The organism is Anaerolinea thermophila, from assembly GCF_020723905.1.
Classification (GTDB): Bacteria; Chloroflexota; Anaerolineae; order Anaerolineales; family Anaerolineaceae; genus Anaerolinea; species Anaerolinea thermophila_A.
Genome location: NZ_DYHZ01000008.1, coordinates 54544 through 169886 on the forward strand (window position 1 = coordinate 54544; position 115343 = coordinate 169886).

The 115343-nt window shown below is 52.1% G+C and carries 87 protein-coding genes and 1 tRNA gene (2 of these 88 only partly in view); 49 read left to right on the plus strand and 39 right to left on the minus strand.

The window, feature by feature from the left end:
* Both LHF31_RS12490 and LHF31_RS12495 read left to right on the plus strand, forming a co-directional pair.
* Positions 1–1056: the 3' portion of a UvrD-helicase domain-containing protein gene (locus tag LHF31_RS12490; protein ID WP_298005637.1), read on the plus strand. 960 nt of this gene lie to the left of the window's left edge; the window shows 1056 of its 2016 coding nt (coding positions 961–2016); its start codon lies beyond the left edge, outside the window; the stop codon is at positions 1054–1056.
* Between the two features lie 10 nt (positions 1057–1066).
* Positions 1067–1747 carry a creatininase family protein gene (locus LHF31_RS12495; protein WP_298005633.1) on the plus strand — a complete coding sequence of 227 codons (681 nt, stop codon included), beginning with the start codon at positions 1067–1069 and terminating at the stop codon, positions 1745–1747.
* A 67-nt stretch (positions 1748–1814) separates the two neighbouring features.
* On the opposite strand, the gene LHF31_RS12500 is transcribed toward LHF31_RS12495, so the two are convergent.
* Positions 1815–3503, minus strand: a complete 1689-nt coding sequence (locus LHF31_RS12500) for an AarF/ABC1/UbiB kinase family protein (RefSeq protein WP_298005630.1) — start codon at positions 3501–3503, stop codon at positions 1815–1817.
* Between the two features lie 60 nt (positions 3504–3563).
* Here LHF31_RS12500 and cydD point away from each other — a divergent pair, with 60 nt between their 5' ends.
* The 3 genes from cydD to LHF31_RS12515 are packed head-to-tail and all read left to right on the plus strand — an operon-like array spanning position 3564 to position 9484.
* A complete protein-coding gene (gene cydD, locus LHF31_RS12505) occupies positions 3564–5297 on the plus strand; it encodes a thiol reductant ABC exporter subunit CydD (protein WP_298005627.1) in 1734 nt (577 codons plus the stop codon).
* On the plus strand, positions 5294–7045 hold the full coding sequence (gene cydC / locus LHF31_RS12510; RefSeq protein WP_298005624.1) for a thiol reductant ABC exporter subunit CydC: 1752 nt from the start codon (positions 5294–5296) through the stop codon (positions 7043–7045). The genes cydD and cydC overlap by 4 nt, the downstream gene beginning before the upstream one ends.
* Positions 7046–7087: 42 nt before the next feature.
* The gene (locus tag LHF31_RS12515) at positions 7088–9484 is read left to right on the plus strand and encodes a VIT domain-containing protein (RefSeq protein WP_298005621.1); all 2397 of its coding nucleotides are present in this window, start codon (positions 7088–7090) and stop codon (positions 9482–9484) included.
* Positions 9485–9533: 49 nt separating this feature from the next.
* Here the strand turns inward: LHF31_RS12515 and LHF31_RS12520 are convergent, their stop codons facing one another.
* From LHF31_RS12520 to LHF31_RS12530, 3 genes are read right to left on the minus strand one after another with little or no spacing between them, the layout of a single operon-like run.
* On the minus strand, positions 9534–10409 hold the full coding sequence (locus LHF31_RS12520; RefSeq protein ID WP_298005618.1) for an EamA family transporter: 876 nt from the start codon (positions 10407–10409) through the stop codon (positions 9534–9536).
* Positions 10410–10421: 12 nt separating this feature from the next.
* Positions 10422–11480, minus strand: a complete 1059-nt coding sequence (gene asd / locus LHF31_RS12525; RefSeq protein ID WP_298005615.1) for an aspartate-semialdehyde dehydrogenase — start codon at positions 11478–11480, stop codon at positions 10422–10424.
* Between the two features lie 16 nt (positions 11481–11496).
* A complete protein-coding gene (locus LHF31_RS12530; protein WP_303774272.1) occupies positions 11497–12921 on the minus strand; it encodes an aspartate kinase in 1425 nt (474 codons plus the stop codon).
* 99 nt (positions 12922–13020) lie between these two features.
* Here LHF31_RS12530 and LHF31_RS12535 point away from each other — a divergent pair, with 99 nt between their 5' ends.
* The gene (locus tag LHF31_RS12535; RefSeq protein WP_303774273.1) at positions 13021–14766 is read left to right on the plus strand and encodes an energy-coupling factor transporter ATPase; all 1746 of its coding nucleotides are present in this window, start codon (positions 13021–13023) and stop codon (positions 14764–14766) included.
* Positions 14753–15574: an energy-coupling factor transporter transmembrane protein EcfT gene (locus LHF31_RS12540; protein ID WP_298002962.1), complete on the plus strand. Its 822-nt coding sequence runs from the start codon at positions 14753–14755 to the stop codon at positions 15572–15574. Before LHF31_RS12535 ends, LHF31_RS12540 begins: the two co-directional genes overlap by 14 nt.
* A 67-nt stretch (positions 15575–15641) precedes the next feature.
* Here the strand turns inward: LHF31_RS12540 and LHF31_RS12545 are convergent, their stop codons facing one another.
* Positions 15642–16199 carry an ECF transporter S component gene (locus tag LHF31_RS12545; RefSeq protein ID WP_298002959.1) on the minus strand — a complete coding sequence of 186 codons (558 nt, stop codon included), beginning with the start codon at positions 16197–16199 and terminating at the stop codon, positions 15642–15644.
* 129 nt (positions 16200–16328) lie between these two features.
* Here LHF31_RS12545 and cmk point away from each other — a divergent pair, with 129 nt between their 5' ends.
* The 7 genes from cmk to LHF31_RS12580 all read left to right on the plus strand — a co-directional run bounded on the left by cmk (position 16329) and on the right by LHF31_RS12580 (position 32462).
* On the plus strand, positions 16329–17009 hold the full coding sequence (cmk, locus tag LHF31_RS12550; RefSeq protein ID WP_298002956.1) for a (d)CMP kinase: 681 nt from the start codon (positions 16329–16331) through the stop codon (positions 17007–17009).
* Positions 17010–17016: 7 nt separating this feature from the next.
* Positions 17017–19050 (plus strand): PAS domain S-box protein, encoded by a 2034-nt coding sequence (locus tag LHF31_RS12555; protein ID WP_303774274.1) that lies wholly within the window; start codon positions 17017–17019, stop codon positions 19048–19050.
* Positions 19047–20138 (plus strand): response regulator, encoded by a 1092-nt coding sequence (locus tag LHF31_RS12560; protein ID WP_298002950.1) that lies wholly within the window; start codon positions 19047–19049, stop codon positions 20136–20138. Before LHF31_RS12555 ends, LHF31_RS12560 begins: the two co-directional genes overlap by 4 nt.
* On the plus strand, positions 20131–21462 hold the full coding sequence (locus LHF31_RS12565; protein WP_298002947.1) for a C69 family dipeptidase: 1332 nt from the start codon (positions 20131–20133) through the stop codon (positions 21460–21462). Before LHF31_RS12560 ends, LHF31_RS12565 begins: the two co-directional genes overlap by 8 nt.
* A 51-nt stretch (positions 21463–21513) precedes the next feature.
* On the plus strand, positions 21514–24804 hold the full coding sequence (locus LHF31_RS12570) for an ATP-binding protein (protein ID WP_303774275.1): 3291 nt from the start codon (positions 21514–21516) through the stop codon (positions 24802–24804).
* Positions 24805–25023: 219 nt separating this feature from the next.
* Positions 25024–29247: a DNA-directed RNA polymerase subunit beta' gene (gene rpoC / locus LHF31_RS12575; RefSeq protein ID WP_298002941.1), complete on the plus strand. Its 4224-nt coding sequence runs from the start codon at positions 25024–25026 to the stop codon at positions 29245–29247.
* 293 nt (positions 29248–29540) lie between these two features.
* Positions 29541–32462, plus strand: a complete 2922-nt coding sequence (locus LHF31_RS12580; RefSeq protein WP_303774276.1) for a DNA topoisomerase (ATP-hydrolyzing) subunit A — start codon at positions 29541–29543, stop codon at positions 32460–32462.
* On the opposite strand, the gene LHF31_RS12585 is transcribed toward LHF31_RS12580, so the two are convergent.
* From LHF31_RS12585 to LHF31_RS12605, 5 genes are read right to left on the minus strand one after another with little or no spacing between them, the layout of a single operon-like run.
* Positions 32425–33564 (minus strand): nuclear transport factor 2 family protein, encoded by a 1140-nt coding sequence (locus tag LHF31_RS12585; protein WP_298005711.1) that lies wholly within the window; start codon positions 33562–33564, stop codon positions 32425–32427. The genes LHF31_RS12580 and LHF31_RS12585 overlap by 38 nt on opposite strands.
* Positions 33565–33580: 16 nt before the next feature.
* Positions 33581–34162, minus strand: coding sequence for an HDIG domain-containing metalloprotein (locus LHF31_RS12590; RefSeq protein ID WP_298005708.1), 582 nt, complete (start codon positions 34160–34162; stop codon positions 33581–33583).
* Between the two features lie 54 nt (positions 34163–34216).
* On the minus strand, positions 34217–34873 hold the full coding sequence (locus LHF31_RS12595) for a vancomycin high temperature exclusion protein (protein WP_298005705.1): 657 nt from the start codon (positions 34871–34873) through the stop codon (positions 34217–34219).
* 12 nt (positions 34874–34885) lie between these two features.
* Positions 34886–35953, minus strand: coding sequence for a phosphate/phosphite/phosphonate ABC transporter substrate-binding protein (locus LHF31_RS12600; RefSeq protein ID WP_303774277.1), 1068 nt, complete (start codon positions 35951–35953; stop codon positions 34886–34888).
* A 23-nt stretch (positions 35954–35976) separates the two neighbouring features.
* A complete protein-coding gene (locus LHF31_RS12605) occupies positions 35977–36798 on the minus strand; it encodes a biotin/lipoate A/B protein ligase family protein (protein WP_303774278.1) in 822 nt (273 codons plus the stop codon).
* A gap of 482 nt (positions 36799–37280) precedes the next feature.
* Between LHF31_RS12605 and LHF31_RS12610 the strand changes: the two genes are divergently transcribed.
* The 12 genes from LHF31_RS12610 (at position 37281) to LHF31_RS12665 (ending at position 56119) form a co-directional block, all read left to right on the plus strand.
* Positions 37281–39362 (plus strand): ABC transporter substrate-binding protein, encoded by a 2082-nt coding sequence (locus tag LHF31_RS12610; RefSeq protein ID WP_298006453.1) that lies wholly within the window; start codon positions 37281–37283, stop codon positions 39360–39362.
* A 77-nt stretch (positions 39363–39439) separates the two neighbouring features.
* A complete protein-coding gene (locus LHF31_RS12615) occupies positions 39440–40426 on the plus strand; it encodes an ABC transporter permease (protein ID WP_298006451.1) in 987 nt (328 codons plus the stop codon).
* Positions 40427–40444: 18 nt separating this feature from the next.
* A complete protein-coding gene (locus tag LHF31_RS12620; RefSeq protein ID WP_298006449.1) occupies positions 40445–41578 on the plus strand; it encodes an ABC transporter permease in 1134 nt (377 codons plus the stop codon).
* 12 nt (positions 41579–41590) lie between these two features.
* On the plus strand, positions 41591–42679 hold the full coding sequence (locus LHF31_RS12625; protein WP_298006446.1) for an ABC transporter ATP-binding protein: 1089 nt from the start codon (positions 41591–41593) through the stop codon (positions 42677–42679).
* Entirely contained in the window at positions 42676–43746 is a 1071-nt protein-coding gene (locus tag LHF31_RS12630; protein WP_303774279.1) for an ABC transporter ATP-binding protein, read from the plus strand. Before LHF31_RS12625 ends, LHF31_RS12630 begins: the two co-directional genes overlap by 4 nt.
* 5 nt (positions 43747–43751) lie before the next feature.
* Positions 43752–44093, plus strand: a complete 342-nt coding sequence (locus LHF31_RS12635) for a hypothetical protein (protein ID WP_298004311.1) — start codon at positions 43752–43754, stop codon at positions 44091–44093.
* 45 nt (positions 44094–44138) lie between these two features.
* The gene (locus LHF31_RS12640) at positions 44139–44573 is read left to right on the plus strand and encodes a cyclic nucleotide-binding domain-containing protein (RefSeq protein WP_298004314.1); all 435 of its coding nucleotides are present in this window, start codon (positions 44139–44141) and stop codon (positions 44571–44573) included.
* 60 nt (positions 44574–44633) lie between these two features.
* A complete protein-coding gene (locus LHF31_RS12645; RefSeq protein ID WP_298004317.1) occupies positions 44634–48317 on the plus strand; it encodes an adenylate/guanylate cyclase domain-containing protein in 3684 nt (1227 codons plus the stop codon).
* Entirely contained in the window at positions 48314–49834 is a 1521-nt protein-coding gene (locus LHF31_RS12650) for a glycosyltransferase family 39 protein (RefSeq protein WP_298004320.1), read from the plus strand. Before LHF31_RS12645 ends, LHF31_RS12650 begins: the two co-directional genes overlap by 4 nt.
* A 94-nt stretch (positions 49835–49928) precedes the next feature.
* Positions 49929–51152, plus strand: a complete 1224-nt coding sequence (locus tag LHF31_RS12655) for an ROK family transcriptional regulator (RefSeq protein WP_298004323.1) — start codon at positions 49929–49931, stop codon at positions 51150–51152.
* A gap of 9 nt (positions 51153–51161) precedes the next feature.
* Positions 51162–54281: a glucodextranase DOMON-like domain-containing protein gene (locus tag LHF31_RS12660; RefSeq protein ID WP_298004326.1), complete on the plus strand. Its 3120-nt coding sequence runs from the start codon at positions 51162–51164 to the stop codon at positions 54279–54281.
* 113 nt (positions 54282–54394) lie between these two features.
* The gene (locus LHF31_RS12665) at positions 54395–56119 is read left to right on the plus strand and encodes a nucleoside kinase (RefSeq protein ID WP_298004328.1); all 1725 of its coding nucleotides are present in this window, start codon (positions 54395–54397) and stop codon (positions 56117–56119) included.
* A gap of 58 nt (positions 56120–56177) precedes the next feature.
* Here LHF31_RS12665 and murA read toward each other — a convergent pair whose 3' ends face one another.
* From murA to LHF31_RS12720, 11 genes are all read right to left on the minus strand, one after another.
* Complete coding sequence (gene murA, locus LHF31_RS12670) at positions 56178–57464, minus strand: UDP-N-acetylglucosamine 1-carboxyvinyltransferase (RefSeq protein ID WP_298004331.1); 1287 nt, start codon at positions 57462–57464, stop codon at positions 56178–56180.
* 11 nt (positions 57465–57475) lie between these two features.
* On the minus strand, positions 57476–58045 hold the full coding sequence (locus tag LHF31_RS12675; protein ID WP_298004334.1) for a hypothetical protein: 570 nt from the start codon (positions 58043–58045) through the stop codon (positions 57476–57478).
* A gap of 62 nt (positions 58046–58107) precedes the next feature.
* Complete coding sequence (locus tag LHF31_RS12680; protein ID WP_298004337.1) at positions 58108–59115, minus strand: N-acetylglucosamine kinase; 1008 nt, start codon at positions 59113–59115, stop codon at positions 58108–58110.
* A 12-nt stretch (positions 59116–59127) separates the two neighbouring features.
* Positions 59128–60417 carry a 6-phospho-beta-glucosidase gene (locus tag LHF31_RS12685; protein ID WP_298004340.1) on the minus strand — a complete coding sequence of 430 codons (1290 nt, stop codon included), beginning with the start codon at positions 60415–60417 and terminating at the stop codon, positions 59128–59130.
* Between the two features lie 24 nt (positions 60418–60441).
* On the minus strand, positions 60442–61464 hold the full coding sequence (locus LHF31_RS12690; protein ID WP_298004343.1) for a LacI family DNA-binding transcriptional regulator: 1023 nt from the start codon (positions 61462–61464) through the stop codon (positions 60442–60444).
* Positions 61465–61686: 222 nt separating this feature from the next.
* A complete protein-coding gene (locus tag LHF31_RS12695; RefSeq protein ID WP_298004346.1) occupies positions 61687–62877 on the minus strand; it encodes a Gfo/Idh/MocA family protein in 1191 nt (396 codons plus the stop codon).
* A 38-nt stretch (positions 62878–62915) separates the two neighbouring features.
* A complete protein-coding gene (locus LHF31_RS12700) occupies positions 62916–63917 on the minus strand; it encodes a sugar phosphate isomerase/epimerase (protein ID WP_298004349.1) in 1002 nt (333 codons plus the stop codon).
* 21 nt (positions 63918–63938) lie between these two features.
* The gene (locus LHF31_RS12705; RefSeq protein ID WP_298004352.1) at positions 63939–64664 is read right to left on the minus strand and encodes a ThuA domain-containing protein; all 726 of its coding nucleotides are present in this window, start codon (positions 64662–64664) and stop codon (positions 63939–63941) included.
* 18 nt (positions 64665–64682) lie between these two features.
* Positions 64683–65678: a Gfo/Idh/MocA family protein gene (locus LHF31_RS12710; protein ID WP_298004355.1), complete on the minus strand. Its 996-nt coding sequence runs from the start codon at positions 65676–65678 to the stop codon at positions 64683–64685.
* A 12-nt stretch (positions 65679–65690) separates the two neighbouring features.
* Positions 65691–67037 (minus strand): GH1 family beta-glucosidase, encoded by a 1347-nt coding sequence (locus LHF31_RS12715; RefSeq protein ID WP_298004358.1) that lies wholly within the window; start codon positions 67035–67037, stop codon positions 65691–65693.
* 81 nt (positions 67038–67118) lie between these two features.
* Positions 67119–67748 (minus strand): sulfite oxidase heme-binding subunit YedZ, encoded by a 630-nt coding sequence (locus tag LHF31_RS12720; RefSeq protein ID WP_298004360.1) that lies wholly within the window; start codon positions 67746–67748, stop codon positions 67119–67121.
* A 75-nt stretch (positions 67749–67823) separates the two neighbouring features.
* On the opposite strand from LHF31_RS12720, the gene LHF31_RS12725 reads away from it, so the two are divergent.
* Positions 67824–68330: a hypothetical protein gene (locus LHF31_RS12725; RefSeq protein WP_303774280.1), complete on the plus strand. Its 507-nt coding sequence runs from the start codon at positions 67824–67826 to the stop codon at positions 68328–68330.
* Here the strand turns inward: LHF31_RS12725 and LHF31_RS12730 are convergent.
* Genes LHF31_RS12730 through ftcD form a run of 4 tightly spaced genes read right to left on the minus strand, consistent with a single transcriptional unit; the run spans position 68327 to position 72764 of the window.
* Positions 68327–68947 (minus strand): NUDIX hydrolase, encoded by a 621-nt coding sequence (locus LHF31_RS12730; protein ID WP_298004366.1) that lies wholly within the window; start codon positions 68945–68947, stop codon positions 68327–68329. The two genes, LHF31_RS12725 and LHF31_RS12730, sit on opposite strands and share 4 nt — an antisense overlap.
* A complete protein-coding gene (gene dcd, locus LHF31_RS12735; RefSeq protein ID WP_298004369.1) occupies positions 68944–69498 on the minus strand; it encodes a dCTP deaminase in 555 nt (184 codons plus the stop codon). The genes LHF31_RS12730 and dcd overlap by 4 nt, the downstream gene beginning before the upstream one ends.
* 31 nt (positions 69499–69529) lie before the next feature.
* The gene (locus LHF31_RS12740; protein ID WP_298004372.1) at positions 69530–71209 is read right to left on the minus strand and encodes a CapA family protein; all 1680 of its coding nucleotides are present in this window, start codon (positions 71207–71209) and stop codon (positions 69530–69532) included.
* 13 nt (positions 71210–71222) lie between these two features.
* Positions 71223–72764, minus strand: a complete 1542-nt coding sequence (ftcD, locus tag LHF31_RS12745; RefSeq protein ID WP_303774281.1) for a glutamate formimidoyltransferase — start codon at positions 72762–72764, stop codon at positions 71223–71225.
* Between the two features lie 136 nt (positions 72765–72900).
* On the opposite strand from ftcD, the gene LHF31_RS12750 reads away from it, so the two are divergent.
* From LHF31_RS12750 to LHF31_RS12760, 3 genes are all read left to right on the plus strand, one after another.
* The gene (locus LHF31_RS12750; protein WP_298003650.1) at positions 72901–73581 is read left to right on the plus strand and encodes an SOS response-associated peptidase; all 681 of its coding nucleotides are present in this window, start codon (positions 72901–72903) and stop codon (positions 73579–73581) included.
* Positions 73571–79021, plus strand: coding sequence for an ATP-binding protein (locus tag LHF31_RS12755; protein ID WP_298003647.1), 5451 nt, complete (start codon positions 73571–73573; stop codon positions 79019–79021). The genes LHF31_RS12750 and LHF31_RS12755 overlap by 11 nt, the downstream gene beginning before the upstream one ends.
* Before the next feature lie 42 nt (positions 79022–79063).
* Positions 79064–79136: transfer RNA gene (locus LHF31_RS12760), tRNA-Glu, on the plus strand.
* 49 nt (positions 79137–79185) lie between these two features.
* Here the strand turns inward: LHF31_RS12760 and LHF31_RS12765 are convergent.
* The 6 genes from LHF31_RS12765 to secG form a co-directional block, all read right to left on the minus strand.
* On the minus strand, positions 79186–79725 hold the full coding sequence (locus tag LHF31_RS12765) for a sirohydrochlorin chelatase (protein ID WP_298003644.1): 540 nt from the start codon (positions 79723–79725) through the stop codon (positions 79186–79188).
* 19 nt (positions 79726–79744) lie between these two features.
* Positions 79745–80479, minus strand: coding sequence for a DUF554 domain-containing protein (locus LHF31_RS12770; RefSeq protein ID WP_298003641.1), 735 nt, complete (start codon positions 80477–80479; stop codon positions 79745–79747).
* Positions 80476–81030: a cob(I)yrinic acid a,c-diamide adenosyltransferase gene (locus tag LHF31_RS12775; RefSeq protein ID WP_298003638.1), complete on the minus strand. Its 555-nt coding sequence runs from the start codon at positions 81028–81030 to the stop codon at positions 80476–80478. Before LHF31_RS12775 ends, LHF31_RS12770 begins: the two co-directional genes overlap by 4 nt.
* Before the next feature lie 25 nt (positions 81031–81055).
* Positions 81056–81622, minus strand: a complete 567-nt coding sequence (locus LHF31_RS12780; protein WP_303774282.1) for a hypothetical protein — start codon at positions 81620–81622, stop codon at positions 81056–81058.
* Positions 81619–83313 carry a peptide ABC transporter substrate-binding protein gene (locus LHF31_RS12785; protein WP_298003837.1) on the minus strand — a complete coding sequence of 565 codons (1695 nt, stop codon included), beginning with the start codon at positions 83311–83313 and terminating at the stop codon, positions 81619–81621. The genes LHF31_RS12780 and LHF31_RS12785 overlap by 4 nt, the downstream gene beginning before the upstream one ends.
* Positions 83314–83414: 101 nt before the next feature.
* Positions 83415–83636, minus strand: coding sequence for a preprotein translocase subunit SecG (gene secG / locus LHF31_RS12790; RefSeq protein ID WP_298003834.1), 222 nt, complete (start codon positions 83634–83636; stop codon positions 83415–83417).
* A 67-nt stretch (positions 83637–83703) separates the two neighbouring features.
* Between secG and LHF31_RS12795 the strand changes: the two genes are divergently transcribed.
* From LHF31_RS12795 to LHF31_RS12805, 3 genes are read left to right on the plus strand one after another with little or no spacing between them, the layout of a single operon-like run.
* Complete coding sequence (locus LHF31_RS12795) at positions 83704–84774, plus strand: CehA/McbA family metallohydrolase (RefSeq protein ID WP_298003832.1); 1071 nt, start codon at positions 83704–83706, stop codon at positions 84772–84774.
* A 6-nt stretch (positions 84775–84780) separates the two neighbouring features.
* Entirely contained in the window at positions 84781–85284 is a 504-nt protein-coding gene (locus LHF31_RS12800) for an aminoacyl-tRNA deacylase (RefSeq protein WP_303774283.1), read from the plus strand.
* Positions 85284–86099: a hypothetical protein gene (locus tag LHF31_RS12805; RefSeq protein WP_298003827.1), complete on the plus strand. Its 816-nt coding sequence runs from the start codon at positions 85284–85286 to the stop codon at positions 86097–86099. The genes LHF31_RS12800 and LHF31_RS12805 overlap by 1 nt, the downstream gene beginning before the upstream one ends.
* Positions 86100–86125: 26 nt before the next feature.
* Here the strand turns inward: LHF31_RS12805 and LHF31_RS12810 are convergent, their stop codons facing one another.
* Entirely contained in the window at positions 86126–87577 is a 1452-nt protein-coding gene (locus LHF31_RS12810) for an RtcB family protein (RefSeq protein ID WP_303774284.1), read from the minus strand.
* A gap of 12 nt (positions 87578–87589) precedes the next feature.
* Positions 87590–88009: an archease gene (locus LHF31_RS12815; protein ID WP_298009731.1), complete on the minus strand. Its 420-nt coding sequence runs from the start codon at positions 88007–88009 to the stop codon at positions 87590–87592.
* Between the two features lie 16 nt (positions 88010–88025).
* On the opposite strand from LHF31_RS12815, the gene LHF31_RS12820 reads away from it, so the two are divergent.
* Genes LHF31_RS12820 through LHF31_RS12835 form a run of 4 tightly spaced genes read left to right on the plus strand, consistent with a single transcriptional unit; the run spans position 88026 to position 92699 of the window.
* Positions 88026–88790: an FHA domain-containing protein gene (locus tag LHF31_RS12820; RefSeq protein ID WP_298009727.1), complete on the plus strand. Its 765-nt coding sequence runs from the start codon at positions 88026–88028 to the stop codon at positions 88788–88790.
* Positions 88787–89239, plus strand: a complete 453-nt coding sequence (locus LHF31_RS12825; RefSeq protein WP_298009724.1) for an FHA domain-containing protein — start codon at positions 88787–88789, stop codon at positions 89237–89239. The genes LHF31_RS12820 and LHF31_RS12825 overlap by 4 nt, the downstream gene beginning before the upstream one ends.
* Positions 89239–90108 (plus strand): S-methyl-5'-thioadenosine phosphorylase, encoded by an 870-nt coding sequence (gene mtnP, locus LHF31_RS12830; RefSeq protein WP_333656931.1) that lies wholly within the window; start codon positions 89239–89241, stop codon positions 90106–90108. The genes LHF31_RS12825 and mtnP overlap by 1 nt, the downstream gene beginning before the upstream one ends.
* Positions 90105–92699: an FtsW/RodA/SpoVE family cell cycle protein gene (locus LHF31_RS12835; protein ID WP_298009718.1), complete on the plus strand. Its 2595-nt coding sequence runs from the start codon at positions 90105–90107 to the stop codon at positions 92697–92699. The genes mtnP and LHF31_RS12835 overlap by 4 nt, the downstream gene beginning before the upstream one ends.
* Here the strand turns inward: LHF31_RS12835 and LHF31_RS12840 are convergent.
* Positions 92696–94750 (minus strand): thioredoxin domain-containing protein, encoded by a 2055-nt coding sequence (locus tag LHF31_RS12840; RefSeq protein WP_298009715.1) that lies wholly within the window; start codon positions 94748–94750, stop codon positions 92696–92698. The genes LHF31_RS12835 and LHF31_RS12840 overlap by 4 nt on opposite strands.
* A 251-nt stretch (positions 94751–95001) precedes the next feature.
* Here LHF31_RS12840 and LHF31_RS12845 point away from each other — a divergent pair, with 251 nt between their 5' ends.
* From LHF31_RS12845 to LHF31_RS12860, 4 genes are all read left to right on the plus strand, one after another.
* Positions 95002–96129, plus strand: coding sequence for a hypothetical protein (locus tag LHF31_RS12845; RefSeq protein WP_298009712.1), 1128 nt, complete (start codon positions 95002–95004; stop codon positions 96127–96129).
* A 106-nt stretch (positions 96130–96235) separates the two neighbouring features.
* Entirely contained in the window at positions 96236–97765 is a 1530-nt protein-coding gene (locus tag LHF31_RS12850) for a hypothetical protein (protein WP_298009710.1), read from the plus strand.
* Positions 97762–99357, plus strand: a complete 1596-nt coding sequence (locus tag LHF31_RS12855; protein ID WP_298009707.1) for a glycosyltransferase family 39 protein — start codon at positions 97762–97764, stop codon at positions 99355–99357. The genes LHF31_RS12850 and LHF31_RS12855 overlap by 4 nt, the downstream gene beginning before the upstream one ends.
* Complete coding sequence (locus tag LHF31_RS12860) at positions 99354–100850, plus strand: hypothetical protein (RefSeq protein ID WP_298009703.1); 1497 nt, start codon at positions 99354–99356, stop codon at positions 100848–100850. Before LHF31_RS12855 ends, LHF31_RS12860 begins: the two co-directional genes overlap by 4 nt.
* Here LHF31_RS12860 and LHF31_RS12865 read toward each other — a convergent pair.
* Positions 100847–101635, minus strand: coding sequence for a carbon-nitrogen family hydrolase (locus LHF31_RS12865; protein WP_298009700.1), 789 nt, complete (start codon positions 101633–101635; stop codon positions 100847–100849). The two genes, LHF31_RS12860 and LHF31_RS12865, sit on opposite strands and share 4 nt — an antisense overlap.
* Before the next feature lie 87 nt (positions 101636–101722).
* Here LHF31_RS12865 and LHF31_RS12870 point away from each other — a divergent pair, with 87 nt between their 5' ends.
* From LHF31_RS12870 to LHF31_RS12885, 4 genes are all read left to right on the plus strand, one after another.
* Positions 101723–102964, plus strand: a complete 1242-nt coding sequence (locus LHF31_RS12870; protein WP_298009697.1) for a glycosyltransferase family 87 protein — start codon at positions 101723–101725, stop codon at positions 102962–102964.
* Positions 102961–104463 (plus strand): glycosyltransferase family 39 protein, encoded by a 1503-nt coding sequence (locus LHF31_RS12875; RefSeq protein ID WP_298009694.1) that lies wholly within the window; start codon positions 102961–102963, stop codon positions 104461–104463. The genes LHF31_RS12870 and LHF31_RS12875 overlap by 4 nt, the downstream gene beginning before the upstream one ends.
* A gap of 64 nt (positions 104464–104527) precedes the next feature.
* The gene (locus tag LHF31_RS12880) at positions 104528–106033 is read left to right on the plus strand and encodes a hypothetical protein (RefSeq protein WP_298009691.1); all 1506 of its coding nucleotides are present in this window, start codon (positions 104528–104530) and stop codon (positions 106031–106033) included.
* Complete coding sequence (locus tag LHF31_RS12885) at positions 106017–107483, plus strand: hypothetical protein (RefSeq protein ID WP_303774285.1); 1467 nt, start codon at positions 106017–106019, stop codon at positions 107481–107483. The genes LHF31_RS12880 and LHF31_RS12885 overlap by 17 nt, the downstream gene beginning before the upstream one ends.
* Here the strand turns inward: LHF31_RS12885 and LHF31_RS12890 are convergent.
* Positions 107480–109450 carry a glycosyltransferase family 39 protein gene (locus LHF31_RS12890; RefSeq protein WP_298009683.1) on the minus strand — a complete coding sequence of 657 codons (1971 nt, stop codon included), beginning with the start codon at positions 109448–109450 and terminating at the stop codon, positions 107480–107482. The genes LHF31_RS12885 and LHF31_RS12890 overlap by 4 nt on opposite strands.
* Before the next feature lie 127 nt (positions 109451–109577).
* On the opposite strand from LHF31_RS12890, the gene LHF31_RS12895 reads away from it, so the two are divergent.
* From LHF31_RS12895 to LHF31_RS12910, 4 genes are all read left to right on the plus strand, one after another.
* Positions 109578–110654: a sensor histidine kinase gene (locus LHF31_RS12895; RefSeq protein WP_298009680.1), complete on the plus strand. Its 1077-nt coding sequence runs from the start codon at positions 109578–109580 to the stop codon at positions 110652–110654.
* A gap of 34 nt (positions 110655–110688) precedes the next feature.
* The gene (locus LHF31_RS12900) at positions 110689–111858 is read left to right on the plus strand and encodes a 6-phosphofructokinase (protein ID WP_298009677.1); all 1170 of its coding nucleotides are present in this window, start codon (positions 110689–110691) and stop codon (positions 111856–111858) included.
* 20 nt (positions 111859–111878) lie between these two features.
* Entirely contained in the window at positions 111879–112829 is a 951-nt protein-coding gene (locus LHF31_RS12905) for a ketose-bisphosphate aldolase (RefSeq protein WP_298009672.1), read from the plus strand.
* Positions 112830–112894: 65 nt separating this feature from the next.
* On the plus strand, positions 112895–113434 hold the full coding sequence (locus LHF31_RS12910; RefSeq protein WP_298009669.1) for an NUDIX domain-containing protein: 540 nt from the start codon (positions 112895–112897) through the stop codon (positions 113432–113434).
* On the opposite strand, the gene rsmD is transcribed toward LHF31_RS12910, so the two are convergent.
* The 3 genes in view from rsmD to LHF31_RS12925 are tightly spaced (at most 10 nt apart) and all read right to left on the minus strand, a layout consistent with a single transcriptional unit that may run on beyond the window.
* Positions 113386–113976 carry a 16S rRNA (guanine(966)-N(2))-methyltransferase RsmD gene (gene rsmD, locus LHF31_RS12915; RefSeq protein ID WP_298009667.1) on the minus strand — a complete coding sequence of 197 codons (591 nt, stop codon included), beginning with the start codon at positions 113974–113976 and terminating at the stop codon, positions 113386–113388. The two genes, LHF31_RS12910 and rsmD, sit on opposite strands and share 49 nt — an antisense overlap.
* Before the next feature lie 10 nt (positions 113977–113986).
* On the minus strand, positions 113987–114991 hold the full coding sequence (locus LHF31_RS12920) for a uroporphyrinogen decarboxylase family protein (protein WP_298009665.1): 1005 nt from the start codon (positions 114989–114991) through the stop codon (positions 113987–113989).
* Positions 114992–114998: 7 nt separating this feature from the next.
* Positions 114999–115343 carry the 3' portion of a tetratricopeptide repeat protein gene (locus tag LHF31_RS12925; protein ID WP_298009662.1) on the minus strand. The gene runs 9 nt beyond the window's last position, so only the last 345 of its 354 coding nucleotides appear in the window; its start codon lies off the right edge, out of view; its stop codon occupies positions 114999–115001.

Here is a 115343-nt window from a genome sequence, read left to right on the forward strand (position 1 = left end):
GAAATAAGAAAAAGATATCTTCAAGACATGTCGATATCTACCGCGATGTTTCTGAGCGAAATTGATTGGATTAAGGATCAACTTCCAATGTCGCAAGAAGCATATCTCCAAATGGAGCGTCGTGGTAGAGGTTTTGGGTTAACCGTTGAACAGCGGCGTCGGGTTTATGAGGCTTTCCTGGCTTACCAGCAAAAGTTAGCAGAACAGGGAATATTGGATTGGGGCGAAGTTCCTCAAAAAATGTGGCAATATCTTGAGAATGGAGTGGTCATGCCTCCCTATTACGATGTGGTGATGATTGACGAGGCGCAATTTTTTGCCCCGCTTTGGATGCACATTGTCAAGAAACTGTTAAAACCAGGGAATAGTCATTTATTTATTGTGGCAGATCCTACTCAGGGGTTTTTAGGTCGGGGTGGTTCATGGAAATCTCTGGGGCTCCAGGCACGAGGTCGAACACACACTCTTCGTAAAAGTTATCGCACGACGTTCGAAATTTTGCAATTTGCTACATTGTTTTATCGTTTTCGACTTGGTGAAGATGACGAAGAGGGCATCCTTGCTCCTGATTTGTTGAATATGCCTAATGGAGTGTTGCCTGAAATCCTTTTAATGCCCAGCCCTCAAGATGAAATTGTAAGAGTTGCGAACGAGGTGAAAGAATTTGTTGCCAGAGGTCTTCCCAAGAAACACCTGCTTCTGCTTCATACTTCTCAACAGGGGGTGAATGCCTTAATCAATGCGATAAATTCTCGACTTGGAAAAGATGCTGCGCGTGACGCTAAAAGCGATTACCCCGGGGATTACGTGCGGGTTACTACGCTGAATGCTGGTGCAGGATTGGAGAGTCCCATAGTTTTCCTGGTTGGATTACGGGATTTATTTGAGCAGGAACAATCTTTACGTCTCTCTGATGAAGAAAGAGAAATGCTGATCAAGGACAATACCCGGAAATTATATATGGCAATTACCAGAGCGGGACAACGGTTGGTTTTAACCCATGTAGGTGAGTTGCCGGAGGTATTGGCACAGGTTCAATCTAAAGTAAAGTCGTAAGGAGTCTTTCATGCGGATAGAAGATCTTAACTGGATGGATGTTGAAGCCTACCTTCAACAGGAAGATCGGCTGATTCTGGTACTGGGGACAATTGAACAGCACGGTTACCTGAGCCTTGCAACTGATGTGCGCATTCCGATGGCGCTGGCAGATGCCGCCAGTCAGCGCACCGGGGTGCTGGTAGCACCGCCAGTCCATTATGGCGTTTCACCCTATTTCATCACATACCCGGGCACCTTTAGCCTTCGCCTTTCTACATTTCTGGATACTGTGGAAGATATTGTGCGCTCGGCGTATGCGCAGGGGTTTCGGCGCATTCTGGTGTTGAACGGACATGGAGGCAATGATCCTGCACGGGGTAGATTGGTGGAACTGATGAATCAACTGCCGGGGTTAAAAATCGCCTGGTATGCCTGGTGGACTTCGCACAGCGTGGAAGCCTTTGCGATTGAGCATCAGTTAGAGCGCAATCATGCCAACTGGATGGAAGCCTTCCCTTTTACGAGAGTCAGCCCGCTTCCAGATGGGGAGAAAGTTTCTCCCTCGGTGAAAGGTTTGTTGAACGCTGAAGAGACCCGCGCGGTTTATGGAGACGGCTCTTTCGGCGGTCCCTATCAGGTGCCGGCAGAACTTATGGATGAACTCTTTGCGGTTTGCTTACAGGATGTGCTTTACCTGCTGGAGTTTTAAGTTTGCGGAATCCCTGAGAGATAAAATTCTGCAGTCTTTCTTTTCAGGTGGAAAAGAAGGACTGCTTTTATGTTCTTCCTGTGCGAATGATAGACCAGATCAGCCAGATGCCAAATATGATGGACGAAATTAACGCAAAGCCAAAAATGAATTCTCCGATGGGTTGCCAGGTTTCGGGTTTATAAACTACCAGCACAAGGCTAAGAGCAACGATGACTGCCGAAAGAATCATCCCAAGCGTCAGGCGATTGGTCATCTTCTGAAATTTACTCACCAGATCGTTCAATTCTTCGGTATTAATGTTCACCTCTAATTGTCCGCGTTCGAGCCGACTTAACAACCGGGTCACCCGGCGGGGTAATTCCATGGTCAGTTCCATACCATCCATGGCGGCGGCGGAAATGCGCGGGAGCATGTTTCGCATCGAGCGTTCTTCCTGCCAGAAACGTTTGACGTAGGGAGCGGCAAAGGTAAACAACTGAAACCCCGGGTAGAGCATCATCCCTGTACCTTCGCTGATGATGATTGCCCGTGTCATGGCTACCAGTTCGCCGGGGAGTTGCAGGTGATTTCTCATGACCAGTTCCATGATTTCCCCCATGACCTGAGCGCCAGTCAGGTCTTTTAACGATAGTCCGGTGAAGCGGTCAAAAAGACGTTCCATTTCACGAGTAAAGGCGCGTCGGTCTAAATCGCGGTAAAAGATATTCGCGCTGATCAGTTCATCTACAAGAATTTCCGTGTCTCTTCTGGAAATGGCTTCCGCAATGCCCAAAAAGGTGCGTTTCATGCTCGGGGTTAACCTGCCAATCATGCCGAAATCCATCACTGCCAGCGAGCCATCGGGTTGGACGAAGAAGTTTCCGGCGTGTGGATCAGCGTGATACAGCCCAAATTCGAAAATCTGGCGGAGTGCGAAATGCATCAGATTTTCGGCTACCGTGCGGCGGTCTATTCCCGCAGCATCCAGACTTTGCAGGTCGTTTAACTTGATTCCCGAGAAACGTTCCATGGTGATGACCTGATGGGTGGTGTAATCCCAGTACACTTTGGGAATGTGCACCACCGGGTCATCGGCAAAGTTGGTACGGAATGCCTCGATATTTTGTCCCTCCCGCAGGTAATCGAATTCAGCCCGTACTGTGAAAGCAAATTCATCTACCAGCATTCGCAGGTCGTAGTATCGTCCAATTACGGTATGGTTGCTTGCCCAGTTCGCCAGATCGGTAAGGATTTGAATGTCCTGCTCGAATACCTCTCTGGCACCCGGACGGACAATTTTGATGACCACTTCTTCTCCTGACCACAGTGTTGCTCCGTACACCTGTCCGATAGATGCTGACGCCAGCGGCTGCGGATCCAGATGAATGAAGATATCTTGGGGATCTCGTTTGAGTTCACTCTTGAGGACGGTCAAAATTTGCTCGTAAGGGGTGGGCGGGACGAGATCCTGGAGCTTACTCAATTCAGCAATGTATTCAGGAGGGAGCAGATCCAGCCGGGAAGAAAGCGCCTGTCCAAATTTGATGAACGTCGGTCCCAGTTCAACCAGGGCATCTACAAATTCTTCCGCAGGGGTTCTCCTTGCACGGGAAAACACCCGCCTTGCCAGTTGGGATTCATCCACGCCAGGGGCAAAGCGGGTGAAGATCCAGTCCATGCCATGCCGGATCAATGTGGCAAGGATTTGCTGGGAACGCAGAAACACATTACGCCGGATTAACCAGGGCAGGCGGGGATAAGGTGGGCGCGCCATATCACCATTATAGAGTTTTTCCCTTACAGATGGATGAATTTCGTCGCTATAATATGCCCCATGTACATGGATCGCCGTTTACTGCGCCTTGCCGTTCCACTGGCAGGTTTTCTGGCAGGAGGTATTTTCCTTGCGGTACTGGGCGGGGGAACGACTATTTTACAGGCATTGTTTTTCAGCCGGTTTGTGGCAGGGGTATTTCTTCCGCAGTCTTCTCAGGAGCCGGTTGCCCGCTGGTTGATTCTATTGCTTGTGGTTGTCCTTCTGCGGGGAATGTTTTCTTTTTTCAGTGACTGGCTGAATGCCATCGCCTCAGCACGGATTCGTGCTCGTTTACGGGAAAGGCTGTTTGCTCATCTGTTCCGTCTGGGACCGGCGTACACCTCTCAGCGACCTGCAGGTGAGGTGGTGACAACCCTGGTGGAGGGTGTGGATGCCCTGGAGGGGTATTTCAGTCAATATTTGCCGCAGGTAGTTCTCTCTGCCCTGCTTCCTTTGCTGGTTTTAGCCACAGTGTTTCCACTGGATCCGCTTTCGGGAGTGATCCTGGCGCTCACGGGTCCGTTGATTCCGGTGTTCATGATGTTAATCGGCACCACCGGGGAGCGTTTAACCCGGCGTCAGTTTGGGGCGTTGCGGCGTCTGAGTGCTGTGTTGTTAGACCTGCTTCAGGGATTACGTACGCTAAAAGAGTTGGGAAGAAGTCGAGAACAGGCACAACGGGTTGCCCGTCTTGGAGAAGAGTACCGGAGGATTACTTTAGAGGTATTGCGTCTTACCTTTCTCTCTGCCCTGGCGCTGGAGTGGTTGGGTACTATCAGTACCGCGCTGATCGCCGTTCAGGTGGGTTTGCGTTTGTTGTATGGGCATCTGGAATTTTCTCAGGCGTTTTTTGTCCTTGTCATTGCGCCCGATTTTTACCTTCCCTTGCGTACGCTGGGATTGCGTTTCCACGCTGCTATGAACGGGATCTCTGCGGCGCACAAAATTTTTGAGGTGCTGGAACAACCCGTCTGGGAGGAAAAACCTTTACCAGCGATGAGGCAGACAGCCCCGGTGAGGGGAGATATCCGTCTGGAAAAGGTTACCTTTACCTACCCGGGAAGAGAGCAACCGGCATTGAATCAGATCACTTGCAGAATACCGGAAGGAAAAGTCACGGCTCTGGTTGGGCGGAGCGGTTCCGGTAAAAGTACGCTGGCACACCTGATTTTGCGTTTCCTGACCTGCCAGGAGGGCGACATCTGGATGGGGGATCTTCCCTTAAGTTCCATACCTCTGGAGGAATGGCGGAAAGCCTGTGCCTGGGTTCCCCAGCGTCCAACTATCCTGTTTGGCAGTGTTGCCGATAACCTGCGCTTTGCAGATCCAAATGCCGGGGAAGAGCGCCTTCAATGGGCGCTGGAACAGGTGCATCTCTGGGACTGGGTGAAACATTTACCCCAGGGACTGCACACCCCTGTGGGAGAGCGGGGGGCTCAGTTAAGCGGTGGACAGGCTCAGCGTCTGGCACTGGCGCGGGTCATGTTGCGAAACCCATCCTGCCTGGTTTTGGATGAACCTACCTCTCATCTGGATTTGGTGGAAGAAGCCCTGCTTCAGCAGGTATTTCTGCGCCTGTTTGAAGGCAGAACGGTTTTGTTGATTGCTCATCGTTTACCCATTTTGCGCATTGCCGATCAAATCCTGGTTTTGGAGAAGGGCAATCTGGAGGAAACAGGCAATCTGGATGAACTTCTGCAAAGAGGTGGACAACTGGCGCAGTGGGTTCGCCAGTATGGAGGGCTTGCATGAGGACAATTTACCGCCTTCTGGGTTTTCTCAAACCTTTTGCTGCCCGTGTTTTGCTTTCCATTCTTCTTTCCTTTGGGACAGTTGCCAGCGGGGTAGGATTGCTGGGAACCTCAGCCTTCCTGATTGCTTCGGCGGCTTTACATCCCTCCATTGCCGAACTTCAGGTAGCCATCGTCGGGGTGAGGTTTTTCGGCATTGTCAGAGGGCTTTTACGCTATCTCGAGCGACTGGTTTCACACGATATCAACTTAAGACTGCTGGCGGGATTAAGGGTATGGCTGTATGGCATGATCGAACCGCTGGCGCCGGCTGGTCTGGAACTGGATCAGGGCGGAGATTTACTTCAGCGTATGGTGGGCGAACTGGAAACGCTGGAGAATTTCTTTGTGCGGGTGGTTTCTCCAGTTGTCAACGCCGGGCTGATCACGCTGGGAATTTCCCTGTTTTGCGGCAGAATGGTACCGGTTTTGGGGTGGGTGGTTGCCTCTGGAATGTTCCTGACAGGAATGGTGGTGCCCATTGTGCAGATGCGTCTTTCCCATCAAGCCGGAAGGCAGTGGATTGAATCCCGCTCGCAATTAAGCGCCTTTTCCATTCAGGCCATTCAGGGCATGAGTGACTGGATCATGTTTGGACAGGTTGAAAAAGGACAGGAACAGTTTCACCGGATCAATCGGAAACTATCGCAGACGCAGGAGAGGATGGCAAAAGTACAGGCACTGGGTGCTTCTGCGGGACTTTGGGGAAGCGGGTTAACCGTTTGGATGCTTCTTTTCCTGGGTGGACAGGCGGTTCTTCAGCGGCAGATGAGTGGGGTGGACCTGGCTGTCCTTTCATTAATGGTGATGGCTTCATTTGAGGCAGTTACCCCGTTGCATCAGGCGGCGGCTCAGTTTGAGGCTACCCTGCAGGCAGGAAAAAGAATATTTGAATGGGTGGACCGCCCGAATGTGGCGCCTGAGCCAGAAGTTCCCTCTCCATCCCTTTCGGAACAGATCAATGTGCGCTTTGAGGCGGCCTCGCTGACCTACCCCGGACGTTCCGAACCCGCATTGCAGGATTTCTGGCTGGATTTACCTTCTGGCAGGCGGGTGGCACTGGTGGGGGAGAGCGGTGCAGGCAAGAGCACAGTAGGTCAGTTGCTCCTGCGTTTCCGTTTTCCCTCAGGCGGAAGGGTACTGATAAATGGCTGGGATATTCGCGCTCTGCGAGGGGAAGAGGTACGGTCACGGATTGCAGTGGTTTCCCAGCAAACAACCCTGTTCAGCGGAACGTTGAGGGAAAATTTGCTTCTGGCGGCACCTCATGTCTCCGATGAAGATCTATGGAATGTGATGGAACAGGTGGAACTGGGATCGTGGCTTCGTCGTTTACCCAGAGGACTGGATACCTGGATTGGCGCTCAGGGAGAAATGATTTCTGGTGGAGAACGTCAGCGCCTTGCCCTGGCGCGGGCATTGCTGAAGCCATCTTCGCTCTGGCTGTTGGATGAGCCTGTCAGCGGGTTGGATGCTGAAACTGCCCGTACTCTCTTGCGCAGGTTGTGGCAATATGCAGGTTCCCGCTCAATTCTCTATATGACCCACTATCTCGCTGAACTGGAAACTTTTGATGAAATTGTCGTCTTGCAAAATGGACGGATCATCGAACGAGGTACGCACATGGAGTTAATCCGGGCTGGTGGATGGTACGCTCAGGCCTGGCAGTTCCAGCGTTCCCTGCTGGATGAGGGGGAACTGTTACATTGATGCCAGCGTCTTATTCTTAGCAGGAATTGCTGAGGAGGGCGTATGGCAAAAAGAATCGGGCTTTTGATAGCATTGCTGGCGGGGCTTCTGTTTGGATGGACGCTACCGGTTCAAGCCGATGGTATTATCATCCCGCCACCGTGTCCGCCTGAGGGGTGTCCACCTGTTCCCTGTATCCCTGAATTTTGCCCCCCGGTCCCTCCGCGACCGATGTCGCAACTGGTCATTCGCTATCATCATGTCAACGTCACCATTCAGAATCAACTGGCAACCACGCGGGTGGATCAGGTTTTCTACAACCCCAACCGGTGGGCGGTGGAAGGGGTGTATCTCTTTCCTTTGCCGGCAGGCGCAGTGGTAAGTGATTTCAAACTCTGGGTGGATGACCAGCCTGTTGAGGGCAAAATTCTCAATGCGGAAGAAGCCAGAAAACTCTATGAGGACACGGTTCGCTCGCTCAAAGATCCTGGTTTGCTGGAATACGTGGGACGAGGAGCCGTGCAGGCGCGAGTATTTCCAATAGATCCCGGGGAGGAAAGGCGCATTGCGCTGGAATATCAGCAAGTCCTGGTCACAGATCATGAAGTCATACGGTATGCTTACCCCCTCAATACCGAAAAATACTCGGCACTTCCTCTGGAAGATGTGTCCATTGAGGTTCAGATTCGCGATCAACGTCCTGTCCGCACAGTGTATTCCTCTTCTCATGCAGTTCAAATTGAACGAAAGAATGACAACGAGGTCAATGTCCGTTATACAGACAAAAATGTGCTTCCGGATCGAGATTTTGAATTGCTCATCTCACTGGGCGAGGGAGAAGCCCTGCACCTTTTTTCCTATCGTGATCCCGGAGATGTGGACGATGCCGATGGCTTTTTCCTGATGTTGCTTGCACCGCGTATTCAATCCCCTGAAGCAGTGATTCCCAAAGATGTGATATTTGTTCTGGATCGGTCTGGCAGCATGGAGGGGGTAAAATTTCAGCAGGCAAAGCAGGCTCTGGAAGCCATTTTGACCCGTCTTAATTCTCAGGACCGCTTTAACTTAATCAGTTTCAGCAATCAGGTAGAACTGTTAGCACCTGAATTGGCAGGAGTAGATGCCATACCCGCAGCCCGGAGATGGCTCTCAGGTTTGAGCGCTGCGGGTGGAACAAATATCCATAGGGCGTTGCTGGAAGCCGCCGGTATGGTTCAGGCAGGGCGTCCGGCGTATTTGATTTTCCTTACCGACGGCTTGCCAACGGTTGGCATCACCGACCGGGATCAAATTCTGGATGATTTTGCCCGCAAGGCTCCGGAAAATCTCCGTCTCTTTGTCTTTGGGGTGGGATATGACGTGGACACCTTCTTACTGGATCGGCTGGTGTCTGAACACCACGGATTGAGTCTGTATGTGCGCCCGGAAGAGGACTTAAACAAAGCCGTTGCCAGTTTTTATGAGAAGATCAGCACGCCGGTTCTGACCGACCTGAGGTTGACGGTCGAAGGTACAGAAATTTACGATGTGTATCCTCAACCCATACCCGATTTATTCGCTGGCACGCAGGTGGTGATTACCGGGCGTTACCGCCAGCCGGGCAGGGTAACGGTGGTATTGACTGGCAATGTTTCCGGTGAACCCCGTACCTACCGGTTTTCTTCGCTCTCGCTGGTGGAGGACAGCCGTTTTCAAATCACTGAAAGCGAAATCCAGTTACCGCGCCTGTGGGCAACCCGAAAAATCGGCTATCTCCTGGAACAGATTCGCCTGAATGGCGCGGATCCCGAGACAATCGAGCAGATTGTGCGCCTCAGTATTCGATATGGAATCATCACCCCATATACATCTTATCTGGTGACCGAATCCATGCCGCTGGGTGCAGAAGCGCAGTCGAAGATCGCCGGGGAGGCTTACCGTCAGTCTCTCTCCCTGCCCACGGTAGTCAGCGGTGAAGGAGCGTTCAACCGTGCCATGCAGGAAGGCGCCATGCAGCGAGCAGAATCTGTTCCTGCCAGCCCCGCCGGGGTGGGTGTTTCCCAAACCTCTGCCGTTCGTCTGGCAGGTAATCGCACGTTTGTCTGGAAAGATAACGAATGGGTGGACACTTTGTTTGATCCCAATACCATGAAACCGGTTGAAATTCCTTTCCTCTCAGACGCCTATTTCCAGTTAGCGCAGTATGACCCGCAGGTGGCGTCGGCTCTGGCAGTTGGCGATCGGGTACTGGTAGTCATCGGCGGAAAAGCCTATCGCATCATTCCAGAGGCTGAACCGGGCACGCTTGTGCCTGGGGTGGAACTCCCCACAGTGCCTCCTGCAGAGGAAACGGAAACTGTTCCTTCCACTCCTTTACCATCCTCAGAATCCTTGCCCGGAATAGGAGTTTGCCCATCCATTGGATTATTCCCCCTTGGAGTGCTTCTGGCGTTTGCGCTGACCCTGCGAAAACGGAAATAAAAAGCCAGCCCCTGTGGAAACTTGAGGGGCTGGCTGAAAAAGCGTAGTTTTATTCCACAACTTCCTGGCGGCGAAGGAAGGGAATGTTTTTATATTCGTTGATCATCAAAGCCGCAAGAACAATCAAACCACCCACAATCAGATTGGGGAGATTGGCTTTCTCGCCAAATACCACCAGTGAAACCGTGACCGCCAGGGGGATTTTCAAATCATTGAACACAGCCAGCGTACCGGCGTTGACCTTCCGCGCCCCGCGGTTCCACAGGAAGAAGCCGAGTCCCGAAGCCACTGCTCCAAGGTAGAGAAGGGTGAGCCACTGGGCGCTGGTAGGCTGGATGGTGGAGAGGTTGGTGAAGAGCAGGGTGGCTATGCCTGCCAGCGCAAATCCGCCCAGGTAGGGATAGAAGAAAATCTGATGATCGCGCAGTTCGGGGTAAGGTTGCAAGATTTTCCGGTAGTACACCTGCCCAAAAGCAAAGCACAGGTTGGAAATTTGTACAATGATAAATCCCAGCAGAAAGTCGCTTTCCAGTGCGCGCAGTCCCTGGACAATGGCGGTTCCGATTATTGCCAGGACTGCCGCAAGCCAGTGCAGGCGTTGCCAGCGTTTTTCCAAAACATCGTGAATCAGGGTGACGTAAATAGGGGTGAAAATCGTGAATAGAGCGACCTCATAGGCTTTGAGGAATTTGAACGCATTCAGGTAAGCCAGGTACATCGCTCCATATTGCAGTGCGCCCACCAGAATCAGGCGGGGAATGAGGGCTCGGGGGATGCGGGAAGGGCGCGCGAACGGCAAAAATACCAGAAACGAAATCAACAACCGGGCAAATGCCACAAAGTTCGAATCGACCCCTGCCAGGCTGACCTTGATTAACCCAAAGGAAAATGCCCAGATCAGGGATACCAGCACAAGTTCAAGCATGCTTCACTCCTCTCAGGATTTTGAAATATAACCCATGCGGTACAGCAATTCGGCGTTATAGATTGAGCCTCCTGCCGCACCGCGAATGGTATTGTGAGATAGCACCACCATGCGCACATCGAAGAGTGGATCCGCTCTTACCCGTCCAACAACAGTGGTCATACCCTTGCCGGTCAGGCGGTCCAGACGAGGCTGGGGACGGTTTTCTTCTTCTCTGACGAGGATGGGCGGTTGGGGCGCCGAGGGCAGATCGCGGGAAATCTCTGGCACCTGAGCCTCTCGTAAGGCTTCTTGCACTTCTTCTGCCTGGGCGCGTGTTTCCAGTTCAATGGTCAGGCAGACAGTGTGCCCATCACTGACGTTGACCCGGTTGGTGTGCGCGGAAATGCCAAAGTTAGCCAACTGGATTTCTCCTGCAACCAGTTTACCCAACATTTTGCGAGGTTCCCACTCTACTTTATCCTCTTCTCCACTGATGAATGGGATTATATTGTCTATGACATCCATCGCAGGCACACCCGGATACCCGGCTCCCGAAAGGGCTTGCATGGAGACGGCAAATACCCGCTTCAACCCAAAGCGATCCTGAAGCGCTTTGAGGACTACCGTCATACCTGTACTGGTGCAGTTAGGATTGGTGACAATCCACCCCGTCCAGTGGCGGCGGGACTGCTGAACGGGAATCAATCCGGCATGGTCAGGGTTGACTTCCGGGAGCAGGATGGGGACATCCGGTTCTTTTCGGTAGGCGGAAGCATTGGAACATACAGCCATGCCTGCCTGAGCAAAGGCTGGTTCCACCTCGCGGGCAATCTCGGTGGGCAAAGCCGAAAACACCAGTGGAGCCTGCACCGCTTCCGGAGAAGAAGGCAGAACCGGAAGGTTCCTGACTCCTTCAGGCATATCTCCCGGCAACAGCCATCGGCAAACTTCTCCGTAAGGTTTTCCCATTCCGCGATCCGAACCGGTCACGGCAACCACCTCAAACCAGGGATGTCCATCCAGTAACTGAACAAACCGTTGCCCAACACTGCCTGTAGCGGCAAGAACAGCGACGGGAATGCGTTTCATTGTAAAACCCTCCGTGTTATTGAGAGATGACCCGCTCATGCAGCGTTTGAACTGCGGCGCGGATGTCCTCGGCTTTAAGCACAAAACTGATTGAAACTTCTGAAGATCCCTGAGCAATGGCAATGACGTTGATTTGTCGTTCACCCAGTGCCCCGAATACCTTACCGGCAATTCCAGGGGTACTGCGCATTCCTTCCCCAACCACGGTGACGATTACCACCTCTCCCGTAGCCCATACCCGGTCTATATCCTTTCCGGCAATCTCGCGGTAAAACTCATTCTCAATGGCGGCAATGACCTTTTCGGCAGAGGAGGCGGGCACGGCAAAGCAAATGGCTTGTTCCGAAGAGGCTTGAGAGATCAGGGAGACACTTGTGCCGGTCGAGGCAATTGCAGAAAAGGTGCGCGCTGCCACGCCGGGAACGTCCAGCATCCCACGTCCTTCCACGGTAATCAATTTCAATCCACGGATGGCGGTCACCGACTTGACCACGTTTCCGTTGGGGGTAGCCTTTTCGGCTACCAGCCGGGTTCCGGGATGTTCCGGGTTGAAAGTGTTCAGCACCCGCAACCCGATACCGGCTTCAATGACCGGTCGGATCGTCTTGGGGTGCAGGACTTTGGCTCCGGCGTATGCCAGTTCCGATACCTCGCGATAGGTCAGTTCTTCAATGGTGCGGGCTTCAGGCACAATCCGCGGGTCAGCGGTCATAACGCCATCCACATCTGTCCAGATCCAAACTTCATCAGCGGGTAACACTGCTCCAAGGATTGCGGCGGTGTAATCTGAACCGCCGCGTCCCAGCGTGGTGGTGACACCCTGCGGGGTTGCTCCAATGAAACCGGTGATAATCGGGACAGTTCCCTGATCAAGAATCGGATTCAACGATGCCCGGGCTGCGATTTGAGTGGCGGCAAAATCAGGGTGCGCTGCCTGAAAGTGATCATCCGTGATAATCAGTCGGTTGGCTTCCAGGTATTGTGCCGGCGTCCCGGCGCTATCTACCACTGCCGCCAGCAGGCGTACTGCCATGCGTTCTCCCAGAGAGGCAACGGCATCGAGTGCGCGGGGAGTGGCTTCACCCAGAACCGAGATTGCCTGACAGAGATTGGCAAAATCCAAAATCAACAGGGTAATCTCGGCTTTCACTTCTTCCTGGCGGGAGCGATCAGGAATGAGGGATTTAATGATGGCTTCGTGCCGGGCTCTCAAAGTCTGGACTGCCTGGTTGTACGTGGTGGTATCTCCATGAGCCGCAGCCGTAGCGCTGGACAGAAGAATGTCTGTCACACCGGAAAGGGCTGAGGTCACAACAACCAGTCGGGGAGTGAGAGTGCGCTGGCGGTGAATGATTTCAGCCGTTTGCGCCATCGCGTCGGGGGTACCAACCGAGGTTCCGCCAAACTTCATTACAAGTGTACGGGGAGATAAAACGTTCATAAAGCAGACCCTCAATGGGAAAATTGGGCATATTATAACGGATAGTTGTCAAGTAGAATGATTGACTTTGCCTGATAACCAACTTATAATCCAAACGCCATGCAACCACTGATTACAACCGAAAAGGTCACTTTTCGTTACGCTACCGAGGGGGGGAAGACGGAGAACGTCCTTCAAGATGTCTCGCTGGCTTTTTATCCGGGTGAATTTGTTGCCATTTTAGGCGCAAACGGCTCTGGCAAGACCACACTGGCGCGACATTTGAACGCCTTGCTGCTTCCGATTTCAGGGAAAGTATTGGTACGGGGACTGGACACGCGGGATCGTTTTAATTTAAAACGCATCCGTCAAACCGTTGGCATGGTTTTTCAGCACCCTGAAGATCAGATTGTTGCCACAACTGTTGAAGAAGATATTGCCTTTGGTCCGGAAAACCTCGGGCTTTCCACCACAGAAATTCGCCGTCGGGTGGATGAAGCCATTGTAGCGGTCGGGCTGGAAGCGCACCGTAAACGCTCACCTCATTTGCTTTCTGCCGGGCAAATGCAGCGTCTGGCGCTGGCTGGTGTGCTGGCAATGCGACCCGATGTGGTCATCTTTGATGAAGCCACCACCATGCTGGATCCGGCGGGTCGGCGCATGGCAATGGAACTGATGCAGAGCCTGCGTGCCGATGGAGTTTCTGTCCTGTTTGTCACCCATGATATGGAAGAAGCCGCGCTGGCAGATCGAGTCATCGTCCTCAATCGCGGCAAGGTGGTTTTTGAAGGGACACCGGGAGAGATGTTCCGTCATCCCCGGTTGGATGATTGGGGTCTGACGTTACCGCCTGCCATGGCGCTGGCTCGAGAATTGCGTATCTTTTTTCCAGAGTTACCCGATGTGCTCACAACTGCAGAATTGCTCCAGCATTTACCGGAGAACAGGCAGGGGGTTCACTTTCCTGTTGAAGACGAAACTGTCCTAACCCGTCCGCGAGATATTCAAATTGCGGTGGAACATCTGGCGCATACCTATTTGAAAGGGACGCCGCTGGCTCATCTGGCGTTAGTGGATGTGAATGTGCAGGTGGCTAAGGGGTCGACCCATGCGTTTATTGGCGTGACCGGTTCGGGAAAATCCACGGTCTTACAGCACTTAAATGGGATCTTAAGACCTCAGCAAGGCAAGGTTCGCGTAGCCGAATTCGACTTGACCAACCCTGAAATCGAGACTCGCGCGGTGACCCGTGTGGCGGGTCTGGTGATGCAAAACCCTGAGATGCAATTCTTTGAACAATTCGTGGGAGATGAAATTGCTTTCGGTCCCAGACAGATGGGCGTACGTGAAAACCTGGCAGAAAGAGTGCGCTGGGCAATGGAAGTCGTGGGGTTGGATTTTGAGGCTTTCAAAGATCGTCTGGTGTTTACCCTCAGCGGGGGAGAAAAGCGCAAAGTGGCGCTGGCATCGGTGCTGGCGAATCGTCCTGAAATTCTTCTGCTGGATGAGCCTACCGCAGGACTGGACCCGGTTTCCCACCAGCAAATTCTGGAGAAATTACAGCGCCTTTCCCGGGAAGATGGCATGACCCTGGTGGTTTCTTCCCATCGTATGGAGGATGTTGCCGCTCTGTCACAGGAAATTACCGCATTTCGGAAAGGCAGGGATGTCTTGCATGGTACAGCCTCCGAAGTGTTTACCCGGCACGAACACCTGGTCGAGATTGGTCTGGATGCCCCGGTTGCTGCACAGGTAGCCAGTCGTCTCCGAGAACTGGGGTGGAATCTGCCTCATGGGGTGGTTGCTCCGGAACAACTCATAAATGCCCTCAAACGGCTTCAAGGGGGGGGATATGAGCCGGTTTGAATTTTTACGCAGTGTCCCCATCGGACAGTATTTACCGGTGGACTCCCCCCTGCATCGTCTGGACCCACGCGCCCGTCTGTTGGGATATGCCTGGCTGGTGCTGGCGCTCACCTTCAGTTTTCAGTTCCGCGGGCTATTGTTGGGAATTGGCGCGGGTTTGCTTGGGTTATGGTTAGGGCGCATTCCTTTTCGTTTTGCCCTGCGGGCAATGGCATCGCCTTTACCGTTGATTTTTATCCTGGCAATATTGCAGGTATTTCTCAACACCAGCCCACTGGATTCACCGGTTCTGGTTCCTCTGGGGCGTTTTTCTATTACTGAGGCAGATTTACTGGCGGGTTTTCTTCTTTTGTTGCGGTTTACCGGTTTGATCCTGATTCTGTCTTTATTTTCATTCACTCTTTCCACCAGCGAAATGTCTCATGGGCTGAATGCGTTACTGAAACCCTTTGACCAGTTGGGAATCCCGGCGCAGGATCTGGGGATGATGGTCCAGGTGACCCTGCGCTTTTTACCTCTGCTGGCGCAAACGGCTGAACGCATCGCCAAGGCGCAGGTCTCGCGGGGGGCGGATTGGGAAGGCAAACGGGGAGGACTGCTTCAGCGGGTACGTCAGGTGCTTCCGCTCATTGTGCCGCTTTTTTTAGCCAGTTTGCATCGCGCGGAGAACATGGCACTGGCGATGGACGCGCGCGCCTATGGATGTTCACGGGAGCGAGGTGCTTTTTACGCCTACCGCTTCACCGGCAAAGATCTTCTTGCGCTCGGTTTGATGGTCGTTGTTGGGGTGTTGATTTTGCGTTTTTAATCCCGTGAAAAAATAACATCCCGCAGGGGATTGCCTGCAGGATGTTATGGTAAAGGTTGGAAGGATATTACAGGTTGGCTCCCTGTTTCCGTCCAATACGGATGCGCAACCAGGCTCCGACTACCACCAGTACAATCAACGCTGAGCCGACGGCTTCGGGCAAACCGTTGGCAACTACGATGGGAAGCAACTGGGTGGGGGAGAAGTTCGCCACCATGGCAATCATGGTTAAGACCAGAATGGTATTGGTCAGGCTTCCCAGTGCTCCTGCCACAATCAAACCTGCTGCAGGAATGTTTTTCAAAGATTTCCACACCAGCCATGCTACTGGACCGATGAACAGGCGGGGCAGAACGGAGATGAGGGGATTGGTAAAGAGGGCATCTGCCGGTCCACCCGGTGCCACCGCGGCTTGAATCATGCTGGATACCCCAAAAATCAAGCCAATCACCAGTCCAACCACTGGACCTTCCAGAATTGCTCCGATAATCACCGGAACATGCATGATGGTCAGGGATGCGCCGGAAAACCAGGTAATGAATCCCAGGCGGGTAACTCCCAGGAAAATCGCAATAGCACTCATGATTCCGGCAATGACAATTTTTCGGGTTCTTTCTTCGGGCATTTTTTTCTCCAGAAAAAGTTTTGGACACCTATTTTAACCCCAATCCGGACGAAATGGATTTGCCTTAATTTTTTGTTATCCTTCAAAATCGTACCTGTATCCTGGGACAAGTTACGTATAATAGAAACCATGAGCAAACCAAAAACCATAGCCATTGATGGTCCCGCCGCATCGGGAAAATCTACCATTGCCGAAAAACTGGCAAAGGAATTGGGGTATTTATTCTTTGATACCGGGGTCATGTATCGTGCGGTCACGCTTGCAGCGCTTCGGCGTTTGGGAAACGTGCAGGATGAGCAGGCGGTCACCCGTCTTGCGGAGAGTGTATGGATTGATGTTCGTCCTCCGAGCCAGTCTGATGGCAGAAAAGCCGATGTGCTTCTTGATGGAGAGGATGTAACCTGGGCGATTCGTTCCCCTGAAGTGGATGCCAATGTATCGGTTGTCTCGGCTTATCCGGGGGTGCGCGCCGCCATGACGCAACAACAGCGGCGCATCGGTGAACGTGGAGAGGTGGTCATGGTGGGCAGAGATATTGGCACAGTAGTTCTTCCGGATGCCGAGTTGAAAATTTATCTGGATGCCAGTGTGGAAGAACGCGCCCGCCGTCGCTATCTGGAAAACAAGAATCGGGGTATGGACGCCGATTACGAGCAAATTCTGGAAAATCTCAAAAAACGTGATGAGATTGACTCAACTCGAGAAGTTGCTCCTCTACGGATAGCCGAGGATGCCCATGTGGTTTTGACGGATGGACTGAGTATTGAAGAAGTCATGCAACAGGTGCGGAAGTTAGCGCACATAGAATAAGCATCCCATGGAAAAGCCTTCTGTTCAGGACTTACAGAGTCGGTTTCTCAACTATTTGAAATCTCGGGATGTTCTGGAGAACCTGCTGAATACGTTTCAGGGTGTGGTGGTGGTTCTCGATCCAGACTTTCACATCATATTTTTCAACCGTGCTGCTGAGGAGGTTACTGGCTACACTCAGGCGAAAGTTCAGGGGATGAATTTAGCCGAATTGTTCCTTCCTTTTGAAGAGAAACAGGCGGTTAAGAATATTTTTGAAAACTTAAGAAATCATCGTGCCCCCAATCGCTATCGCAACCCCTGGTTGACTCGATGGGGAGAATATCGTTATTTTGAATGGTCTAACACCGTTATTCAGGATGAGTCGGGCAATGTGGCTTTCATCATTGGGATGGGCATGGATGTCACTGACAAAGAGGAGATTTTACGAGCCAATCAGACCATGCGGGCACGGTTTGAGCGGGTTTTCCGGGCAAATCCCATGGGGCTAGCCCTGGTGTCTGGTGAGTCCTTGACCATCAGTGATTGCAACGAGCGTTTTGCGTCCATGCTGGAGATTCCCCGTTCCCAACTGATTGGTAAGGACCTGGTTTCCCTGGGAATTCTGGAAACTCCTTATCGTTTCCAGGAAATTGTTTACCGCCATGCCCGCTTTGGCAATTCGATGACCGAAGAGCGCCCCATTAAAACCGCTTCGGGGAGCACTTTCCATGGGCGAATTTCTCTGGAGCCTATGGACTTAATGGAAGAGCCAACTCTGGTGCTTACCCTGCAGGATATCACCACTTACGTACAGATCGAATCACGGTTGAAACAGGTAAGCGCTGACCTGGAACGAAAGATCAAAGAATCCTCACAGGCATATGAGACGGTGCGCCGGGAATTACAGACAGAAGTAGGACGGCGCAGGGCGCTGGAATTATCCTCCCGCCGCTTGCTGGATATCATCTGGGAAGCAGGCGAAGCCATTGCCATCATGGATTCAAAAGGATGGGTGGTTTACCTGAACAAGAGCGCCCGCGCTTTGTTAGGTATGGATGAATACACCCCCATTGCCCAACACCAGAGTATGCTGTACGAGAAGTATAAGAATTTTCCAGTGGTCGTAGAACAGGTGATACCCGCGCTCCTTCAGGAAGGGATGTGGCGGGGAGAAATGGAGTGGAATTCTGGTTCTTCTGAGGTTCTGTACCTTTCCGTAACTATTCTTGCGCACCGGGATGAACAAGGTAAGGTGCAAAATTTTTCCCTGATTGCCCATGACATTACAGAGGAAAAGCGTGTTACCGAAGCCATCAAACGGGAATTCCAGCGTGAAAAGGAAGACGCAACCTTGCGTTCATATCTTTTCTCGGCAACGTCTCATCAATTTCGTACCCCGCTCAGTACCATTCTTTCCTCTACCGAATTACTGGAGACGTATGGTCAGAAATGGGGCTGGGAGAAGTCGCTTCAGCATCTTCAGCGTATCAAGACTGCTGCTCAGCAGATGAATACCCTGCTGGGAGATATTCTCAAAGTTCTGCGGCTGGAAGCCGAACAGGATCCTCTGCACATTCAACCGGTAGACGTGCGCAAACTCCTTCGAGAATGTGCCGAGGTGGTAAAAAATGCCCTGGATCCCAACCGGAAAATTTTCCTGGAATGTGAGGCAGATCATCCCGTTCTTTCCACAGATCCAGACCTGCTCTGGCAGGTGCTGGAGAATCTCCTCACCAACGCAATCAAGTATTCTCCATCGGATACATGGATTTATGCGTATATCCGTTCAGCAGATTCGGGTATCCAGATTGAAATCCGCGATGAAGGCATGGGGGTACCTCAGGATGAACTTCCTTTGCTTTTTGAACCGTTTTATCGTGCCAGTAACACCAGTGGAATATCCGGAAGCGGTCTGGGGTTGATGATAGTGCGGAAAGCACTGGAACGCCTCCGGGGAACGATAGATTTTTCCAGTGAACTACATCACGGTTCGGTGGTTACCGTGACGTTGACAGATTTGAGCCATTTCCAGGAAGCGAAGGGAGAACCGGGAAATTGACACGGATTCTGGTTGTGGAAGATGAGGAACTGGTTCGCGCCAACATCGTAGACCTGCTGGAAGCCGAGGGTTACGAAACACAGGAAGCCAGCGATGGGGAGCAAGCCCTTCATTTGCTCTGGCAGAATCCGCCAGATCTGATTTTGTGCGATGTGCGTATGCCAAAACTGGATGGGTTTGCCTTGCTTTCCCGTCTCAGTCAGGAGCCGCGTCTGCGGGTGATTCCATTTATCTTTCTCACGGCTCGTGTGGAGCGGGAGGATCAGCGTCTTGGGATGAACCTTGGAGCGGATGATTACATCACCAAGCCTTTTAGCCGCAAGGACTTACTCACTGCAGTGCAGCGCCGACTGGAAAAACGCCGTCATATCAGCGAAACGGCTGTTCATCATCACGCTCATACCGTTGAACAAATTCTTAATGATTTACCGGATGACCTGATGACTCCCCTTCAGCGTTTACTGGCGTTTTCCCAGTCTATGATGAATATGACGGAGTTGCCCGCCCGGATTGGAGAGATACGAGACCTGGGACGCCAGTTGCATAAAACCACCCGTCAGTTGCTCAACCTGGTCCGCCAGTACGTTCTTTTGAACCGTTTGCTTCAACTGGGAAAAGATCTGGAGCAGGTTCAAGCCCTCCGGATGCTGGTTACTCTCACTGCCCATGAGGTGATTCAGGATGTCGCCCTTTCATTTGCAGAGCAGGGAGGGCGAAAGAATGATCTTGAGATAGAACTGGAACCGGTCTCTCTGGCAATGGGTGAAGAATGGCTGGTGAATCTGCTGGAATGCGGACTGGATTGGGCGCTTTCTCACTCCCTGTATGGAGAAAGAATTATCCTGACCGGAAAGGTACTTTCTGCCAGCAGTTATGAATTACGCCTGTCCTATTCGCCCATCCATCCACTGGTTGAGGAAATTTATCCTTCCCCGATTCCAGAGAAAAAGCCCTTAACCTTTCGCTTGATGGAAGGAATTCTTGAATTGCATGATGGCAGTTTGGGTTTTACCTCTAATGCTGCCAGATCTGAATTTCGTTTTTCCCTCAAAAGCCAGAATGGCGAAAGGAGACTTTTGCATGTGTGACACCTTTGTGGTCTTGCCTGAACGTACTGGCGGCTGGGGCACCCTTCTGGGAAAAAACTCTGACCGCGAACCCAATGAAGCCCATCAGGTGGTGTACATCCCGGCACAGGATTTTCCGGAAGGAGCAACCGTGCACTGCACCTATCGGGAAATTCCGCAGGTCCGGCATACGTTTGCCGTGCTCCTGATGAAGCCCTTCTGGATCTGGGGAGCGGAGATGGGGGTGAATGAACATGGGGTGGCGATTGGCAATGAAGCCGTATTTACCCGCATTCCTTACCAGAAAGATGCCCGATTAACAGGAATGGATTTGCTTCGTCTGGCTTTGGAGCGTTCTGCGTCGGCGGAAGAAGCCTTAAATGTGATTGTGGAATTGCTGGAACAGTATGGACAGGGTGGAAATTGTGGATTGACGCACGGCTTTTACTATCACAACAGTTACCTGATTGCTGATCCCCGATCGGCATGGGTGCTGGAAACGGCGGGAGAGCACTGGGTAGCGGAGAAGGTTCAAGGAATTCGCACCATTTCTAATGCATTGACGATTGGGGAAACGTGGGACCGGATTTCTCCTCAGGCTATTTCTTTTGCCCGCCAGCAGGGATGGTTGCCACAAGGAAAAGCATTCTCCTTTTCCGGGGTATATTCGGACTTTTTATACACTACCTTTGGCGCGGGACGTTTCCGTCAGTCCTGTACAACACGGTTATTGCTGGAGTCTCAACAACCGGTGGACGTGCATCGGGCTTTTCAAGTGTTGAGGGCGCATGGTACTGGAGAAAATGAAGAAAACTGGCGTCCAGATGTGGCTGTTCACGGTGCAGATGTATGCATGCATGCGGGGTGGGGTCCCATTCGTGTCAGTCAGACAACGGGCTCGGCAGTATTTGAATTGCGCGAAGATGGGGTGCGGGTGTGGGTAACGGCTACTGCCGCACCCTGTACTTCCATCTACAAACCGCTCTGGATGGACACATCTATCCCCTGGCAATCTGAGCCGGAACCGACGGCGGTTTATAACCCTGCCTGTCTCTGGTGGCGGCATGAGCGTTTGCATCGCCAGACTCTGGAGAACTATCCTCAGCGTATTCAGTTGTATCGTGCAGAACGGGATGCTTTAGAGGCACGTTTCTTGCAAGGAATACCGGCAATGCAGGCATCGGTTGCCGAGCGAAGCCGCTATGCTCAGACCTGCTTTGAGATGGCTGAACAGGCTGAAGCCCACTGGCTGGAATTGATCCGTGGGGCAGGCAGGGAGAATCGGCGTTTTTATACACGCTGGGCATGGAAGAAATTCAATCAACAGGCAAAAATGCCCGCCTGAACAGGGCTGGACAACAGATAAATGCTATAATCGAGCCAGAACCTGAGTGCTATGGAATTTATACCCGGTTTCGTTGTAACCCAACCCCAGATGATTCTCCCTAACCATGTTGTTGGGTGGTTAGGCTGGTTGCTCTTTGTGGGATTGATTCTACTGGGATTGAAAGTTACCTGGGAAAACCCCACGGGTGTCTTAAGACGGCGCTGGTGGTTCTGGGTGCTTTTGTTTGTTCTGGTACCGGTGACCACCTTAACTATGGCAATCCGGTTGCCGGGGCAGAGCATGCCTTTGCCCGGTGTTCCGCAGTCTATCCCGCCGATGATGTTGATCTTCAGCGCTTTCCCGTGGGTTCTGGCGGCGGGAATCCTGGGTCCATTTCCTGCTGTGGTCACCGGGGCTTTTACCGGGCTGATGCTGGGACTTTTCCACACCAACAGCCTCTTTGCACCCCTGGAAATAGCCGGGTTGGCTCTGGCGTATAGTTTTGCAATTCGGCAACGTTACCGCACGCAGTTTTTCCATGTGTTACGTCATCCTCTGGGGGCGGCATTGGTGCTGGCTGTGGCTTATGCGCCGGTGTACATGCTTTCCATGCTGTTTGCTGCCAATGGTTCGCTGGCGGTGCGTCTGGACTATGCTATTACGCAGACCTGGTGGATTATGCTTGCCCGGGCAGGGGAGATGCTCCTCGCCAGTGTGGTGGGCGAAATCCTGTACCTGACCCGCCCACTCTGGTGGGGGTGTATGGGGCCACTCCTGCCCACACCCATTGAGAGCAGTTTAAAGACTCGCTTTTACGCGGGTACTATTCCTCTCGTGGCTGTGCTCTTTATCACTCTCACTGTGGGTGATTGGCTGGTTGCTGGCAACGCGGCTCGTCAACTGGTGCAGGATCAACTGGCAAACACCGCCCAAATGGCGGCGGAAAGCATTCCCTACTTTCTGGAGGCTGGACAGAGCCTGATCCTTACGCTGGCGACTCCGGATCTGTTAAATTTTCCCCCTGATGCGCTGGAAGGGCAACTGTCCACACGTTTGCGTTCGGTGCCATTTTTCCGGGAGATGGTTTTCTTAAACCAGGAAGGCAAAATCCTGGCTGCCTATCCTCAAAACAACATCCAGGTTGTGAGTTTAAGCGAAGAAGAACTGGCTGGCGTCGATCTGGCCTTGAAGGGTGTGCCTTCGCAAATGTACACCGTTCCGGCAGTAAATGGAGAATCGTCAGCGCAAATTTCTTTCCTTGCGGGTGTAAAGGATAGTGATGGCATGGTCAGGGGTGTCTTGCTGGGGCGCACCGATTTAATTTCCAATCCCTTCACTCAGGCGACTGTCCATGCCATTCAACAAATCCAGGAAAAATTCGGCGGCACAGGATTGTTCCTGGATGAATACGGGACGGTGATCTATCCGGTGGGAGAGGATGGCACGGCGGAATATACCGGGACAATTCCTCAAAAGCCTTTTGAGGAAGCCCTCTTGCCCGATGGACGGCGGGGTTACATCTACGCCCGCCAGACCATTGGCAGACCGTGGAGCATTATCCTTTTTGTGCCTGCGGAATACACTCAACAACTGGCGCTCCGCATTGCCATTCCTTTACTGCTTATCCTCATTCTGGTCTCTGCACTGGCATTTGTCCTGCTTCGTCTTGGCTTGACTCCGGTTGTCTATTTGCTGCAGGAACTGGCAGGTCAAGCCAATCTGATTGCCCGGGGCGATCTGGATCGTCCATTACCCATTCGTGGAGAGGATGAGATTGCTCGACTGGGGTTTGCCTTCGAGCAAATGCGGAAGAGCCTCAAAGCCCGTCTGGATGAACTGAACCGCCTGCTGGTGGTTTCTCAGGGTGTTGCTCAGAACCTTGAGATTCACAAAGCCGTTCAACCCGTCCTGGAGGCGGCTTTGCAAGACGGCGCCTGTCTGGCGCGGGTTGTTCTGATTCGTGATGTGGTTCTGGAAGCCCCGGAAAGTAACACCGTTTCTTTTGGGGAAGGCAGGCTCTCGCTGGGTTTTGCTTATCTGGATGAGCCTCTGTTTGATTTTGCTGAACAGCATGGCATGGCAAGTTTTCCCAATCCAGCCCGAATGCGGCGTTTGACCATGCCTTCTGGAAAAGCCCTGCCCGGCGCGCTGGCGGTTGTTGCCATCCGTTATGAAGGGGAGTATTTTGGGGTACTCTGGGTGGCATACGAACAACCACACACTTTTTCGGACGAAGAAATGCGTTTCCTCTCCACGCTGGCGGGACAGGTGGCAGTAGCCGCCGCCAGCGCTCGTCTGTATGCCATGGCAGAAATCGGACGTCAGCGCCTGGAAGCCGTTTTAGCCTCTTCGCCGGAACCGGTGCTGGTTGTGGATGAAAAAGAGCATTTGTTGTTGCTCAACCAGGCGGCATTGCAGGTGCCCGGGTTGTTGCTCATGGCGGAACCCAACAAACCGATTCACGAGGTGGTGGCACAACCCGATTTGGTGGCGCTGTTGAAGTCTCCGCTGGATAAACGGGTGCTTTCCCGCGAAATTACCTTCCCGAATAACCGGGTGTATTACGCCAGCGTATCAGCCGTGATGGCTGAAGGCAAGCCGGTTGGGCGCATTTGCACCTTGAGAGACATTACCCACTTCAAAGAACTGGATCAGATCAAGTCTGATTTCGTCGCTACTGTGAGCCATGGCCTCCGCTCGCCACTGACCCTGATGAAAGGGTACACGACCATGCTCCAGATGGTCGGTGAACTCAACGATCAGCAAAAAACCTACGTACAGAAAATTATTAGCAGTGTCGAGACCATGTCTCGACTGGTCAATAATCTGCTGGATCTGGGGCGTATTGAAGCCGGCATTGGTTTGCAGATTGAAAAAGTCATGATTACTCAAGTGGTGGATGAAGTCCTCAATGCTCTTCAACCACAGGCAACCCAGAAACAGATTGAACTGGAAAAAGAGTGGACTTCGAATACCCCCCTGGCTGTTGTGGAAGGTGACCGGGCTCTGCTTCAGCAAGCCCTGTACAATCTGGTAGAAAATGCCATCAAATATACGCCAGCAGGAGGGAAGGTGAGCGTTCGCCTGGAAGAACGCCATGAAAGCCTGGTAGTGCGAGTCATTGATACTGGGATTGGGATTGCCCCCCTCGATTTGCCGCGTCTCTTCGAAAAATTTTACCGCAGTGGGCGTCGGGAGTCCTATCAACAACGCGGTTCCGGTTTAGGACTGGCAATTGTAAAATCCATTGTCGATCGCCATCATGGGCGTGTGTGGGTGGAAAGCCAGTTGGGCAAGGGCAGTACCTTCTCGATGGAACTTCCCTTCCGACAACCGGTTCCTCAACCGGTTAGGGGGTAATTTTTGTGGTAAAATTACCCCTCAGGAGGGGGATCTCAAAAAACCGGATACAAAATCTTAAAAAAAGTTGCAATTGAGAAGAAGCGTGATATAATTGCAGATTGCATGCTTTCTATGGTTTTGCGTTTTTTGATCGTTGAGCCAGCGCCTTTACTTGATTTTAAGGCGCGTGGCTCTGTTTTGTAGTGTTCCATCAGGTTTCGAACAGGAGGCTTTTTAGTGGAAACCAAGGGTCTCACCGCACTGCGTATTAGTCTGGCTTCGCCGGAACACATTCGTTCGTGGTCATATGGCGAAGTGTTGAAGCCGGAAACGATTAACTACCGGCGTTTGCGCCCTGAAAAAGATGGGCTGTTTTGTGAAGCCATTTTTGGTCCCACGCGTGACTATCAGTGTTATTGTGGGAAATACAAGAATCCCCGCTACAAAGGCATCGTTTGCGATAAATGCGGTGTAGAAGTTACCCGTTCCTCTGTCCGTCGGGAACGGATGGGGCACATCGAACTGGCAACGCCGGTGGCGCATATCTGGTACACTCGCCGCATCCCTTCCTACTTGGGGCTTCTGCTGGATATCTCCCGCCGCAATCTGGACCGGGTTCTGTATTTTGCGCAGTACGTGGTCACTCACGTGGATGAGGATGCCCGTCAGAAAGCCCTGAAGCGCCTTGAGGATGAAATCAGCGTTTCAGAACGGGAACAAGCCAACCAGATCAACGAAAAAATCAAAGAGATCAAACTGGATCGCGATCGCAAACTTAACGAACTGAGCCAGCAAAAGAGCGAGTTGCAAGCCCGTGCGGATGAGCAAATCGCCATGCGGCTTGAACCGGTAATCAAAGAAGGACAGCGTCTAGAAGCCTCCCTCCAGGAACGCATGGGGCAGACGGTTTCCAAGCCCATTGTGTTTGAAGCCGCTGGAATCACAATTGTGGATGCGGGACAGACTGTCACATCGGCGCACCTTTCCATGATTCAACGCACCGTAAAACAGCGCCTGGATGAACTGGAAAGCGAAGTGCGCGATCAACTGCGCCGTGACCAGGAACAGATCGCTATGGAAATGGAGCGCATTCGCGCGGAAGCCAACGAAGCCATGGAAGCCCTGCGAAACCAGTTGGAAGATCAGGCGGTAGTCTCTCAGAATCAAAATTCTCGTCTGCGCGATGAGTTGATTGAACTGCGTCCCTTCACCTTCCTTACAGAAAGCCGCTACCGCGAACTGAAACAACGCTGGGGGCAGGTCTTCCGTGCGGATATGGGTGCAGAAGCCTTCTATGATATTCTCCGCCGTCTGGACCTGGATAAACTGGCGGAAGATTTATGGCACGAGGTACGCACCTCCAAGAGCAAGCAAAAGCGCAAGAAAGCCACCATTCGCCTGAAAGTGGTGGAAGCCTTCCGCCGATCGGGTAACCGTCCCGAATGGATGATTCTGACAGTTCTGCCTGTCATTCCGCCTGATCTGCGCCCAATGGTGCAACTGGATGGCGGTCGCTTTGCCACCTCCGACTTGAATGACCTTTACCGCCGCGTGATCAACCGCAATAACCGCCTGAAGCGCCTGCTGGAACTCGGCGCGCCCGATGTGATTGTGCGCAACGAAAAACGCATGCTGCAGGAAGCGGTTGATTCCCTGATTGACAATTCTCAGCGCGGCAAAGCCCTTTCCCGCCGCGGACGCCGCGAACTCAAATCGCTCAGCGATATGTTGAAGGGCAAGAAAGGACGCTTCCGCCGCAACCTGTTAGGAAAGCGCGTGGACTACTCCGGTCGCTCGGTGATTGTAGTGGGTCCCAAACTGAAACTGCATCAGTGCGGCTTGCCCAAGACCATGGCGCTGGAACTCTACCGCCCCTTCGTGATTGCAAAACTGGTGGCACACAACTATGCCGCCAATGTGAAAGGCGCCCGTCGCTTTATCGAGCGCAATCGTCCCGAGGTGTGGGAAGTACTGGAAGAAGCCATCAAAGAGCGCCCGGTGTTGCTCAACCGTGCGCCGACCCTGCACCGTTTGGGTATCCAGGCTTTTGAACCGGTGCTGATTGAAGGAAGCGCTATTCAACTGCATCCGCTGGTGACCACAGCGTTCAACGCGGACTTTGATGGCGACCAGATGGCAGTACACGTGCCGCTGTCAGAAAAAGCCGTTTGGGAAGCCCGCCACCTTATGCTGGCTTCCAAGAACCTGCTCAAACCCGCCGATGGAGAGCCCATCATCAGCCCGTCTAAAGACATGGTTCTGGGTGTGTACTACCTGACCATGGATGATGGCTTGACCAATCACAAGGGTGAGGGACGCTACTTCGCCGACATGGATGAAGTGGAAATGGCTTACCAGTTAGGTCAGGTTGAGGTGCATACGCACATCCACCTGCGCACCCAGACCTGGTACGAAGAGTACGAAAAGAAAGATCGCCGCTTGCCCAAACCGGAAAAGCGCATCATCAAGACCACTGTAGGACGGGTGCTCTTCAACCGCATTCTGCCTGAAGAAGTACGCTTCCGCAATATCGTTTTGGATAAAGGCGGTGTGAAAGACCTGATTGCTGATGTGCTGGAAGTGTGCGGTCAGGAAAAGACCACCCTTGTGGCGGATGAGATTAAGGATATTGGTTTCGAGTATGCCATGAAGTCTGGCGCAACCATTGCGGTCTCGGATATCAGCATCCCCGAAGAGAAGAATGTTATTCTCGCAAAAGCCCAGGCAGAGGTGGATCAGGTTCAACGGGCGTATCGCCGTGGCTTGCTTACGGAACAGGAACGCAACGAACGCATTATCGAAATCTGGCAGCAGACGACCAAGGTTGTTGCCGATACGGTCAAGCGCAACATGGACCCCAATGGCAACCTGTCCACCATGGCACTTTCCGGCGCCACCAAAGGTGGTTTTGGTCCCATTGCTCAGCTGGCGGGTATGCGCGGTTTGATGGCTGACCCGGCAGGACGCATCATTCGCCTGCCGATTACCTCCAACTTCCGCGAAGGCTTGACTACCCTGGAATACTTCATCTCCACGCACGGAGCGCGCAAAGGTCTGGCAGATACTGCTCTGCGTACTGCCGATGCGGGCTACCTGACCCGTCGTCTGGTGGATGTTGCCCAGGATATCATCATCAACGAAATTGATTGCGGCACCAGAGAAGGCATTTTCATCCGTAAAGCCGATGATGTGGCTGGACAGTCTTTCAAGGAACGTCTGTTTGGGCGGTTGACCGCTGAGCGTGTTATTGATCCGCGCACCGGTGAAATTCTGGCAGAGCGCGATCAGATGCTCGATCATGAACTGTGCCGCCGAATTGTTGCCGCAGGGGTTGATGAGGTCAAAGTGCGCTCGCCCATGACCTGTGAACTGGTGCATGGCATTTGTGCCAAATGTTATGGGATGGACCTCGGGCGTGGTACCATGGTGGAACTGGGCGCAGCGGTGGGTATTGTTGCCGCTCAGTCTATTGGCGAGCCGGGTACGCAGTTGACCCTGCGCACCTTCCATACCGGTGGTGTGGCGGCTGGCGGTGATATTACTACCGGTCTCCCCCGCGTGGAAGAACTCTTTGAAGCCCGCCGTACTCCCAAAGGCGAAGCCATTGTCTCCGAAATCTCCGGCACGGTACGCATCCTGCAGTCCGATCGGTACTCTGATCAACGGCTGGTGCGCGTCGAGCGCAGTGAACTGGTCAGCGATGAGTACGAAATTCCTGAAGGATGGCAGGTGGTGGTCAAGGATGAAGGCACCGTTTCTCTGGGCGATCCTGTTGCCGTTCTTGGAGAAGCCAGCATTACCGCTCAACATGCCGGACGGGTTCGCATTGAAGAAAACCGTGTGATTGTGGCTTACGAACAGCGCGAAAGCGAGGAATACGAAATTCCCAGCACGGCGCGCATTGTTGTGAAGGACGGCGAGCACATCGAAGCAGGCACCCCGCTTACCGAGGGTTCGCTCAACCCGCACATGATCCTCAAGATCAAAGGTCGCGAAGCCTGCCAGATGTATCTGCTGACCGAAATTCAGAAGGTGTACCGCTCTCAAGGGCAGAACATCAATGACAAGCACTTTGAGGTCATCATTCGCAAGATGATGGGCAAGGTTCAGGTCATTCGCCCCGGCGACACCAACTACCTGCCTTCGGATTATGTGGACCGCCTTGAGATTCGTAAGGTCAACGAAGAACTGATCGCCATGGGCAAACAACCTGCCCGCTTTGCTGAAGTCCTGCTGGGCGTCACCAAAGCCTCGCTGAACACGGATTCGTTCCTCTCGGCTTCGTCCTTCCAGCACACCATTAAGGTTCTGGCTGGTGCCGCCATTGCAGGTATGAAGGACAACCTGTACGGTTTGAAGGAAAACGTCATCATCGGTAAACTCATTCCGGCAGGCACAGGATTTGTCCACGGGCGTTTTGCCCCCAAAGAGGAAAAAGCCGAAGCACCCTCGCAGGATTAAATCGCTGAATATGAACGGAAAACCGGGGAGAGGGACATAACCTTACCCCGGTTTTTTTATTTAAGAGAAATTAGAGAGAGGTTCTGTTTTTCTCAGAAGTCCAGTTGAGTTTTTGGACCGGTCTCAACAATATTTAATCTAGTGTTTCGTGGTTGTAATATCGGTTGTGATGGCCTTTTTATCTTCGCCGCTGGTGATGACCGGCTTTTTATCGCAAACCACCGATGGAAAAATAGAACAAATTTCCATCTGTGGTAAGATAAAGGAGAAGTTGAATCGCAGGAGAGTGTTTCATGGAAGTTGGGCTGGTCAAGCGGGTGGATATCGATCAGGAGATGCAACAGTCCTATCTGGACTATGCCATGAGTGTGATCGTGGCGAGGGCTTTGCCCGATGCTCGCGATGGACTCAAGCCAGTCCAGCGGCGTATTCTCTACGCCATGCACGATATGAGTCTGGGTCCTGATTCGGGGTACCGTAAATCGGCAAGAATTGTCGGTGAAGTGTTGGGTAAGTACCATCCCCATGGAGATGTGGCTGTCTATGAAGCCATGGCGCGTCTGGCGCAGGATTTCACCATGCGCTACCCGCTGGTAGATGGACAGGGCAATTTTGGCTCAATTGACGGCGACCCGCCTGCCGCAATGCGCTATACCGAAGCCCGCCTGACCCGCTTTGCTACCGAACTGCTCTCCCAGATTGACCGCAATACAGTAGATTTCGCCGATAACTTTGATGGCACCCTGCGCGAGCCGCAGGTGCTGCCCGCCGCCATTCCAAATTTACTGGTTAATGGAGCCAATGGCATTGCTGTGGGCATGGCGACCAACATCCCTCCGCACAACCTCTGCGAGGTGGTGGATGCGCTGGCGTTCATGCTCGATGAATGGGAGCGTCTGGACGAAATTGGTGTTCCTGATTTGATGCGCTTCATTAAAGGTCCAGATTTCCCCACGGGTGGGATTTTGCTTCAGAATGTAGAAGAGGGTGGTTTGCTTGCCGCTTACGGATCGGGAAAAGGGCGTATCCTCATCCGTGGAAAGGTGCACGCCGAGGATTTGGGGCGGGGACGCACCCGTCTGATCATTACCGAACTGCCTTATCAAACCAATAAAACCAGCCTCATCGAACGCATTGCCGAACTGGTTCGTGAGGGAGTACTGGAGAGCATCGCCGATTTGAGGGATGAATCGGACCGCCAGGGGATGCGGATTGTCATCGAACTTAAGCAGGGTGCTGAGGTGGAGACCACCATCCGCACACTGTATCAGCGCACGCCTTTGCAGAGCACCTTTGGCATCATTTTGCTGGCGCTTGTGGATGGCGAACCCCGCTTGCTGACTCTCAAGCAAGCCTTACGGGTATTCCTGGAGCATCGCATTGAGGTAGTGCGTCGCCGCAGTGAGTATGATCTGGCGCGCGCCCGTCATCGCGCTCACATTCTGGAGGGCTTGCGGGTAGCCCTGAAAAATCTCGATGAGGTAATTCAATTAATCCGCAATGCGCCGGACGCTGAACAAGCCCGCACGCGCCTGATGAAACGGTTTAAATTGAGCGAGATCCAGGCTCAGGCGATTCTGGACATGCAGTTACGACGGCTGGCTTCCCTGGAACGGAAAAAGATAGAAGAAGAATACCGTGAAGTCACTGCGCAAATTAAAGCCCTTGAATCCCTGCTCGGTTCTACCAGGAAAATTCGCCTTGCTGTCAAAGAGGAACTTGTTAAGATAAAAGAGCAGTACGGCGATCGTCGGCGGACTCAGATTGTGACCCTGGAAGGGGAGAAAACCATCCACCAATTCCTCACCGCCGATGAAGTGGCGCCCGCCGATAAAGTCTGGGTGGGGGTAACTGCCGATGGAAAGATTGCCCGCACCCCTGGAGAAGGATTGCCGCGCTTTCCTGCCCGACACTGTCTGCGTGCCTCTACCCGCGCAGTGCTGATTTTGGCAAATGCGCAGGGGCAGGCGTCGGCGCTTTCGGTGGGATCTTTGCCCGTGGTAGAACAATGGGAGGACGGTATCCCCCTCCATAAAGCCAGCGCCCTTTCTGAAGGGGATCGGGTGATGTATGTGCTGGCGCTGGAACCTGATGAACCCAAAGCCGATCGTTACCTGGTGACTGTAACCAGAAATGCCATGGTCAAAAAGAGCAGTCTGGAAGATTTACCCGGACCTTCGGCACAAAAGTTCACTCTGGTCAAGGTCAATCCGGAGGATGAACTGCTCACCGGGACGGTGACAGGAGGACAGTATGAATTGCTTTTGCTCACCTCAGGAGGCATGGCAATTCGCTTTTCAGAGAGTGAAGTACGCCCAATGGGACTGGTTGCCGCCGGTGTGCTGGGAATGAAACTGGCTGAGGGAGATCAGGTGGCGGGACTGGTGGTGAACCCACAGGATAAAGACATCCTTTTTGTCTGTTCGGATGGCGTGATTGGGCGCATCACCGGCGCAGATTTCCCATTACAGGGACGCTACGGGCAGGGGGTGCTCGCGACCCGTGTTTCGCACGGCGCTGAGATTGTGGGCGCATTAGGGGTGCAGAAACAGAAGGATATTGTGCTTCATCTTTCCCCTGAGGGTTTTCTTGTTCTGCCGGTTTCCGATATTCACCGCATCAAACGCGGCGACAGAGGGACACGCCTGAAACTGGTGTCGAATCAAGAAGTTCTTGCCCTGACCTGGATGCCTGCGGTAGAAATTCCTGAAAATACAGAAGGTTCCTCCTCTTCTTCAGGCAAGCCAACCCGCAGAAAAAAGACGGCTGAGTCCGAGCCTGGTCCTGCGGCTCGAGCAGTGTCTCCCAGAGCGACGAACAAACCCTCATCAACAGGGGAAACTTCTCCCGCTAAAGCCTCGGTTCGGAAGCGTTCCTCAGCAAAGGCAAAAGAGGAACCTGTCAAGTCCACCTCTCGCAGGCGTTCCACTGTTGAGGTGGAAGCGGAGACAACCGGGACGACAACCAGATCCCGCCGGTCGAGAAAAACGGATGAGGAGAAAACGCCTGCTCCAGCCGCGTCTTCACGGAAAAAAGTCTCTCAGTCCCCGGAAACAGGGCAAAGCGCTACCAAAAAGTCGGGTGTTCAAAAGGCTGAAAAACCGGCAAAGACTGCAGGAAAAAAGCGTTCTGCCCCCGTCCCAGAGCAAAGACCTCTTCCCAACCTTGAGGAGACTTCTAAGCCTCGACGGCGGCAGAAACCGTCGGATGAGTGATCTGGAACTGACTGGCATGATAAAGAATACGGTCATTGAGTAAATGCACCGTATCGTTTCCTTCCTGAACCGTACCGTAAGGGGAAGCGGCTCTCCATTTAAAAAACCGTTGATTCCCCTGATGATGTTGAGAGATTAGCGTGAACCGACCTTGCGGGAGCAGATTTTCCAGCAAATGTCTGTACCAGCGCTCAATGGCAGGATGTCCCTGATCGGTGCGCAGGGCTTTGACGTGCACAGCCGCAGGATGATACAACAGGATCAATCGGTGCAGGTCACGTTGATTGAGTGCCTCAAACAGGGATTGGATGATGTCCTGTGGTCGAGGATCGGGTTGCGGGGCTGGGGTTCGTTTATAGTGGGCAATTGTCTCCCACAACTCCGGTAAATCGCGGCGGCAAAACTCCCATCCCCAAAAGTTACACGCATGCAACTCGTGTTCATCCACAGCCTGGAGAAATTCGAGAATGTCCTGGGGAGTAGGGCGCCAGCCTCCCCACTTATACGCCGCTCCTGTGGGGACAATGGGAGTAGAGGGCTGCATGCTACGATATTCCATTAAGCAGCGGCGCAATTGAGCAGCGGGGTTATGGGCTTGTTCCCAGTACACCTGTGGCATGATGACCTGCACGTGTGGCAGGAAGACCTCCCAGGGCAAACTGGCATGCAGTTTTGGAAAACGGTACGAACTGAATCCCAGCGGCAGATCGGGAAAGCGATTGCGCAACTCTCCCAGGTATTTCTGTGCCGCAAGTTTTCGCCCGGGCAGTTTGTACTGTTCTTCAGCATCAATGACAAATCCGTCCAGATGCAGTTGAGTCAGCCTGCGAATGGCGACTTGCGCTTCGGGAACTGGTTCAAAGCCATAAACATACTGCCAGCCCCAGGCTTGAATTCCCCGAGCATGCAGGGCTTCAACCAGTGGGGGAACGTAATCCACCTTGCCGTCTTTACTCACGTTGTGAGCATAAAAACGGTCTGCAATTTTAATGAGCACATGAGTCAAGCCTGCTTTCTGGGCTTCTTCAGCAATGGCTTGGACATTGCCTTTCTCACAGTTGGGGATGTTCCACAGGTAGAACCCTTTGCCGTGCAGATTCATGAATTCGTCTCCAGGACTAGGATGCTGGAGATTCGATGTTGCCCTCCAAACCCAGTTGAGGGGCAATGCGCCGCATTGCCAGAATCACGTTGTCCACATGTTCCCAGAGGTCAATGCCCAGTTCCTGTGCCCCGGCGGCAATTTCCTCCCGGTTTGCTCCTGCCGCAAACGCACGGTCTTTCCACTTTTTCTTAACCGAAGAGGCGGTCAGGTCATACAGCGAGCGGGATGGACGCACCAGTGCCACTGCAGTAATCAGTCCGGTGATTTCATCGCAGGCGTACAGGGCTCTTTCCATCAGAGTGGTTCGGGGAATGCCTGTGTGGTCGGCATGGGAGAGAATCGCCCGCACGATGATTTCAGGAACCCCGTGTTCGCGCAGAATGGGAGCCCCGGCAGTGGGGTGTTCTTCCAGGGTGGGATGGATTTCCCAGTCGAAATCGTGGAGCAGCCCCACCACGCCCCACAGATCGGCATCCTCGCCAAATTTTTCGGCGTAAAAGCGCATGGCGGCTTCCACCGAAAGCATGTGGTTGATGAGATTGGGGTTTTTGACATAGGTGTGGACAATCTTCAATGCGTCTTCTCGGTTCATCATCGAACTCCTCCTTGATAGGGTGCAAGAATTGAGCCAGCGATTTTATTCAGAAGGTTAATCCTCAGGGAAGATGGGTTCATACGGTCCAAGCACAGGCACGGGGTGAGACACCCATACTTCCCATAACGCCACAGCAGTGGCAAGGGTTTCTCGAAGGTTCCACCATAACTGTGACCGGCGCAGATAGTACCGGTTATCGGCTGGAACGCCAATGGCTTTCACGCCCAGTTGATTGCACAGGTACAGAGCCCGGGGAAGATGAAACGGTTGCGTGACCAGAATGGCTTCGGTTACCCCAAAAATGGCTTTGGCGCGGTAACATGTATCGTAGGTGCGTCTGCCGGCGTAATCCAGCACGATATCTTCGGAAGGCACCCCCAGATCCAGGGCATATTGCCTCATGGCTCCCGGCTCATTGTAATCGATAAAACGATTATCGCCGCTCATCAGTAGTTTCTTGACCTTGCCCTGAAAATACAGGTTTGCGGCAGTCTCAACACGATCCCTGAGAACCGGGCTGGGGGTCCCGTCTCGAGATAACCCTGCCCCAAAGACAATTGCAACCGGCATGGCTGGCGCTTCGGCAAGGGAAACCGTACGAGGTCGTGCGTATAGCGCGGTCAAACCCCGCGCGGCAAGCAAAATCGTTACCGCAAGCAAAATCAACGCAATCAACACACGAATCATCTTGTCCAGGAATTGACGAAACATTTGAAGGTAATATTATTTTCCAATGAATTCAGCATAATGGATACCCAGCGCTGCAATAATTTCGCGGAGAGGGTCGTAGAGGGAATCCTCAACCGGGCGGATATCCTCAATTTCATAATCCGCAAACAATGAGAGGTTGGAACGCCCTTCAGGGTCTTTCACCAGGTCTTGAAAGGCTTGTTCGAGGGAAAGCCGGGTTTCTGCAGGCATGCCTGCTGCAAACACCAGGGCTAAATTGGGAATAATCGGGTTGCTCCGCCAGATCACTGGAATGCGCTCCAGCGCATCCGGAAGGTCTTGCAAAACGGCAGAAGCGGTGCGGGGATCGCCGGAGATGGCAAAGGTTGCGCCAAAGTCGCATACTCCCTGCACATAAAGCGTCCGCACGACACCGCTGTGGGTCTGAGTAAAAGCAGGTTCGGCAGTCTGGATACCATTTTGGGCGAGCAAGCCTGCCGGTACAAGATAACCCGCTGCAGAAGTTGGCTCAACATAACAGGGGCGTTTCCCTTCAAACTGACGGAGTGCAGTCGCGGCATCGGCGCTGTTTTGCCCGCTCAGTGGATCAAAATACAGTTGAAAACCACTGCTGGCATTGACCAGGAACTGCACCCCATACCGGTACACCCCAAAGTGATTGCTGAGCAATCCCACCTCGGCTATCCCACGCTGGCTGGCGTACAGATACGTCAGCGGCGGCATCCATGCCAGATGAACGTCGGTTTTCTCCATTGCTTCCAGCAACTGCCGGTATGTGCTGAAGGATTCTGCCCGGATTGCCAGTCCCGTCTGCCCGGCGATCTGTTGAATGACCCGGTCTGCTGCCGGGGGTTGCTCCACACTGCTCGCATCAATGTACCCAAATACGATGGGGTTTTCCACTTCACCCAGTGGAACAGGCGTGGTGGTGGAAGTTGGTTGCGGAGTGGGGGTTTCGGTAGGAATGGGACCGGGAGCAAGGGTGGGAGTGGCGCTCAGACATCCTGAAAGCCAGATGCCCACCCAGGCAAGCATCAGCACGCCTGGCCATGTCCGAAGCAGGCGCACAGGAAACCCGAGAAAATTAACCGGGGAGCGCATGATACAGCGGATTATACCTGAAGTTACACGCGCTCTGTCCAGGACGGATGAGCATATTTTTCTTCTTCCAGTTGAGCAACGCGCGCCAGTTCATCAGAGGTGAGGGGACGGATTTCCCAGGTGACGCCGAACGTTTCTGCAAAGGCTTGTATGAAGGCATCAGCGGCTTCCTGCCAGGTGACAATGCGCCCCAGCGCCTGTTCAAGCGTGATTGCTCGTTCCAGCAAACGGGTGGCGCTTTGCTGGCGTTGTTCCTCGTCGGTGTGGTTGAGCGCGAGGGTGATGCGGGTTAAATCCCCATAAAGCGGTAAACTGCCGTGTTGCAAAACGCTCTCTTTCCGCCGAAATTGAGCGCTGCCGATCAGTTTCTTCCCGTTAACGGTAATTTCGTAATTTGAGGGCACTTCAAAACAAACCGGTCCTTTTGGATTTGCGCCTTCCGGCAGAGGATACTCCTTTTGAGAGACCGCCGGAACAGCCAGATGATCCAGCGCCATCAACAGGAAGCGGGAGATGCGCATGTAACTTTCCAGCAGTCCCCCGCCCATGATTTCATGGGTAGCCGGTGCAATGACAGCATACGTGAGTTCATCGGTATGCAGGATCGCCCGTCCACCGGTAGGGCGGCGGACGAGGTCCCAGCCTTTTTCAGTAAGCCTGGTGCGGTGGACATCGCCAACGGGTTGGGCTTGTCCCAGCGAAAGACAGGGCGGTTCCCAGGCGTACAACCGCAGAACGGGATGAGACTCGCCCCGGGCGCAAAATTCCATCAGTGCTTCGTCCACAGCCATATTCCAGGCACCGCGTGCGGGAGGAGAAATCAACAATCGCCAGATATTCGTCATGCCCCAATTATAGTAAAAAAATGCACGATGCACTTTGTTAACTTTTTTAGCATTTTTTCACCTTATCGATGATGTTTTCGGATATTCCCGGTTCGAGAAAAATGAATACCGGAAATGACCGGATAAATTGCTGAAATTCTCGCCGGTTCTGGCAATTCATTTGCAGTTTTGTGGTGGAAAAATTGGTGAACGCTCACATTTTATTCATTCATTTGAAAGAGGTTAAGAGGTAAGTTAAATCTATTGACAAAAGATAGGAATTGTTATAGGATATTGAAAAGTCAGCGGTGAGTGATGTTCAATTGGATGAGAAAAACCCGGAAACCCTGAAAGACAGGGGCATTGTCTTGTCCAATCCAAAAAGGAGGTGAGGGAGAGGAAGCATATCGCTGGACGGTCTAATTTTTTTCTGTGTAAGCACTACCCGGTGACGGGTGTGTATTCAAAAAATCCCAAGTTTCCAAATCGGAGGAACACAAAAAATGAAGAGTTTGAATCGCCGTGAATTCTTGAAGGTTGCCGGTCTGGCAGGATTGGGCGTTGCCGCTGTGGCATGCCAGCCAGCCAAGACCCCCGAAGCGACCCAGCCGGCTGCAGAACAGCCGACTGCAACTTCCGAGGTGATCCAGGCCAAGGAAGCCACCCCCACGCCCGTTCAGGTGGAAAAGATGACCTACAAGCAGGCGCCCATGCTGGATGGCATGAACCTGCCCCCCGTTGAAGAGCGCATTTCGCAGAACCCGCTGGTGACCGTCCCGCGCGAGAAGGTGGGGCGCTATGGCGGCACTCTGCGCACCGCTTCCTGGTGGCCCGAGGCGGGCAATGTGCAACTGTATGTCTCTGAACCGCCGATCAAGTGGAAAGAGGATTTGACCGGCTACGAACCCGCGCTGGCTGAATCCTATGAGTGGTCCGATGATGGCTTGACCTTCACCATGAAACTGCGCAAGGGCGTGCGCTGGTCCGATGGCGAGCCCTACACCACCGAAGACTGGCGCTTCTGGTGGGAGGATATGGCGAAGAACGATGACGTGAAATGGCGCAATGTGCCCGGTTACATGCGCAAGAAGAATGGTGAGCCCATTGACCTGGAATTCCCCGATGAGCAGACGGTAGTGTGGAAGTCCGACCAGCCCCTGTGGATCGCCCCGTACTATCTGGCGCAGGGCTACTGGGAGTTCATGCTGCCCATGATGAAACCCGCCCACTACCTGAAGAAATTCCACCCCAAATACGACCCCTCCAAGACCTATGAAGATCTGGAGAAGGTGGATAAGTGGTACATGAACCCCGACTTCCCCACCGTTGCGGCGTACCACTGCGTGGAAGTTTCTGAGGACGGCAAGCGCTATAAGTGGGGACGCAACCCCTACTACTGGCGTGTGGACACTGAGGGCAATCAGTTGCCTTACATTGATTACATTGAAATCGAAATCATCGAGGACGAGGAAGCCCGCAAACTGGCAATCCTCTCCGGAAAGTACGATGCTTCCTTCCGCGTGGGCGGAAGCCCGAACGACATTCCTCTCTTCCAGGAAAACGCCGAGAAGGCTGGCTTTGTGATGCTCAAGGGCTGGAAGAACGGTGCCGGCGCCTGGCCTGGCTATATGGTCAACCAGTACTATGTGGAAGGCGCCAAGTGGTACGATGACGATACGCCCGAGCGTGCTGCGGAAATTCGCGCTATCCTGCGCGACAAGCGCTTCCGCAAAGCCCTGTCCTGGGGTGTGGATCGCCAGCGCGTGATTGACGTGGCATGGAACGGTATCGGCGAGCCCAAAGCCGCCACCATCAGCCCGCAGTCCTGGCACTTTGCCGGTCCCGAAGGGCAGGCGGTGTACCAGAAGTGGGCGCAGGCGGATGCTGAGTTCGATGTCGAGAAAGCCAATGCTGCCCTCGATGAACTCGGTATGAAGAAAGGCGCTGATGGCTTCCGCACCCTGCCCAGCGGCAAACCCTTCACCCTCGTTCTGATCGTCTCCGACTGGGGCGGCAGTCTCAAGGTTCAGGTGGATGCTGCCAACGAAGTCAAGGATCAGTGGGAAAAGAACCTGGGTATCAAGGTGGATGTTCAGAACCTGCAGGGGCAACCCAACCTGGATACCATCACCAATGGCGGTCAGTACATGCTGCGCGGTGCGCACATCTCCGAGATCGACATCTGGACCTATCCGGACTGGATCTTCCCGATTGTGAACCGCTACATGTTCCCGCTGGAAGGGAAGTGGTGGTCCAAGGGTAAGGACTCCTGCAAAGCCGATCCCAATATCCCCTATGATTGCGGCGTCAAGCCCGAACCCGGCAGCCCCGCGGAGAAACTGCAAATGCTGTACGAGAAGGGCCTTGCTACCAAGTCGGTGGAGGATCGCCACAAGGTCGTGTGGGAAGCCATCGATGTCATCATCGAGGAAGGTCCCTTCGTGATCGGTATCTCGGGCGATCAGCAGATGCCGGTGGTCATTAACAAGAAACTGCGCAACGTCCTCGACTACGGCGTGGTTGGACCGTGGGCTCCGTGCACCCCGGGCAACCAGGTTCCGGCGCAGTGGTTCTTCGAGGAGTAAGCCCGGCTTTTGATGGCTGAAATGTGGCGGGCGGGTATCCGCCCGCCACATAAAGTATTTATTCAAGGAGCGGTTGTATGGTCAACTACATTCTTCGCAGGCTGGGCTATGCGGTAATCCTGACCGTTCTGGTGTCGTTTGTCGGTTTTGTCATCATCAAACTCCCTCCGGGTGATTTTCTGACCCAAAAACTGGAACAATTGCGTGCGCGCGGCGACCGCAGCGCCGAAGCCCAAATCGAAGCCCTGCGCGCCAAGTATGGGCTGGACAAGCCCTTCATGGAACAGTACACCACCTGGGCGGTGGGGTTCCTGAAGGGTGATTTTGGCGAGTCCTTTGCGTATGAGCGCCCGGTTCGAGATTTGCTCGGCGAACGCCTCTGGCTGACGGTCATTCTCTCGGTTGCCACCCTGATTGTTGTGTGGGCGCTCGCCATCCCGCTGGGTGTGTATTCTGCCGTCCGGCAGTATTCGTTGGGGGATCAAATCATCACTACTATTTCCTTTATTGGTTTGGGGATGCCGGGTTTCCTCCTGGCATTGCTTATTCTGTATTTTGCCATTGTGGTTTTGAATCAGGATGTACTCGGGTTGTTCTCGCCTCAGTATCAGGATGCTCCCTGGAGTATCGGTAAGGTTTTGGATCTTCTCCAGCACCTCTGGGTTCCGGCAATCATCAGCGCAGTGACCGGTGCAGGGGGCTTGATTCGCATTATGCGCGGCAACCTGCTGGATACGCTGGGTCAACCGTTCATTGAAGCCGCCCGTGCGCGCGGGTTAAAGAATCGCGATGTCATCTGGAAACACGGCGTCCGCATGGCGATCAACCCGTTAATTGTGATTTTAGGTTCTGAAGCCCTGCCTGGGATTATCAGTGGAAATGCGCTGGTTTCCATCGTCTTAAATTTGCCAACCATCGGCCCTTTGTTTGTGCAGGCACTTCGCCAACTGGATATGTACCTTGCAGGTACCTGCCTGGTGATCTTTACGATTTTGCTCATGCTGGGCAATCTGCTCTCTGACTTGATGCTCGCCTGGCTTGACCCGCGCATTCGACTGGAATGAGAGGAGGAGGACGTAAAAATGACCGCCGCAACGCTTCCTACCAAAAAATCTCAAGCCCGACAGGTCAGCCAGAGTTACTGGAGCCTGGTCTGGTGGAAATTTAAAAAGAACCGCATTGCTGTCATTGGGGGCATTATTCTCATCCTTATGTACTTTTGCATGGCAGTCATCCCTGAATTTATTGCCCCTTATGCTTTGGAGAGAAAAAGCAGTTTCACCGAAGCCCGTCCGCAAACCATACGATTCATTGACGCTCAGGGCAATTTCTCTCTGCGTCCGTTTGTATATGGTCTCGAACGCAAAATTGATGAACAACTTCGCCGCCGCACCTATGTGGAAAATCCACAGGTGAAATACTATATCTACTTCTTTGTTAAGGGAGATCCGTATAAATTGCTGGGGTTTATCCCCTGGGATCGACATCTGTTTGGGGTGGATCCCAGTATCAAGGATGCCCATATTTACATCATGGGAACGGATTCGAACGGACGGGATTTCTTCTCCCGCATCATCTATGGGGGGCGTCTCTCGCTGCTGATCGGTTTGATTGGACAGCTCCTTACCATTATTTTGGGTAGCATTTTGGGGGCTATTTCCGGGTACTACGGAGGGGCGATTGACATGTTTGTCCAGCGCTTCACCGAGTTCCTCAATGCTTTCCCGGATATTCCTCTATTCATGGCACTTGCCGCTGCCATTCCCAAGTACTGGTCGCCCATCACCGTGTACTTCATGCTTACCCTCATTCTGGCATTTGTTCGCTGGGGCGGTCTGGCTCGCCAGGTGCGCGGGTTGATCCTCTCTCTGCGGGAGCGGGAGTATGTGCTGGCGGCAAAAAGTGCCGGGGCATCCGATTCGCGCATCATGTTCCGCCATCTGCTCCCCGGCACCATGAGTCACGTCATCGTCATTGCCACGCTTTCCATTCCCGGAATGATCCTTTCGGAGACCGCTCTTTCCTGGCTGGGGTTGGGGTTGCGTCCGCCGCTGACTTCCTGGGGTGTACTTTTACAGGAGGCGGGTACCGTATATGCCATTCGCTTTGCCGCGTGGCAATTGTGGACGATACCTTTCATTCTGGCAACCATCATGGCATACAACATGCTGGGCGATGGCTTGCGCGATGCCATGGATCCCTACAGCGCACGGTAAATGGAGGAGAACATGGAAAGCATAAGCAAAGACCTGTTCATTGAGGTAAAGGATTTACACGTTGAGTTTGACGTGCGCGCGGGCATTGTCAAAGCCGTGGATGGCATGTTCCTCGAAATCCGCCGCGGGCAGACCGTAGGGGTCATCGGGGAATCGGGTTGTGGAAAGTCGGTCACTGCCCGAGCCATCATGAATATGATTCCCAAGCCCGGCAAGATTACCGGTGGTGAAATCCTTTATCATCGCAGAAACCGCGAGACGGGTGAAGTTCAGACTATTGACATCACCAAACTGGATCCGGATGGCGAAATCATTCGTCAGATTCGCGGCGGTGAAATTGGCATGATTTTTCAAGAGCCCATGTCCTCTCTGACGCCGGTGTACACCGCCGGACAGCACATCTACGAAGCCGTCTCCCTTCACCGTTTGATCCCGGTCAAGAAACTGGGCGATCAAATGGTAGAAACCATTGTTGCGCATCGCAAAGTGACCAAAGAGGAAGCCCGTGAAATTGCTGTTGAAATGCTCCGCAAGGTGGGTATTCCCAAGCCCGAACAGCGCGTGGATAGTTATCCGCATCAGTTGTCGGGTGGTCAGCGCCAGCGGGTAATGATTGCCATCGCTCTTTCCTGCCAGCCGGAGATGTTGATTGCCGACGAACCCACCACTGCGCTGGATGTATCCATCGAAGCCCAGATTCTGGATGTGATGCGTGACTTGCAGAACACCGTGAATATGGCCATTATGTTCATCACCCATAACCTGGGTGTGGTGGCGGAAATGGCTGAGGAAATTGTGGTCATGTACATGGGTAAGCAGGTGGAACGTGCCAGAGTGGTTGACCTGTTCTACAAACCCAAGCATCCATACACCCAGGCTTTGTTGCGCTCCATCCCGCGTATCGGTAAGAAGTCGGATGTGCGTCTAGCAACCATTGAGGGCATGGTTCCGGATCCTTTCCATCTGCCCACTGGATGTGTCTTCCATCCGCGCTGTCCAATGTTCATGCCGGGTAAATGTGACAAAATTGAACCATCCAATATTCAGGTGGATGATCATCATTGGGCTCGCTGTCTGCTTTATGAGGAGGTGAAGGTATGAGCGAAGCGGCAACTGTAGCAACTCCGTCAACCTATAACCCACCGAAGGATGGCAACCTCCTGCTGGATGTCAGAGGGTTAAAGAAGTACTTCCCCATTCAAAAAGGGTTGCTGCGCCGGGTGGTCGGTTATGTCAAAGCCGTAGATGACGTGACCTTTTTTGTCCGTGAAGGGGAGACCCTTGGGCTGGTGGGAGAAAGTGGTTGTGGAAAGACGACTGCCGGGCGTACCATTATCCGCCTGTATGAACCCACCGGCGGCGAAGTGTACTTTAAGAGCCGGGTGCTTTCTCCCAGCGGCGAGCCTCAATGGGTGAACATGGCAGCGCTGGATCGTGCCCAGATGAAACTGGTACGCCAGGAAATTGCCATGATTTTCCAGGACCCCATTAACTCTCTGAACCCCCGCATGTCGGTTGGCGATATCGTGGCGGAACCGATGGTCATTCATGGAAAATATGGTCCGGACAGCGAGCAGGTGATTATCTCGTTGCTGGAACGGGTGGGATTACGCGCCGATCATCTCCGCCGCTACCCTCATGAGTTCTCGGGTGGGCAGCGTCAGCGTATCGGCATTGCCCGTGCCCTGTCCATGAACCCCCGCCTGGTCATCTGCGATGAGCCGGTATCGGCGCTGGATGTATCCATTCAAGCCCAGACACTCAATCTGCTTCAGGATCTGCAGAAAGATTTTAACCTCTCCTACATCTTTGTTGCTCACGACCTCAGTGTGGTTCAGCATATCTCTGACCGTGTGGCAGTCATGTATGTAGGAAAGATGGTTGAAATGGCAGATGCGGAGGAACTCTACACTGCTCCCCTGCACCCTTACACCGAGGCACTCATGTCTGCGGTACCGAAACCCGATCCGCTCTACAAATCGGAACGCATCATCATGCAGGGCGACGTGGCTGACCCCTCTAACCCGCCGAGCGGTTGTTACTTCCATCCTCGCTGCCGCTATGCCGTGGATATCTGCAAAACCAAGACGCCCGAGTTTCGTGAGTTGAAACCGGACCACTACGTGGCTTGTCATCGTGCAGAGGAGTTGAAACTGCGCGGAGTCTAAGAGCAATGAATGAACCGCCTTTGACCGGCTGGAAAATGGTGAGATCTGTTCTGCTCAGTCTGCTGGCTTTTCTGGTCTGGCTGGCGACGGCGGCATTGGGGCTGGTAGAGATCTTCCTGACCCGTCAAACGGCTTTGCGCATTTACGCCCGTTTCTCTGAGGATACGGCTGTGGGCACTGCGCTGGGCAATTGGGTGGCATTCTTTATGGCGGGAGTCTGGCTGGCTTATGTGATATTCTCGGCAGAGACGCAATTCAGGAAGAAAAGCCCCGCGGAAGGCTGGAATCTGTTCGCGTGGGGTGCGGCAATTGAACTGTTGATTCTGGTTCTATATTTCACTGTATAGACTACAATAATACAGGGAATTGTCTGCCAATCAAGGAGTTATCAAATGGCTACAATGGAAGAGATCGTCACGTTTTTTTCACGAGTGCCGTTGTTTCGCTCGTTGAATAAACGCCAACTGGAAGTTCTTGCCAAACGCACTGTTGAGCGAGATTATGCTGCAGGCACCGCCATAATCACCCAGGGCAAAGGCGGAGAGGGATTTTTTGTGGTTTATAAGGGCAGAGTGGAGATCCAGCGCATGCGATCGGATGGTACGACTGTTGTGGTCAATACTCTTGCGCCCGGTGATTTTTTTGGCGAAATGGCATTACTCGATGATGGTCCCCGCACGGCAACGGCTATTGCCATAGAGCCGACGGTTTGCCTGGTCTTACCGCGCTGGGATTTTCTGGCGGTACTGCGTGATGATCCCGAAATGGCGATTGTCATTCTCGAGGAGATGGCGAAGCGCTTCCGCATTGCCCTCGACTCACTGTGATCTGAAAAGGAACGGAGATGGCAGGGCGCTTTTGGAAATCAGAAGCGCCCTTCTTTAATCATGATGATCTGTCCAAACTGCGGTTTCCAGTCTCCTCCGGGAATGCGCTTTTGCGGGATGTGCGGGAGCGAAATTGCCCGCGTGTGCCCCAAATGTGGCTTTTCCAATCCGCTGGACTTTCGGTTCTGCGGAATGTGCGGGTTTTCTCTTGCTCCCATTCAGGATCAGGCAGGACTGGAACCTGTTCGCCATACCCTGTTCGAATCTGTACAACAACCTGTTCGCCCTGCCCTTGAAGGAGAACGCCGGGTGGTCACGGTCATTGTCGCAGATGTGACCGGCTCTACCCGCTTGCTGGAAGAAATTGGCAATGAGGCGTGGGTCGAACTGATGAATAAATTGCTCCTTCAACTGGAAGGCGAGATTTATCGTTTTGGGGGAGAAGTGGATCAGTTCCGTGGCGATGGGCTGGTAGCCTTTTTCGGGGCTTCGTATGCCCGCGAAGACGATCCAGAACGGGCGGTGATGGCAGGACTGGAGATGCAGGCGGTGGTGAAGCGTTTTGCTGAATCCTATCCTGCTGAAGCGGCACGCTCTATTCGCCTGCGGGTGGGGATTAACACCGGTGAGGTCATCGTTGCCAGCATTGGCGAGAGCGGCCAGCACCGCGAAGATACTGCCATGGGAATTGCCATTGCCGTTGCCGCCCGCCTGGAAAATCTGGCTGAGCCGGGTACCGTACTGGTGAGCGAATCCACGTATCATCAGGCAGAAGAGCGCTTTGTCTGGACACCGCTTGGAGAAGTACAGGTTAAGGGAATCAGCCAGCCGCTCCGGGTATATCGCCCGGAAGCCCCCCGTGGAACAGAGGAATTTCTCTCCGATGTAGAAGTGTTTGGCACCACTGCTCCGCTGGTTGGTAGAGAAACAGAGTTTTCTCGTTTACATGCCTGCCTGGATCGACTGCGCGCGGGACAGGGGGGGACGATTTTGCTCACCGGAGAGGTGGGAATCGGCAAACATGCGCTGGTGAATGAGTTGCGTCAACTCACCATGCGGGAACAGGCGCTCCTTGACGAAGCCGGATCCGGACAACCTTATATCCTCTGGCTTTCCAGCCGCACTCATATTTACGATCGTGACTGGCCCTACTCGTTGTGGATTGTATTGTTGCGCAACTGGCTGTCTAAATCCGGAACAGGTGAGGGCGAAGACACGCTTCAGATTCTCCGCCGCGAATGCCAGCGTTTGTGGGGAGAGGAATTTTTAAGTTATTACCCGTATCTGGCAAGGATTCTTTCTCTTCCATTAGAAGAGGAATTTCAGCATTTTGTTCAGTATCTGGATGCAGAAGCCTTGCGGTTTCAGTTCACTCATTCGATCCGGGGGTGGCTTGAAGCGCTCTCCCGGCAGCAACCGCTTGTGGTTTGCCTTACCGACCTTGAATGGGCAGATTTTGGTTCGGTGGATATTCTGGAAGCCTGTCTTTCCCTGTCTGCCCGTGAGTCTCTTTTATGGATGCTGGTATTCCGCCCCTGTATGGAGCAATCGCCCATTTGCCACCTGATTGAGAATCTTGAGGAACTTGACCCTGGCCCGGTGGAAAAGGTGGAACTGGGCCCGCTTACCCCGGAAGATGTGGCTCGTCTGATCGAAGCCTTGATTGGAAAAGATGTCTTGCCTGTTCGTCTGGTTGATCAAATTGTGCGCAACTCAGAAGGTATCCCCAGTTATGTCATTGAAATGCTGCGCTCACTCATCGAACGCCGTATTCTCGTCCGTGATGGAGCAACCGGAGAGTGGCGATTAAATCAAACGGTGCAGACACTTGATTTCACCGAGAGTATGCAGCGTCTGATTCAGGCGCGCATTGACCGCCTGGACGATGTGGAGCGCGATTTGCTTCAAAAAGCCGCAGTCATCGGGTATGTCTTTTGGGTAAACCTCCTGCGAGGATTGGTAGAGGAAACCATCCCCGTGCGCCAGCATTTGCGCGTATTGCAGGATGCGCAGTTGATTGAGCAACGCGGATGGGAAAAAGATTTAGGCACAGAATTCGCTTTCAAAACCGAACTGATTCATGAAACTGTCTATGAAAGCCTTCTCTCCAGCCAGAGGGAAGCCCTGCACATTCAGGTAGCCCAGTTGCTGGAAGAGATAGTAGACCTTGAAATACGTACCCAGTTCCATGCGTTAATCGCCTATCACTACCGCCAGGGGGGAGCCAAACGTCAGGAACTCTTCTATACCCTTTGGGCGGCGCAAAAAGCGGAAGAACTTTCGGCTCCCGAAGAGGCTGTGGAACTATACTCCCGGGTGCTGGAATTGTTGAATCAGATTGAGCATGAAACCACGGATGCAGGGCAAATTCGCAGTATTTTCAATCAGCGCTTTGAGGCGTACAGTGGCAGAATTAAACTCTATTATCGTTTGAACGAACCGGAGAAAGCCGCTCAGGATGCGCATGCTTTGCTCGCGCTGGCGCAGCAAATGGCAGATCAACCTGCCTGGAAGGTGGATGCCCTCTTCCTTCAACCAGAGGTTGTCCTTGCAGATACCCGTGAAATGGTCAATGCTGGGCTGGATATGGTAGGGCAGGCTCTGGAGATTGCCCGGAGCATTGGAGATGTAAACCGCGAACTCAAAGCCCTGATGGAGCGCACCCGGTTGTTGTTGAGAATCGGTGACTTACAAGCCTTTGAGAGCGCCCGGCGCGGTTTGGAACTGGCGCGGACTCTGGGCGATGTGGAAACTGAAGTTTCATTGTTGATTGATATTTCCAATGCGTATGGCATGGAAAATGTCGTTGAATCGCGCCGATATCTCCAGCAGGCAATGGCGCTGAAGGATCGGGTTCAGAATCGGAAAATTCTTTCGCGCCTGTACAGCGCTCTGTGTGGAGAACTGGAACGTCAGGGGGATTATGTGCGCATGCTGGAAGAATATGTCCAGAAGCGCCTTGAAATTGCCCGAGAGATTGGCGATCGCCTTGAAGAGGGTATGGTTTTGATGTTCTATGGACAGGTGCAGGGATTATATCTGGGCGATCTGGAACCGGCTTTGAAAAAATCCGAAGAAGCCTATATTCGCGCGGAAAAATACAGCCAGAAACTTTATCCATTGCTTCGCCTGGCTCAATTACATGCTCAGTTGGGCAATCTAACCCGGGCGCGCCATTACTTGAAGAAAGCCGAGCCGCTGAGTCAGAGCGCTCTTTACCTGTTGGGACGGGCAGGATACCTGCTGGTGTTCATTCATCTTCTGGAAGTCAGCGGGAAACAGGAAGATTTTGAGAAGGTGCTTGAACTGGTTGAGGAAATTCGTGGGCTGTACGGGAAGGGATTTCTTTCCCGTCAGTACTGGATGGCGGCTTGCTGTAAAGCGGCGTATGCCTGTCTACGTCTGGCTGAGATGACTCGCAAACCCAAACAAAAAGCGCAAACTTACCGTACAAGGGCGCTGGAGTTTGCGCAGGAAGCATATCAGATTTATCAGGAATATGGATTTGTCCAGATTATTGAAGTGTATTCGGAAGAAATTCTGTTTCGGTACGCCCAGGCATTGATGGCTAATGGGCGTATGGAAGAAGGACAACAAATGCTCGTCCAATCCCTCCAGGAGTTGCGCCGGAAATGGGAACTCATCCCGGAAGATAGCTTGTATCGGCGCACCTTCTTGAAAAACCTGAGAATCCATCGGGAAATGATTGCCATGGCTCCTGAGTGGTTTCCGGAGGAGGTATGAATCTTCAGCGATGGGAAACCTTTTTGCAAGCCTTCCATCCGTTGAAAGAGGTATATTTCAAGGTGGATGGTTTTTTTCGTAAAGCCTTTGTGCCTCTTGCCTCTCGTTTGATGATGGGGATGATGGTTTTCGGGGCGCTGGTGACGCTTTTGATCCAGGTGCTGGCAATCCAGCATCGCTACCCGCTGGATTATGGTGAAGCCCCTCTGGTAGATCAAGCCATGCGCCTCTCCAGGGGTATCCCCATCTACCGCAACAACCTGGATACGCCGCCCTTCACCATTTCAAATTATCCACCACTGTATATCCTCTCTCTGGTACCGTGGGTAAGCCTGTTTGGTCCCAATTTCTGGGCGGGGCGTTTGATTTCTACTCTGTGCGCATGGTGGACGGCATGGATGATTTACCGCCTGGTGTTTCGCTTGAGTGGAGATCGCGCGGCGGCCCTGGCAGGTGGGCTGTTGTTCATTGCGAACCCGTTCGTCAGCCACTGGTCTGCCCTGTTACGGATTGATTTACTGGCACTGGCATTCTGTGTGAGCGGGCTGGAATTGCTAACCCGGAAGCCGTTATCTCCGCGTGCCTTCTGGGGTGGGGCGTTATGTCTGATTGCGGCAATCTTTACCCGTCAGTCTTACGCATTGGCGGCTCCGTTTGCGGCGTTTGTCTGGTTTCTGTTTGAAGATAAAGGCAAAGCCTTTCGTCTGGCTCTGGTTGTTGGCGGAATTTCCCTTGCTCTGGCAGGATTGTTAAATATCATGACACAGGGCGGCTTTTTCTTCAACATCGTTACCGCCAATGTTAATGATTTTGGTCTGGATCGGTTGCGCTGGAATTTTCAACATCTCTGGATGGTATTGAAGTACTTGCTGGTTCTGGCTGGATTTTCTCTGCTCCAGCATCCGCTGCATTCCTCTTCGTGGCGCCTTACAGCGCCTTTTCTGGTTGGAGCCTTTCTATCTTCTCTCACAATTGGAAAGATTGGCTCGAATGTAAATTACTTTCTGGAGTTATGTGCCGCTCTGGCGCTATGTGGAGGGGTGATGCTGGCAAAACTCAGGCAACAGCCGCGTCTGGCATGGTTACAGGTTGTACTTCTTTTGGTTTTGACGGTACAGGGAAGTGATATGATGCGTGCTTCCTTTAACGAATTTGGTGCTGATCTTGGGGGAAGGATGAAACGCATCAACGAACTGCGCCGGCTAGAGGCGCTGGTTTCGGCGGTAGACGGTCCCGTACTTGCTGATGAGTATATGGGCATGATCACACTGAACGGGCGTTACCTTTACCTTCAGCCCTTTGAAATGACTCAACTGGCGAATGCTGGCATCTGGGATGAAACCCCTCTGGCAGAAAGCATTCGCAATAAAGAGTTTGATTTGATACTGATTCACTACTTCCCTTTTTTTGATGTCTATAAAGAGCGCTGGACGCCGGTCATGCTGGCAATGATTGAGCGGAATTATAAAGAGTTTGAAACTCTTGCCGATACAAAAGTGTACATTCCCATCAGGTAAAGGATACGATCATTTCGCATTTGATTATGTTAATTAAGTTTTCAAAAAAAATCTTTGCGTTATAATTTATACATGTCCCTCTGGAGATGTGCGTGTGAGTACAACATTCTGGTCCGTCCCCACCCAAAACCTGAAAAACTTGAATAAGCATGCCATCATTGACCTGATTCGCTTCAGTTCAGGCGGCATTTCGCGGGTAGAACTGGCGCGCCGGATGGGCTTGACCCGTGCAGCGGTCAGTGCCATCATCAACGATTTGCTGGATGTCGGGCTGGTTCGAGAGTCGGAAGGTACCTACCCCAGCGGCAGAAAGCCCATTGTTCTGGAAATCAACCCCATGCTGGGACATGTGGTAGGCGTGGATATGGGGGCCTCGCACGTCATGCTGATTCTGGCTGACTTTTCCGGCCGACAGATTCACGAAATGGAAGCCCCTCTGGATATCAACGAAGGACCGGTAGTCTGTCTGGATAAGGTGGCGCGTCTTGTTGACCGGTTGCTTGCCGAAGCCCATATGACGATCAAAGATATTTCTGCTTTTGGGGTGGGCGTACCTGGTCCCATAGTGGCAAAAGAAGGAATGGTCAGCGGTCCTCCCATCATGCCTGGCTGGGATCGGTATCCTATTCGGGATCATCTTCAGGAATTATGGGGCAAACCGGTTTCTCTCAATAACGATGCCGAATTAGGCGCTGTGGGGGAATGGGCATACGGTGCGGGACGCGGGGAGCGCTACCTGTGCTATATCAAAGTGGGTACAGGTATTGGTGCCGGTTTGTTGCTGGATGGACAAATCTACCGCGGGGCAACCGGATGTGCCGGTGAAATTGGACATATTACCATTGATGAGAATGGACCCATTTGTACCTGCGGGAATCGAGGTTGTCTGGAAGCAATAGCCGGAGGAAATGCCATCATTCGCAAGGTGAAGGAATCGGTACGACTGGGACAGCGTACCATCCTTGCCGATCTGGTCCATCAGGATAAGTTGGGGGTAGGTGATGTGATGAACGCTGCCCGTCATGGCGATCATCTTGCCCAGCGCATCACCGCTGAAGCCGGTATGCACCTGGGGACAGCCATTGCCAATGTGATTAACCTGTTTAACCCCAGCATGGTCATTGTGGGGGGCAGTGTCGGGCAGATTGGTGATTTGCTCCTGGAGCCAGTGCGTTTGACGGTTCAACGGCGCAGTCTTTCAGTGGCGTCTAAAAATGTCCGAATTACAGCCGCTTTACTTGGACCTCACTCGTGCGCCATTGGAGCAGTTGTTCAAGCCCTCTCGATTGTTCTTCATCAGATTGCTGATAAATCATAAGGAGAGAAAATGAAATTGCTGGCTCGCTTCCTTTCTATTTTTATCATTTTCAGTTTTATCCTTACCGCCTGCCAGGCGACTCCAACCCCCGCGCCAACGGCAACCGAAGCGCCTGTGCCAACGCCTGTGGAAACTGTTTCTCAGCCAACACCACAAGAACCAGAAGAAGAGCCTCTCTATCTGGCAATCATCTGGCATCAACACCAGCCTTTGTACTATAAAGACGAAGAAGGTATTTACACCCGTCCCTGGGTGCGAGTGCATGCCACCAAAGATTATTACGATATGGCGGCAATGCTCAAGGACTATCCCTCGGTCAAGGTCACGTTTAACCTGACCCCGGTTTTGATTCGCCAGTTGAATGATTTTGTGCAAAATGGCGCTAAAGACCGTTACTGGGTACTGGCTGAAAAACCAGCCGCAGAACTGACAACCGCAGAAAAAGACTTTATCCTGCGTCGCTTTTTCGATGCGAACTGGGATCGTATCATCAAGGTATATCCCGGTTACAAAGCCTTGCTGGACAAGCGGGCTGGCACCGATGATGCCGCCATCGCCAGAGCCCTGGAGATATTTACCGAGCAGGATTTTCGTGATTTGCAAATCTGGTTTAACCTTGCCTGGATAGACCCGGATGAACTGGCAAAAGAACCCCTGAAGACGCTGGTGGAGAAAGATCATAACTTTACCGAAGAAGATAAGCAGGTGCTCTTTTCCGAGATTAAGCGCATCATGGCACAGGTGTTGCCGGTTCACAGGGAACTGCAGGATGCCGGTCAAATTGAGGTGATTACCACCCCTTATGCGCATCCTATTCTGCCCTTAATTTACGATACCAACCTTGCGCTGGCAGGGAATTCCTCGGCAGAATTGCCCGAAGGACGGTTCTTCTATCCACAGGATGTTCAGGCACATTTGGAGAAGGCGGTTGAAATTTATACCCAGACCTTTGGCAAACCACCACGCGGGATGTGGCCCGGAGAAGGCGCAGTGGCTCAGGAAATCGTTCCCTTTGTTGCCAATGCCGGTTTCCAGTGGATGGCAACGGGTGAGTATGTACTGGCAAAGTCACTGGACATGGAATCCTTTACCCGCGATGCGACCGAGACAGTTCAGCAAGCCGATGTCCTTTATCGTCCCTATATTGTGCAGGGAAAAACCGGTGGTCCGGTTGAGGGCGGTCCGGTGGCAATCATTTTCCGTGATCTGGTGATCTCCGATAAGATTGGCTTCACCTATTCAGGTATGGATGGTGAAGCCGCAGCAAAAGACTTCATGAACCGGTTGGAGAACATCCGCGCTCGACTGCAGAAAGAAGGGGCAAAAGGTCCACACCTCGTGAGTGTGATTCTGGATGGCGAAAACGCCTGGGAATACTATGATCGCGATGGAAAAGCCTTCCTGAATGCGCTCTATCGCAATCTGTCTGAAAGCAAAACCATCCAGACCATTACACCTTCAGAATTTTTAGAAAAATATCCCGAGCAAAAGAAACTGGACAGGTTGTTTCCCTCAGCCTGGTTCAGCCCCAACTTTGACACCTGGATTGGAGAACCCGAAGAGCGTGAGGCTTGGAATTATCTGCTCCGTACCCGCCAGGCGTTGGATGGCGCCATTCGCAGTGGCAAATTAACCGATGAGCAACTGGCTACTGCAAAGGACTTCATGTACCTTGCTGAAGGCTCTGACTGGTTCTGGTGGTACGGCGCTGACCAGAATTCTGGAAATGACGATTACTTTGATGTGGGCTATCGTGCGCTTCTTGCGGAAGTGTATAAAGCCATTGGCAAGGAAATTCCAGAGTTTGTACAGGTTCCAATTATTCAGCCCAACCCTGTCCCTGCCGCCACACCGCTGGTAGGGCTCTCCAGCCCCACGGTAGATGGCAGAGAAACTTCAGATGAATGGGCAAAAGCAGCACTTTTCCCTGCAGAAGGACAATCTCCCGTGCAGGGGTTTGCACTGGCATTGGATAAACAAAATCTGTATGTCAAAGTGAATCTGGTGCCCTCGGCGCAACCGGTCGAGCGTATTGGGGTGTATCTCTCCTCTCCTCGTCTGAAAGGGTCGTATGCTTTCACCCGTGTATCTGGAGATGAAGAAAAGGTGCTTTTGCCTGTGCTGGCAAACCGCCTGATGGAGTGGGAAGGCGGAAAGGCGCTCAAATCCTACAAAGCCGGCACCAACCGCTGGGATTACGAAGAAGAAACGGGAACCGCCGCGAGTGGGCAGGTGGTGGAATTTTCCATCCCTCTGTCTAAGTTAGGGGAGTTGGAAGCAGGAGATGAACTTCGCGTAGCCGTGGTGGCAATGCCTGCCGGTCAACGTTTACCGCAGAGTGGCCCTGCACAACTTATCCTCCCGGAGATTTCATCCGCAGAGGTATTGTTTGAGGTATCAGACCCGGAGAAGGACGATCACGGGCCCGGTACGTACACCTATCCTACCAATGGCGTGTTTTTGCCTCAGGTATTTGACTTGAAATCCTTCAGCGTCTCGGCGGATGAGAAGAATGTCATCTTTAAGTTCGCTTTCTACGGGGCAATTCCCAATCCGTGGGGTTCGGGGTTGAATCTCTCTCTGCAAACGCTGGATGTTTACATTGATAAAGACCCCGGCAAGGGTACCGGTGCGCGCTTAATGCTCCCGGGACGCAATGCTGCCCTAGCAAGCGGGAATGGCTGGGAGTATGTGGTATGGGCAGAGGGCTGGACGCCCGGCATCTTTGCTCCTGATCCGCAAACACTGGAACCAAAGCCGGTACCCGATTCGAGTTACAAGATCATCGTGGACCCGGTAGCCCAGACCGTGACCCTGCGAGTTCCACGCCAGATTTTTGGTGAGGGCGACCCGGCAACCTGGGGTTATGTTGCGGCAGTTCTCAGCCAGGAAGGTTATCCCAGCACAGGGGTGTGGCGCGTGCGAGATGTGCAGTCCAGTTCTGCGGAGTGGCGCTTTGGAGGCGCTCCGGATGATACCAATCACACACGCATTATTGACTTGATCTGGCCTCCCGATGTCTCGCCCACTCAGGAAGAGATGCTTTCTCAGTATCCTCCCAGTAAAGCGCGCATAGATGAACTCACGGCGGACGATTTCCCGCAGGTGCAATTGCTGATGAAGCGCTGACCTTTCGAGGGCAGTAAAACAGCCCGATGGGGTTAGCCTCCGTCGGGCTGTTGTCTTTCAGTGCGGAGTATAATAAGTGTCCATTTCAATGTCTTAAAGAGGGGAGTTGTGTTATGACAGAGAAGAGCATGGATGTTCGCTTTGTAGATCCTTCCGATGAAGTGTTCGTTCACTTGCCTGATGGACGTGTGCTTGCAGGGAAGAGAGGCACGGAACTGGAAGCCTTCATGCAGAAACTGGAAAACTGGCGGGATCCTCTCATTGTAGGCGCTATTGTGAACCGGGAGTTGCGGGAACTGTCCTACAAAATCTGGCGGGAGTCCGATGTCATTCCCGTTACCCTCAAGGATACCGACGGAGCAAGGATTTATCGGCGTTCGCTGGTTTTTTTACTGGAAACCGCCTTTGAAGAGCAATTCCCCAACGTTCACCTCACGGTAGATCATTCTGTGGTTTCAGGAGGGTATTTCTGTCAGGTTCGCGGTCGAGAACCATTAACTACAGAGGAATTGAAACGCTTGAAACAACGCATGAAAGAACTGGTCAGGCAAGATTTGAGATTTGAGCGTTCCATTGTTTCCAAGCAGGAAGCCATTGAACTGTTTGAACGCCAGAATAAATCGGACAAAGTCCGGTTGTTGAAATATCGTCCCAAAGATCAACTCGTTTTGTATGCTTTGGGTGCTCATAAAGATTATCATCATGGTTACATGGTGCCCTCCACAGGGTATTTACAGTGGTTTGATTTGAAACCCCAACCGGGTGGTTTTGTGCTACAGTTCCCTCGAAGACATTCGCCGGATGTACTGCTTCCCATGCCGGAACACTCCAAACTTCTACAGAGTTTTCGCCAGTACGGTTCCTGGCTGGAGCGATTAGGGGTGGATCATGTGGGCGCCTTGAATGAAGTGATTAAGAATGGGCGCATTCAGGACGTCATTCTCGTCTCTGAGGCACTCCATGAACACCAGGTAGCTGAAATTGCCGAGCAGATTCTCAATCGCCGGGATCAGGTTCGGATTGTCCTGCTGGCAGGTCCCTCTTCTTCGGGGAAAACCACCACTGCCAAACGGATTGCCGTGCAGATGATTTCTCAAGGCATCGAGCCTTTACCCATTGAAATGGATAATTACTTCCTCGATCGGGAACATACGCCCCGGGATGAACACGGGAATTTCGATTTTGAGTGCCTGGAGGCACTGGATACTGCCCGATTAAATCAGGATTTGAAGCGTTTAATCGCCGGGGAAGAGGTACAACTCCCGAAATTTGATTTCCGTGAGGGGCGCAGTTATCCGGGTGAAGTGGTGAAACTGCGCAAGGACCAGATGATTATCCTGGAAGGCATTCATGGGTTGAACCCGCGTTTGTTGCCAGAGATTCCATCCCGGCAAACCTTCCGGGTTTATGTATCCTGCCTCACGCAGTTGAACCTGGATCGGTACAACCGAATTTCCACCACCGATACCCGTTTGCTCCGGCGCATTGTTCGGGATGACCGCGAACGAGGGTACACAGCCCAGGAGACCATTGGACGCTGGGAGTCGGTGCGACGCGGAGAAAAAAGACATATTTTCCCCTATCAGGAAAATGCAGATGTGATGTTCAACACAGCTCTGGTTTATGAACTGGCGGCCCTGAAGCCGCGGGTAGAACCCTTGCTACGGCAGGTGCCGTTTGGCACCCCCGAACACATTGAAGCCAAGCGCTTGCTTGCCTTCCTGGACTGGTTCCTTCCCATTGATGAATTGAGCGTACCGGATAATTCAATTCTCAGAGAATTTATCGGGGGATCTATATTGAAAGACTTTAAATTGTGGACGCGGGTCAGCGATTAGTCTGAACAAGAAGCCCCTCCGGTGTAGAGGGGCTTCGCACATCTTAATGGTCTGGATTTTAGTTCTCGCTTTGCCGTTCGATGGAAGCGCCCAGCGATTTGAGTTTCACATCCACCTTCTCATATCCCCGATCAATCTGTCCTACGTTACGAATCACGGACCGCCCTTGAGCAGAGAGCGCCGCTAACAGCAGTGCCATGCCAGCGCGGATATCGGGGCTTTCCATTTTTTCACCGTACAACTGACTGGGACCCTGAACGATACACCGATGAGGATCGCATAACACAATTTGCGCGCCCATCCCCACCAGTTTATCGGTGAAGAACATCCGACTGGGGTACATCCAGTCATGGAACAGGATGGAACCGCGTGCCTGTGTGGCAACGACGATGGCAATGCTCATCAGGTCGGTCGGGAAGGCAGGCCAGGGCATCACGCTGATTTCAGGAATGGCTCCACCCAGATCGGGCTCTACTTCCAGGCGTTGTTCGGCGGGGACAATGATGTCCTGTCCTTCGACTTCCCATTCCACCCCCATGCGTCCCATCACGTAGCGGATCATGTCCAGATATTCGGGACCGGCGTTGCGAATGCGAATAGAACCATGTGTCACTGCCGCGGCGCCAATGAAACTGACCACTTCCAGATAATCGGGACCGATGGTGAACTCTCCGCCGCTCAGGGAAGAAACTCCCTCAATGTGCAGCGTGTTCGAGCCGATGTTCTCAATTTTTGCGCCCAGTTTGTTCAGGAAATGACACAGTTCCTGAACGTGCGGTTCAGATGCCGCGTTGCGTATAATGGTGTGTCCTTTTGCCAGCACTGCTGCCATGATGGCGTTCTCCGTTCCGGTAACGCTGGCTTGATCCAGAAGGATATCTGCACCTCTTAATCCATTCATGGCACGGAAATGGAAGGTGCGGTCATAATTCACTTCTGCTCCCAGACGGGTCAGTGCCAGCATGTGAGTATCCACTCTTCGGCGTCCGATGACATCCCCTCCAGGTGGGGGGAGATGCAGTTCACCGGTGCGGGCAGTCATGGGTCCAGCCAGCAGAATGGAGGCGCGAATCTTCCGGCATAAATCGGGATCCAGATCTGCCGGACGGACTTCACTGGCTTGAATTTTCCAGGTATGTGAGTCCAGTTCGGTAAATTCTACTCCCAGACTTTGCAGAAGCCGCCTCATGTGAATGACATCAAGAATCGAAGGGACATTGTGGAGGATAACGGGTTCTGTGGTGAGCAAACAGGCGGCAAGCAGGGGAAGAGCGGCATTTTTATTCCCACCAGGAGTGACCTCGCCATGGAGAGGGATTCCGCCATCAATGATGAATTTTTCCATACTTCCTTCCTTTAACGTAGAGATCGGATAAAAGCATCAACTCCCACCTGATCCCAGGTGTCGGAGTTTCCCATCACCATCAGCCAGGCAGTTCCGTTTTTCCCTTCAAAGATTCCCATCATCTGACGAACGAGTTCACCCTGATCGGATGTCCCTTCATAGATGAACATTTCAGTGCCTTGACCGCGAATTGTGACATTTTGAGAGCCGACGTATTTCAAATCGTAACTTCTTCCCGTTTGGGCTTCAATGGCTCTTTGTATTTGTTCTTTCATTTGTTCAGAAGAAAGCCCGGAGTTGACAGGCATCTGGAGCATGAAAATGGTCATGGTGCTGTCTTCACGGGTAAATCCTACCATGGTGGTATTGAAGATGCTCAAGGCAACCGCTTCTTTGTATCCTTGAGGCAGGGTGTAGTCGGCAATTTCACTGGCTGTCTGAGCAATTTGTACGGGATCGGTTGAGGTGGATTGCCTGATCCAGTTCCCTGCGCGGTTGAGGGCAAACAACCCCACTCCCACAATACACAGACATACCACCGCCAGCACTCCCACGATGATCAGGATGGTTTTTCGATTCATGCTCTCTCCTCTTTATTCGCATAATTCACACAATGACTTTATACTGTGAAAGGGGTGAGCCGTCAATTACCAGAGAAGATTTCTGGCTCCATTGATACTTTCATCAGCGTGGAAGTTGATTCCATTAACCGGGTTCTCACTTTCTGAGAGGCGATGATTCCGCTTTGTTCCATGCCTAAGAGGACTGCCCCTGCAACAGGAGGCGTTTGTAAAGGGTGAAACGTTGCCAGAGGGGCGAACGTTCGAATGGTTTGAATGAGAGGTTCGGTAAAGAGCGCCCCGCCTTTGAATACACTGCCAATCAGCACGACTTCAAAGGCTTGATCTTGCAGGTTGACCTGTCGAATGACGGCTTTGGTGGTCTCACCCAGTTCCTGCGCTACCCACCGGATGACTTCCCGTGCAACTTCATCCCCCTGATAGGCAACTTCGAAAACCAGCCGTGCCAGTTCGGCCGAGAGAGCATAAGTCCCCAAGGCAATTCCCTCGATCAGGGTAGTTAAATCGGGCGCACTAAAGGCATTCATGAAGGCTTCGGAGAGTTTCGTGGTAGGCCCGCGGGTGGACCAGTGATGAGATACCGCCTGGACGGCGCGATAAACAATATCCACTGCCCCGCCGTATTCTCCAAACAATCCTCCACACCCGGTCACCCATCCTTCCCGTCCATCGCGGGTGCGGGCGCGGACATTATTGCCTGTGCCTGCATCCACCACAACCCCCCAGCCCTCGCGGGTGCCGGCGATCAATCCAATGACGACATCATTGACGGCTTCCACAGGGCAGGAAAGTCCAAGCGCGGCGATGCTTTCCAGGGTGGGGCGACGTTCAGAGGGAAAATCATAACCGGCAATGCCAAAACCAGCGCCGCAAATATCTTCTTTGCGTTTTCCACTTTGCTCCAGCGCACCCTGGAGGGCTTCCTCCATTGCCCGGATGAGTCCATCATACCCCACACTTTCGTGATTGCCCGCACCTGCGCATCCGAATCCCAGGGCATTGCCGTTTTCATCTGCTAAAAGGGCATGCGTTTTGGTTCCACCCACGTCAATACCAAGGTAAACAGGCATGGTATTCCCCTTTTAGAAGAACTGCGGCAGGTAAGCCCGGTTGGTGCGTAACAGGTCATCTATGACCGTATCCATCATGGAAACATCTGGACCAAGCGGGTGTACCAGTAAAGCCTCGTACAATGCCTTGCGATCTCCATGCACGGCGGCTTCTACCGTGAGCAGTTCGTACATTTTGACCGGTGCAAGCAAACCGTAACAGGCTTCCGGTAAGGGACGAGCCGGAAGAGGATGAATGCCGCTGGAGTCAATGCGGCAGGGTAATTCCATGACCCAATCCGCCGGATATTCTCTAACTGCGCCGTTTTGGCGCACATTGACGGTTTCAATCATTCCGGTAGAACAGGCATGTGCATGGATAACGCGGGTAGCGAGGGTGGAGTAGTAGGCTCCGCCTCGTTGCATCAAGTCTTCGGGCACGCTGACCAGTTTGGGGTTTGCATATTCCTCAAGCAATTTTGCTTCAATTTTCATCACCTGTTCTGCACGCGATGGCGGCCATTTTTCCTGCGCCGCAAGCATGGTTCGAGTATTGTAGTAATACTGGAGATAATAGTTTGGAAGCATGCCCAATGCTTCGATGAGTTGGGGCGGCCACTCCGGGTGTTCAGATTGACGCAGTTCTTCAAGGTAAAGCCGTAATATTTCCGCCCAGCGGTCCTCGCCGCGGATGTTCACCCCCCGGTACCAGGTCAGATGGTTTAATCCCAATGAGTCCAGCACGACTTCTTCTGGAGTGACATTCTCGCCGGTGAGGGCGTTCCAGCGGGCAAGCAGGTTCATTTTCGTGGTAATAGGGGAATTGCACAGCCCCACACTGAGAATGTCTGGCGCGTACCGGGTCAGTGCTTCCATCACCAGTCCGGAGGGATTGGTAAAGTTAACCAGCATTGCCTTCGGGGCAATTTTCTGCATTTCCCGAGCAATATCCAGCAGAACGGGTATGGTGCGCAGGGCTTTTGCCATTCCTCCAATGCCGGTGGTTTCCTGTCCAATCAATCCATACCGTTTGCCCAGATATTCATCCTCCCTCCGGGCGGGAATGAATCCTACCCGGAATTGTGTCAGGACATACGCTGAACCCTGAATGGCTTCGCGGCGACTGTCGGTCAGGGTAACACGGAACCGTGCCCCCTGATGTTCCGCGATACGCTGACAAAAATCCCCGACAATTTCCAACCGCTGGGGCTGGATATCCATGAGCATCAGTTCATCCAGCTGGAGTGAATCCTGCACTTCCAGGAAACCTTTAATCAATTCAGGGGTGTACGTAGATCCCCCACCAATTACAGCAATTTTCATGTTTATTTCCTTTCTACCAGATGGTCAGGTGGAATGTGACGCAATACATCCACAGGAACGCCGGATCACCAGATGGGTCGGGAGTACCAGCGATTCCACCTTTTCTCCACGAATTTGCTGGATCAGGAGACGCGCTGCCCTGTATCCCGCTTCCTCAATGGGAGAATGGACAGTAGTCAAGGGCACTGGCAAATAAGGTGCCAGAAAATCATCATCAAAGCCGACAATGGCAATGTCATCCGGAATCGATATGCCCATTTCGATCAGGGTTTTCATGACCGCTGCGGCGGAGGCATCATCGCCGGTAAAGATGGCTTGAGGGCGTTTCCCACTGGAGAGGATGAGCCGAACTGCCTCGGCAGCCGTCTCAGGGTGGAAGTTGCCTACCCCAAAGAACGTTTCATCAGGTTCGATTCCATGTTTCTGCAGAGATGCCCGAAAACCCTGTTCGCGCTCGTATGAATCCTCATTGCCTGCGGGACCCCTCAGGAAACCTATTTGCGTGTAGCCGTGAACTTCAATGAGGTGATCGATGAGTTGTTCTGTGCCCAGACGGTTTTCAACGGTTACGTAAGGAATCTCGCATTCTCTGGGTGAGGAACGATGCAAAAGCACCAGGGGAAAGCCTTTGGCGTGCAGAGCGCTCAGGTCTTCGTCAGACATCCCTTCTGTGAAAACGATCAAACCATCCGTGTTTTGCGGTCCGATGGGCGGGGTCAGTGGTCGGTTGGGAACCGGATGACAGGGAGACACGTACACCAGCAGTTCAAAACCTCCTTCATAGACACCACGCTCGATGCCTGAAAACATCAGCGGAAAAAAGGTACCTCCAATCATGGGGACGATGAGTCCGATGGTGTTGGTACGTTTGCTCGCCAGTTTTCTGGCGGCGGCATTGGGATTGAATTGCAGACGTTCAATGACTTCCCACACCCGTTGGGCTGTTTCTGCCGCAACGGGTGTGTTCTGGTTGATCACCCGGCTTACCGTAGAGATGGATACCCCTGCCTCTCTGGCTACATCAACAATGGTGATTTTTCTCATCATCCTTGTGGTCATCCCTTTGCTTAACAAATAATATCCAAAGAGGGAAGATTTTCCCTCGGGTGTTGAAACTCCGTTCTCAAAGAGGGGAGATGGTTTAATTTTCTCCAATTTTTTCGAAACGGCAAGTTAACTTGTTCCAGCGCTAGAGGGTGTAGAAAATCTCCTCCAATGAAGAAAAAGCCGGAACGGAATCCATGCAATCTCCGTTCCGGCTTTCATTTTTTAGTAACGGATGGTAATGGTTCTTTCCTGTTCTGCCGAATCCAGAATGGCGTCGCAGATCACTGCGTTTTTATAGCCATCTTCAAATGTAGCCCCAAATGGAGCCACGGATTTGTGATGGACGATGCAATCCAGTAGATGGGCAATTTCGTGTACAAAGGTATGTTCCCATCCAATGATGTGTCCCTGTGGCCACCAGTGTTTCCAGAAGGGGTGATAACTTTCGCTTACCAGAACATTGTGGAAGCCCTGGGTTTCGCGAGGTTGTTCATCTTTCCAGAATACTTCCAGTTCATTGAAACGTTCCAGGTTGAACACCAGCGTTCCCCTGGAGCCGTTGATCTCAATGACCTGATGATTTTTTCGTCCTGCGCAAAAACGTGAGGCTTCCAGCGTCCCGATGGCGCCATTTTCAAATTCTACTGTGGCAACGAAAGCATCATCCACGGTCACTTCTCCCGTACCACCGCCGGGGATGGGGCGCTGCTTGATAAACGTCTTTGCCAGTGCAGAAACTTTGCGCGGTTCTCCTACCAGGAAACGAGCCAGGTCAATGATATGAGAGCCTAAATCTCCCAGTGCGCCAGACCCGGAGATGTTCCTGTCCAACCGCCAGACGAAGGGGAAATTGGGATCCATAATCCACTCTTGCAGGTACACAGCGCGGAAGTGATAAATTTCCCCTAACTGCCCGGAGCGGATGAGATCGTACGCCAGCCGGATTGCCGGTACAAACCGGTAGTTGTGCGCCACCATGTGCACCACGCCAGCCTTTTCAACGGCTTCCAGCATTTGGGCGGCTTCTTTTGCGTTCCGCGCCAGTGGCTTTTCGCAAAGGATGTGTTTCCCGGCTTGCGCCGCTGCTATACTGGGTTCAGCATGAGCGTCATTTGGGCCGCCATTGTCAAACAGTTGAATGTTCTCGTCACGGATCAAATCTTTCCAGTCTGTGGTGTAGCGCTGATACCCGTATCGCTTTGCGGCTTCACGCACGGCTTCTTCATTTCGCCCGCAAATTGCTACCAGTCTGGGAATGGCTGGTGGTGGATATACCATATAGGGAATTTTCTTGAAGGCGTTGGTGTGGGCTTTGCCCATGAAGGCGTACCCCAACATCCCGATTCCAATTTCGGGGGCTTCGCCCGTAGCGCGCTCTCCCGCCATGGTAATGAAACCAACTTCATCGGACATAACAACCTCCTGAACAAAAGGGGGCAGGTGAGAAGAGTTTATTTGCGCTCAAATGCGGCATCAAATGCAACTTGAGAGGGAGCAAAGTCCAGTTTCCGTACAAAGGCACAGGCTTCGGTTGCGCCAAATTCACGGTCCATGCCGCTGTCTTCCCACTCTACCGACAACGGTCCCTGATATTGAATTGCATTCAACGCGCGGATGATCTCCTCGAAATTAATTTTCCCCCGCCCCAGAGAACGGAAGTCCCAGAAGCGGCGGCGGTCGCCAAAGTTGAGATGACCTCCGAATACCCCGGCTTCCGTAGGCTTATCCGACCAGTACACGTCTTTCATATGTACGTGGTAAATGCGTTCCCCAAAGCGCAGGATGAATGCAACATAATCCACCCCTTGATAGCCAAAATGGCTGGGGTCGAAGTTGAAGCCGAAGGCTTTACGCCCGCCTACGGCTTGAACCGCTCTTTCTGCTGAAGCAATGTCAAAGGCGATTTCTGTAGGATGCGCCTCCAGAGCAAAACGCACCCCGACCTCGTCGAACACGTCCAGAATCGGGTTCCACATTTCCGCAAAGAAAGCATACCCTTTGTCAATCAAGTCAGGCGGATTGGGTGGAAAGGAATAGATATACTGCCAGATGGGTGAACCGGTGAACCCCGGAACAACGCTGACGCCCATCTTTGCCGCCGCGCGAGCGGTCATTTTCATCTCCTCGGCTGCTCGCTGGCGCACACCATCCTCTTTTCCATCACCCCATACCCGCGGTGGGAGAATGCTCTTATGCCGTTCGTCAATGCGGTCGCAGACCGCCTGCCCGACCAGATGGTTGCTGATGGCAAAGCACTTCAGCCCGTATTTCTCCAGGATATCCCACCGCGATTGAATGTAGCCGTCCTCACTCAGGGCGCGTTCCACATCAAAATGATCGCCCCAGCAGGCAATTTCAATGCCGTCATAGCCAAAGGATTTGGCTTTTGCACAAAGGGTCTCGAAGGGCAAATCTGCCCATTGACCGGTGAAAAGAGTTACAGGTCTTGGCATACAGTCCTCCTGAAGAGAAAATCACAATTCTTCCAACGGATCGGGTTTGTGCCAGTAGGTAATGGCTGGGAGGGCGCCGGGCGCTGCCCACTTCACCGCGTTGATGAGCACCTGCTGGACTTCCTTCTGATAATAAGTTGGGTAGGTTTCATGTCCGGGGCGGAAGTAGAATATTTTCCCTGCACCCCGTGTCCAGCAACATCCGGATCGAAATACTTCCCCGCCTTTAAACCAGGAAATAAAAACCAGTTCATCCGGGGCGGGGATGTCGAAATGTTCGCCATACATCTCTTCGTGGGGAATCTCAATGCATTCGGGCAATCCAGCGGCAATGGGGTGGGCAGGCTGGACAACCCACAGCCGCTCTTTTTCTCCTGCTTCACGCCATTTGAGGGCTCCCGTAGTGCCCATCAGACGCAGGAAGGGCTTGGACATGTGACCGGAATGGAGCACAATCAGTCCCATTCCTTCCAGAACTCTCTTAACCACGCGTTCTACGATGGCATCTTGAACGGCGTGGTGCGCCATATGTCCCCACCATGTCAACACATCTGTCTGGGCGAGCACTTCCTCGGTCAGCCCGTGCTCCGGATCGTCAAGGGTGGCGGTCTTTATGGCAAAACCTGCCTGTTGAAAGGCGTTGGCTAATACGGCGTGGATTCCATCTGGATAGACCTGTTTAACTTCCTCGTGGGTCTTTTCGTGGATTCCTTCATTCCATACAGTAACTCGGATTGGTTGTTTCATTTCTGTTTCCTTTCTAGCCTAACAGTACACTACCTGCCCGTTGCGGGCTGCGGATTCACGGATGGCGTCATACAGGCGAGCCATTCTCAATCCCACCTCAGGAGGACAGGGATTGGGAAGATTTCCCTGCCGCACGGCTAAAAATTGTTCCCATACCCCGGACGATGTGGGTACACGTACTTTATGGAAACGCTCTTCCTTTTCTCGCTGAATTTCAAGGAATTCTCCCCAGATGCCGGTTCGCAGGATGGCTTTCTGGCTGAAGACGTAAATATTTGAGGCACATGAAGGGATGGCTTCCCCACAGGCATGCAAACTGACCAGCGCTCCCGATTTCAATTTGCCAATGATCACTCCCAGGGTTTCCACTGGCCTGCCGTGATTCTCCAGAAAAGCCGCCACCTCGCTGAATTCCTCCCCCGCGAGGTCTACTACGGTGTTCAACATATGGGCACCCGTATCGAACAGGAACCCTCCACCCGACAGTGAAGGTTCCTGTCGCCATGTTCCTGCTGTCGCGGGTCCCCAGTTTTGCCATACCGTTGCGCTGATAGAAAGCAGATTCCCCAGTTGACCCGATCGCAGCCATGCGCTGGCTTGCCGAATTTGTGGGGAGAGACTGCCGGGGAACGCCACCACCAGCAGTTTGCCAGTACGATTGCGTACCTCAATCAACGCCTGGGCTTCCTGAGCGTTCATCACCATGGGCTTTTCCAGCAACACATCCAGCCCGGCTTCCAGACAGGCTTTGGTTTGCTCAAAATGGAAAGCATGCGGGGTGATAATAAAAGCCGTGTCCAGTTCAAAGGTTTCCAGCAGTTTTTTCAGGTCAGGCTGATTGGGTGGAACAGGTAGCCCTGCCTCTTCAAATAGCCTTGAGGTAGCGGCGAATTGTTCCGTAGATGGTTCGCACAAAGCCACAATCTGAGTGGTGTGCGGTTCACGAAGCATTTGACGGAGATGGTAACGTGCCATTCCACCACACCCAATCATGACAACCCGTACTGGCGCCATTAAGTCCTCCTTTTACTCCCAAACTTCGTTTCGGTGAATGACCTCACTGTACCAGTGAGCAGACAGTTTCGGGATCCGTTTCTGGGTTGAATAATCCACCCGCACGATGCCAAAGCGCGGACGGTATCCATGTGCCCACTCGAAGTTATCCATCAAACTCCAGAGGAAATACCCGCGCAGGTTTACCCCCTGCTGAATGGCGTCATGCGCCGCAATGAGATGCTTGCGGAGGTAAGCAATCCGCTCGCGGTCTTGCACAAACCCGTTTTCATCGGGTTCGTCGGGCACGGCGACGCCATTTTCGGTGATGTATACTTCCGGGTTGCCGTACTGGTCGCGTAATTTTAGCAGGATGGCGGTCAATCCTTCCGGATATACCCCCCATCCCATCTCTGTCTGGCTCCACATGGGAGCGCTGACCATGCGGGAGCCGGCTTTGAGCAGGCCACCCCATGTCTCATAGCGGATCTTTGAGGTGAAATAATAATTCACCCCCAGAAAATCGATGGGAGTGGAGATGATCTGCATATCGCCTGCTTGAGGCTGGGGAGCCAACGCTCCCAGCCATTCTATCAGCCCGGCAGGGTAATGACCCTTAAAGATGGGATCTAAAAAGACATGATGACTTTGATCGAGTATGCGCCGGGTTGCCAGAAGATCGGCTTCAGATTGGGTTTCGGGAATGTAATTTTCCAGATCCAGGACGATTCCAATTTTTCCCGGGTAACCGCCCTGACGAAAAACCTGCACGGCTTTTCCATGTGCCAGATTCAAATGGTGTACCACGCGGTAGCCCAGTGAGGCGTCTGCCAGTCCAGGCGCCATGGAACCGCTAAAATAACCGCTGGCGACGACAAACGGTTCGTTGTGGGTTGCCCACATGGCAACACGGTCTCCCAGCCGGTCGAACACTACCCGCGCATATTCCGCAAACCAGTCCGTGATATCCCGGTTTGCCCAGCCACCTAAATCCTGGAGGGATTGGGGTAAATCCCAGTGGTTCAGGGTGACATTGGCGCGGATCCCGGCTTTGCCCAGTTCATCAACCAGACGATCGTAAAAATCCAGCCCTTTGAGATTTACCCTGCCTTTGCCTTCGGGGAAGATACGTGTCCAGGCAATTGAGAAACGATATCCTTTGACCCCCAGATTTTTCATTAAAGCCACGTCTTCCGGCATACGGTGATAGTGGTCGCAGGCGATATCACCTGTATCTCCGTTGGCAATGCGGTACGGGCTGTGGCAGAACCGATCCCAGATGCTTTCTCCTTTGCCATCCTCATTCCACGCGCCTTCAATCTGGTACGCAGAAGTTGAGACTCCCCAAAGAAAATCCTGTGGGAATGGTTTAAAAATCACAGTGACTCCTCAATGAAAAAATTGATGTTGAGACTCTGAGATGCCCAGAGTGAAAAGTGATGCTTCACATTGGATTATATATCATTCTTTGGAACGGAGAGTTTGAATCCACCGGCGGAAATGGGGTATACGGATGATCAGCAATACCGCAAGAACCAGTGCGGCGATAAAAGGGCGCAGAATTTCCCCGCTCAGTCGAAGCAGGTCACCCTTACTTGCCCAGGCAAAGTGTAAAATTACCAGAACCCCTGCCAGATATACCAGCCGGTGCAGGAGTTTCCAGGCTTTCCCCAACCAGCGTGGTGAGAAGTCAAAGGAGGTCAAAGCCAGTAACAAAAGGATAAACAGTGCCGAAGCCCCCGCCAGGATAAAAGGTTTTTCTCTGAGAGAGGGCAGGATATATTCCCAGTCCCAGCCGTAATCAATCCATACATAAATCAGGAAGTGAATGCTGGCATAAAGAAAAGCATATAACCCCAGAGGGCGGCGAAATTTCAGGGGGATGCGCCATTTGAAGAGAATGTAAAGGGGGGTGCAGGCAAGGGAAAGTAACAGGAAAATAAGCGCCCAGTCTCCGGTAAAGCGCGTTGCTGCCTGAATGGGGTTGACGGTGAGGTTATCTGTTTGCCATTGAAGAATGAGGATGATAAAAGGCAACCATCCGAAGAAATGAAGCCAGAAGCGCACCAACCTGTCCCGTTTCAACGACATAAGGTGATTTTAATCCTCATGGGGATGAATGGCAATTTGCCAGTATAATCCAATAAACTGGACATGGAGATGGGAGTGCTACCATACGGGGTGGTTTTCATTGCACTGCTGGGACTTTCATTGCTGGTGCGCAGTTTGGGGGTGTTGCGCTCGTTCCGGCAACAGATTCGACATCTGTTCAGCCAGGCGCGCATTCAATCCCTTACCTGGGGCATGCTTTTTGTTCCCATTGTGATCAGTATTGTGGTATGGGTATGGCTTTCCTCCCGGTCAGGTTTGACCATACTGGTAAAGTGGGCATATCTTACATTCATGCTGGGAACATGGTTGACGCTTTTGCTTGCCATGTTCCTGTTGTATTTACTTTATCGTTTGGAGCAAAAGCCCAGTGTTGCGATGCTGTCCTCGCCAGTGCTGATTGTCCCACTGGCGGCTTATTTGTCGCCTTTTCAGCGTTTCATTGAAGTTTTTGGAACCCACCCTGTTGTAGCAATGCCATGCGGGGTTGTCATGTTCCTTGTTGGGGTACTGGTTATTTTTGAAATTCGGCGCGAACTGATCTCGTCCTCTCCGGAGCATTAATCAAATTCAGCCGGAAGGTCAGGATGTTCATCATGTCGGAAAAGCATTTCAATGTGGCGCGGCAATGTCCGTGCCAGTGAAAGTTCCGGAATTTCATCCCGACTGAAAAAGCGCGATTCGCCTGTTTCAATGCTTTCTCTGGGCGTTCCACCGGTCAATTTGCACAGGAAGTACAGTTTGAAAATGCTGAACAAATAAGGTGGATGACCTTGATGATCGCGGTCAAAAACGGCTACCAGTTTCACTGCTCTGGCTTCATAGCCTGTCTCTTCCCGCACCTCACGTTCTACGGCAGAAGATGGAGTATCCCCGGGGTCAACCCATCCGCCGGGAAGCGTCCAGCGTCCGCCATCTAACATCTCCCGTACCAGTAAAATTCGCCCGTCCTGAATAACACCTGCCCGCACATCCACTTTGGGGGTGAGATAACCGGCTTCGGCTCTCAGGACGGCTTGAAAATTTTCTGGCGGGTCTTGGCTCTGCAGGGCGAACAGTTGCGAGGCAATTTCCATCAGTTTTTCATACCGCTCGCGGTCGAAAGGATTCTGAGCATAGGTCAGACCAGCCTGTGCAATAGATTGAATTTGTCTTGCCCAGTCAAGCAGTGAAGCGTTCATACTTTGGGCAGGATGATGGATTGCTGTTTTTGGTATTTGCCTTTTTTATCGGCATAGGAGATTTCACAGGGTTCATCGGCTTCGAAGAACAGCACCTGGGCAATTCCTTCATTCGCGTAAATTCGGGCAGGCAGAGGGGTTGTATTGCTGATTTCCAGCGTGACGAAACCTTCCCATTCTGGTTCAAAGGGGGTGACGTTTACAATAATGCCACAGCGGGCGTAGGTGGATTTACCGACACAAATGGTGAGAACGTTCCGGGGGATGCGGAAGTATTCGATGGTGCGGGCTAACGCGAATGAATTGGGTGGAATTACACATACATCGCCCTTGAAATCTACCATAGAGGCGCGGTCAAAGTTTTTCGGATCTACAATGGCTGAGTAAACGTTGGTAAAAATTTTGAATTCATCGGCTACGCGGATATCGTACCCGTAAGAGGATACCCCATAAGAAATTACCCCGTCGCGCACCTGATGGTCCACGAAAGGCTCAATCATACCGTGTTCCAGCGCCATTTTGCGTATCCAGTGATCGGGTTTGATACTCATAAATCAGATTACCCTGCCTTTCCAGATGAGATTATGGAATATTTTCCATTTTACTCCAACCGCTGGCGTCAAAGACCTTTTGTAGAAGATCGCGACGTTCCTGCAACGTGGAAGGACGCGCCCGCGCATAATCCACAAAGGTGATGGTGAGCACTTCGGTGGATATGTGTTGACCACCATAAAAGATGTGGCGGTCAATCATGGCAGTGCGGGTGGACTCCATGGAATTGACCTGATCAAAGAACAAATTCCCCAGTCCGTAATGGAGAAAAGCCCCCTGATAAAACTCCATGGCGTGGGGTTGGTGTGCCTGACTCCCGCTGACAATCACAGCCCCGGCATCGGCAACTGCGCGAAAATCCTCTTGCAGTTTGGGGCGGGCAATATACTCGTAGTATTCCTGATGCTGAAAAGTCACAACAGGTAAATAGCCATCCGATTTGACTTCCCGGATTAATGGGATGAGCCATTCCGGATCGCAGTGAACCGCCCCCGGTGTGGTGGGGCTGGCACTGGCGTACCCTTTTTCCTTGTAATTACACCCGATAAGGGCAATGCGATTCCCATGATGTTCAAAAAGAGCAGGGCGTCTGGCTTCTTCTTCGTTGGCTCCGCCACCGTAAATTTTCCATCCCCTCTGTCGGTACAGGTCCAGGGTAAAGAGCATGGCTTCCGGACCCCAGTCTGCAAAATGATCGCCCGAAAGTTCAACCACATCGGTTCCTATCGATTCCAGTAAACGGATGTACCGTTCCTGACTGCAGAAGACAAGTCCCTGCCAGTTATAGGGTGCAGGACAATTTTTTGCAAAAGGCACCTCATTGTTGATATGAAGGATATCAGCATCTCGAAGCCAGTCGCCAATATCTTGAGCCGGGTATTCCATCCCGTTGCGTTCCATCAGTGCCGCTGTACCCCGTACCAGAGCGGTCACACCGGTAAGCATCAGCGTGGTGAGCAGGTTTTCGTCACGATTGGTAATCCCAGGGGAATCAGGACGTGTTGGTTCCCATGCCTGAAGAAAGAGGGGAAGAACCTCAGGATCACCAGCCCATCCAAAAGATATCTGGAGTGGGTAATTCTCCACGTCCAGACTCTTTTGAATGGGCGACATCCCATCCAGAGATAACACTTTCCATCGGGGTTCCAGATCCTCAAAAGGCACAATTGCCCAGGTTTTGTCCTGTTCCCATGCCTGAGGGAGTAAATCCTGTTCCGAAACAATCTTTACTGCTTCAGAAGGTGATCCGAAAAGAGTGCTCAACGCTGCCGCGGTTGAGGAGGAGACGAGGATTCGGCTGGGACCCACTTCCAAAGCCTCGCCTTTTTGCCACAAGTCTTTCAACCGGGTCGTGGAAAAATCATCTTCCACGGTAGGGAAAGGAGCCACCAGTGCATAAATCCACCGGCTGATGGATGGCTTCGCACCGGCAATCAGATGAACCGGGGATTCTTCTTCATTGCTCCATTCCCAGCCAGCGGGCAGGGAGATTTGCTCTCTCAACTGTGCCGGGACTGCCGCATCTGCCCAGACCTTTTGAATGATCGGGGTAAGTGAAGGCGTCGGTGAGGTCTCCGCGAAGGGTTTTTCTGCTGTTGGCGAGGATTGCTGCTGTGTACTGGACAGGAAATCCGGGGTGATTTCCACCCCGGAGGTGCAGGCTGTTAAAACAAAAATGCTGATGACTACAAGTAAGAAAAGTTTTCTCATAAATATGAACCGACTAGAAAGGGAGTTTGCCCCTTTGAATCAGGATGTCTCTCATCTGAGTTTCAAATGTTGCGGCTTGTTCTTCTAACTGACGCAATTCAGACACAAATGTCTCCACCAGAGAAGGATCAGATAATCCCAGGCAGTTAATGCGCACGTTTAAACCAGCGCCGGTAAGCGCCGCTCGGGCTTGTGCCAGAGCGCTCCCGGCATCTGAAATGGCATTCAGGTTACCAAGTGTGGCGACCTGTACGGCTAACGCCATGATTTCGACCGCTTTTCGGGCTACCCGCAAAGGAACCTGAATGGCGCCCAGGGTGGCTTCTTCCAGAGCGCGGGCGCGTATTTCCTGCTGTTCAGGGGTGTCTTTGGGCATCCGCGATGCGGTCAGGTAGGTTTCAAATGCCTGTGCATCCTCTTCGATGGCATGGGTCATTTCCTGACGCAGGGCTTCGGCTTGCTCAATGATTGCCCACATTTGAGACTCGACCTCTGCATATTTTTTCTTCCCCACTGTGAGGCGGGCAACCATTGCCACCAGTGCCGCGCCAGCCGCTGCGCTGTAGGCTGAGGCAGAACCGCCCCCCGGTGTGGGAGTGCCACGTGCCAGTTCATCCAGAAAACTTGACTGAAGGACTGGTGAGGCAGTTTCCTTACTCAGGGCTTGGGTCATGCGGCGTTCCAGCACCTGGTTGGGCTCGAATCCGTCCAGTTGCAGGTACCAGACTGCCGAGTCAATCAGGGCTTCTTCTGGAATCAATCCGACCAGTTCACTGTGATGAATCCCCACCCCGTAGCGTTGCGCTTCCCGCCGGATCATTTCCACCACGCGGTGCACGGGTGTTTGCCGGAAATTGGTCAGGTTCATGGAAACCTGAGCGCGTCCTTCTACCAGAACACCCATGGCTTTTACAAAACGGAGACCGCCGGAAGAATGGCGTACGGCTCGCGCAATTTGACTGGCGATGGATACATCATTTGTGGTCAGGTACACATTAAAGGCGATCAGGGGCTGACGTGCGCCGATTACAGTAGCCCCGGCAGGTCCTACCCTCTCGGGTCCAAAATCCGGTATGCGCTCGGGATTGCGTCCCATTTCCTCTTTCAAGGCTTCGTATTCTCCGCGACGGATATCTTCCAGATTCTTACGGGAAGGACGTGTGGCGGCTTCTTCGTATAGATAAACAGGTATCTGAAGGGTTTCACCAACCCTCTTTCCCAGCCGTCGTGCCATTTCCACACATTCTTCCATGGTGATGTCGCGAATGGGCACAAAAGGAACCACATCTGCCGCTCCAATACGGGGATGTTCTCCAGTGTGGTAGTTCAGGTCAATCAGTTGAACGGCTTTTTCAATTCCTCGAAAGGCGGCTTCTTCTACCGCGGCAGGGGGACCGATGAAAGTGATTACGGTTCGGTTGTGATCCATGTCCGAATGCTGGTCAAGGATACTGACCTCAGGAACACTGGCAATTGCATTTCGGATGGCTTCTACTACCTCCGGGCGGCGCGCCTCGGAGAAATTGGGAATGCATTCAACAAGTGGTTGACTCATTTCTGAAACCCCTGAAACTGGAATGACTTGTCGTTTATTATAATCTTTTTGAGGAGGAGCGCATGAACCTCCGACCTTGTGTGAACGTGCTAAAATTAGAGAAGGGAAATGAGTTGCCCTGGAAATTGAGGCTTCCATGTGTGGAAGGTTTACACTGTTTTTGGATGCGGAAACCCTGCAGGAATTTTTTGGCGTGAGCGAAATTCCTGCCGACTATTCACCCCGTTACAACATTGCCCCTTCTCAGCCGGTTTTAGCCATAACAAATCTGTATCCCCGGCGAATGGAATGGATGCGCTGGGGGCTGATTCCTTCATGGGCGAAAGATCCTTCCATCGGAGACCGCATGATTAATGCCCGTGCAGAAACGCTCACGGAAAAACCTTCCTTTCGAACGGCTTTTTTCCGACGCAGGTGTTTAATCCCTGCTACAGGATTTTACGAATGGAAACCTGTGCCGGAAGGGCGTGGACGTGTGCCTTATTTTATCGGCTTGAAAGAGTATGCCCCCTTTGCTTTTGCTGGTTTATGGGATGTTTGGATTAACGAAAAAGGGGAAAAAGTGAGTTCCTGTGCCATTATCACCTGTCCCGCAAATTCTCTGGTGGCTGAGTTGCACGACCGCATGCCGGTCATGCTGGATTCGCAAACCATGGGACGGTGGCTTCAGGAAACCGCAGAAGCAAGTTTGAAGCGGCTTCTGGTGCCGTTTGAACCTGATCGGATGATGACCTATTCTGTATCTCGACGGGTGAATACACCCACTGTCGATTCTCCAGATTTGATTACGCCGGAAACTCAGAAACATGACGGTTAAGGTTAGAGCCATTCTGATTTCTGCCATTATCCTCATTGCCATGGGGGCAGGATTTTTCTTGCTCACCAGCCAGGTGTTATCCAATCATTTTGATTCGCTGGATTATCAGATGAATCGCCGCGATTTGGAGCAGGTGATGAAAGAGGTTCAGCGAATTAACGGAGAGATTTCCACTTTGGCAAGCGATTGGGGGTATTGGGATGACACCTACGCATTTCTGCGTGGGGAAAACCCTGCGTTTGTTGAAGAAAACCTTCAGACGCCGTCTTTACGCAATATTTCGATTGACTTCATCGTCTTGAGCGATACGGGCGGATTGATTCGGTATGCCCGACGTTTCGATTTCGAGACGGAAAAATATGTGGACGTACAGGATTCTCTCCAAACCTATGTGGGGAAAAATGGTGTTTACTGGCAATGGCTGGCAGGCGGGAATCAGGGACATCGTGTATTGGTTGTGGATGGGCATCCTTATTTTGTTGTGGGAGCGCCCGTATTGCATACCTCTGGCGAAGGTCCTGTAGCGGGGGTGATCTTATTTGGGCGGGAAATAAATGAGCAGTTGCTGGATCAAATCCGGGTAAACAGCGGTGTAGCGGTTGAGTTTTACTTAGCCTCTGAGATTCCGTCTGAGTATTTACCTGTACCTTCAATGGAATCGGAAGGGAAAAATCTTCTTGTGCGTACAGATCCAAGCGCTCAGGTTATTCGAGGGTATTACCTTTTGTATGGCGCGGGAAATTCTCCCGAGGGAATTCTGGTTGCGTCTTTGCCTCGTTCCATTTATCTGGCGGGTAAACAAGCCATCTGGTTCCTGTTAGGCGGAATGATTGTCGTAGGGGCGTTTGCTTTGCTGGTGGATTTGCTCACCCTGAATTTCTACATTTTCCGCCCCCTGGAAAAACTGGGAGAACAATTACGGTTTGCCAGCAAGTTGCAGGACCAGGTTTCCTCCCTTCAGACCGGGGTGGATGTGGATATTGCGCAGATCAGCGCTCCATTACAGGACCTGATCCAGCAAACCCAACAGGTGCGTCAGGAAAGCCAAACGCGGCAGATGCTTTACATGCAGTTGTTTGAGCAAGCCCGTGAAGGTTTTGCCTTACTATCGCCGGGTTCGCTGGAGGTTTTGGAGACCAACCGCGAATTTAATCATTTACTGGAGATAGAGGAAACAGATCATCCCGGGGACATTTCTTCCCTGCTTCTCTCGCGGGTAATTCCTGAAATTCGCGGTGCCTTGCGTCAGGAATTACGTGAAATTGCTCGCAAGGGGGAAGGATTTGAAAAGACACTGGCTTTACGCAGTGGACGCGAGATTGAATTAAGCATTCAACCCCTGCAAATTGGGGAGCGTCATTACTTCTATGCCTTTGTCCGGGACATGACCGAGCGTCTTCGTCTGGAAGAGCGCCTCCAGAACCAGTTACGCGAGACGGCTCTGCTCAATCAGGTTATTGCGGTGACGACCACTGATCTGGAACCCAACGCAGTATTCCAGACGGTTTGCCGGGAACTGGTGTTGAACTTACACCTGAATTTTGCCGATGTTGCCCTGTTGAGCGAGGACCGTGTTTTCATGCACATTGTGGCGGAATACGGACAGGAAGCAGACGCTCCCTCGTTGCTCGGGAAGGTCATTTCCCTCAAAGAAAATCCCATTTTCCAGCGAGGACTGAGATCTCCGGATCCTTTATTTATCCGTGAAATTTCAGCGCAGATCCGTTCGGAACAACTCCGACGGCTCTTCATGGGGAGAGCCAGCGCCTCTCTCTTATTGATCCCTCTTCTGGTCCGGGAGGAAATTATTGGCTGGGTGATTCTGGAAAGCGAACATCCAACCCTGCTCACTCCGGATGTAATCCGATTGGCGCAAAGTATGGCGCTTGCGGCAAGTCGCGCATATGAGGTGACCCGCCTGTATCATGACCTGCAGGTTGAAGTGGAAAATCTGCGCCGTGCAGAGGAACAACTGGATAAACGCCAGCGCTACCTGGAAGCCCTGATGAAGATCCAATCTCACCTGCTGGCAATGGAAGTGGGCGGTAATCCTTATCCATTTGTTTTACAGGTGCTTGGGGAAATCACAGAAGCGGAGCGGGTTTTTGCTTACCAGATTATCCCGGGAAACGGCAGAATCTTCTCCAGCCCGATCGGAATGTGGCAAAAGGAACCTTCCGAGTGGACCGGACGGGATTTATTCCAGGTGAACTGGCGTCTTTTAGAATCGGATCGTCCTCTGATAGAAGCGCTTCAGGAAGGTGAAGTCCTGATGGCGCACACCCATCAACTGGATGAAAAGGCTCAGTCTGCCCTGAACGGACTGGGCGTTAATACCCTGTTGTTGTTCCCCATCTTCCACAACCAGCAACTGGCAGGGATTGTCGGGTTTACTGCCGAGCAAGGTGAACGGGAGTGGAGTGATCTGGAAATTTCCATGATACAGGTGGCGGTGAACTCTCTGGCAATTGCGGAAGAGCGTTTGAATGCCGAGGAGTTGATTCGCAATGCCGAACAGCGTTATCGTCTGGTGGTGGAAAACGCCCGCGATATCATCTTCCAGATGGATCTTACCGGTCGTTTCACTTTCCTGAATCCTGCCTGGGAACGGATTACCGGTTTGAAGATCACAGAAACCGTTGGGCGACCGTTCTGGCAGGCGGCTCCTGAAGGCATGGTGCAGGAATTAGGCGCAGGTTTCCGTATCTTACGGGAGAAAGTGACGGATCGCTACCATCAAACCATCCATTTGCATCTCCCCGATGAACGCACGGTCTGGCTCGATGCTTTTATGCAGCGGGTACCCGACCCGGAAACCCAGCGGGAGATGATTTCGGGCACCTTTGTAGATATTACATCCTTTAAGCGCATTGAGTACATGTTGCGACGCAATGAACAGGCCCTGCGTTCGCTTCACGATATCACCTCCTCGCAGTCTCTGCCCTTCGACCAGAAGATTGATCATTTGCTTCAGGTGGGTCTGCAAACTTTTGGGGTGGATTTTGCTTATGTGGGAAGGCTGTCGGAAAACGCCCTGCTTATTGAAGCCGTCTATCCTTTTGAAGGTGGTTTTCAGGAAGGGGCACTGCTGGAAATTGAACACACCTTTACCCGTGAGACCCTGCGCGCCAATGAGCCTTTAGGTATCGAAAATGTGGCAGAATCGGACTTTGCCGGGCATCCTGCTCATCGCATCAATCAAATTGCTGCATACCTGGGCACCCCCATTTTCGTGGGCAACGAGGTTTATGGGATTCTTGCCTTTTACAGCCTCAAAGCGCGCCGGACGGCATTCACTTCTTCTGACTATGAATTTCTCCGGTTGATGGCTCAATGGATTGGCGCGGAAATTGAACGCGACCGGTACTTGAAACAACTCCAGCGCATTGGCGATGAACTGGCGCTTGCCAGAGATCAGGCATTGGAAGCCTCTCGTTTGAAATCCGAATTCCTCGCCACCATGAGCCACGAGATTCGCACCCCGCTTAATGCGGTCATTGGTATGTCGGAGATTCTCCTCGATACGCCATTGAACGAGGAGCAGGCTGATTTTGCTCGAATCATCCGGGATTCAGGAAAATCTCTGCTTTCCATTATCAACGACATCCTGGATTTCTCCAAGATCGAGGCAGGCAGAATGACTTTGGAGTCGGTAGAATTTCAGCTCCTTCCTCTGGTGGATGGTGTGCTTGAAATGTTTGCCTCGATTGCGCAGAAAAAGAATTTACTCTTGCTTGGCTGGGTAGCCCCGGATGTTCCCAATCTGGTTGTGGGAGACCCGGTGCGCTTGCGCCAGGTACTGATCAATCTGGTGGGGAACGGGGTGAAATTTACAGAAAACGGTCATGTCACCGTTGCAGTCTCTCTCCAGGAACGCCTCGGTGATGAGGTTATTCTGCGTGTGGAAGTGCGTGATACTGGAATTGGTTTATCTGAAACTGCTCGAAAACGCCTCTTTACGCCTTTTACACAGGCAGATGGCAGTATGACCCGCCGTTTTGGTGGCACTGGACTGGGGCTTGCCATTTCGAAGAGTCTGGTGGAATTGATGGGTGGTGAGATTGGCGTAGAAAGTGTAGAAGGACACGGATCCACTTTCTGGTTCACCGTCAGATTAATGGCTCGGCCAGAACTCCAACCTGTTCCAGAGTGGCAAGATCTGTCAGGAAAGCGAGCATTCCTTCTCAGTCGTCATCTGATAGAGAGAGAATTTTTGTCCAGAATCTTAACTGGCTGGGGATTGGAAGTGCAATCGGCCTGTGAGGTGGAGCAAGTTATGGAATACCTGGGACAGGATACCCATTTTGATTTGGGTATTCTGGATATTTCGTTGCCGCAAGATCTTCTGGTTCGTCTGTTGAATGAAAAGGTGATGAGCGCAGTTGTTCTGCTTGCCGATTTGAACCAGCGTGACAGATGCGCCGCCTTTGAACAAATGGAACGGGTAGTGACTTTCCTGCGTCCGGTGCGTCAGGCGGTGCTCATGGATACTATTCGCTCGCTGTTTCAGGATCGTCTTCCGGGTGAGCGCGTGCTTTCTTACTCGGTTGTGGTGGATGAACCCGATTTCGAATTTCCGCCTCAGAATGTTGAACCGGATGGTGAAAAGATTGTCCTGTTAGCCGAGGACAATTCTGCCAATCAACGCCTGGCAACAGTCCAGTTGAAGCGTCTGGGGTATCAGGCTGATTTGGTGACCACCGGTGAACAAGCCCTGGAAATGTACATGCGTCATCCCGAACGCTACATTGCCATTCTGATGGATTGTCAGATGCCCGTCATGGACGGCTTTGAAGCCACCCGCCGCATTAGGGATTTCGAGCGATCCCGGAACCGTCACATCCCCATCATTGCCATGACCGCAAATGCTATGCAGGGCGACCGCGAAGCCTGTATTGAAGCCGGCATGGATGATTACATCAGTAAACCTGTCTCTATTCAGCGTTTGGGGGAGGTATTGACGGCAATTGAACGCTCTTTCGGCGCTTCCAGCCAGGCAACAACCCTCCCTCAAGCAGGAGAGGCATTCTCTCCATCTGCTTCGGAAGAATCCCGAAGCCCACATAGTGCTGAGGATGAGAATTACCCCTCTCCGCTGGATCAGGACATCCTTCAAGGGTTGCGGGAACTTGGAGAGGGAGATCAGGATTTCCTAAGCGAGTTAATTGATATTTACCTGGAAGATTCTGCCAAACTGATGGCGCGGATTGAAGAAGCCATTCGTCAGGGAAACGCTGATCAGGTGCGAGAAGCAGCCCATACCCTCAAGGGGAGCAGTGGTAATCTTGGTGCAGTTGCATTCTCGAAAGTCTGCCTTGAAATGGAAATGGCAGGACGTGCCGGAGATCTGAATAAGGCTGCACAACTCTTCCCTGCCTTCTTGAGCGATTATCAACGGGTGTGTGCGGCACTGAAAAAAGAACGAAAAATTTCCGCTTAAACGCTTGACCGTCCAGAGCACTGATGGTAGAATACTGCCTGCGCCTCCATCGTCTAGGGGACCAGGACGCAGCCCTTTCAAGGCTAAAACGCGAGTTCGAATCTCGCTGGAGGCACACAAAAAAGCCGGTTCAATGACCGGCTTTTTCCTTTTTATCAAGCAGGTCAGGCAGTTTCCTCAAATTGCTGGACGTGAGTTGCCAATAAATCGATTACCAGTTCTTCATCAACCGGAAAAGCATAAAGGATTTTGGCTTCGGGATGTGCCTGTGCCACCTGATGGACGGTTTCGGCAATCTCGCTCTCTGTATGGGTGTTTCCTCGAATGAGCATGGTAGAAACCACTGTGACTGTGCAAGCCCCTTTGGAAAGTGCCTGTTCAATTGCCTCTGCCACAGTTGGAGCACAAAATTCGTTGTAACCCACATAAACGGGTATCCCCAGGCGTTCGGATAACCTGCTGGCTAACTTCTCCACCGCGCTTTGGTAGGGGTCTGTTTGTGGCGTTCTTTTCCAGGTGCGTACTTCATGATCCAGGCGCGCGTGCCATTTTTCCAGGAGCCCCCAGCGAACTTTTTCGTTAAAGATTTCCAGCATCATCAACAGACCTACTTTCATTCCGGGGTAATCGCTGGGAGGGATGCCGTGTGCCGCAATGACCAGGGCGCGAAAAGAGGAAGAATGGGAAGAATGTTTGAGTTCCATATTTCTCATCCGATAAGTTTTAAGGAAGGGAAACCGGTGCACCCAGAAGGGTTAATAACGCTACAATCAATGGGGCAATGATCAGGGCGGGCAGGAAATTTCCCGTGCGTATTTTTTTGATCTCCAGCAGTCCACTGATAGCAATTCCCATCAGGAGGATGCCGCCTGTGGCGGTCATCTCATTCATCATGGTGGGAGTGGTGATGGCTTGTACCTGTGATGCCAGCAGACTGATTGCCCCCTGATACACCAGGATAGGAAGGGCTGAAAACGCCACTCCAATGCCCAGAGAAGAGGAAAAGGCGAGCGAAGCGAAGCCATCCAGCACAGATTTAACTGCCAGCAGGCGATAATCTCCGCTGATACCGTCCTGAATCGCGCCTAAAATGGCGACGGGACCGACTACGAAAACCAGAGAAGCGGTGAGAAAACCGCGAATAAACCGTTCGCGTTGATGGGCGGTCTGTTCCCCATTCCCGGCATGGTTGAAGCGTTGTTCCAGCCAGCCCCCTAACTGGCTCAGAAGGTCCTCAATCTTCCACCATTCTCCCAGCAGGGCACCAATGACCAGGCTTCCCAGCACAATTAAGGCATTTCCGGTTTTCAAAAACATCTGGATACCCAGTGCAAAGGTGAACAATCCCATACCGGAGACGACGGTTTGTTTTAATTTCTCAGGGATTTTCCCTCCAAGAAATGTCCCCAGTGCTGAACCCAACAGGATAGCAACGACATTGATGATGGTGCCTGTCATGATTCCTCTTTTGCCAGTGTGGGTGAATCCGGTTTGTCAAGAGAAATTTCGAAGAGTTCCAGTAAAAACAGCAGAGAGGAAAGGCGGTTCAGATACCGCACCAGTTCAAGATTTTCAATATCCCCTTCGTGGAATAACGCCACTACCCGGCGTTCTGCCCGACGGACAATTGCACGAGCCAGCGATAAGGCTCCTCCAGCCGGGGAATCGCCCGGAAGGATAAATTCTTTGGGAATGCTTATGCTCTGGCTGATGGTTTCTGTCTGTTGCTCCAACCACTCTACCTGTTCTTCCTGTATCCTCCGGAAACGGCTGGCGTTTTCCGGTGTTGCCGCAACCTCTGCCATGATGTGATAGAGGTCTCGTTGTAAGTGAATTAACAGAGAACGCACCGGATCCGATTTTGAGAGAGAGCGGGCTAATCCTATTGCCGCAGTGGCTTCATCCAGTGTCCCGATGGCTTCAATCCGGGGGGCGTTTTTTGCAATGCGCCCCTCTCCTAATAGACCGGTAAAGCCGTCATCGCCGTTGGCGGTATAAAATGGAGACATGAGGATCCTCCTCAAAAAAAAAGGGCTATTGGATTTGAACGCTGGCGAGGTACAAAAACCAGAACCGGGGTTGAGGAAAAATGGATTGGAGTGGCGCGTCCCACAGGAAATCGCCCTGAACAAACAGGTTGCGCAGGGTGGTATCCAGAGATGCCAGCACCGCCAGTTCAGTGGGGCGCTCAGGAGACATTTCATCTTTCAGCAGTTCCAGAATCACCCGATTACGTACCTGGGCGCGATAAACGTTCAGTCGTCCGGCGGTTTGGTGGGTCAGTTCTCCCACAGTATGTTCCCAGTTGCGCACCCGTTGGCTGAATTCTTTCGCGGCTTTCTTTGCCCAGTTGGAGCGCCAGCGTTCTCGAACATCTTCCACAAGATGGGAAAGAGTCATCGCCTCGGGTAAAGCATAAGCCGTAATCACCTTCAGGCTTAAGACAACCCCCCCAAGTGTCATCTGGTCCATGCCGGGCTCATTCAGCGAAGTCGGCGCCGAAGGCAGAGGCCAGAAAACAGCCGGGGAAAGCAGATAGGATTCCAGATCCGGGACGGCAAGTTTCAGGTACTGAAGGTGAAATTGACTGGAATTACTCATGGTTGTGTAGGCGTGACTTGAGGTGAAGCAACAACTCGCGGACGGTTGACCAGATACCACTCGGTGATGTGGGTAAAGCGGTCGCTGGGGTCAAACAAAGGTCCGATTCTCACACCGCCAATTTCTCGGCTGACACCATAGTTGTAAACCCGGTAGAATAAGGGCAATGCCGGCAGTTCCTCGTGGAAGATTACCTGGAAGTTTCGGTAGAACCTCGTGCGTTCATCCCGGTTGACGGTGACCCGTGCCTGTTCCAGGTACTCGCTTGCCATACGATTGTCCCACTGTGAGTAATTTTGCCCATCCCCGCTGATTTGTGCCTGATCCCAGAAGGGATATGGATCCGGGTCCGGGGTTTGGGAGAGATTCAAATCCACCAGCACCGCCTGATAGGCTCTCTCCTTGAGATTTTCTTCCACCAGTTGATCGTAGGGCAGTGGTTCAAGTGTGACCTGAACCCCTAGGACATTCCAGCTCGCGCGAATTTCCTCTGCCAGGGCGAGGTGCAAGGGCGTATCAGGAACCAGTAAGGTGAAGGCAAGAGGTTTCTCATCCTTAACTCGCACAGTATCCCCCTCTCTGGCATACACGTATCCGGCTTTTTGCAGGAGCGTTTGTGCCTGCTTGGGATTGTATTCGAAAGGCGGAGTGGAATAATACGCCCATGTACCCGGCAAGATAGGACCATCTGCCAGAATGGCTTGCCCTTTCAGGTGTGTGTCTATCATTCCCTGACGGTTCAGTCCTGCCATTAAGGCTTTGCGGATGTCTTTGTTCTGGAAAAATGCCACGTCAGGATTATTCAGGTTGAGCAAGAGGATACTCAAAACAGGCTGGCGGGCAGAATATAAAGCAAGGTCAGGTTCTGCAAGAGCATCTTCCAGAATGTCAGGGGTAATTTCGCTGATACCCTGGACCTGTTTTTCGCGAAAGGCTTGCAAAGCACTGGCAGAGTCCGGGTAATAACGGAAGACAATTTCATCAAGATAGGGTTTCTCGCCATAATACCGATCATTAGCAGACAGGACAACTCCGGTAATCACGCCATTTTCCACAATCAATCGGTTGAACTGGTATGGACCGGTACCGACCGGTTTGAGGTTAAACGGATCGTTGATCAGGTCATCTATGCTCTTGTTTTCGAGCAGGTGCCTGGGCAGAATGCCAAAAGTCAAATAATCTAAAAACGGCGCAAAAGGTGCCGGAAGGCGGAACTGCAGGTCATACTCGCTCAGCCTCACCACTTCAACCGCTTTCCAGAATTCCTGTAAATCGGTAGGGATGACATTTCCGCCGTTCCGCATCAACTCAATAGTGAAGATGACATCATCTGCGGTAAAGGGCTTTCCATCGTGCCACTGGACATCCTTGCGCAGGGTCAGGTTGTAAAGGGTTCCATCGGCAGAGACACCCCATTGTGCCAGGTTCGGTTGTGGGTTGGCGGCACTGTCAAAGCGAATCAGCCCGCTGAAGATGAGCCGATCTACGTCCCGGTCAGCCTGTGAATACCGATCCAGCAGTGGGTTTAGACGCTGGAATGAACCGATCAGGGCTTCAGTGTACACGCCTCCACGTTCCGGTTCGGGCGTATCCAGTGGGGTCGTTGGCGCAGGCTTTTCGGTAAGGAGCAAGATGCCCACGACCAGACCTGCCAGAAAGATGATTAGAAGTTGCCAGCGTATTTTTCTCATATGCGGGAATTATAAAGCAAACAGGGCAAATCTCGTCTATTTGCGAGATGCCCTATCTGCTATTGTCCTGTTGAAAAGATAGAATAAGGTTCAAACCGAAGTTACTGAAGGATGGTCACCGTCAGAATCAAAACGAAAAACAGCACGCTTAATCCAATGGTGACATAGAAAAGAGTCTTTTCAATTCCACGCCGTGCGGTGAAAACCGTACTGCTGTCGCTTCCGGTCAAACCGCCCAGCCCGACGCCTTTGCTCTGCAAAATAACGCTGATGATCAGCGCAATTGACGTTATAATCAACGCAATATCCAGATAGGTTTGCACGCTTGTCCTCCACAACGAATGAACTGGATTGAATTATACCTTTCCCCGGAGTGAATCGTCAACCAGTATGACCGCCGAAATTGTCGTCAATTTGCATATGCATACCCCTTACTCTGATGGTTTTGGCACTCATAAAGAGATCTGCCAGATTGCCATGCAGCACGGGATTGATGTGGTGATTGTCACCGATCATAATGTGTGGGTGCGGGATATAGAAGGTTACTTTACCGCAGGGAAACGGCGGGTACTCTTACTGGTAGGCGAAGAAGTACATGACCGGAATCGTATTCCCCAGAAAAATCACCTTCTCGTCATTGGTGCAAACCGGGAACTGGCTGGTTTTGCAGAGAATCCTCAGCGCCTGATTGAGAATGCTGCTCAGGCTGGTGGTTTAACCTTTATCGCTCATCCTGTAGATCCCGAACTGCTTATTTTTGGCGAGCAGGATATTTCCTGGGAAAACTGGGAAGTCTTTGGCTTCACAGGAATTGAACTGTGGAATGGCTTCAGCGAGTTAAAAGCGCGGGTGAAAAACCGCTGGCAGGGAGTTTTCTACGGGTTATTTCCCGATTATTATCCTACCGGACCGCTCCCGGAAACCCTCAAACGTTGGGATGATTTGCTCGTCAACCGCCCAGAAAAATGTGTAGCGGTTGGTGGTTCAGATGCGCATGCTTTGCCGATGAAATTTGCTTTTCTTCGGCGGGTGATTTTCCCGTACTCTTTTCACTTTCAGGGCGTGAACACACATCTCTTGCTCGATAATGACCTGAGCGGCGATTTTGTCCGTGACCGTCAGATGGTCTTAAAAGCCCTGGCAAACGGACATGCTTTTATTGGCTACGACCGTCCTGCTCCCACCAGAGGATTCCGTTTCTATGCTCATGGAAGCGAGGGTTCTGCCATGATGGGGGATGATTTGCGTCTGGGAACTGGGGTAACCTTCCAGGTGCGGATACCTCAGCGGGCGGAATGTGTGTTGCTGTGTGATGGTGAACCTGTGCAGGTGTGGGAAGAACAGGAAGCCTGTACCTTTATGACCACCCGACCCGGGATTTACCGGGTGGAATGTTATCTGACCTTTTTGGGAAAACGGCGGGGATGGATTTATTCCAATCCAATTTACGTGCGGGGGTAAAACAAGATGCCAGTTGTGAATAACGTCACGCGCATGCTGGATGCCAGAAAAGTGCCTTATCAGGCGTTTGAACTCCCTCCGGAGAAACTGGGTGCTGAAGAGACAGCACACCTTTTAGGGGTTTCACCGGCGATTGTGTTCAAGACCATCGTGGTCAGACGCCTGACTCCGGGCGCAAAGCCCATCCTGGCAGTGATTCCGGGGGACTCTGAACTGGATGAGAAAAAACTGGCGGCACTGGTGGGAGAAAAGAAAGTTCAGGTGCCCACTCAACGCGAAGCCGAAGAGATGACCGGTTTACAGGCGGGTGGAATTTCTCCGCTGGCGTTGATTAACCGCGGCTTTCAGATCTGGGTGGACGAAAGAGCCACGAAACTGGATTTTATCCACGTCTCGGGGGGACAGCGTGGTTTGAACATTCGTCTCAAACCGCAGGACTTGATCCGCCTCACGCAGGCGCGCATCGGGGATCTTTCCAGTGCGAAAGCCAGTCACACAGGAGAGGATTAATGAAAAAGCATCTCCGGTTCTGGTTATGGGCGTTGATCTGGACCGTTTTTCCTTTGCTGGCTTGTAACCTTCCTCTGTCTGTGTCCTCCGAACCTACCCCGGATCTGTTTCCCTCTGCACCCATCCCTACGGTCACCATTTCTTCTGAAACTGTGATGCCCCCCACCAGTACTTTCCTGCCCACCCATACCCTGCTTCCCACACCTACTCTCCCACCGGGTTTTGATGAAACTTTTGATGCCGGGTTGGAGAACTGGAAGGATTTATTTATCCTGACCACCCGCGCTCCCGGTGGAAGATTGACCTCGCGGATTCGTCAGGAGAGGGGCGCCCTGGTTTTTGAAATGCAGGATGCTGAAACGTATCTGTACCGCATTCACCGCTCGGTGATGTCGCCGGAAATGATTGTCGAAGCCGAGGTGAGCGTAGATGGTCAAAAAGACAATGGCTTCATGCTGATCTGCCGGGCAGACGAAACCCTGTCGAACTGGTATGAAGCCCGCGTTAGCGGCACGGGAGCCTTCTGGATTTTACGCTACGACCGCGCTCTTAAGGAACGGGAAAAGAAAAACCCCTATGTGCAGTTGCTGGAAGCAGTAGCCCCTCCCGAGGTATTCCGCGTGGGAGAAACAAACCGCATTCGCTTTTCCTGTCTCGAGAATCGTCTTTCCTTGCAGTTTAACGACCGCGGGCAGGTGTATCTGGTGGAAAATGCGGATTGGCATCAGGGTGCGTTTGCTGGCTTTGGGGTCTATACCTACGAAAAACTACCTGTTACCGTGCGATTTGAGCAGGTTCGGGCAAGCCAGCCCTGAATCAGGCCTGCCCGAACCCTTGCTTATCAGCCTTTCACGACGGCTACCGGGCGCAAACGGGCGACTTTTCTGGCAATGCCTGCTCCGCAGACGGTTTCAACAACGGCATCCACATCTTTATAGGCCTGTGGCGCTTCTTCTGCCAGCCCGGAGAGGGAGCCGGCACGAAGATGAATCCCCTCTGCTTCCAGTTCTTTTCTCAAATGTTCGCCGCGCACCTGACGTTTGGCTTCATTGCGGCTCATGACCCGCCCTGCGCCATGACAGGACGAACCAAATGAAATCCGCATCGAGGTCTCAGTGCCTGCCAGTACCCATGAGGCGGTCCCCATACTGCCCGGGACCAGCACAGGTTGTCCAATAGACCGGTATGCCTCTGGAATGGCTGGAGATCCGGGGCCAAAAGCGCGTGTGGCGCCTTTTCTATGCACGCACACTTTGACTTTTTCGCCATTTACCTCGTGAGTCTCGATTTTCCCGATATTGTGGGCAATATCGTAAACCTGGCGTAAATGCCAGTTTTTCACTTTTCCTCTGAGCACTTCCTCGAATGCCTGACGGGCGTGATGTGCCAGAATTTGACGATTCAGGAAGGCATAGTTGGCAGCGGCGCGCATGGCTCCCAGGTAAGCCTGTCCTTCGGGGGAATCCAGCGGGGCACAGACCAGTTCCCGGTCTGGTAACTGGATGCCATAACGCCGCACCGCGGCCTGGAATTCCTGTACATAATCAGAGCAAATCTGATGTCCAAAACCCCGCGACCCACAGTGGATGGAAAGCACCAGACACCCCTCAAACAGTCCCATTGCACTCGCGGCTTCGGCATCGAAAATTTGATCAACCACTTCTACTTCCAGGAAGTGATTGCCCGCGCCCAGGGTGCCCAGTTGTTCGCGTCCTCGTTCTTTTGCGCGTGGGCTCACTTTTTCCGGTGCAGCGCCTTCGATGCAGCCATTTTCTTCTGTGAATTCCAGATCCTGTTCGGTTGCCATTCCCTGCTTGAGCGCCCAGCGCGAGCCTGACCGGCAGGCTTGATCCAGTTCTTTGTCGCTCAGGTGGAGCGCTCCGCGTGTACCAACTCCGCTGGGACAGTGGTGGTCAAGCGCGGCAACAAGTGTATCCAGATACGGTTCGACTTGCTCAAATGCAATGGTGGAAGAGAGCAGGCGTACCCCGCAGTTGATGTCGTAACCAATTCCCCCCGGGGAAATGACCCCGTCGGGATAGCGGGTTGCCGCTACGCCGCCAATGGGAAAGCCGTAACCCTGATGCATGTCAGGCATCACCAGAACGCGTCCAACCAGACCGGGAAGGGTGGCGACATTCACCGCCTGTTCAATGGAGGCATCTTGAAGGGCTTTTTCCAGTAAACGGCGTGTGGCAAAAACGCGTACCGGTACACGCATTCCGGAACGAAAGGTTTGGGGAATTTCCCACTCGTAATCGCTGATCTTTTGAAAAGTCTGGAGGGTAATCATCTTTCACCTCCTTTATACATCGAACGTAATGGTGGCTTCCAGAAGCCCGTTTAATGATTGAATCGCCAGGTTATGGAAGGTAACCGCTTTAATCTCTTTGGAAATGGATTTCAAGGGCAGACATTTCAGTTGAACGCTCAGGCTCTTCTCTCCAAAGATCATGTAAAACCTGTGGGCTACTTTTCCTTTCTCCAGCAGATAAAGAAGTTCTGAAAGAAATGCCACCAGCAGAGTTTCGGGGTCTTCACCCGTCACAGTTAACTCTATTTCTTCTATGGGTGCGCTCAGCGATTCAGCGCCCATTAACTGGTACATTCCTTTTGCGGCTTGTTCAAAAAAAGTTGGTAAGTCCGGTGCCCAAACCCTGAGCGACCAATCGGCAGTATGTTCAATTTCTTCAAAGCCAATCGGAGTTTTTGGAGTACTTGCCATATTATAATTATAAAGTATGAACCTTCCCCTTGACCGCATTGAATTTCTGCTCAGGCAGTGGCTGGAAGGGTGGATGGATTCCTCCAGCGAGGATTTTCGAATTCGTTTTCTTCAGGAAATGGAGCGGGCTCTGCCACTGATTCTGGCAACCCAGCCACAGGATGTTCCTGGTGAGCCCAATGTCCTTTTATGGATTGGAGTTTCCCCGTTGGTGAAATCCCATCTTCAGGGCAACCCGGCGGTGATGAATGACCTGGTGTTTTCGCTTCAGCAGGTTGCCAGGGAGCAGGGGGTGCAGGTGCATTTTGCTGTTCAGTTTGTGGAAGATCCCACCTTAAAACCAGCAGATGTCTGGGTGGATTGGGATTTGCCGGATCAGGGGAACAGCACCCGGGCAATGCCTAACCCACTTACGGATCAACCGAAACAAAAAGGAAAGCGGGCTTACCTTATTATTCAGGGGGGCAAAATTTTTCCTCTGGAACAGAGTGTGGTCAATGTGGGGCGGATGAAGGATAATCACCTGATTCTGGATGATCCCAGAGTTTCGCGTCACCATGCTCAGATTCGGCACAGCCCGGAAGGGTTCATGCTGTTTGATCTAAATTCTACGGGTGGTACTATGGTGAATCATATTCCGGTGCATCAGTGGATTTTAAAACCCGGGGATGTCATCTCTCTGGCAGGGGTAACGCTGGTGTATGGAGAGGATGAGCAAACTGCTCCAGAGGAAGATACAGCCGATACCACCACCCTTTCGAAGGGAAGTGCAACTGCATGATCGGTATCCTCTTTCTACTGCTTCGCCTTGTTCTGGTGGTATTGCTGTATGCCTTTTTGCTCTGGGCGCTTTACATTTTGTGGAGCGATTTGCGCATGCAGACACTTGCGTTACAGGCGCCGCAGATTCCTCCCGTGACGCTGGAAGTGACCAACTTACTGGAAGAACAACCTGCTACGTTTGACATTCCGGAAATTCTTATCGGGCGCAGTGCCGCGGCAAACTACACCATTCGAAATGAAACCGTGTCTTCCCAGCATGCTCGCCTGTCTTATCACCATCATCAGTGGTGGGTGGAGGATTTGAAATCCACCAACGGCACTTTCTTGAATGGGGAGCGTGTGGTTTCGCCCACGGTGGTGATGAATGGCGATGAGTTACGCTGTGGTCAGGTAAACATTCGGGTAACCCTGAAAGAACCTCAGAAACAACCATCCAGGAGGAAATGATGGAAGAACATGCTCCGGTTTTAGGTGTCATTGGCGGCTCTGGACTTTACCAGATGTCGGGTTTGTCGGATATCCAGCAGATTGAAGTTGATACGCCATTTGGCAAACCCAGTTCGCCGATTGTCATGGGTACGCTGGAAGGCAAAAAGGTGGCTTTTCTGGCGCGTCATGGTATCGGTCATGTATTTTCTCCCAGCGAGGTGAATTACCGTGCCAATATCTATGCCCTGAAAATGCTGGGGGTCAGGCAGGTGATCAGCATCAGCGCCTGTGGTTCCCTGCGGGAGGATTACGCTCCCGGGCATATTGTCATTCCGGATCAGATTTTTGATTACACCCATAAACGAGCGCGTTCTTTCTTTGGGGATGGACTGGTAGCCCACGTGGGTGTGGCTGACCCGGTATGTAAAGACCTGTCTCGTCAGGTGTTTGAGGCGGTCGTTCAGGTGGGAGGAACGGCCCATTTTGGTGGCGCTTTGATTACCATTGAAGGCCCGCGCTTCTCTACCCGTGCCGAGTCCAATGTATACCGTTCGTGGGGAATGTCAATCATCGGGATGACTGCATCTCCGGAAGTGTTTCTGGCGCGAGAGGCGGAAATGTGCTATGCCATTATGGCACACGTCACCGATTACGATGTCTGGCATGTCAGTGAAGCCCCGGTCACTGTGGAAATGGTCATTCGCACCTTGCTCCAGAATACGGAGATTGCCCAGCAAGCCGTTCAGGCATTGATGCCGCATCTGCCGGTACCGTGCCAGAGTGGGTGTCAGAGTGCTCTCGCCGATGCGTTAATTACCGCACGGGAACGCATTCCTCAGGAAACCCGGGAAAAATTGAATCTGTTGGTAGGACGTTATCTCTCGTGAATCGTTCAGCGGTGCCCTTCCCTTCGCCCGTAGAAAGGGTACAAAGGCGTTTGCTTTTACTGGCAGGTGCATTTCTGCTGGTATATGCCATTTTGCTGACTCTTGCCCCAGCAGTGAAAGTCCGGGGAGAAAGTTTTCCTCTGGAGTGGAAACACTGGCTGGGTTGGGTTATCTGGGCAATCGGGTTTGGCACCCTGCATCATTTCAGTCGGCGCCTTGCCTTTGAAGCCGATCATTTTTTGCTTCCTCTGGTGGCCATCCTTTCCGGTTGGGGGATTCTCACCATCTTCCGGCTGGATTTCACGCTTGGATTGCGCCAGTCCATCTGGCTGGTGCTTGGTCTTATCCTGGTGGCGCTATTGGTTCGACAGGAAGGCGTCCTTCAGTTTCTCAGGCAGTATCGCGTCCTCTGGCTGGTCAGCGGGCTGGTACTGACTGGACTCACGTTGTTTTTTGGCACTTACCCCGGAGGTGAAGGTCCCCGTCTCTGGTTGGGGTGTTGCGGTATTTATTTTCAGCCATCTGAGCCTTTGAAACTTTTGCTGGTAGTCTTTTTGGCTTCTTATCTGGCTGAACGCCCATTTCTCCAGAAAAGTTTGTTGCGTCTGGTTTTACCCACCCTGATTTTACTGGCTCTGGCTCTGGGACTTCTTCTTATTCAGCGAGATTTGGGCACAGCCACACTGTTTATCCTGATTTACACACTGACCCTTTATCTGGCTACAGGCGAGAAAAAAGTGCTCTTACTGGCAGGAGCGGCTTTGCTGATTGCTGGTTTTGCCGGGACCTTTTTCATCGATGTGGTGCGCTACCGGGTAGAAGCCTGGTTAAACCCCTGGGCTGATCCATCTGGACGTTCCTATCAAATCATTCAATCGCTCATTGCAATTGCCAGTGGCGCAGTACTGGGGTCCGGACCCGGCGCTGGATTTCCTTTCGTGGTGCCTGTGGCGGCTTCGGATTTTATCTTCACCGCCATTGCTGAGGAAACCGGTTTGATTGGGGTGATTGGGCTCCTCCTGGTGTATGCCCTGTTTCTGGTCAGGGGGATGCGGATAGCGTTGTTTGCCGGGAAGCAATATCATCGTTATCTTGCCGCTGGAATTGTGGCATATTTTACCTCGCAAATTGTGCTTATCCTTGCCGGAAATCTGCGTGTATTACCCCTTACGGGAGTTACCCTGCCCTTTTTATCGTATGGCGGCTCTTCCCTGCTCACTTCTTTACTGGCAACAGGTTTGCTGTATTCCATCAGCCGGGATAATCGCGAGGAACCTGCAGCGCTTCACACTGTAGGGGCACACCTTCATTTGTCTTTTGCCGGTTTAGCCCTTCTGGGGGGATTAGCCCTGGTAACCGGATGGTGGGCGGTTATCCGTCAGGAAACGCTGACTGAGCGGGTGGATAACCCACGCCAGTACCTGTATGATCGGTATGTTCAACGGGGAAGCATCGTTGACCGCAATGGAGAGGTGCTTGTTCACTCTATGGGGAGGCCCGGTGAGTTTCAACGGGCATGGGTATATCCTGACCTGGCGAATACCCTGGGGTATAACCACCCATTGTATGGCAGAACAGGCCTGGAAGCCTCAATGAATTCCTACCTGAGAGGCTGGCAAGGGGTGCCTTCGTCGCTCGTCTGGTGGAATCGATTGCTGTACAGTCAACCACCGGTTGGGCTGGATGTGCGTCTGACCATTAACCTGGACATCCAACAGGTAGCCGATTCCCTGATGGGAGAACATCAGGGCGGGTTGGTGGTGATGAACGCAGAAAGTGGAGAAATTCTTGCCTTGGTCAGTCATCCAACCTTTGACCCCAACCGGTTGGGGGAAATCTGGCAGGACCTGGTTGTGGATCCGCATGCCCCGCTGGTCAACAGGGCGGTGCAGGGGCAGTATCCTGTGGGAAATGCCCTGGCTCCCATGGTTTTGCTGGGAAGTGTGAATAAATCTCCGCTTCCGGAATTTCCCCGGGAACTTGCTGAATCCTGTACATTGCCCCCTGAAAATGCCTCATGGAATGCCGCACTGAGACGGGGATGCCCGGCGGCTCTGGAGTTTTTATTGAGAGCCTTCTTCCCTTCCGAACTGGACCGCCTCATGCGATCTCTGGGTTTCGATCGTGCCTACTCGTTGCCGATCCCGGTGGCTGCGCCTCAGTATCGGTTAGCCGATACTCCCGGGCAGATGATGCAACTGGAAAACTGGCTGCAGAGTTCTCCTTTACAAATGGCGGTTGCGGCTGGGGTTTTAAGCAATCAGGGTATGATGACATCTCCCTGGCTGGTTCAAGCGGTTCATACCCCTCATCAGGGCTGGGTGGTGATTAATTATCCAACCAGTACAGGGGTAGTGCCTGCCAGTATTGCCCGGCAGGCTCAGCAAATCCTCAGCGTCCCCGGGCAATTGTACTGGCAGACGGTTGCGGTTGTAGGGAGCGAGCAAAAAATTACCTGGATGATCGGGGGCACCACACAGGAATGGGAAGGGGCGCCAGTAGTCATCGCGGGGGTTTTAGAGGAAGAAGATCCTCAGCGAGCCCGGCAGTGGCTGGCAAAATTGTTCGAAGCCATTTTGAATTCCCGCTAATCCCCGTCCCCTGGTTCTAATTGTTCCCGGAAGATATGGACATCGCTGGTGGGATGATGACATACAAAGCCTTCACAAAGGTAAGCGGTAACTTTTCCATCCAGCACAGAGCGATTGTGCAGAAGCGCAGGACATTTTTCTGCAGGGGGAAAGGTTGAGACAGCGGACACTAAGCGTGGGCGATAGGTTTTCCAGAGCACGTTTTTGAATAATTTCACTTCATCCAAGTTGTTGGGAGCCAGAATGGCTATCTGCCTGGCGGGTCCCATTGTCCAATCAACGGCTTGAAGCCAGAATCCAAAAGCCGTGGGGTACTTGACCAGCGAATCCTGGAGAAGCGGCAAAACCTGAGTTGCCAGTTGATAGTACGAATTTTCACCAGAAAATTCGTATAGCATTAATAAAGCATTTGCCGCCAGAGAATTTCCGCACGGGGTGGCATTATCTTGAAAATCTTTGGGACGTAGAAGGAGATCCTTTTGATCGTCACGGGTATCAAAAAATCCACCTGCGGGGTCGCGGTAGCGGGCAATCATTTCATCAGCGAGTCTGACAGCCCATTCATACCACTTTACCTGATCATCGCTTTGATATAAAGCCAGTAATCCCAGAATCAGGGACGCATAGTCTTCTAACAGAGCCCATTGACGGGGAGTGCCCTCTCGCCACGTGCGCATCAACCCTTTGGGAGTATAAAGGTTTTCAAGCAGGAAGTGAGCATTTCGCTGTGCTGCTTCAAGGTAATCGTTTCGATTTAAGTAGCGGGCGGCTTCTGCAAATGCTCGCAGGGCAAGACCATTCCAGGAAACGATGATTTTATCATCCACAGATGGACGTATCCTCAGGTTTCTTGTCTGAGAAAGGAATTTCCGCAGGTTATCTAACTTTTCCTGGAAGGCGTTCTCAGACAACCCGGTTAATTCCGGGAGCCTTTCCCAGTCTGCTCTTGCCTGCAGGATGATTTTTCCTTCAAAATTGCCTTCAGGGGATGCTTTAAATACCTGAAGGAAGAAATCCCATAGTCCGACAGGTTCAAGGATTTGACGAAGTTCATTGTATTCCCAGAGATAATATTTCCCTTCCTCCCCTTCGGAATCGGCATCCAGACTGCTGAAGAAACCTCCCAGAGGATGGGCCATCTCTCTTAACAGGAAATCCAGGGTTTGAGTGGCAGTTCGGAGAAACCAGGGATGATTTTCCAGAATGCCTGCATGAAGATAGACGCTGGCTAATTGGGCATTATCGTAAAGCATCTTCTCAAAATGGGGAACCAGCCAGTCATTATCGGTGCTGTAGCGGGCAAATCCTCCGCCCACAATATCATATAACCCGCCTCTCGACATGACCTGTAAGTTATGCTCTACAGGTTTCAGAGCATCTACATTCCCACGTGTTACTTGCATGAGGAGAAATTCCAGCACCATTGGTTGGGGAAACCGGGGGGCGTTTCCCCATCCTCCGTAGCGGCGGTCGTAAGATGACAGCAACGCATGGGTCACCTGCTCCAGAAGATTGGCGCGGAGGACCATTCCCGGTGCTATCCCCCAATCATTCATAGCCCGGATATGTTTGGACAATTGTTCCCCGGCTTTGAAGAGATCTTCACGGTCGTTCTCCCAGGATTGTAGTGCGGCAAGAAGTACATCTCGAAAAGACGGTAAGCCATGTCGCGGGGTTGGCGGAAAGTAAGTTCCCCCATAAAATGGTTTGCCTTCTGGGGTGAGAAAGACGCTGAGAGGCCAGCCACCCTGACCGGTCAGGGTAATGACTGCGTTCATATAGATACTGTCCACATCCGGGCGCTCTTCCCGGTCCACTTTGACGGGCACAAAATACCGGTTAAGGATTTCAGCAATGTCAGGGTCTTCAAACGATTCATGTGCCATTACATGGCACCAGTGACAGGCGGCATACCCAATGCTGAGGAAAATGGGTTTGTCTTCACGGCGGGCTTTTTCAAACGCCTCATCACCCCATGGATACCAGTCAACCGGGTTATGGGCATGTTGAAGCAAATAAGGAGAAGTTTCATGAATAAGGTGATTGGGCATAATGATTACCTGATTAATCAAATTTATTGTTTGAGTATAGAGGATATCGGTAAGGAACGCAATGTTTGAGAGAACGCCATATAACATTTTGGAAAACTCTCATGGCTTGTAAAGAAAAACAGGGAGTACTATGCCACTGTGAGGATTATCTTTTACCCGAAAGGAATTTTCAAAACACAAGTACCTTAAGATAGATTTCGGTGTATACTCCATAAACGATCTTTTCATTCTTTTTCATTTGCGAGGGTTTTATGCTCACCATCCAGCAAGTGGATACCCGCTCACGGGAACAGGTTCATCGTTTCATTCAGTTTCATTATGATTTGTATCGCGGTACCCCTCAGTGGGTGCCTCCTTTTTATTCGGACATTCGTTTAATGCTCGATCGGGAGAAACATCCCTTTTATGAGCATTCAGATGGCGATTTCTTCATGGCTTTGCGGGGAAAAGAAGTGGTGGGGCGTATTGCCATCCTGGAAAATCGCCCTTTCAATGAGTACCATCAATGCAAAAAAGCCCAGTTCTATTTGTTTGACTGCATTAACGATCTGGAAGTGGCGCGCGCTCTGTTTGACCGCGCTGCTGAATGGTGCAAAGCCCGTGGATTGACCGAAATCGTTGGTCCGAAAGGGTTGAGCGCCTTCGACGGGTATGGAATTCTGGTTGAAGGGTTTGAACATCGTCAGATGATGACGATGATGAACTATAACTTTGATTACTATCCCAAACTCATGGAAGCCCTGGGCTTTGAAAAAGAAGTGGATTTTGTATCTGCTTACATTAATCGGGAAAATTTCCAACTGCCTGAGAAGATGCATGAGGTGGCTCGCCGGGTGATTGAGCGGGGCAAGTTTAAAGTGGTGAATTTCCGTAATAAGAAGGAACTGGTGGCATGGGCGCCTAAAATTGGCGAAGCCTACAATAGAGCCTTTGTAAACAACTGGGAGTATTACCCGCTCTCCCCGCGAGAAGTCAAATTCATTCTGGATAACCTGCTCATGGTAGCCGTGCCTGAATTGATTAAGATTATCACCTACAACGACGAAGTGGTGGGCTTCCTCTTTGGTTTTCCCGATATCAGTGCCGCGCTTCAGCGCCAGGGAGGACGCATTACCCCATGGGGACTGATAGACTTTATGCAGGAAATGAAGCGAACGAAATTCATTTCTCTCAATGGGGTGGGGGTATTGCCTGAGTATCATGGGAGAGGAGGAAATGTCCTTCTATACGCTGAAATGGCAAAATTCCTGGAGAATTCCCGGTTTACCGAGGGCGAATTGACCCAGATGGCGGAAACCGCTGTCCAGATTCGTAAGGATATTCTGGTTGCCGGGAGCAAACCCTGGAAGAATCACCGCGTTTATCATAAAGTGCTTTAATTTCTTCTACACCGATTCGGGGCGCCCGGACTCACCGCGGCGCCCTTTCTTTTTTGACAGGTGTTCGTAAGGGGAAGGTTGAGAGAGGTGATTGTATAATCGGGGTATGTCAAAGGCAACCCGCATTTGGATTGGCTTCCTGATCGCGCTGGCTTTGCTTGCCCGTCTGATTCCTGGACCTCGAACCATTGATGACTCATACATCACTTATCGCTATGCCCGCAATCTCGTGAGCGGTGAGGGGTTTGTCTATAACCCGGGTGAGCGGGTAATGGGAACGACTACTCCCTTATACACCCTGCTCATGGCAGGGTTGGGTGCATTGAGTGGCGGAGCCAGCGCGCCTTTTCCAGTGATCTCCTGGCTCTTCAACGCCGTTGCTGATGCATTGACCTGCGTCTTCCTGTTTCTCATTGGCAGGCAGGTTGGTTACGAAAAAGCGGGGCTATCAGCGGCTCTGGTGTGGGCTGTGGCTCCTTTTTCGGTCACTTTCTCGATTGGCGGACTGGAAACCAGCCTGTACGTGTTCCTGCTAACCTTCATGGGTTGGACTTATTTAAAAGAGAACCTTCCGCTTACCGCTTTTGCAGGTGCTATGGCTTTACTGACCCGGGTGGATGCGATCCTCATGGTAGGGTTGCTGGGGCTGGATTGGGGATGGCGCTTTCTGCGGCAACCTGACCGGCGCATTCCATGGCAGGCTTTGGGCATTTTCCTTCTTCCTGTTGTGTGCTGGTATGGGTTTGCGTGGATGTATTTCGGCAGTCCCTTTCCCCATTCGGTTACTGCCAAACTTCTGGCTTACCGTTTGGAACCCCATGCGGCGCTGATTCGCCTGTTACAGCATTACGCCACACCTTTCTTCGAATATCACTGGATAGGTAATATTGCCATTGGAATTGGCTTGTTTGTGTATCCTTTCCTTGCTCTGGTTGGAATTTTAAGGATGTTTCGGACGGCTCCACGTCTGGGAGCATGGTTTGTTTATCCATGGCTGTATTTTCTTGCCTTTGCCCTGCCCAATCCTTTGATTTTCCGCTGGTATCTCACGCCGCCTCTTCCCATTTATTTTCTGGAAATTCTCATTGGCGGTCAATCGGTGCTTAGAGGATGGGTGAAAGGTCTTCGTACTTTCCCCCGCTGGGCGATCTCACTGATGGTAACCTTGTGCGTAGTATTTCCTGCAATCTTATCGTTACGCGAGTGGCGGATCGTTCCCGATCATGGTCCAAACCGTCCCGCACCCGATATGGCATATATTCAATTGGAATTGCTGTACAAAGAAGCGGCGGATTTTCTACGGGCGCAAAAAAAACCTCAGGCGGTACTGGCAGCGGGCGATGTTGGTGTCCTCGGGTATGAAACCAACCTGCGAATTCTGGACACTGTTGGCTTAAACTCTGCCCGAAGCGTTCGCTATTACCCCCTTGACCCATCTTACTATGCGATCAATTACGCGGTGGCTCCCGATTTAATTCGGGATGCTCAGCCAGATTATCTGGTCATTCTGGAGGTGTACGGGCGCAAAGGGCTGTTGCAGAAAGACTGGTTTCACCAGTCTTACAAACTTTTGAAGAAAATCCCCACAGACATGTACGGCAGTGACGGATTATTGATTTTTGGCAGGATCCCATGAGCAGAAAAAGTCTCTGGATTTTTCTCGGGTGTGCTTTGATTTCTCTGCTGTGGAAAGGGTTCATTGTTTTTACCCAACGTGTGCCCTTTAATGCCGATGAAGCCATTGTAGCCTTAATGGCAAAGCATATTCTGCAGGGCGAACGTCCGATTTTCTTTTACGGGCAAAGTTACATGGGCAGTCTGGACGCCTATTTGATTGCCGCTGGCTTTGCCCTTTTGGGGCAACATATCTGGGTGATTCGCCTGGTTCAGGGATTGCTGTATCTGGGTTTCCTGTACACGCTTTACCTGTTGGGAAAAGATGCCTTTGACCATGAAAAAATTGGTCTGTGGGCAGTGGCACTGAGTGCCATACCCGTCGTCAATATGACTCTCTATACCACCATTACCCTGGGAGGATACGGGGAAGCCCTGTTGATTGGAAATCTGATTTTACTTTCAGCCCTTTGCCTGGAAAAATCCGACTCGGGAATACTGGTCTGGAGTCTGGGCTTTTGGATGGGGCTGGGGGTATGGTGTAATGCCATTACTCTGGTTTACAGCCTTCCCGCAGGGTTGTTTGTTCTCTATCAATGGTTAAAACGGCGCGATTTGCTCTTCCTGGTGGAAAAAGGGGCTCTTACCCTCTTCGGGGGAGTGGTAGGGGCTTTACCTTTGTGGATTTATGCCAGCCAGCATGGTTTCTTCAGCCTGCTTTCAGATTTGGTGGGCTCTCCAACGGTATCAGAGCCATATCCGTGGATCGTTCGGGTGGGGTTTCATCTTTCCTGGCTCTTATTGATCGCCTTGCCAGCGGCATTGGGTTTCCGTCCACCCTGGTCGGTGGAGTGGCTGGTACCGGCATTTATCCCACTGGCGCTGGTGGCGTGGCTGGCAGTCTTTCTGTGGGTCTATCGCCAGTTGTCTCAACCTTCTGCTCATCGTCCTCGCTGGTGGTTGATTACTGGAGTAGGCTGGACCCTGATTTTTGCCTATCTGTTCACTCAGTTCAGCAAAGACCCCACGGGCAGGTATTTTCTGCCCATGAGTGTTCCTCTTGTACTGGGAGCGGCACATTTCTTTGAAAAGGCTCCCCTACCAAAATGGGCAAGGGTGACGGTGTTTGTCAGTTTACTGGTTTACTTTTTTGCCGGAAATCTTGCCTGTGCTCTGGAAAATCCTCCAGGGTTTACCTCTCAACTGGATGCCAGCACGAGGATCAATCGCAAGCATGATGCTGAACTGATTCGCTTCCTGACCGAGCAGGGAGAAACGCGCGGTTATACCCATTACTGGGTTGCCTATCCGCTGGCATTTGAAAGTGATGAAACGCTGATTTTTATTCCTTCATTGCCTTATCATCTCAACCTTTCCTATACACCCCGCGATAACCGTTATGAACCTTACAATTGTCTGGTGAATGAAAGCGATCGGGTGGCGTACATTACCACGCAACAGACCGAACGGCTCAATGAAATCATCCGTCAGCAGTTTACGGAAAGAGGGGTAACCTGGAAGGAAAAGTTGATCGGGGATTATCTGGTGTTCTATAACCTGAGCGAGAAAATTGTACCGAATCAGTTGAACATACAGGAACTGGCAGAGCCATGAATCGATTTATCCGCTGGTTGTTTCCTTCTCTACAGATTTTAATTGGGTTGATGTTTTTCCTTGCCGTCCTGGCTTCAGGAGAAAGGATGATGAACGTTGATGGGGATTTGGGACGGCATTTGACCATTGGAAAATTCATTTTGGACACCCGCTGGATTCCTACAAAGGATGTTTTTTCCCACACCATGGGCGGAGAGGACCTTACTCCACATGAGTGGGTGGCGCAGGTTGTGTTTGCTTTAATGGAGCGCTGGTTGGGTCTGGCGGGTGTGGTATGGTTATGTGCTTTGATGATTGCTCTGACGGCTGTACTGATCTTTCAACTCTCCTGGGAGCGCAGTGGTGGCTGGTTGACCAGTATCTTTGTCACCCTCCTTACCATGGCGGCAAGCAGTTTACACTGGCTTACCCGCCCGCATTTATTTACCTTTTTCTTCCTGGCTGTATGGCTCAAAGGATTGGAGGACCTCTTTCAGGGGAAACGGTATGGGCGGATTTTTCTCCCTTTGTTGATGCTGGTTTGGGCAAATACGCATGGCGCGTTTCTGGCAGGTTTTGTGGTGTGGGTAGTCTATGGTTTGGGACTGTTCTGGAACATCTGGGTGGAAAAAATGTCTGTTGACGCCCTTTCTGAGAAATTTCGCTCCTGGTTGTGGGTTGGCGGACTTTCTTTGATTGCCAGTTTGATCAATCCTGCCGGGCTTGATTTGTGGAAGACTTCGGTGGGGTATGTGCGCAATGCCTATCTGGTGGGACACACTGCCGAATATCTTTCTCCCGATTTTCACACCCCCAGCACCTTCCCCTTCCTCTTCATGGTGATCCTCTTCCTGGGGGTATGGGGTATCAGTCGTCAGAAACCTCGAATGGACGAAGTGCTTATAGTGGTTCTCTGGACAGCCATGGGGTTGTATAGCGCCCGAAATATCCCCTTATTTGCGGTTGTCTCGGCTCCAGTTCTGGCAAAGAGCATTGAAATGCTCTGGAAAGAACGGCAGGGGTATTTTGTCTGGCTGGATAAATTGCAACACTTTAATCTTCGTCTGCAAAGCGTGGATTCGAAGACAGGTGGCTGGGTCACCTTCCTGCTGGTCATTGTGTTGTCGGTCTGGGGAGCGCGCAGTGGATGGATTCCTGCCCGCTTTGCCCCCGAAGTCTTTCCGGTAAAGGCAATGGACTGGCTGGAAATCCACCCACAGGAAGGAAACGTGTTTAATTATTTTCCATGGGGAGGATATATTCTGTATCGCGCTTTTCCAGAGGTTCGGGTGTTTATTGATGGGCAAACGGATTTCTACGGAGAGGCGCTTACCCGCCAGTACGAACAGGTCATTACCCTGTCTGAAGGCTGGCAGGAAGTGCTTGCAGAATATAAGGTTCAATGGGTTCTCATGCCTGCTTCATCTGCACTGGTACGAACTCTTGAGAGCGATTCCATGTGGCAGGCTCTTTACCGCGATGATGTTGCTGTGATTTTACGGCGCGTGCCTTAATCGCTCAGGCGATATACATCAGGACGGCGGTCTTGATAGATGGGCAGGAAACTGCGCGCTCGTTCCAGCTGGCTGAGGTCAACTTGTGCGGTGATCAACTCCTCATTTGTTTGACTGCCTTCTGCCAGGGTTTCTCCCCATGGAGAAAGCACTGCGCTGGTGCCGCCAAACACATCCTTATAAGCCGGGCCCACACAGTTTACTGCGAACATGAAACACAGGTTTTCAATTGCCCGGGCACGTAACAGGGTTTGCCAGTGATGAACCCGTTTTAGAGGCCATTCGGCGCTCAGCAGGAACAGGGTAGCGCCATCAAGGGCATACCGGCGGAACAATTCTGGAAACCGTAAATCGTAGCAAATAGCCAGTCCTGCTTTTCCCAGTTCAGTGGAAACCATCTGAAGATGGTCCCCGGGGCTGAGCCAGCGGTCCTCTTCCATAAGACGAAACAGATGGATTTTCCGATAAGAAAAAATCCCTTCGGTGGGAGAAACCCAGTAGAAAGTGTTGTAAATTCCCTCTCCTGTATTTTCCAGAAGGGAACCGCCAATGGCAATGCCGTGTTGAGTTGCCATTTGAGAGAGCGTTTGCAGGATGTGGGGGGTCTCAAGAGCATGTTTTTCTGCCTGTTCCAGATCATATCCGCTGGACCACAATTCGGGCAGAAGCACAACCGAACTTTTCCGCTTCGCCGCATCTTCAATCATGGCAAAAGCGGTTGCGACATTTCTCTCCAGGTTGCCGGGTTCAATGTTCATTTGGGCAAGGGAAATGACAGGATTCATAAAGTCCTCAGTGCAGTACCGGTATAATTATCAAAAAGATTGTACTATATGTGAGGAATGAATTCTATTTTTTGAGGGAGAAAGACGTTGAATCGTTCACAGAATCAAATCCTTCTTTTGGCTGCGGTGCTCCTGTTTCTGGGTATTTTACTTGCCGGGGTGACCTGGTCAAATTACCAGTATACGCTGAAGAACCCGGGGGGAAATGATTTTCTGGTTCACTGGGTGGGAACCCGGGTGCTTTTCTTTGAAGGTATCAGCCCTTATAGCGATGAAGCCGCTTTGCGAATTCAAACCCTTGCTTATGGAAGACCAGCCCGTCCCGGAGAACATGAACTGCGGGTGGCGTATCCGCTTTATTCAGTCGTGTTTTTCCTGCCTTTTGCCCTGATTTCCGATTTCCATCTCGCTCGTGCTGTGTGGATGACGGTGCTGGAAGCCGCACTGGTGGGCATTACCCTGCTGAGTCTGCGCCTGTGTCGTTGGAAGCCTTCGCCGCTCATGCTGGCAGGATTGTTAGTCTTCTCACTACTCTGGTATCACGGATTGCGTCCACTCATCAATGGCAATGCTGTGATCCTGGTTGCTCTGTTCATCACCGGCGGGTTGCTGGCATTGCGCGACGGCGCCGATGAACTGGCAGGGGTGTTGTTTGCTTTTGCCACCATCAAACCGCAGGTGGTGGTGCTGATTGTGGCATTTCTCCTCATTTGGGGAGTTGTTCAGGGACGCTGGCGCTTTGTGGGCTGGCTGGTAGGTACAGTCATTTTGCTTTCTCTGGCTGCTGGTTTGATATTTCCCGACTGGATCATTCAGAACTTACGGGAAGTTCTGCGGTATCCTGCCTATAATCCTCCCGGCACACCAGGGGCGGCATTTGCGCAGTGGTGGCCCTCTTTTGGGGTACGGCTGGGCTGGGCGCTTACCTTTCTGATGACGCTAATGTTAATTGTCGAGTGGCGTGCAGGTTTGCAGGCAGAATTTCGGGGATTTTTGTGGACGGCATTGCTTACCCTGAATATCTCCCAGTGGATTGGCATCCAGACCGATCCGGGAAATTTTGTTGTTCTATTCCCCGGAATCATTCTTGCCTTTGCTCTCATGCACGAGCGCTGGCACAGGGGTGCGGCAGTTGCATCCGGCATCACCTTGCTTCTCCTCTTTGTGGGGATTTGGGCAATTTTCCTTTCTACAGTGGAATACGGTGATCAGCCCATCCAGAGCCCGGTGATGTTCTTCCCCCTGCCATTTACTTTATTTCTTTTATTGTATTGGGTACGCTGGTGGGCGTTTCATCCTTTAGGGTCCTGGATGGAATGGAAGCGATGAAATCTCTCTGGGAGCGGCTGGAGAATACCTCGGCAGGGCATGCGGCTGTGTTGCTCTTTGCCTTTGTCGTGCGTTTGCTGGGAATCCATTCCCGTCCGTTTCACTATGACGATGTGTTCAGCATTTTCCTCGCTCAGCGTTCCCTGCCTGAGATTGTGCGTGGCACCGCTGCTGACACCATGCCCCCCCTGTACTATTTCTTGCTGCATTTCTGGATCCAGTTTTCCGAATCGGACTGGTTCATCCGATTGCTCACTGTGATACTTTCTCTGCTGGCAATCTGGCTGTTGATGAACTGGGTACAGGAAATGAACGACCGACGCACGGCTCTTGTGGCAGGATTTCTGGCGGCAATTTCTCCTTTTCACTTTTACCATGCGCAGGATGTGCGCAATTATGCCCTTTTACTTTGCGCTCAAACTGCTTTTCTGTGGTTTTTTGTCCGTTTGTGGAAAGTCCAGGATCAGCCGTTCTCTCATCAGATTGGGAACTGGACGGGGTTAGTTTTGAGCGGAACCACTGCCATGTACACCCATAATGTGGCAATCCTGGGACTGGCACCCGTTCCTCTGTACCTGTTTTTTCGGCGGAAATGGCGTTTCCTTCTTCAGATCACTGCGGCTTTTTTGATCATTGCCCTGCTCTCTGTTCCATGGCTTGCCGTATTACCTGCCCAACTGGCAAAAATTCGGTATGACTGGTGGTTGTGGCGTCCGGGTGTGGTGGATTGGCTTCAGATCCCCCTTGTCTGGGTCACAGGGTTACCTTTGACAGGTATCTGGTTGTGGATTGGCGCATTGATTGCCCTGGAGACCTTTGTTCTGGTTTGGGTAGAAGTCTTACGGCGCTATGTCATACATGAATGGATGGCTCTTCTCTGGGTGGTCATGCTGGGAGTTCCAGTTCTCTTCTTTATTGGTTCCTATCTGTTTAAACCCATCTTCGTTCCTCGTGGTTTTATCATTTCCTCATTTGCTTTTTTGGCTATGGCATCTTCTGTAATAGTGCAACGTTGGAAGCAAGGGGCAGGAAAACTTATCCTTTCCGGTTTTGTGTTGGGTGCCCTGATTGGCATTCCCATTCAGGTGGGGTTCCTTGATTTCCCGCGTGCACCCTTTCAGCAGGTTGCTCGAGACCTGGAAACCCGGTTAACCCCCGGTGAAGTGGTCGTTCACGATAATAAGTTAAGTTACTTTCCCGTAAAATTCTACAACCCGCGCCTGCCTCAGGTCTTTCTGGCGGATATTCCCGGCAGTGGCAATGATACCTTCGCACGGGGTTCGCAGGAAGCCATGCAAATTTTCCCTCAACCGGATATCCAGCATGCCGTTCAGGGATTCAGACGGGTGTATTTTGTTGTATTTCAACAGGCCATACAGGATTATCAGCGTTTAGGGTATGGAGAACACCCTGCGCTGATCTGGTTGCGCAGTCATGCCGTTGAAGAAGATCGCATGAACTACCGGGATTTGTGGATTTATGTCTTCCGCTTCCCATAAGCCTTTTTTCAGTGCTTTTGTGCTTTTTGTTCTCGCTTTGCTGCTTGTGTCGGGAGCAGGGTGGTTGGAAAGCGTTCCCGGCTACATGGATGCGGAGTATTACGCTGTCATGGGGCGTGAACTTGCCAGCGGCAAGGGGTGGGTGCAACCATTTTTGTGGAATTACCTGGATGATCCGGTAAGGATTCCTCAACCTGCGTTTACCTACTGGATGCCGCTGGTTTCATTTCTTTCCGTTCCGGGGTGGGCTTTGACCGGTAATTTTCGCGGGGTCCAGGCAATATTTTGCCTCCTTGCAGCATTCATTCCTCCATTCGTTTTTAGAATGGCACTCCGTTTTCATGGGGATCCACGCAAGGCTTGGATCAGTGCTTTGTTTGCCCTCTTTCCAGTTTTTTATCTTCCTTACTTACCCTCAACAGATGCTTTTCCTGTGGTGATTTTGCTGGGTGGAGTGGCAATTTTGCTGGCAATGTCACAGGGCTGGTTTACCGGTCTGGCATTTGGGGTGGTAGCCGGCTTTCTCCATCTGGCTCGCGCGGATGGTCTTTTATGGCTTTTCGGAGGGCTCATCTGGTGGAATGGACGTATCTGGTTAGACCGCTCATCCGCTCGCCAGGCTCTGTTGTCCATGTTGAAATGGACGGTTCTGATTCTGTCCGGCTATCTTGTGGTGATGTCGGGGTGGTACCTGAGAAATGTGTTTGAGTTTGGACGTGTCTTCCCTCCAGGGAATGGCTTGACCCTGTGGATGACTCGCTACGAAGACCTGTATCTTTACCCTGCCAGCCAGTTGTCCTTTCAACGCTGGCTTCAGGCGGGTTGGCATACCCATCTGGAGGGGCGCTGGCAGGCTTTACTGGCGAACCTGCAAACCAGTGTGGCGGTGCAAGGAATGATTGCCCTCTTTCCATTCATCCTTGTTGGGCTCTGGTTATTTAGAAAACACCAGGGAGTACGCTTTGCTGCAGGCATGTGGGCGGTCTTTTTCGGGGTATTTACCCTGATCTTCCCTTACGCGGGCATCAATGGCTCGTTTTTCCATGCCGGGGCTGGAGTTCAGAGTCTCTTCTGGGTTATGGCACCGGTGGGGATTGAGTGGATGGTGCTGAAAATCTCTCAGTGGCGTAAATGGGAGCGCGGTCATCAGGTGTTGAGGTTCCTGTATGGGTTGCTGGTGGGGACTTCTTTCCTGCTATCTCTGGGAATGTATACCAGTATGGTAATTGGCACGGATACAGGGAAGGAAATTCGCTGGAAGCAGTCTTATGAGCAGGCCCTTCGTGTGGAACTCTATCTGCAGCAGGGAGGGGCTCAACCGGAAGATGTGGTGATGGTGAATAATCCCCCCGGCTATACATTTGCCACGGGCAGAGCAGCCGTGGTCATTCCTTATGGAACGGAACAGAATGTCCTTTCTGCGGGGCGACGTTATCGAGCGCGCTTTTTATTGCTGGATGAAAATAATGCGGGGTATTTATCGGAGTGGTATTCGAATCCTGCCAGCACTTCGGATTTGATGTATCGAGGCGCAGTGGAAGGGGTGCGTATCTATGAATTTATTCCTTAGGCGCGGGCACTGGACACACACTGTGGCAATTTTACTTGCCGGAGCGGGAGTGTTTCTCTATCTGTGGATGAGTCATCAAACATATCGTATTGGCTTTCCACTGGATGATGCCTGGATTCATCAGACCTATGCCCGCAATCTGGCAAAAGGGGGCGAGTGGGCTTTCATTCCAGGACAGCCTTCAGCGGGGTCAACGGCGCCGTTGTGGTCTTTCCTGCTGGCTGTGGGATACTGGACGTCGCCTTCCATCCCCTATGGGTGGACCTTCTTTCTGGGTGGCATGTCTTTACTTGGGCTGATGATTGTGGCGCAAAACTGGTTTCAACGGGAAACGGGCATCGATCTGGCTTTAGGTGCCTTATTGATCGGTATGGAGTGGCATTTGCTTTGGGCTGCGCTTTCGGGGATGGAAACCGCTCTCATGGCTGTGCTGGTGCTGACAGTATTGTGGTTGATGGGGGCATTCCAACCCTGGTGGGGAGTGATGGGGATTCTCATTGGCGTGGGAATCTGGATTCGCCCGGATGCCATCACGTTGACTGCTCCCGTTCTTCTCATGTGGCTGTGGAAGTTTTCCAGGCGAGAAGTCCAGTGGATACAGGCTGGAAAATTCCTGGCGGGTTTTCTGATTCTGTTTGTTCCTTACATCGCCTTCAACTGGTTGATTTCAGGAAGCGTTTTTCCCAACACTTTCTATGCCAAACAGGCAGAGTATGCGTTGCTGTACGAAATTTCTGTATGGGTTCGCTTCTTGCGTTCTTTTGGAGTAATGCTGGTAGGGGCAGGCGGACTTCTTCTGCCGGGTTTCGTTTGGGGGATTTTCCTTGCCTTTCGAGAGAAACGGATTGCCTATCTGTTGACTTCAGCATGGGTAATTGGATATGTGGCACTCTACGCTCTGCGTCTTCCTGTCACATACCAGCATGGACGTTACCTCATGCCTGCAATGCCGGTCTACTTTGTTCTTGCTTTGATGGGAACCGTTCAACTGGTAAGAGGGTTGAGTCTGCGACGCTGGGGTTGGATCATCAGCCGGGTGTGGATAGGAAGTATTGCAGGGGTCACTCTGGGGTTTGTTTTTCTGGGGGCACAGGCTTATGCGACCGATGTAGCCATTATTGAAACCGAAATGGTAGAAACCGCGCAATGGGTACAGCAGAATACTCCATCCGATGCCCTGATTGCAGTCCACGATATTGGCGCGATAGGCTATTTTTCTCAACGCAAACTGGTGGATCTGGCAGGACTGGTCTCACCAGAGGTAATTCCTTTCATTCGCGATGAAACGCGCCTTCGAGAATTTTTGGATGGACAACAGGTAGATTATCTGGTCACCTTCCCGGGCTGGTATGAACATCTGACTGATGGAAAACCGGTTGTGTATCAGAGCCGGGGAAAGTTTGCTCCGCAGGCGGGCGGGGAGAATATGACCGTTTACCGCTGGCGTTAGGGGCTTAATGGTATCAGCAGGTAATATCCACCTGCAAGCGGCTGGGCGGGTGGAAGCATTTTCAGCAGTTCGTCAAGCGCCTGCCAGTCTTTGGGGGACATGGCGCGGTCGGCACCTTTCATAAAATCCATTCCGGTCTTGTGGATGAGAATGTGGGTAACGCCTTCTTTTCGCCAGGTTTCCAGTACATTTTCAGGGCTTCCCAGTTTGTGCAGATCAGCCCGCCAGCGGTCAATCCACGGATCGGCGATACAGAAGGATGGCGCGTAAAAACTGCGGGCTTCCCATAGAAACAGGACTCTGGAGCCTGCAGGCAATTTTTTCAGATCTGTCATGGCTTGGATGTACACGCCAGTTTGATTTTCCAGATATGCCTGTGGGGAGATCGTCCCCAGAACTGCAGGAATGGTTTGGGATCTTACCAGCATGAAGACATCCTGCCACAGGACTAACCCGCTTACCAGAAGGACCAGCACCATTGTAATTCTGGACAGGCGCGCTTCTCTCCAGCGGACATCCTGAATGAATTCCCACCCAATGCCTGCATTGAGGGCAATCAGAGGCAGTAATGCAAAGTACAGGCGCGTTTGCTGAAGGTGTTCATAACGCGCTCCTGCCAGCCCGAGAATTATCCATAAAAGAAGGAACGACCACCCGCTGAGTTTTCCCAGCGGTGTGTGGCGGATAGTCCACCACCCCGGCAAAGCCAACAGCACCAGTAATGGTCCAATATCGGTGGCTGGTCCAGCGGCGCCATCCACGCCCATCCAGGTAAACGTAACCGGCAGAAAGAGACGTGCCAGCCAGTTCACGGACTCAGGAGCCTGGTTGGCGGCGCTCAACCGCCAGGTAGAAAACTCCGCTGTTGGAATGAGATAAGGAAAGAAAGGATTACCCGTAAACCCCCAGTTTTTCAGGAGCCAAGGGAGAAAGACAGCCAGGGCAAGCAATCCTCCAAGGAGAAAAACGACGATTTTTCGGCGTTTTTCAGGGGAGAAAAACCACACAGCCGGAAAAAGCACAAGTGCCAGAACTCCAGATGTGTATTTCACGCTCACTGCCATCCCAATGAACACGCACATCCATAGATACCAGCGAGTCTGCTGTTTTGTTAGCCAGTGCATGAATAAAATCAGCGCAGAAAGTCCAAACAGAGCAGAAAACAAATCTGTGTATGCCCAGGCGCTCATCCAGCGGATCGACGCTCCGCTCAGGACCGCAATCAGGGCAATCCATCCGCCTGTCGGGTTAGCATGATGAGGGAAAATCTCCTGAATCGTTTCCTGAATCCATCCCCATAAACCCAGCCAGAAGACTACGCTGATCAGCCAGGAAAAGGCTGTTGCACTCTGGGGCAAAAATAATCCCATTGCCCATGTGTACAGCATTTCAGCCAGTTGGGGATGCCCCCAGTAGGGGTTTTCAGGGATCAGGCGCAATTTACCGGTTTCCAGGTACTGTTGCGGTAGTGCCAGATGATAGGTTAGCGCATCATATCTTGCCGGAGGTGCCAGAGCAACCCATAGTTGGGCAAGGGTTAGCAAGAGAGCGATGCCAGCCAGACCTTTTTCCAGGGTAGAGGCGGATTTCCAATGGACAGATAGCGTGGTCAACGGGGAGAACCATTCCCGCACGTATTTCCACAGAGGCAGGAAGAGCAGGAAAGGTAACCAGAACATCCATCTGGAGTAGCCAAAGGCAAATCCAGTTCCAAGCCAGATAAGACTCCAGATTCCTGCCCCCAGAGCAGTTTGTACTGCCCATCGGGGCAAGCCTTCCAGAGCAGTTTCGCGAAATATCCGAGCGCCTGTTGCGCCGCAGAGCGTTATCATGGCAATAGCAGTGAGCAGGGATAAGCCAGCCTGGAGTACGCTCCATACTTCTTCTGGACGTACGGGCTTATGATACAGATAATATCCGCCCAGGACGAGCAAAATCCACAGGAAGAGCACCCAGAATCGTTTCATGAGATAGAATAAATACAGGGCAAAATTGGTTTAATACAAAGAAGAGAAAGATTTGCCTGTATAAACCACTCATAGTATACTATGAACGTTTGAACGTGCCCCAACATCAAGAGCAGGAGAAATGCGTATGGCACTTCAGGTCCCCAATGCCGGAACAGAAGAAAATCCGTGGGAAGCCTTCTTGAAGGAACTGGATAACGAGTACGAGCAAGCCCAGCGGACGCTTAAAGAAGTTTCTCTCATGTTGACGCAGAGTCAGGCAGAACTGGCTAAACTGACTCAGCGCAATGCCAGCATTACGGCACATCTTCAACAGGTGCAGGCGCAGTTTGATACCATGCCTCGTAGCGATATCAAGATGGCATACAATGCTGCACTGGATGCGCAACAGCGTTTGCTGGTCATGCGGGGACAACTGGATAAACTGCAAAATGATGAAGAAGCCCTTCGACGGTACGTGACGCTGATTGAAAAAGTGCGTCAAATGCTTCCCATGGCAGGCAAAGGAGGAAAAATTTCTGGAAAGGGGTATTCGGGGAGCGGTTCTGCCATGCTGGAAATGGTGATTAATGCCCAGGAGGCAGAACGCCAGCGTCTTTCCCGCCAAATGCATGATGGACCTGCTCAGGCACTTTCAAATTTCATTGTGCAAACCGAAATTGTCGCCCGGCTTCTGGATATTGATCAGGCGCGCGCAAAAGAAGAAATGGCAAGCCTGAAAGACGCCGCTACCAATACCTTTAAGCAGGTGCGCACGTTCATTTTTGAATTGCGCCCGATGATGCTCGACGATTTGGGGTTGTTCCCTACCATCAAGCGTTACCTGGAAAGCCTGAAAGAGCAAACTGGATGCGATATCAACATTAACATTAAAGGGAGCGAGCGGCGCTATCAATCCTTCCTGGAGGTGATGATTTTCCGCGCCATTCAGGAACTGGTTGGTAATGCCTATCGCCACAATCAGGAATCGCCTCGAGTACAGATCACGGTCAGCCTGGTGGCTGACGATACCACATTACGCGTGTCGGTGAGTGATAATGGCAAAGGCTTTGACCCGGATGCAGTGGAAAAGTCTGGCGCTCTCGGGTTGAAACTCATCCGCGAACGAGTTGAACTGCTGGGAGGATACATGGAAATTGATGCCGGTGTGGGGCGTGGAGCACGTGTAACCTTCCAGGTACCGATCCTCGAAGCGGAAGCATAATGGATCATCATTATTCCCAACACAGGAGGACTGCATGACAAAAACGATTGGTATCTTAACAGGTGGAGGGGATGTCCCCGGATTGAACCCCGCGATTAAATCCGTGGCGATGGGCGCGTTTGAGATGGGGTATCGTGTGCTGGGCATTCGCCGCGGTTGGGGGGGGCTGTTAAATTACAATCTGGATGAGCCTTCCACCCATGAATATTACATTAAGGAACTCACCCGCGACTCGGTGCGCACGATTGACCGCACGGGTGGCACCTTCCTACATACATCCCGCACAAACCCTCAGAAGGTTTCTCCGAAGAGTACCCCCGATTTCCTGAAAAATTCGAATTGGGGAAAACCCATAAAAGACTCTGAGGACAAGGATTACACGGACTATGTGATGAAGGTCATTTCCCATCTGGGGATTGACGTGCTGGTTCCGATCGGTGGAGATGATACCCTTTCCTTTGCCGTGCGCCTGCACCGGGAAGGCGTTCCTGTGGTAGCCATTCCTAAAACCATGGATAACGACGTGTTCGGAACCGATTACTGTATCGGGTTTTCCACAGCCGTAACCCGCTCGGTGGAATTTATTACCAACATGCGCACCAGCGTGGGGTCTCATGAGCGCATCGGTGTGATTGAATTGTTTGGTCGCAACTCTGGCGAAACCAGCCTGATCAGTGCGTATCTGGCTTATGTGGATCGCGCGATTATCAGTGAGGTTCCGTTCAACATTGAAAAACTGGCAAACTTCCTGCTGGAAGACAAACGCAACAACCCATCGAATTACGCCATTATGACCATTTCTGAAGGTGCCATCATGGAAGGCGGGGATGTTGTTGAATACGGTGAAGCTGATGCTTACGGGCATCGCAAACTCGGCGGAATCGGGTTGATTACTGCCGAGATGATTAAGAAGATTACCGGACAGAACATCATGTATCAGCAGTTGGGCTATTTGATGCGCTCCGGTGCTCCCGATTCGCTGGATCGAATGGTGGCAATGTCCTACGGCAATCTGGCGATTCAATTAATCCGCCGCAATGAAACCGGGAAGATGGTGGCGCTCCATGGTGGTAAATACACCACAGTCCCGGTCGAGATGGTCCTGGCGGGTAAGAAGCGGGTGGATGTAGCCTCATTCTATGATATTGAGCAGTATCGCCCGCGGGTGAAAGATTTCATGGGCGTTCCCATGTTCTTGAGTTAATTTTTTGAAGGAGTATTCACATGATTGTTAACACGAAAAAACTGTTTGAAGCCGCGTATGGCAAATATGCCATCGGCGCCTACAATATCAACAATCTTGAGCAGTGCATGGGGCTTTTCCGGGGAAACCTCGAGAGTCAGGCTCCATTCATCATTCAAATCAGCAAAGGCGCTCGCAAGTACACCGATAAGCGCATGCTGGAAGCCATTATTCGTGCCGCAGATGAGATCTTCCCCGATGCCATTTTCGCTGTTCATCTGGATCACGGGGACGAAGAGACCTGCATGGATGCCATCGAGAGCGGGTTTTATTCCTCGGTGATGATTGATGCCAGCCATGAAGATTTTGAAACCAATATTGCCATTACCCGCCGGGTTGTGGAAGCCGCTCATGCACGTGGAATCGTCGTGGAAGCTGAACTGGGGCAACTGGGTGGCGTGGAGGAGCATGTCAGCGTGGATGAATCCAACGCTAAACTGACCGACCCTGACAATGCCAAAGAGTTTGTGGAGCGCACCGGTTGCGATTCTCTGGCTGTTGCCATTGGTACCAGTCACGGCGCTTTCAAGTTCTCCGGTAACCAGACTTTGCGTTTTGATGTCCTGGCTGAAATCCAGAAGCGCCTCCCCGGCTTCCCGCTGGTGATGCACGGCTCATCCTCGGTACCGCAGGAGGAGGTGGAGCGCATCAATCGAGCAGGGGGCAACCTCAAAGGCGCCAAAGGCGTGGATGAAAATCAGTTCCGCCGCGCTGCTGAACTGGGTGTGACCAAGGTCAACATTGATACCGATGGGCGTCTGGTGTGGACGCGTGTGCATCGTGAATATTTCCGCGATCATCCGGAAGAAATTGACATGCGCCCGATTGGTAAGATCTTCATGGCAGAATATGCCAAGTTCATTGCCCATAAGAACGAAAAACTGGGCAGTGCCGGAAGATTGCCGGAAGTTCGCGCCCTGTTAGGGAAGTAACTCAATCGTTGAAATCCATCACAGCCCGGTGAACTCCCGGGCTGTGTTAATCTCTGGAGGCGAATGTGCCTGTTTCCGATCAAGGGGTGAACCTGCCGCGCTATCGGGTGATTCCGCGAACATTGATTTTTCTGGTACATAATAGCGAGGTGCTTCTCATCCGGGGTGCGCCGACCAAACGGTTGTGGGCAAATCGTTATAACGGACTGGGAGGTCATATAGAACGCGGAGAAGATCCGCTATCGGCAGCAAAAAGGGAGTTGAAGGAAGAGGCTGGAATAGAAAATGTGGAACTTCATGGGGTAGGGGTCATTCTGGTTGACGTAGAACCAGATATTGGGGTTTGCATTTTCATTTTCCGCGGTGAAGCGGAAGAAAAGTGGACCTGGCATTCTGAAGAAGGTGCTCTGGAGTGGGTGCCCTGGGAGGATTTACCCCATCTTCCTCTGGTAGAGGACTTACCTCAAATTCTTCCCCGTGTTTGGGAATGGAGACCGGGCGACCCGGTTTTCTGGGCGGTTTCGCGCTATGAAAATGGCCATCTGGTGGTTCATTTTCACTCAGAAAGAGATGGCTCGGGAGGTTCACCGCTTTTTCTCTCGTAAAAGATAAGCATGGTGTTTCCGTACCGGCGCTGTTCAAACTCTTCCAGGTTCTTAAGCGACTGGATAGAATATTCCACCGGGTCAATCTGCACAATAACCCAACCATCTTCGGAGAGCCATTCAATGTGCTGATCAACTGTTGCCAGCGCTTTTTCCCACAACCCTTTGTATTGGGGTGGAGCGATGAAAATATAGTCAAATTGCCGGTCGGCGGGACGGCTCAGCAGGGTGAATGCGTCTCCCTGAATAACCTGCGCGCGTTCCTGCAGGTGGGTTAACTCCAGATTGGAACGGATGGTTTGCACCGCCGCACGGTGTAAATCAATAAACCGACAGAAATTGGCTCCCCGGCTGAGGGCTTCAATACCGACGCTCCCTGTGCCGCCGAATAGATCCAGAAAGGTCGCTCCATAAATGTCCGCGCCGAGGATGTTGAAAAGGGCTTCCTTTACCATATCGGTAATGGGGCGGGTGATGTCCCCGGGAACCATTTTCAGGCGGGTGCCGCGGGCTTTTCCGCTAATGATTCGTGGATTGGTCACAGCGATTTCCTCAAGGCAGAGAAATTTGCTCGACAGCCTGACGTACTGTCAGAATATTCCCATTCGGAGCAATGATTGGCAAAACACATCCTGTTCCGAGGATAAAACGCTCTCCGCCAGTGGAAAGAATTGCCTCACGGGCTTCCTCAAAAATGGTGTCCGGTGTGCCCAGTACCAGAGATTCCCACTGACGAAGTCCGCCGCAAACTACACCGGAAAACGCTTGCTTTGCCTGGCTGAGCGGAGGAGTGGTTTGACGGTCATGCCAGTTGATCACGGAACAGGGGTAGTCTGTGACCTTATCAAACATGACCTCGTTGCCGTGCAGGTGCAGAATGTTCAACCACCACCCTTTGGCTACCTCCAGAACACGCAAATCGTAGTAACGACCAAAGATCTCAAACTCTTCCTCGGATAAAAGCCCATACTGAGCGTGTTGAACTGCGTAGAAAATGCCATCAATGGCTGTTTTCCGGAGTTCTTCAAGGAAGCGCACGGTTACCTGGGTAATTCGCTCCAACCCGGCGTGTAAGGCTTCAGGATATCGGCGTAAGTGAATTAACAGTTTTTCCGGTCCTACCAGGTTTTTGGCTTGTGCCAGTGGACTGAAGATGGTTTGCACAACGGGAGTGTGCGGGGCAAATTCGGCTGTCAGGATGCGTAAAGCATGGATTTGATCTCCCAGATGTCCGCTGGTTGGGTCGAGCAAAGGGAGTTTTGCCCAATCTTCGGGATGTTGGATGACCCGGCGGGTATACTCACGGGTTCCTTCGGGGTTCCCGCGCCATTCGTCTTCTGCTCCCCAGTCTTTCAGACAAAACGATGAAGCCGGGGTGACCTTGATGAGATCAAAATCATACATGCGTTGAAATGCAGCAGTTGAAGCAGCCAGCCCCTCGGGCGTTTGATCGTCCACCGGAAAATGCCGCCATAAGGCAACCGGCACCCGATCAGGAATCTCGCCAGAAAGACAGGTTTCCAGACGCTCACGATGGCTGATAGTAGAAGGAGCCATAAGAAACTTACCGATCCAGATTCCAGTTACCTGTGCGAATGCGGTTGATGTGTCCTTTGATCAATCGCTGAATCATGGACGCGCGCACGTGATCTTCGATTTTTCCTGCTGTCTGGAAGGCTTTTTCAAACACACTAACTGCGTCCTGAGCCCGTCCTGCGGCAAGCAAATTCAGCCCTAAAGCATATAAGGCTTCAGGGTCATCTGCATTGGATTCCAGTGCCCGCCGAAAATCTTCTTCTGCGGCTTTGTAATCCCCGCGAGCGTAGTACAACCATCCCCGCTTTAAAAACTCTGCCGGGGTTGTCGGATTCATGCTTTCGGGTGTTGGAGTAACAGGTTGATTGCCAGG

Bases quoted from the DNA above. Each gene is read 5' to 3' on its own strand.
- LHF31_RS12825 (WP_298009724.1), top strand. From the start codon at position 88,787: ATGATCGGTATCCTCTTTCTACTGCTTCGCCTTGTTCTGGTGGTATTG.
- LHF31_RS12785 (WP_298003837.1), bottom strand. From the start codon at position 83,313: ATGAGAAAAATACGCTGGCAACTTCTAATCATCTTTCTGGCAGGTCTG.
- asd (WP_298005615.1), bottom strand. From the start codon at position 11,480: ATGAAACGCATTCCCGTCGCTGTTCTTGCCGCTACAGGCAGTGTTGGG.
- LHF31_RS12800 (WP_303774283.1), top strand. From the start codon at position 84,781: ATGCCAGTTGTGAATAACGTCACGCGCATGCTGGATGCCAGAAAAGTG.
- LHF31_RS12705 (WP_298004352.1), bottom strand. From the start codon at position 64,664: ATGAAACAACCAATCCGAGTTACTGTATGGAATGAAGGAATCCACGAA.
- LHF31_RS12555 (WP_303774274.1), top strand. From the start codon at position 17,017: ATGGAAAAGCCTTCTGTTCAGGACTTACAGAGTCGGTTTCTCAACTAT.
- LHF31_RS12850 (WP_298009710.1), top strand. From the start codon at position 96,236: ATGTCAAAGGCAACCCGCATTTGGATTGGCTTCCTGATCGCGCTGGCT.
- LHF31_RS12820 (WP_298009727.1), top strand. From the start codon at position 88,026: ATGAACCTTCCCCTTGACCGCATTGAATTTCTGCTCAGGCAGTGGCTG.
- LHF31_RS12700 (WP_298004349.1), bottom strand. From the start codon at position 63,917: ATGCCAAGACCTGTAACTCTTTTCACCGGTCAATGGGCAGATTTGCCC.
- LHF31_RS12540 (WP_298002962.1), top strand. From the start codon at position 14,753: ATGAGCCGGTTTGAATTTTTACGCAGTGTCCCCATCGGACAGTATTTA.
- LHF31_RS12885 (WP_303774285.1), top strand. From the start codon at position 106,017: ATGAATTTATTCCTTAGGCGCGGGCACTGGACACACACTGTGGCAATT.
- LHF31_RS12780 (WP_303774282.1), bottom strand. From the start codon at position 81,622: ATGAGTAATTCCAGTCAATTTCACCTTCAGTACCTGAAACTTGCCGTC.
- cydD (WP_298005627.1), top strand. From the start codon at position 3,564: ATGTACATGGATCGCCGTTTACTGCGCCTTGCCGTTCCACTGGCAGGT.
- LHF31_RS12675 (WP_298004334.1), bottom strand. From the start codon at position 58,045: ATGAATCGAAAAACCATCCTGATCATCGTGGGAGTGCTGGCGGTGGTA.
- dcd (WP_298004369.1), bottom strand. From the start codon at position 69,498: ATGAGTATCAAACCCGATCACTGGATACGCAAAATGGCGCTGGAACAC.
- LHF31_RS12755 (WP_298003647.1), top strand. From the start codon at position 73,571: ATGACGGTTAAGGTTAGAGCCATTCTGATTTCTGCCATTATCCTCATT.
- LHF31_RS12890 (WP_298009683.1), bottom strand. From the start codon at position 109,450: ATGAAACGATTCTGGGTGCTCTTCCTGTGGATTTTGCTCGTCCTGGGC.
- LHF31_RS12610 (WP_298006453.1), top strand. From the start codon at position 37,281: ATGAAGAGTTTGAATCGCCGTGAATTCTTGAAGGTTGCCGGTCTGGCA.
- LHF31_RS12730 (WP_298004366.1), bottom strand. From the start codon at position 68,947: ATGAACGCTTCACTGCTTGACTGGGCAAGACAAATTCAATCTATTGCA.
- LHF31_RS12565 (WP_298002947.1), top strand. From the start codon at position 20,131: ATGTGTGACACCTTTGTGGTCTTGCCTGAACGTACTGGCGGCTGGGGC.
- LHF31_RS12810 (WP_303774284.1), bottom strand. From the start codon at position 87,577: ATGATTACCCTCCAGACTTTTCAAAAGATCAGCGATTACGAGTGGGAA.
- LHF31_RS12750 (WP_298003650.1), top strand. From the start codon at position 72,901: ATGTGTGGAAGGTTTACACTGTTTTTGGATGCGGAAACCCTGCAGGAA.
- LHF31_RS12590 (WP_298005708.1), bottom strand. From the start codon at position 34,162: ATGATGAACCGAGAAGACGCATTGAAGATTGTCCACACCTATGTCAAA.
- LHF31_RS12665 (WP_298004328.1), top strand. From the start codon at position 54,395: ATGACAGAGAAGAGCATGGATGTTCGCTTTGTAGATCCTTCCGATGAA.
- LHF31_RS12895 (WP_298009680.1), top strand. From the start codon at position 109,578: ATGGCACTTCAGGTCCCCAATGCCGGAACAGAAGAAAATCCGTGGGAA.
- LHF31_RS12680 (WP_298004337.1), bottom strand. From the start codon at position 59,115: ATGCCTGTTTACCTTGGTATTGACGTGGGTGGAACCAAAACGCATGCC.
- LHF31_RS12740 (WP_298004372.1), bottom strand. From the start codon at position 71,209: ATGAGAAAACTTTTCTTACTTGTAGTCATCAGCATTTTTGTTTTAACA.
- LHF31_RS12710 (WP_298004355.1), bottom strand. From the start codon at position 65,678: ATGGCGCCAGTACGGGTTGTCATGATTGGGTGTGGTGGAATGGCACGT.
- cydC (WP_298005624.1), top strand. From the start codon at position 5,294: ATGAGGACAATTTACCGCCTTCTGGGTTTTCTCAAACCTTTTGCTGCC.
- LHF31_RS12840 (WP_298009715.1), bottom strand. From the start codon at position 94,750: ATGCCCAATCACCTTATTCATGAAACTTCTCCTTATTTGCTTCAACAT.
- LHF31_RS12775 (WP_298003638.1), bottom strand. From the start codon at position 81,030: ATGTCTCCATTTTATACCGCCAACGGCGATGACGGCTTTACCGGTCTA.
- LHF31_RS12695 (WP_298004346.1), bottom strand. From the start codon at position 62,877: ATGTCCGATGAAGTTGGTTTCATTACCATGGCGGGAGAGCGCGCTACG.
- LHF31_RS12860 (WP_298009703.1), top strand. From the start codon at position 99,354: ATGAATCGATTTATCCGCTGGTTGTTTCCTTCTCTACAGATTTTAATT.
- LHF31_RS12600 (WP_303774277.1), bottom strand. From the start codon at position 35,953: ATGCGCTCCCCGGTTAATTTTCTCGGGTTTCCTGTGCGCCTGCTTCGG.
- LHF31_RS12685 (WP_298004340.1), bottom strand. From the start codon at position 60,417: ATGAAAATTGCTGTAATTGGTGGGGGATCTACGTACACCCCTGAATTG.
- LHF31_RS12530 (WP_303774272.1), bottom strand. From the start codon at position 12,921: ATGAACGTTTTATCTCCCCGTACACTTGTAATGAAGTTTGGCGGAACC.
- LHF31_RS12520 (WP_298005618.1), bottom strand. From the start codon at position 10,409: ATGCTTGAACTTGTGCTGGTATCCCTGATCTGGGCATTTTCCTTTGGG.
- LHF31_RS12765 (WP_298003644.1), bottom strand. From the start codon at position 79,725: ATGGAACTCAAACATTCTTCCCATTCTTCCTCTTTTCGCGCCCTGGTC.
- LHF31_RS12815 (WP_298009731.1), bottom strand. From the start codon at position 88,009: ATGGCAAGTACTCCAAAAACTCCGATTGGCTTTGAAGAAATTGAACAT.
- LHF31_RS12630 (WP_303774279.1), top strand. From the start codon at position 42,676: ATGAGCGAAGCGGCAACTGTAGCAACTCCGTCAACCTATAACCCACCG.
- LHF31_RS12605 (WP_303774278.1), bottom strand. From the start codon at position 36,798: ATGACGAATATCTGGCGATTGTTGATTTCTCCTCCCGCACGCGGTGCC.
- LHF31_RS12515 (WP_298005621.1), top strand. From the start codon at position 7,088: ATGGCAAAAAGAATCGGGCTTTTGATAGCATTGCTGGCGGGGCTTCTG.
- LHF31_RS12620 (WP_298006449.1), top strand. From the start codon at position 40,445: ATGACCGCCGCAACGCTTCCTACCAAAAAATCTCAAGCCCGACAGGTC.
- LHF31_RS12585 (WP_298005711.1), bottom strand. From the start codon at position 33,564: ATGAATCTGCACGGCAAAGGGTTCTACCTGTGGAACATCCCCAACTGT.
- LHF31_RS12845 (WP_298009712.1), top strand. From the start codon at position 95,002: ATGCTCACCATCCAGCAAGTGGATACCCGCTCACGGGAACAGGTTCAT.
- ftcD (WP_303774281.1), bottom strand. From the start codon at position 72,764: ATGAGTCAACCACTTGTTGAATGCATTCCCAATTTCTCCGAGGCGCGC.
- LHF31_RS12580 (WP_303774276.1), top strand. From the start codon at position 29,541: ATGGAAGTTGGGCTGGTCAAGCGGGTGGATATCGATCAGGAGATGCAA.
- LHF31_RS12595 (WP_298005705.1), bottom strand. From the start codon at position 34,873: ATGTTTCGTCAATTCCTGGACAAGATGATTCGTGTGTTGATTGCGTTG.
- LHF31_RS12535 (WP_303774273.1), top strand. From the start codon at position 13,021: ATGCAACCACTGATTACAACCGAAAAGGTCACTTTTCGTTACGCTACC.
- LHF31_RS12570 (WP_303774275.1), top strand. From the start codon at position 21,514: ATGGAATTTATACCCGGTTTCGTTGTAACCCAACCCCAGATGATTCTC.
- mtnP (WP_333656931.1), top strand. From the start codon at position 89,239: ATGGAAGAACATGCTCCGGTTTTAGGTGTCATTGGCGGCTCTGGACTT.
- LHF31_RS12855 (WP_298009707.1), top strand. From the start codon at position 97,762: ATGAGCAGAAAAAGTCTCTGGATTTTTCTCGGGTGTGCTTTGATTTCT.
- LHF31_RS12865 (WP_298009700.1), bottom strand. From the start codon at position 101,635: ATGAATCCTGTCATTTCCCTTGCCCAAATGAACATTGAACCCGGCAAC.
- murA (WP_298004331.1), bottom strand. From the start codon at position 57,464: ATGGAAAAATTCATCATTGATGGCGGAATCCCTCTCCATGGCGAGGTC.
- LHF31_RS12900 (WP_298009677.1), top strand. From the start codon at position 110,689: ATGACAAAAACGATTGGTATCTTAACAGGTGGAGGGGATGTCCCCGGA.
- LHF31_RS12545 (WP_298002959.1), bottom strand. From the start codon at position 16,199: ATGCCCGAAGAAAGAACCCGAAAAATTGTCATTGCCGGAATCATGAGT.
- cmk (WP_298002956.1), top strand. From the start codon at position 16,329: ATGAGCAAACCAAAAACCATAGCCATTGATGGTCCCGCCGCATCGGGA.
- LHF31_RS12660 (WP_298004326.1), top strand. From the start codon at position 51,162: ATGAAATTGCTGGCTCGCTTCCTTTCTATTTTTATCATTTTCAGTTTT.
- LHF31_RS12615 (WP_298006451.1), top strand. From the start codon at position 39,440: ATGGTCAACTACATTCTTCGCAGGCTGGGCTATGCGGTAATCCTGACC.
- LHF31_RS12875 (WP_298009694.1), top strand. From the start codon at position 102,961: ATGAAATCTCTCTGGGAGCGGCTGGAGAATACCTCGGCAGGGCATGCG.
- LHF31_RS12920 (WP_298009665.1), bottom strand. From the start codon at position 114,991: ATGGCTCCTTCTACTATCAGCCATCGTGAGCGTCTGGAAACCTGTCTT.
- LHF31_RS12720 (WP_298004360.1), bottom strand. From the start codon at position 67,748: ATGTCGTTGAAACGGGACAGGTTGGTGCGCTTCTGGCTTCATTTCTTC.
- LHF31_RS12635 (WP_298004311.1), top strand. From the start codon at position 43,752: ATGAATGAACCGCCTTTGACCGGCTGGAAAATGGTGAGATCTGTTCTG.
- LHF31_RS12805 (WP_298003827.1), top strand. From the start codon at position 85,284: ATGAAAAAGCATCTCCGGTTCTGGTTATGGGCGTTGATCTGGACCGTT.
- LHF31_RS12500 (WP_298005630.1), bottom strand. From the start codon at position 3,503: ATGGCGCGCCCACCTTATCCCCGCCTGCCCTGGTTAATCCGGCGTAAT.
- LHF31_RS12690 (WP_298004343.1), bottom strand. From the start codon at position 61,464: ATGATGAGAAAAATCACCATTGTTGATGTAGCCAGAGAGGCAGGGGTA.
- LHF31_RS12495 (WP_298005633.1), top strand. From the start codon at position 1,067: ATGCGGATAGAAGATCTTAACTGGATGGATGTTGAAGCCTACCTTCAA.
- LHF31_RS12640 (WP_298004314.1), top strand. From the start codon at position 44,139: ATGGCTACAATGGAAGAGATCGTCACGTTTTTTTCACGAGTGCCGTTG.
- LHF31_RS12650 (WP_298004320.1), top strand. From the start codon at position 48,314: ATGAATCTTCAGCGATGGGAAACCTTTTTGCAAGCCTTCCATCCGTTG.
- LHF31_RS12625 (WP_298006446.1), top strand. From the start codon at position 41,591: ATGGAAAGCATAAGCAAAGACCTGTTCATTGAGGTAAAGGATTTACAC.
- LHF31_RS12770 (WP_298003641.1), bottom strand. From the start codon at position 80,479: ATGACAGGCACCATCATCAATGTCGTTGCTATCCTGTTGGGTTCAGCA.
- LHF31_RS12645 (WP_298004317.1), top strand. From the start codon at position 44,634: ATGATGATCTGTCCAAACTGCGGTTTCCAGTCTCCTCCGGGAATGCGC.
- LHF31_RS12795 (WP_298003832.1), top strand. From the start codon at position 83,704: ATGACCGCCGAAATTGTCGTCAATTTGCATATGCATACCCCTTACTCT.
- LHF31_RS12905 (WP_298009672.1), top strand. From the start codon at position 111,879: ATGATTGTTAACACGAAAAAACTGTTTGAAGCCGCGTATGGCAAATAT.